At 63.6% G+C, this 113,278-nt stretch carries 102 protein-coding genes, 2 pseudogenes and 1 riboswitch (1 of these 105 only partly in view); of the genes and pseudogenes, 46 read left to right on the plus strand and 58 right to left on the minus strand.

Annotated features, from left to right (window positions below; genetic code table 11):
- Positions 1-108 carry the final stretch of a 4-hydroxy-tetrahydrodipicolinate synthase gene (dapA, locus tag BPNPMPFG_RS24750; RefSeq protein ID WP_258591245.1) on the plus strand. The gene continues 846 nt to the left of window position 1, outside the view, so only the last 108 of its 954 coding nucleotides appear in the window; the start codon falls outside the window, past its left edge; it ends in the stop codon at positions 106-108.
- Here the strand turns inward: dapA and BPNPMPFG_RS24755 are convergent.
- From BPNPMPFG_RS24755 to bcoG, 8 genes are all read right to left on the minus strand, one after another.
- Positions 67-348: a hypothetical protein gene (locus BPNPMPFG_RS24755; protein ID WP_258591246.1), complete on the minus strand. Its 282-nt coding sequence runs from the start codon at positions 346-348 to the stop codon at positions 67-69. The two genes, dapA and BPNPMPFG_RS24755, sit on opposite strands and share 42 nt — an antisense overlap.
- Positions 349-526: 178 nt before the next feature.
- On the minus strand, positions 527-1,465 hold the full coding sequence (locus BPNPMPFG_RS24760) for an alpha/beta hydrolase (protein WP_258591247.1): 939 nt from the start codon (positions 1,463-1,465) through the stop codon (positions 527-529).
- Positions 1,466-1,681: 216 nt separating this feature from the next.
- Entirely contained in the window at positions 1,682-2,464 is a 783-nt protein-coding gene (locus BPNPMPFG_RS24765; protein WP_258591248.1) for a carnitinyl-CoA dehydratase, read from the minus strand.
- Positions 2,457-4,535: an acetate--CoA ligase family protein gene (locus BPNPMPFG_RS24770; protein ID WP_258591249.1), complete on the minus strand. Its 2,079-nt coding sequence runs from the start codon at positions 4,533-4,535 to the stop codon at positions 2,457-2,459. The genes BPNPMPFG_RS24765 and BPNPMPFG_RS24770 overlap by 8 nt, the downstream gene beginning before the upstream one ends.
- A 187-nt stretch (positions 4,536-4,722) precedes the next feature.
- The gene (locus tag BPNPMPFG_RS24775) at positions 4,723-5,886 is read right to left on the minus strand and encodes an acyl-CoA dehydrogenase family protein (protein WP_258591250.1); all 1,164 of its coding nucleotides are present in this window, start codon (positions 5,884-5,886) and stop codon (positions 4,723-4,725) included.
- 4 nt (positions 5,887-5,890) lie between these two features.
- Positions 5,891-6,988 (minus strand): carnitine 3-dehydrogenase, encoded by a 1,098-nt coding sequence (locus tag BPNPMPFG_RS24780; RefSeq protein WP_258591251.1) that lies wholly within the window; start codon positions 6,986-6,988, stop codon positions 5,891-5,893.
- The gene (locus tag BPNPMPFG_RS24785) at positions 6,985-7,614 is read right to left on the minus strand and encodes an HD domain-containing protein (protein ID WP_258591252.1); all 630 of its coding nucleotides are present in this window, start codon (positions 7,612-7,614) and stop codon (positions 6,985-6,987) included. Before BPNPMPFG_RS24785 ends, BPNPMPFG_RS24780 begins: the two co-directional genes overlap by 4 nt.
- Before the next feature lie 18 nt (positions 7,615-7,632).
- Complete coding sequence (gene bcoG / locus BPNPMPFG_RS24790) at positions 7,633-8,550, minus strand: 3-dehydrocarnitine:acetyl-CoA trimethylamine transferase BcoG (RefSeq protein ID WP_258591253.1); 918 nt, start codon at positions 8,548-8,550, stop codon at positions 7,633-7,635.
- Between the two features lie 135 nt (positions 8,551-8,685).
- Here bcoG and BPNPMPFG_RS24795 point away from each other — a divergent pair, with 135 nt between their 5' ends.
- Positions 8,686-9,666 carry a GlxA family transcriptional regulator gene (locus tag BPNPMPFG_RS24795; RefSeq protein WP_258591254.1) on the plus strand — a complete coding sequence of 327 codons (981 nt, stop codon included), beginning with the start codon at positions 8,686-8,688 and terminating at the stop codon, positions 9,664-9,666.
- A 62-nt stretch (positions 9,667-9,728) separates the two neighbouring features.
- On the opposite strand, the gene BPNPMPFG_RS24800 is transcribed toward BPNPMPFG_RS24795, so the two are convergent.
- The 3 genes and pseudogenes from BPNPMPFG_RS24800 to xylA all read right to left on the minus strand — a co-directional run bounded on the left by BPNPMPFG_RS24800 (position 9,729) and on the right by xylA (position 12,037).
- Positions 9,729-9,932: a hypothetical protein gene (locus BPNPMPFG_RS24800; RefSeq protein WP_256746620.1), complete on the minus strand. Its 204-nt coding sequence runs from the start codon at positions 9,930-9,932 to the stop codon at positions 9,729-9,731.
- Positions 9,933-10,265: 333 nt separating this feature from the next.
- Positions 10,266-10,478 (minus strand): annotated as a pseudogene (locus tag BPNPMPFG_RS42930) (hypothetical protein); the annotation flags it as partial.
- 233 nt (positions 10,479-10,711) lie between these two features.
- The gene (gene xylA, locus BPNPMPFG_RS24810; RefSeq protein ID WP_258591255.1) at positions 10,712-12,037 is read right to left on the minus strand and encodes a xylose isomerase; all 1,326 of its coding nucleotides are present in this window, start codon (positions 12,035-12,037) and stop codon (positions 10,712-10,714) included.
- A 113-nt stretch (positions 12,038-12,150) separates the two neighbouring features.
- Here xylA and BPNPMPFG_RS24815 point away from each other — a divergent pair, with 113 nt between their 5' ends.
- Complete coding sequence (locus BPNPMPFG_RS24815) at positions 12,151-12,513, plus strand: nuclear transport factor 2 family protein (RefSeq protein ID WP_258591256.1); 363 nt, start codon at positions 12,151-12,153, stop codon at positions 12,511-12,513.
- Between the two features lie 194 nt (positions 12,514-12,707).
- Here BPNPMPFG_RS24815 and xylB read toward each other — a convergent pair whose 3' ends face one another.
- Both xylB and BPNPMPFG_RS24825 read right to left on the minus strand, forming a co-directional pair.
- Entirely contained in the window at positions 12,708-14,162 is a 1,455-nt protein-coding gene (gene xylB, locus BPNPMPFG_RS24820) for a xylulokinase (protein WP_258591257.1), read from the minus strand.
- An 82-nt stretch (positions 14,163-14,244) separates the two neighbouring features.
- Positions 14,245-15,570: a tetratricopeptide repeat protein gene (locus tag BPNPMPFG_RS24825; RefSeq protein ID WP_258591258.1), complete on the minus strand. Its 1,326-nt coding sequence runs from the start codon at positions 15,568-15,570 to the stop codon at positions 14,245-14,247.
- 223 nt (positions 15,571-15,793) lie between these two features.
- Between BPNPMPFG_RS24825 and BPNPMPFG_RS24830 the strand changes: the two are divergent.
- Positions 15,794-18,701 (plus strand): annotated as a pseudogene (locus BPNPMPFG_RS24830) (autotransporter family protein).
- A gap of 421 nt (positions 18,702-19,122) precedes the next feature.
- Here the strand turns inward: BPNPMPFG_RS24830 and BPNPMPFG_RS24835 are convergent.
- Both BPNPMPFG_RS24835 and BPNPMPFG_RS24840 read right to left on the minus strand, forming a co-directional pair.
- The gene (locus BPNPMPFG_RS24835; RefSeq protein ID WP_258591259.1) at positions 19,123-19,746 is read right to left on the minus strand and encodes a LysE family translocator; all 624 of its coding nucleotides are present in this window, start codon (positions 19,744-19,746) and stop codon (positions 19,123-19,125) included.
- Between the two features lie 96 nt (positions 19,747-19,842).
- Positions 19,843-19,965, minus strand: a complete 123-nt coding sequence (locus BPNPMPFG_RS24840) for a hypothetical protein (protein ID WP_258591260.1) — start codon at positions 19,963-19,965, stop codon at positions 19,843-19,845.
- 238 nt (positions 19,966-20,203) lie between these two features.
- Here BPNPMPFG_RS24840 and BPNPMPFG_RS24845 point away from each other — a divergent pair, with 238 nt between their 5' ends.
- The 7 genes from BPNPMPFG_RS24845 (at position 20,204) to BPNPMPFG_RS24875 (ending at position 25,964) form a co-directional block, all read left to right on the plus strand.
- Entirely contained in the window at positions 20,204-20,971 is a 768-nt protein-coding gene (locus BPNPMPFG_RS24845) for a L,D-transpeptidase (RefSeq protein WP_258591261.1), read from the plus strand.
- Positions 20,972-21,127: 156 nt separating this feature from the next.
- Positions 21,128-22,294: a diphosphate--fructose-6-phosphate 1-phosphotransferase gene (locus BPNPMPFG_RS24850; RefSeq protein WP_258591262.1), complete on the plus strand. Its 1,167-nt coding sequence runs from the start codon at positions 21,128-21,130 to the stop codon at positions 22,292-22,294.
- 53 nt (positions 22,295-22,347) lie between these two features.
- Positions 22,348-23,064 carry an MBL fold metallo-hydrolase gene (locus BPNPMPFG_RS24855; RefSeq protein WP_258596905.1) on the plus strand — a complete coding sequence of 239 codons (717 nt, stop codon included), beginning with the start codon at positions 22,348-22,350 and terminating at the stop codon, positions 23,062-23,064.
- Positions 23,065-23,231: 167 nt separating this feature from the next.
- Positions 23,232-23,435 (plus strand): hypothetical protein, encoded by a 204-nt coding sequence (locus BPNPMPFG_RS24860; protein ID WP_258591263.1) that lies wholly within the window; start codon positions 23,232-23,234, stop codon positions 23,433-23,435.
- Positions 23,436-23,650: 215 nt separating this feature from the next.
- Entirely contained in the window at positions 23,651-25,177 is a 1,527-nt protein-coding gene (locus tag BPNPMPFG_RS24865) for a DegQ family serine endoprotease (protein WP_258591264.1), read from the plus strand.
- Positions 25,178-25,329: 152 nt separating this feature from the next.
- Complete coding sequence (locus BPNPMPFG_RS24870; protein WP_258591265.1) at positions 25,330-25,563, plus strand: AbrB/MazE/SpoVT family DNA-binding domain-containing protein; 234 nt, start codon at positions 25,330-25,332, stop codon at positions 25,561-25,563.
- Positions 25,560-25,964: a type II toxin-antitoxin system VapC family toxin gene (locus BPNPMPFG_RS24875; protein WP_258591266.1), complete on the plus strand. Its 405-nt coding sequence runs from the start codon at positions 25,560-25,562 to the stop codon at positions 25,962-25,964. The genes BPNPMPFG_RS24870 and BPNPMPFG_RS24875 overlap by 4 nt, the downstream gene beginning before the upstream one ends.
- Positions 25,965-25,976: 12 nt before the next feature.
- Here BPNPMPFG_RS24875 and BPNPMPFG_RS24880 read toward each other — a convergent pair whose 3' ends face one another.
- Both BPNPMPFG_RS24880 and BPNPMPFG_RS24885 read right to left on the minus strand, forming a co-directional pair.
- Positions 25,977-27,074: an FAD-binding oxidoreductase gene (locus tag BPNPMPFG_RS24880; RefSeq protein WP_258596907.1), complete on the minus strand. Its 1,098-nt coding sequence runs from the start codon at positions 27,072-27,074 to the stop codon at positions 25,977-25,979.
- Positions 27,075-27,105: 31 nt separating this feature from the next.
- Positions 27,106-28,353: an aromatic ring-hydroxylating oxygenase subunit alpha gene (locus tag BPNPMPFG_RS24885; protein WP_258591267.1), complete on the minus strand. Its 1,248-nt coding sequence runs from the start codon at positions 28,351-28,353 to the stop codon at positions 27,106-27,108.
- A 114-nt stretch (positions 28,354-28,467) separates the two neighbouring features.
- Positions 28,468-28,670: riboswitch (cobalamin riboswitch) on the minus strand.
- A 510-nt stretch (positions 28,671-29,180) separates the two neighbouring features.
- Between BPNPMPFG_RS24885 and BPNPMPFG_RS24890 the strand changes: the two genes are divergently transcribed.
- From BPNPMPFG_RS24890 to BPNPMPFG_RS24905, 4 genes are all read left to right on the plus strand, one after another.
- Complete coding sequence (locus tag BPNPMPFG_RS24890; protein WP_258591268.1) at positions 29,181-29,378, plus strand: DUF680 domain-containing protein; 198 nt, start codon at positions 29,181-29,183, stop codon at positions 29,376-29,378.
- 68 nt (positions 29,379-29,446) lie between these two features.
- Positions 29,447-29,653, plus strand: coding sequence for a DUF680 domain-containing protein (locus BPNPMPFG_RS24895; protein WP_258591269.1), 207 nt, complete (start codon positions 29,447-29,449; stop codon positions 29,651-29,653).
- A 71-nt stretch (positions 29,654-29,724) separates the two neighbouring features.
- Entirely contained in the window at positions 29,725-29,931 is a 207-nt protein-coding gene (locus tag BPNPMPFG_RS24900) for a DUF680 domain-containing protein (RefSeq protein WP_258591270.1), read from the plus strand.
- A 79-nt stretch (positions 29,932-30,010) separates the two neighbouring features.
- Positions 30,011-30,265: a DUF680 domain-containing protein gene (locus tag BPNPMPFG_RS24905; RefSeq protein WP_258591271.1), complete on the plus strand. Its 255-nt coding sequence runs from the start codon at positions 30,011-30,013 to the stop codon at positions 30,263-30,265.
- Between the two features lie 76 nt (positions 30,266-30,341).
- Here the strand turns inward: BPNPMPFG_RS24905 and BPNPMPFG_RS24910 are convergent, their stop codons facing one another.
- From BPNPMPFG_RS24910 to BPNPMPFG_RS24930, 5 genes are all read right to left on the minus strand, one after another.
- Positions 30,342-31,454: an ABC transporter ATP-binding protein gene (locus tag BPNPMPFG_RS24910; protein WP_258591272.1), complete on the minus strand. Its 1,113-nt coding sequence runs from the start codon at positions 31,452-31,454 to the stop codon at positions 30,342-30,344.
- 41 nt (positions 31,455-31,495) lie between these two features.
- A complete protein-coding gene (gene bglA / locus BPNPMPFG_RS24915) occupies positions 31,496-33,160 on the minus strand; it encodes a beta-galactosidase BglA (RefSeq protein ID WP_258591273.1) in 1,665 nt (554 codons plus the stop codon).
- Positions 33,161-33,164: 4 nt separating this feature from the next.
- The gene (locus BPNPMPFG_RS24920; protein WP_258591274.1) at positions 33,165-34,319 is read right to left on the minus strand and encodes a carbohydrate ABC transporter permease; all 1,155 of its coding nucleotides are present in this window, start codon (positions 34,317-34,319) and stop codon (positions 33,165-33,167) included.
- A 1-nt stretch (position 34,320) separates the two neighbouring features.
- On the minus strand, positions 34,321-35,334 hold the full coding sequence (locus BPNPMPFG_RS24925; RefSeq protein ID WP_258591275.1) for a carbohydrate ABC transporter permease: 1,014 nt from the start codon (positions 35,332-35,334) through the stop codon (positions 34,321-34,323).
- Between the two features lie 229 nt (positions 35,335-35,563).
- A complete protein-coding gene (locus tag BPNPMPFG_RS24930; protein ID WP_258591276.1) occupies positions 35,564-36,919 on the minus strand; it encodes an ABC transporter substrate-binding protein in 1,356 nt (451 codons plus the stop codon).
- 361 nt (positions 36,920-37,280) lie between these two features.
- Between BPNPMPFG_RS24930 and BPNPMPFG_RS24935 the strand changes: the two genes are divergently transcribed.
- On the plus strand, positions 37,281-38,303 hold the full coding sequence (locus BPNPMPFG_RS24935) for a substrate-binding domain-containing protein (protein ID WP_258591277.1): 1,023 nt from the start codon (positions 37,281-37,283) through the stop codon (positions 38,301-38,303).
- Positions 38,304-38,400: 97 nt separating this feature from the next.
- On the opposite strand, the gene BPNPMPFG_RS24940 is transcribed toward BPNPMPFG_RS24935, so the two are convergent.
- Positions 38,401-39,309: a LysR family transcriptional regulator gene (locus tag BPNPMPFG_RS24940; RefSeq protein WP_258591278.1), complete on the minus strand. Its 909-nt coding sequence runs from the start codon at positions 39,307-39,309 to the stop codon at positions 38,401-38,403.
- Positions 39,310-39,387: 78 nt separating this feature from the next.
- Here BPNPMPFG_RS24940 and BPNPMPFG_RS24945 point away from each other — a divergent pair, with 78 nt between their 5' ends.
- Together BPNPMPFG_RS24945 and BPNPMPFG_RS24950 are read left to right on the plus strand one after the other, a co-directional pair.
- Complete coding sequence (locus BPNPMPFG_RS24945) at positions 39,388-40,206, plus strand: class I SAM-dependent methyltransferase (protein ID WP_258591279.1); 819 nt, start codon at positions 39,388-39,390, stop codon at positions 40,204-40,206.
- Between the two features lie 23 nt (positions 40,207-40,229).
- The gene (locus BPNPMPFG_RS24950) at positions 40,230-40,730 is read left to right on the plus strand and encodes a DUF8737 domain-containing protein (RefSeq protein ID WP_258591280.1); all 501 of its coding nucleotides are present in this window, start codon (positions 40,230-40,232) and stop codon (positions 40,728-40,730) included.
- A gap of 131 nt (positions 40,731-40,861) precedes the next feature.
- Here the strand turns inward: BPNPMPFG_RS24950 and BPNPMPFG_RS24955 are convergent, their stop codons facing one another.
- The 14 genes from BPNPMPFG_RS24955 to puuE all read right to left on the minus strand — a co-directional run bounded on the left by BPNPMPFG_RS24955 (position 40,862) and on the right by puuE (position 57,419).
- Positions 40,862-42,292, minus strand: a complete 1,431-nt coding sequence (locus tag BPNPMPFG_RS24955; RefSeq protein ID WP_258591281.1) for a S8 family serine peptidase — start codon at positions 42,290-42,292, stop codon at positions 40,862-40,864.
- Positions 42,282-42,950, minus strand: coding sequence for an anti-sigma factor (locus BPNPMPFG_RS24960; protein ID WP_258591282.1), 669 nt, complete (start codon positions 42,948-42,950; stop codon positions 42,282-42,284). The genes BPNPMPFG_RS24955 and BPNPMPFG_RS24960 overlap by 11 nt, the downstream gene beginning before the upstream one ends.
- Entirely contained in the window at positions 42,947-43,513 is a 567-nt protein-coding gene (locus BPNPMPFG_RS24965) for a sigma-70 family RNA polymerase sigma factor (RefSeq protein ID WP_258591283.1), read from the minus strand. Before BPNPMPFG_RS24965 ends, BPNPMPFG_RS24960 begins: the two co-directional genes overlap by 4 nt.
- 329 nt (positions 43,514-43,842) lie before the next feature.
- Complete coding sequence (locus tag BPNPMPFG_RS24970; RefSeq protein WP_258591284.1) at positions 43,843-44,682, minus strand: alkaline phosphatase family protein; 840 nt, start codon at positions 44,680-44,682, stop codon at positions 43,843-43,845.
- Between the two features lie 94 nt (positions 44,683-44,776).
- A complete protein-coding gene (locus BPNPMPFG_RS24975; protein WP_258591285.1) occupies positions 44,777-46,366 on the minus strand; it encodes an ABC transporter substrate-binding protein in 1,590 nt (529 codons plus the stop codon).
- Between the two features lie 110 nt (positions 46,367-46,476).
- Positions 46,477-48,192: an ABC transporter ATP-binding protein gene (locus BPNPMPFG_RS24980; RefSeq protein WP_258591286.1), complete on the minus strand. Its 1,716-nt coding sequence runs from the start codon at positions 48,190-48,192 to the stop codon at positions 46,477-46,479.
- The gene (locus BPNPMPFG_RS24985) at positions 48,192-49,016 is read right to left on the minus strand and encodes an ABC transporter permease (RefSeq protein WP_258591287.1); all 825 of its coding nucleotides are present in this window, start codon (positions 49,014-49,016) and stop codon (positions 48,192-48,194) included. The genes BPNPMPFG_RS24980 and BPNPMPFG_RS24985 overlap by 1 nt, the downstream gene beginning before the upstream one ends.
- Positions 49,017-49,025: 9 nt before the next feature.
- Positions 49,026-49,985, minus strand: a complete 960-nt coding sequence (locus tag BPNPMPFG_RS24990; protein WP_258591288.1) for an ABC transporter permease — start codon at positions 49,983-49,985, stop codon at positions 49,026-49,028.
- Positions 49,986-50,000: 15 nt separating this feature from the next.
- The gene (locus tag BPNPMPFG_RS24995; RefSeq protein ID WP_258591289.1) at positions 50,001-51,587 is read right to left on the minus strand and encodes an ABC transporter substrate-binding protein; all 1,587 of its coding nucleotides are present in this window, start codon (positions 51,585-51,587) and stop codon (positions 50,001-50,003) included.
- 155 nt (positions 51,588-51,742) lie between these two features.
- Positions 51,743-53,728 (minus strand): CocE/NonD family hydrolase, encoded by a 1,986-nt coding sequence (locus BPNPMPFG_RS25000; protein ID WP_258591290.1) that lies wholly within the window; start codon positions 53,726-53,728, stop codon positions 51,743-51,745.
- 306 nt (positions 53,729-54,034) lie between these two features.
- Positions 54,035-54,628 (minus strand): nucleoside deaminase, encoded by a 594-nt coding sequence (locus BPNPMPFG_RS25005; protein ID WP_258591291.1) that lies wholly within the window; start codon positions 54,626-54,628, stop codon positions 54,035-54,037.
- Positions 54,625-55,131, minus strand: coding sequence for an ureidoglycolate lyase (locus tag BPNPMPFG_RS25010; protein ID WP_258591292.1), 507 nt, complete (start codon positions 55,129-55,131; stop codon positions 54,625-54,627). The genes BPNPMPFG_RS25005 and BPNPMPFG_RS25010 overlap by 4 nt, the downstream gene beginning before the upstream one ends.
- The gene (locus BPNPMPFG_RS25015; protein ID WP_258591293.1) at positions 55,128-55,991 is read right to left on the minus strand and encodes a bifunctional allantoicase/(S)-ureidoglycine aminohydrolase; all 864 of its coding nucleotides are present in this window, start codon (positions 55,989-55,991) and stop codon (positions 55,128-55,130) included. The genes BPNPMPFG_RS25010 and BPNPMPFG_RS25015 overlap by 4 nt, the downstream gene beginning before the upstream one ends.
- Before the next feature lie 9 nt (positions 55,992-56,000).
- Positions 56,001-57,419, minus strand: coding sequence for an allantoinase PuuE (gene puuE / locus BPNPMPFG_RS25020; protein ID WP_258591294.1), 1,419 nt, complete (start codon positions 57,417-57,419; stop codon positions 56,001-56,003).
- A gap of 198 nt (positions 57,420-57,617) precedes the next feature.
- Between puuE and uraH the strand changes: the two genes are divergently transcribed.
- From uraH to BPNPMPFG_RS25045, 5 genes are all read left to right on the plus strand, one after another.
- Positions 57,618-57,992: a hydroxyisourate hydrolase gene (gene uraH / locus BPNPMPFG_RS25025; protein ID WP_258591295.1), complete on the plus strand. Its 375-nt coding sequence runs from the start codon at positions 57,618-57,620 to the stop codon at positions 57,990-57,992.
- A 3-nt stretch (positions 57,993-57,995) separates the two neighbouring features.
- Positions 57,996-59,477: a xanthine dehydrogenase small subunit gene (xdhA, locus tag BPNPMPFG_RS25030; RefSeq protein ID WP_258591296.1), complete on the plus strand. Its 1,482-nt coding sequence runs from the start codon at positions 57,996-57,998 to the stop codon at positions 59,475-59,477.
- The gene (xdhB, locus tag BPNPMPFG_RS25035; RefSeq protein WP_258596909.1) at positions 59,477-61,840 is read left to right on the plus strand and encodes a xanthine dehydrogenase molybdopterin binding subunit; all 2,364 of its coding nucleotides are present in this window, start codon (positions 59,477-59,479) and stop codon (positions 61,838-61,840) included. Before xdhA ends, xdhB begins: the two co-directional genes overlap by 1 nt.
- 62 nt (positions 61,841-61,902) lie before the next feature.
- Positions 61,903-62,925 (plus strand): xanthine dehydrogenase accessory protein XdhC, encoded by a 1,023-nt coding sequence (gene xdhC / locus BPNPMPFG_RS25040; RefSeq protein ID WP_258591297.1) that lies wholly within the window; start codon positions 61,903-61,905, stop codon positions 62,923-62,925.
- Between the two features lie 103 nt (positions 62,926-63,028).
- On the plus strand, positions 63,029-63,865 hold the full coding sequence (locus tag BPNPMPFG_RS25045) for a PhzF family phenazine biosynthesis protein (protein ID WP_258591298.1): 837 nt from the start codon (positions 63,029-63,031) through the stop codon (positions 63,863-63,865).
- A 19-nt stretch (positions 63,866-63,884) separates the two neighbouring features.
- Here the strand turns inward: BPNPMPFG_RS25045 and BPNPMPFG_RS25050 are convergent, their stop codons facing one another.
- The 3 genes from BPNPMPFG_RS25050 to BPNPMPFG_RS25060 all read right to left on the minus strand — a co-directional run bounded on the left by BPNPMPFG_RS25050 (position 63,885) and on the right by BPNPMPFG_RS25060 (position 67,211).
- Positions 63,885-65,150: an LLM class flavin-dependent oxidoreductase gene (locus tag BPNPMPFG_RS25050; RefSeq protein ID WP_258591299.1), complete on the minus strand. Its 1,266-nt coding sequence runs from the start codon at positions 65,148-65,150 to the stop codon at positions 63,885-63,887.
- Positions 65,147-66,169 (minus strand): LLM class flavin-dependent oxidoreductase, encoded by a 1,023-nt coding sequence (locus tag BPNPMPFG_RS25055; protein WP_258591300.1) that lies wholly within the window; start codon positions 66,167-66,169, stop codon positions 65,147-65,149. The genes BPNPMPFG_RS25050 and BPNPMPFG_RS25055 overlap by 4 nt, the downstream gene beginning before the upstream one ends.
- Positions 66,170-66,290: 121 nt before the next feature.
- Positions 66,291-67,211 carry a LysR family transcriptional regulator gene (locus BPNPMPFG_RS25060; RefSeq protein WP_258591301.1) on the minus strand — a complete coding sequence of 307 codons (921 nt, stop codon included), beginning with the start codon at positions 67,209-67,211 and terminating at the stop codon, positions 66,291-66,293.
- A gap of 279 nt (positions 67,212-67,490) precedes the next feature.
- Between BPNPMPFG_RS25060 and BPNPMPFG_RS25065 the strand changes: the two genes are divergently transcribed.
- From BPNPMPFG_RS25065 to BPNPMPFG_RS25080, 4 genes are all read left to right on the plus strand, one after another.
- Complete coding sequence (locus BPNPMPFG_RS25065) at positions 67,491-68,708, plus strand: urate hydroxylase PuuD (protein ID WP_258591302.1); 1,218 nt, start codon at positions 67,491-67,493, stop codon at positions 68,706-68,708.
- Positions 68,709-68,710: 2 nt separating this feature from the next.
- Positions 68,711-70,024 carry a guanine deaminase gene (guaD, locus tag BPNPMPFG_RS25070; RefSeq protein WP_258591303.1) on the plus strand — a complete coding sequence of 438 codons (1,314 nt, stop codon included), beginning with the start codon at positions 68,711-68,713 and terminating at the stop codon, positions 70,022-70,024.
- A 229-nt stretch (positions 70,025-70,253) separates the two neighbouring features.
- On the plus strand, positions 70,254-70,757 hold the full coding sequence (locus BPNPMPFG_RS25075) for a heme-degrading domain-containing protein (protein ID WP_258591304.1): 504 nt from the start codon (positions 70,254-70,256) through the stop codon (positions 70,755-70,757).
- Positions 70,754-72,013: a glycerate kinase type-2 family protein gene (locus BPNPMPFG_RS25080; protein ID WP_258591305.1), complete on the plus strand. Its 1,260-nt coding sequence runs from the start codon at positions 70,754-70,756 to the stop codon at positions 72,011-72,013. Before BPNPMPFG_RS25075 ends, BPNPMPFG_RS25080 begins: the two co-directional genes overlap by 4 nt.
- Before the next feature lie 8 nt (positions 72,014-72,021).
- On the opposite strand, the gene BPNPMPFG_RS25085 is transcribed toward BPNPMPFG_RS25080, so the two are convergent.
- The 4 genes from BPNPMPFG_RS25085 to BPNPMPFG_RS25100 form a co-directional block, all read right to left on the minus strand.
- Positions 72,022-73,485 (minus strand): UdgX family uracil-DNA binding protein, encoded by a 1,464-nt coding sequence (locus BPNPMPFG_RS25085; RefSeq protein WP_258591306.1) that lies wholly within the window; start codon positions 73,483-73,485, stop codon positions 72,022-72,024.
- A gap of 2 nt (positions 73,486-73,487) precedes the next feature.
- Positions 73,488-74,723, minus strand: coding sequence for a putative DNA modification/repair radical SAM protein (locus tag BPNPMPFG_RS25090; protein WP_258591307.1), 1,236 nt, complete (start codon positions 74,721-74,723; stop codon positions 73,488-73,490).
- Between the two features lie 96 nt (positions 74,724-74,819).
- A complete protein-coding gene (locus tag BPNPMPFG_RS25095; RefSeq protein ID WP_258591308.1) occupies positions 74,820-76,205 on the minus strand; it encodes a glutamine synthetase family protein in 1,386 nt (461 codons plus the stop codon).
- Positions 76,206-76,233: 28 nt separating this feature from the next.
- Positions 76,234-77,616, minus strand: coding sequence for an aspartate aminotransferase family protein (locus tag BPNPMPFG_RS25100; protein WP_258591309.1), 1,383 nt, complete (start codon positions 77,614-77,616; stop codon positions 76,234-76,236).
- Positions 77,617-77,772: 156 nt separating this feature from the next.
- Here BPNPMPFG_RS25100 and BPNPMPFG_RS25105 point away from each other — a divergent pair, with 156 nt between their 5' ends.
- Positions 77,773-78,225 (plus strand): hypothetical protein, encoded by a 453-nt coding sequence (locus BPNPMPFG_RS25105; RefSeq protein ID WP_258591310.1) that lies wholly within the window; start codon positions 77,773-77,775, stop codon positions 78,223-78,225.
- A gap of 15 nt (positions 78,226-78,240) precedes the next feature.
- Here the strand turns inward: BPNPMPFG_RS25105 and BPNPMPFG_RS25110 are convergent, their stop codons facing one another.
- From BPNPMPFG_RS25110 to BPNPMPFG_RS25125, 4 genes are all read right to left on the minus strand, one after another.
- A complete protein-coding gene (locus tag BPNPMPFG_RS25110; RefSeq protein WP_258591311.1) occupies positions 78,241-79,215 on the minus strand; it encodes a WD40 repeat domain-containing protein in 975 nt (324 codons plus the stop codon).
- A gap of 107 nt (positions 79,216-79,322) precedes the next feature.
- Positions 79,323-79,850 carry a GNAT family N-acetyltransferase gene (locus BPNPMPFG_RS25115; protein WP_258591312.1) on the minus strand — a complete coding sequence of 176 codons (528 nt, stop codon included), beginning with the start codon at positions 79,848-79,850 and terminating at the stop codon, positions 79,323-79,325.
- Positions 79,847-80,125: a type II toxin-antitoxin system TacA family antitoxin gene (locus tag BPNPMPFG_RS25120; protein WP_258591313.1), complete on the minus strand. Its 279-nt coding sequence runs from the start codon at positions 80,123-80,125 to the stop codon at positions 79,847-79,849. Before BPNPMPFG_RS25120 ends, BPNPMPFG_RS25115 begins: the two co-directional genes overlap by 4 nt.
- An 88-nt stretch (positions 80,126-80,213) precedes the next feature.
- Positions 80,214-81,269: a CobW family GTP-binding protein gene (locus BPNPMPFG_RS25125; RefSeq protein WP_258591314.1), complete on the minus strand. Its 1,056-nt coding sequence runs from the start codon at positions 81,267-81,269 to the stop codon at positions 80,214-80,216.
- Between the two features lie 201 nt (positions 81,270-81,470).
- Here BPNPMPFG_RS25125 and BPNPMPFG_RS25130 point away from each other — a divergent pair, with 201 nt between their 5' ends.
- A complete protein-coding gene (locus tag BPNPMPFG_RS25130) occupies positions 81,471-82,232 on the plus strand; it encodes an intradiol ring-cleavage dioxygenase (RefSeq protein WP_258591315.1) in 762 nt (253 codons plus the stop codon).
- A 217-nt stretch (positions 82,233-82,449) separates the two neighbouring features.
- Positions 82,450-82,920, plus strand: a complete 471-nt coding sequence (locus tag BPNPMPFG_RS25135; protein WP_258591316.1) for a MarR family winged helix-turn-helix transcriptional regulator — start codon at positions 82,450-82,452, stop codon at positions 82,918-82,920.
- A gap of 125 nt (positions 82,921-83,045) precedes the next feature.
- Here the strand turns inward: BPNPMPFG_RS25135 and BPNPMPFG_RS25140 are convergent, their stop codons facing one another.
- A complete protein-coding gene (locus BPNPMPFG_RS25140; RefSeq protein ID WP_258591317.1) occupies positions 83,046-83,918 on the minus strand; it encodes an AraC family transcriptional regulator in 873 nt (290 codons plus the stop codon).
- A gap of 52 nt (positions 83,919-83,970) precedes the next feature.
- On the opposite strand from BPNPMPFG_RS25140, the gene BPNPMPFG_RS25145 reads away from it, so the two are divergent.
- From BPNPMPFG_RS25145 to BPNPMPFG_RS25165, 5 genes are all read left to right on the plus strand, one after another.
- Positions 83,971-84,378: a DUF2000 family protein gene (locus BPNPMPFG_RS25145; RefSeq protein WP_258596910.1), complete on the plus strand. Its 408-nt coding sequence runs from the start codon at positions 83,971-83,973 to the stop codon at positions 84,376-84,378.
- A 253-nt stretch (positions 84,379-84,631) separates the two neighbouring features.
- Positions 84,632-85,516 carry a DMT family transporter gene (locus BPNPMPFG_RS25150; RefSeq protein ID WP_258591318.1) on the plus strand — a complete coding sequence of 295 codons (885 nt, stop codon included), beginning with the start codon at positions 84,632-84,634 and terminating at the stop codon, positions 85,514-85,516.
- Between the two features lie 123 nt (positions 85,517-85,639).
- A complete protein-coding gene (locus BPNPMPFG_RS25155; protein WP_258596911.1) occupies positions 85,640-86,662 on the plus strand; it encodes a LacI family DNA-binding transcriptional regulator in 1,023 nt (340 codons plus the stop codon).
- Complete coding sequence (locus tag BPNPMPFG_RS25160; protein ID WP_258591319.1) at positions 86,659-87,642, plus strand: 2-hydroxyacid dehydrogenase; 984 nt, start codon at positions 86,659-86,661, stop codon at positions 87,640-87,642. The genes BPNPMPFG_RS25155 and BPNPMPFG_RS25160 overlap by 4 nt, the downstream gene beginning before the upstream one ends.
- An 83-nt stretch (positions 87,643-87,725) precedes the next feature.
- Complete coding sequence (locus tag BPNPMPFG_RS25165; protein WP_258596912.1) at positions 87,726-88,130, plus strand: hypothetical protein; 405 nt, start codon at positions 87,726-87,728, stop codon at positions 88,128-88,130.
- On the opposite strand, the gene BPNPMPFG_RS25170 is transcribed toward BPNPMPFG_RS25165, so the two are convergent.
- Positions 88,131-88,904, minus strand: coding sequence for a gamma-glutamyl-gamma-aminobutyrate hydrolase family protein (locus BPNPMPFG_RS25170; protein WP_258591320.1), 774 nt, complete (start codon positions 88,902-88,904; stop codon positions 88,131-88,133).
- 265 nt (positions 88,905-89,169) lie between these two features.
- On the opposite strand from BPNPMPFG_RS25170, the gene BPNPMPFG_RS25175 reads away from it, so the two are divergent.
- A complete protein-coding gene (locus BPNPMPFG_RS25175) occupies positions 89,170-90,279 on the plus strand; it encodes a TRAP transporter substrate-binding protein (protein ID WP_258591321.1) in 1,110 nt (369 codons plus the stop codon).
- A gap of 288 nt (positions 90,280-90,567) precedes the next feature.
- Here the strand turns inward: BPNPMPFG_RS25175 and BPNPMPFG_RS25180 are convergent, their stop codons facing one another.
- The 4 genes from BPNPMPFG_RS25180 to BPNPMPFG_RS25195 form a co-directional block, all read right to left on the minus strand.
- Entirely contained in the window at positions 90,568-91,596 is a 1,029-nt protein-coding gene (locus tag BPNPMPFG_RS25180) for a zinc-dependent alcohol dehydrogenase family protein (protein ID WP_258591322.1), read from the minus strand.
- Between the two features lie 19 nt (positions 91,597-91,615).
- Complete coding sequence (locus BPNPMPFG_RS25185; protein WP_258591323.1) at positions 91,616-93,388, minus strand: TRAP transporter large permease; 1,773 nt, start codon at positions 93,386-93,388, stop codon at positions 91,616-91,618.
- Positions 93,385-93,969, minus strand: a complete 585-nt coding sequence (locus BPNPMPFG_RS25190) for a TRAP transporter small permease subunit (protein WP_258591324.1) — start codon at positions 93,967-93,969, stop codon at positions 93,385-93,387. Before BPNPMPFG_RS25190 ends, BPNPMPFG_RS25185 begins: the two co-directional genes overlap by 4 nt.
- A gap of 185 nt (positions 93,970-94,154) precedes the next feature.
- Entirely contained in the window at positions 94,155-95,060 is a 906-nt protein-coding gene (locus BPNPMPFG_RS25195) for a branched-chain amino acid ABC transporter permease (RefSeq protein ID WP_258591325.1), read from the minus strand.
- Positions 95,061-95,199: 139 nt separating this feature from the next.
- Here BPNPMPFG_RS25195 and BPNPMPFG_RS25200 point away from each other — a divergent pair, with 139 nt between their 5' ends.
- From BPNPMPFG_RS25200 to BPNPMPFG_RS25245, 10 genes are all read left to right on the plus strand, one after another.
- A complete protein-coding gene (locus BPNPMPFG_RS25200; protein ID WP_258591326.1) occupies positions 95,200-95,811 on the plus strand; it encodes a CGNR zinc finger domain-containing protein in 612 nt (203 codons plus the stop codon).
- Positions 95,804-96,340, plus strand: a complete 537-nt coding sequence (locus BPNPMPFG_RS25205) for a hypothetical protein (protein WP_258591327.1) — start codon at positions 95,804-95,806, stop codon at positions 96,338-96,340. The genes BPNPMPFG_RS25200 and BPNPMPFG_RS25205 overlap by 8 nt, the downstream gene beginning before the upstream one ends.
- A gap of 220 nt (positions 96,341-96,560) precedes the next feature.
- Positions 96,561-100,040, plus strand: coding sequence for an indolepyruvate ferredoxin oxidoreductase family protein (locus tag BPNPMPFG_RS25210; protein ID WP_258591328.1), 3,480 nt, complete (start codon positions 96,561-96,563; stop codon positions 100,038-100,040).
- A gap of 144 nt (positions 100,041-100,184) precedes the next feature.
- On the plus strand, positions 100,185-102,497 hold the full coding sequence (locus BPNPMPFG_RS25215; protein ID WP_258591329.1) for a putative bifunctional diguanylate cyclase/phosphodiesterase: 2,313 nt from the start codon (positions 100,185-100,187) through the stop codon (positions 102,495-102,497).
- Between the two features lie 544 nt (positions 102,498-103,041).
- On the plus strand, positions 103,042-103,821 hold the full coding sequence (locus BPNPMPFG_RS25220) for an N-acyl amino acid synthase FeeM domain-containing protein (protein ID WP_258591330.1): 780 nt from the start codon (positions 103,042-103,044) through the stop codon (positions 103,819-103,821).
- Positions 103,822-103,943: 122 nt separating this feature from the next.
- Positions 103,944-104,093, plus strand: coding sequence for a DUF3096 domain-containing protein (locus tag BPNPMPFG_RS25225; protein WP_019862764.1), 150 nt, complete (start codon positions 103,944-103,946; stop codon positions 104,091-104,093).
- A 284-nt stretch (positions 104,094-104,377) separates the two neighbouring features.
- Complete coding sequence (locus BPNPMPFG_RS25230) at positions 104,378-104,602, plus strand: aa3-type cytochrome c oxidase subunit IV (protein WP_258591331.1); 225 nt, start codon at positions 104,378-104,380, stop codon at positions 104,600-104,602.
- 85 nt (positions 104,603-104,687) lie between these two features.
- A complete protein-coding gene (locus BPNPMPFG_RS25235; RefSeq protein WP_258591332.1) occupies positions 104,688-105,965 on the plus strand; it encodes a Re/Si-specific NAD(P)(+) transhydrogenase subunit alpha in 1,278 nt (425 codons plus the stop codon).
- Positions 105,965-106,390, plus strand: coding sequence for a proton-translocating transhydrogenase family protein (locus tag BPNPMPFG_RS25240; protein ID WP_413776805.1), 426 nt, complete (start codon positions 105,965-105,967; stop codon positions 106,388-106,390). Before BPNPMPFG_RS25235 ends, BPNPMPFG_RS25240 begins: the two co-directional genes overlap by 1 nt.
- Before the next feature lie 6 nt (positions 106,391-106,396).
- Positions 106,397-107,794: an NAD(P)(+) transhydrogenase (Re/Si-specific) subunit beta gene (locus tag BPNPMPFG_RS25245; RefSeq protein WP_258591334.1), complete on the plus strand. Its 1,398-nt coding sequence runs from the start codon at positions 106,397-106,399 to the stop codon at positions 107,792-107,794.
- Positions 107,795-107,872: 78 nt separating this feature from the next.
- Here the strand turns inward: BPNPMPFG_RS25245 and BPNPMPFG_RS25250 are convergent, their stop codons facing one another.
- The 4 genes from BPNPMPFG_RS25250 to BPNPMPFG_RS25265 all read right to left on the minus strand — a co-directional run bounded on the left by BPNPMPFG_RS25250 (position 107,873) and on the right by BPNPMPFG_RS25265 (position 113,173).
- Positions 107,873-108,790 (minus strand): hypothetical protein, encoded by a 918-nt coding sequence (locus BPNPMPFG_RS25250; RefSeq protein ID WP_258591335.1) that lies wholly within the window; start codon positions 108,788-108,790, stop codon positions 107,873-107,875.
- A gap of 235 nt (positions 108,791-109,025) precedes the next feature.
- The gene (gene gyrB, locus BPNPMPFG_RS25255; protein ID WP_258591336.1) at positions 109,026-111,497 is read right to left on the minus strand and encodes a DNA topoisomerase (ATP-hydrolyzing) subunit B; all 2,472 of its coding nucleotides are present in this window, start codon (positions 111,495-111,497) and stop codon (positions 109,026-109,028) included.
- A gap of 145 nt (positions 111,498-111,642) precedes the next feature.
- Positions 111,643-112,581, minus strand: coding sequence for a tetratricopeptide repeat protein (locus BPNPMPFG_RS25260; protein ID WP_258591337.1), 939 nt, complete (start codon positions 112,579-112,581; stop codon positions 111,643-111,645).
- 22 nt (positions 112,582-112,603) lie between these two features.
- Positions 112,604-113,173 carry an NADPH-dependent FMN reductase gene (locus BPNPMPFG_RS25265; RefSeq protein ID WP_258591338.1) on the minus strand — a complete coding sequence of 190 codons (570 nt, stop codon included), beginning with the start codon at positions 113,171-113,173 and terminating at the stop codon, positions 112,604-112,606.
- Positions 113,174-113,278 lie beyond the last annotated feature (105 nt).

A 113,278-nucleotide genomic window follows, 5' to 3' on the forward strand; every position in this document is an offset into this window, starting at 1 on the left:
GAAACCGCGACGGCGATTCGAGAGGCGATGGTGGCTCTGAACGAGGGTGGTTCAGGAGCAATGCAATCAGGACGGATTGCGGCCGCGCCCGCTCAGCAGCGGCTTTGACGGAGCGGAGGGCGCTTTGCCGTCCGCGGCATAGACCAGTCCCGGCTGGACGATCCATTCGCCAGCCCGGAGCGCTTCGACATCGAAATGCCCATTGGCGTCGCGCGGTGCAACGCCGACAAAATGGTATCGCAGTCCGCTCGCATCGACGACCGTATCGGCGATCGGGTGGCCGGCGAGCCGACCGATGATCGCGCCCTGTTCTCTGAGGTTTGCCAGGACAAAATATTCCGTCGGCATCCTTTGGCTGGCCCTGGAGGTCAGCCAGACTGAATGTGATCTCATGTTCGTTTGAAGCCAGTCCGTGGTTCCGGCCGCCAGTCAAGCGGCGGCCCGGAACACCATAGTCGCTGGCCGCATAGGAATTCGAGAGCAGGTTCTGGCCTGAATTATATACGCCGCATAGGCATGGCGGCTCTCACGAGACCCCTTCGCCCAGTCCCAAAGCGGTCACCGCCTCGGTGATCCGGGTGAAGCTCGCGCGGGCACGGGCGACCGTATGCCGAGCCCTGAGATAACCGTGCACCAGTCCTGGTTCCTCGAACCATGTGGCCTGCCCGCCTGCCGCGACGATCAGGTCGCGATAGGCTTCGCCGTCGGATGACAGCGGGTCGCATTGCGCGGTGATCAGCACCGTCGGCGGTAGGTTGGCGAAGTTGGTGTCGGCAAGCGGCGCCAGCGTCGCATCGTCACTGCGATCCTGACCGCCGGTGCGGATGTGCTTGTAGAATTCGAGATCACGCATGGTCAGCATCGGTGCTTCGGCATGCGTCACGTAGGATCCCTTCGAGCGGTCGCCGCCGAGGCCGGGATAGATCAGCATCTGGCCGACCGGCTTGCGTGGATGGCCGCGTGTCGCATGGCTGACGGCAGCGGCAAGATTGCCGCCGGCGCTGTCGCCGCAAAGCAGAATTGGCTGCAAGCGGGTGTTGGCGGCCCATTCGAAAGCGCTCATCACGTCATCGAAGGCGGCCGGATGCAAATGTTCCGGCGCTAGCCGATAGTCGACCGAGACCACCTCATAGCCGGTGCGGGCGCAAAGCTCTGCGCAGACATCGTCATGGCTGTCGAGGCCACCAAGGATAAAGCCGCCGCCATGGAAATAGAGCACCGTCGCCGTCGCTTGCGGTGCGCTTCGGTAGATGCGGATCGGGATGTCGTGCGTCGGCGCGGCGATGGCGGTGGTTTCGACCGCGACGCCCGAGGGATAGCCGGCAAAGAATTCGCGGCACATCCGGTCATAGATCTCGCGCTGCTGCGCGATCGTGTAATCGATCGTATGGGGCGGATAATAGGAATTGGTCCGCTCGATGAAGGCCCATGTCTCGGCGCCGATGAGGGTTTTGTAGTCGGTCATGGGTGCAGCTGCCAAGGTTGAGCCTGGGCACCCTCCTCTGGCCTGCCGGCAATCTCCCCCTCAAGAGGGGAGATTGGCAGCTTCAACGGAGCTGCCCTTCCTGGAAAATTGGAGATTGGCGAAAGCCGCTGCGATATTCGATCTCCCCCCTTGCGGGGGAGATGTCCGGCAGGACAGAGGGGGGTGGGAAGAAACGCCATCATCTCGACAAAGCCACTACTTCCCCTTCCACACAGGCTCGCGCTTTTCGGCAAAAGCGCGAAAGCCTTCCATATTGTCCTCGGAGCCATAAAGCGCGTCGACGGTTGGCAGCTGGCGGCGCGTCACCTTGTTCATCGCGTCCTGGAAGGTGAGCGCTTCGGCCACCCGCGCCGTCTCCTTGATCGCGGCAAACACCAGCGGTGGGCCGCCGGCGAGCAGCCGGGCGATCTCCCAGACGCGGTCCTCGAGCTTTTCCTTGGGCAGCACCTCGTTGACCAGGCCCCAGCGATGCGCCTCGGCGACATCCATCCAGCGGCCGGTAAGCAAAAGGTCCATGGCGACATGGTAGGGGATGCGCTTCGGCAGTTTGATCGTCGCCGCATCGGCCAGCGTGCCGGCACGGATCTCGGGCAGCGCGAAGGAGGAATGATCGGAGGCGTAGATGAGATCGCAGGACAGCGCCAGCTCGAAGCCGCCACCGACCGCCATGCCGTTGACGCAAGCGATGACCGGCTTGTTGAGGTCGCGCAGTTCCTGCAGGCCGGCGAAACCGCCGACGCCATAATCGCCGTCGACGGCATCGCCGCCGGCCGCGGCCTTCAAATCCCAGCCGGCGCAGAAGAACTTGTCGCCGGCGGTCTTGACGATGGCGACGCGCAATTCCGGATCGTCGCGGAACGCCTTGAAGGTCTCGCCCATCAGCCGCGACGTTTTCAGGTCGATGGCGTTGGCCTTGGGCCGGTCGAGCGTGACCTCGAGGATGGTGCCCTCGCGGCGGGTCGAAATGACGTCAGACATTCTTCTTGTCTCCCAGCACCAGCAGCGCATCGGCGATCCAGGCGCCCTTGCCCTCTGTACAGACGATCAGCGGGTTGATGTCGAGTTCCTCGATCTCGCCGGCATTCGTCTGCACGAAGGCCGCAATGCCCGAAATGGCGTCGATGGCAGCCGCCACGTCGGCTTTCGGCCGGCCGCGATAGCCTTCGAGCAATGGGAACAGTTTGAGGCCGCGCAACGCCGCCTCGATGTCGTCGCGCGTTGCCGGCAGCATCAGCGTGACGCTGTCGCGCAGCAGCTCGACCAGCACGCCGCCGGTGCCCAGCGTCATCACCGCGCCGAACATCGGATCGCGGGTGAAGCCGACGATGAGTTCGGCGACACCGTCGCGCACCATGCGCTCGACATAGAGGCCTGTGCCGAGCGGCAGCAGGTCATGCGCCGCCGTGCTGACGGATTCGGCATCCCTGAGGTTGAGCCTGACGGCGCCGACCTCGGATTTATGAGTAACGCCCAGCGCCTTCAGCACCACCGGGAAGCCGAGCGCCATGGACGAGATCACCGCCTCGACGGCATTGGCGGCGCGCTCGCCTTTCGGAACCGGCAGGCCGGCTTTGATCAGGCGCGATTTTGCCTCGGCCTCGTCGGGGGTGATGTGATCGCCGCGGGGCGCACCGGAGGCGGATGTGTCGATCGGCTGTGCCTGCGGCTCGCGCCACGCCCAGCCGATGAAGGCTGCCGCCTGCGCTGCGTCCATCGCTTCGGAAATGCCGAACAACGGCACCATGCCGCGCGCCATAAGCCCGGCTGTATACTCCTCCGGCAGGTTCTCCGGCAGCGAGGAGACGATGGCGCCTTGCGCCTTGTTGGTCTTCAGCGCCGATTCGAAGGCACGCAGCGTCGTCCACCAGTCGATATCCGAGCAGCGGTCGGGGCGCGGGAAGTCGAGCACCAGCATGTTGAGGTCGAAGCCGCCCGACACCATGGCGGTGAAGGTGGCGGTCATCGCCGGCTCGTTGTTCCAGATGAAGGTGTGGTAGTCGAGCGGGTTGGCCACCGCCACCAGCGGCCCGAGCGTCGATTTGACATGGGCGCGGTGGGTGCCGGTCAGGTCGGGGAAATTGACCCAGCGGCCTTCGGCGCTGTCGGCCATGACGGACGCCTCGCCGCCCGAACAGCTCATCGACGACAGCCGGTAGCCGGGCAGCGGACCGGTGATGTGCAGCAGCTTCAGCGCCTCGATGAAGGCGGGGATGGAATCGACCCGGGCAATGCCAAGCCGCTTCAGGAAGGCGCCCGACGCCGCGTCCGAGCCGGCCAGAGAGGCGGTGTGCGAGACGGTCGCCTGCCGCGCCTGTTCGGAACGGCCGACCTTCATGGCGATGATCGGCTTCTTCAGCTCGCGGGCGCGCGCTGCCAGCCGCTCGAAGCCGGCTACCGAATCGAAGGCCTCGATATGCAGGCCGAGCGACGTGACGCGCTCGTCCTCGATCAGCCCGAGCGCCATTTCGGACAGGCCGGTTTGCGCCTGGTTGCCGGCGGTCATCAGAAAGGCGATCGGCAGGCCGCGCTTCTGCATCGTCATGTTGATGGCGATGTTGGACGACTGGGTGATGATGGCAACGCCCTTGCCGCCCTCGGCCAGCCTGATGCCGCCATGCTGGTCGGGCCACAAAAGCGCGCCGTCGGCATAGTTGATCAGGCCATAGCAATTCGGCCCGATGATCGGCATCTGGCCCGCCGCCGCAACCAGCTCGGCCTGCAGCCGCTCGCCGTCCGCGTCATAGGCCTCGGTTTCGAGGAAGCCGGCGGCAAAGCAGACGGCGCCGCCGGCGCCGCGCTCGGCCAGCGCCTTGACCACCTCGATGGTCAGGTGCCGGTTGACGCCGACAAAGGCGGCGTCCGGGGCGCCGGGCAGATCAGCCACCGAACGATAGGCCTTGCGGCCGGCGACCTCGTCCTTGGTCGGGTGCACCGGCCAGATTTCGCCGGCAAAGCCCATCTTGATCGATTGCGCGACGACGGCCGCGGCCTGCGCGCCGCCGAAGACGGCGATCGTTTTCGGCCGCAGAAGACGCTCAAGCTTGTGCATAAGCACCCCCCTCTGCCCTGCCGGGCATCTCCCCCTCAAGGGGGGAGATTGACAGCTCCGCCTTCGGCTCAAGGCCTGCAGCGGTAATAATTGGCGAAATCGAAAATACCGCCTGATCTCCCCCCTTGAGGGGGAGATGTCCGGCAGGACAGAGGGGGGCGTGAAGGAATGCAAGCATGATAATGTTTTAGCCCCCAACGGCACGCAGCAGCGCCCGTGAAATGATATGACGCTGGATCTCGGACGTGCCTTCCCAGATGCGTTCGACGCGGGCGTCGCGCCAGATGCGCTCCAGCGGCAGGTCGTCCATCAGCCCCATGCCGCCATGGATCTGGATCGCCTCGTCGGCGACGAAGGCAAGCATTTCGGTGGCCTTCAGCTTGGCCATGGCCATGTCCTGATCGGTGACGGTGCCCTGATCGTACTTCCAGCCGGCTTCGAACACCATCAGGTCAGCGGCCTTCAGCTCGGTCGCCATGTCGGCGAGCTTGAACGACACGCCCTGGAACTTGCCGATCTGCTGGCCGAACTGCTGGCGCTGCGCGGCATATTCCACGGCATGGCCAAGCGCCCGCTCGGCGCGGCCGAGACAGGTGGCACCGACCTGCAGCCGCGTTGCACCGAGCCAGGAGTTGGCGACGTCAAACCCTTTGTGGACTTCGCCCAACACCTGGCTTGCCGGCAAGCGGCAATCGTCGAATTCGAGGATGGCGTTGGTGTAGCCGCGATGCGAGACGTTGCGGTAGCCGTCGCGCACGGCAAAACCCTTGGTGCCCTTGTCGACGAAGAAAGCGGTGATCTTCTTGCGCTTGCCGCGCGGCGAATCCTCTTCGCCCGAGGCCATGAAGACGATGGCGAAATCGGCGAGGTCGGCGTGGGAGATGAAGTGCTTGGTGCCGTTCAGCACCCAGTCGTCGCCATCCTGCACCGCGGTCGCCTTCATGCCGCGCAGGTCGGAACCGGCGCCCGGCTCGGTCATCGCCAGGCAGTCCCATTTCTCGCCACGAATGCAAGGGAACAGATATTTCTCGCGCTGCTCCGGCGTGCCGGCCAAGAGGATGTTGGAGGGCCGCGCGACGCAGGTCCAGTGCAGCGCGTAGTTGGCGCGGCCAAGTTCCTTCTCGTAGAGTAGCCAGGTCACCGTATCCAAACCCGCGCCACCGACGTCGGCCGGCATGTTGGCGGCGTAGAGCCCGGCCTCGATCGCCTTGGCCTTGATCTCCTCGATCAGATCGCGGCGCAGCACTCCGGTGCGCTCCACCTCGCGCTCATGCGGGTAAAGCTCGTTCTCGACAAAGGCGCGCGCCGTCTCGACGATGAGCTTCTGTTCCTCCGACAGCCCGAAATCCATGGGGTCAGCCTTTCTTCTTGCCGGGTTTTTTCTTCTCGGCTTTTTTCACCGGCTTGCTTGCCTTGGCCTTCTCGGCGGCCTTGGAGGTTGTCGGCTTCTTCGCCGCCAGCTTAGCCAACTGCCTGGTATAATCCTTGTGCAAGGCGCCGGCGCCCCAGCCCTTGCCTTTGTTCTGCTTCGACAGCGCATCCATGATCGCGACCAGATTGTCGTCGCGGATCTTTTCCAGTTCGCGGATCGACAAGCCATGCGCCTGGTCGTCCGATTGCGTGGCAATCAAATCGACCAGTTCGTCGTTGAACTCCGGCACGTCCATCAGCTTGGTCCATGGCCATTTCAGGCACGGCCCGAACTGCGCCATGAAATGGCGCATGCCGGCCTCGCCGCCGGCGACGCGATAGACCTGGAACATGCCCATCTGCGCCCAGCGCAGGCCGAAGCCATAGCGCATGATGTCGTCGAGTTCCTCGACCGTGCAGATGCCGTCCTTGATCAGCCACAGCGCCTCGCGCCATGCCGCCTCGAGCAGGCGGTCGCCGACGAACGCCTCGATCTCCTTGCGGATGACGACAGGTTTCATGCCGATCGAGGCATACATTTCCTTGGCGACCTCGATCGCCTCGGGAAAGGTCTGTTCGCCGCCGACGATCTCGACCAGCGGCAGGAGATAGACCGGGTTGAACGGATGGCCGACGACCAGCCGCTCCGGGTGCTTCTTCATCGCCACCTGCATGTCGGTCGGCTTGATGCCGGAGGTCGACGAGCCGACAATGGCGTTGGCCGGTGCGTGGGCATCGATCTCGGCCAGCACGCGGTGCTTGAGGTCGAGCCGTTCCGGCACGCTTTCCTGGATGAAGTCGGCATCGGCCACCGCCTCGGCGATGGTCTTGGCAAAGGTCAGCTTGCCTTCTTTCGGCAGGCCGCCGGGAACCATCTGCCTGTAGGCGCGGCGCGCGCCCTTCATCACTTCACCGACCTTGCGCGACGCCTCGGGGTCGGGATCGAAGATCGACACGTCGATGCCATTGAGCAGCAGCCGCGCCACCCAGCCGGCGCCGATGACGCCGCCGCCGATGGCGGCCGCCTTGTTGATGATGCTCATGCTGGGGCTCCGGTTCTTGTCGTGGCGGTTGTGGGATTGAGGAGGGGCACGCGCTCGCCGGCGCGGATCACGGCAGGGTCGTAGGCCTTGCGGGCGAAGACTTCGAGCACGAAGGGCCGGAAGAATTCGATCGGCAGCGTGTCGTAGTCGGGGTCGAAACTCGACTGGTCCCAGCGCTCGCAAAATTGGTCACAGTCGCCGAAATAGGCATGGCCGGCGAAGCGGTCGCGGGCGTGGCGGTTGCCGCCCAGGTGATGGGCATAATAGAGGCGCTGGAAGTCACCATGCTTTTCCACCACCCAGGTGCATTGCTCGCGCACGAAGGGTTTCAGGATCGAAGCGGCATATTCGTCGTGATTGTAGGGCGCGTAGATGTCGCCGATGTCGTGCAGCAGCGCGCAGGCGATCCAGTCGGTGTCGGCGCCGTCGCGCCAGGCGCGCGTCGCCGCCTGCAGCGAATGGCCGAGCCGGGTGACCTTGTAGCCCGACAGGCCCTCGTCGAGCTGGACCAGCGCGTCGAGCAGCCGCTCGCCGGTCCTGGCCGCATAATCGATTTCATGCGCGGTCAGGAACTCGTAGTCGTCCCGGTCGCCATCCTTCATTGCGGTGAACTTGACGGTAGTCATGCCGACCTCCCGATTGAATTATGCTGCTATCGGCGCCCGCTTGGTTAGGTTCAGCTTCTTGCGCACGTCCTCGGGTCCGAGGATCCTGGCGCCCAGATTGGTGACGATGCTTGCGGCGCGCTCGACCAATTGCGCATTGGTCGCCAGCACGCCCTTGTCGAGCCACAGATTGTCTTCGAGCCCGACACGGACATTGCCGCCGGCCAGCACGGCCGCCGCGGCATAGGCCATCTGGTTGCGGCCGATGGCGAAGGCCGACCAGTTCCAGGTCGACGGCACATTGTTGACCATGGCCATGAAAGTGTTGAGGTCGTCAGGCGCGCCCCACGGCACGCCCATGCAGAGCTGCACCAGAGCATCGGGGTTCAGCACTTTTTCCTCGACCAGTTGCTTGGCGAACCACAGATGGCCGGTGTCGAAGGCCTCGATCTCCGGCTTGACGCCGAGCGCCGTCATCATGCCGCCCATGGCGCGCAGCATGCCGGGCGTGTTGGTCATCACATAATCGGCCTCGGCGAAATTCATGGTGCCGCAGTCGAGTGTGCAGATTTCCGGCAGGCACTGGCGCACATGTTCCATGCGGTTGGTGGCGCCGCCCATGTCGGTGCCTTTTTCGTTCAGCGGCAGCGGCGCTTCGGGAGAGCCGAACACCATGTCGCCACCCATGCCGGCGGTCAGGTTCAGGATGACGTCGACATCCGCCGCGCGGATGCGCTCGGTCACTTCGCGGTAGAGATGCACGTCGCGCCTGGGCTTGCCGGTCTCGGGGTCGCGCACATGGCAGTGCACGATCGCGGCGCCCGCCTTGGCCGCATCGATGGCCGACTCGGCGATCTGCTTGGGCGAGCGCGGCACATGCGGGCTGCGATCCTGCGAGCCGCCGGACCCGGTCACGGCACAGGTAATGAAAACCTCACGGTTCATCGCAAGCGGCATCGAATTCTCCTCCCAGTCGAAACAGCCATGCATGTCGCCCAAAAATGGGAACCGGTTTTGGGATGACGACCTGCACAAGAACTGACCCACAATGCCCGACTTGCCGGAAACTGTTTTACGTTTTACGAATCTCTCATGATCAAAAGCGAAAAGCCAACGATCTTTCGCGCCGAGCGCTCGCCGCTCAAGGTGACGCTGCTGGTGTTTTCCGGCTCGTCCATCATGTGCGTCGCATCGGCCGTCGATCCATTGCGCGCCGCCAACCGCATCTCCGGCGAGACCCTCTTCGATTTCAAGCTGGTCTCGGTGACCGGCGAAGCTCCGGTCACCACCTGCGGCCTGCCGGTGGCGGTCAGTGGCCGCTTCGACGTGGCCGAGCCAACCGACGTTCTCGTCGTCGTCGCCGGCTTCGGCACCCAGAATTATGCCACATCGGCTCTGCTTTCAGGCTTGCGTCGGGCAGCACGAACAGCGCGCGCCTGCGGCGGCGTCGAGGCCGGCACATGGCTGGTGGCACGAGCCGGCCTGCTGGAGGGGCGCAGCGCCACCACCCACTGGGAAGACATGGAGGATTTCTCGTCGGCCTTTCCCGGCGTCGATGTCCGTCCGGACCGCTATGTCATCGACGGGCCGGTCTTCACGTCAGGCGGTGCGTCGCCGACCTTCGACCTGATGCTGCATCTCATTCGCACCCGCCTTGGCATGGCCGTGGCGCTCGATGTCGCCAGCGTCTTCATCTACGACCAGGCGCGCGCCGCCACCGACGCGCAGCCGCTGGTCTCGCTCGGCCGGCTCGACGGCTATGATCCGCGGCTGGCGCAAGCCATCCGGCTGATGGAATCGCATGTCGACCAGCCGTTGACCATAGAAGCGGTGGCAAAGCGCGCCGGCGTGACGGCGCGAACCCTGGAGAGCATCTTCCGCAAGTCGATCGGCGAGACGCCAGGCGCCTATTACCTCAGGCTGCGCCTGGGTGCCGCCCGCCGGCTGGTGGTCGATACGCGGGTGGCGATGGCCGATATTGCCGGGCGGACCGGATTTTCGTCCGCCGCGGCGTTTTCGAGGGCTTTTTCACGGGCTTTCGGCGAAGCGCCGGTCAGGCTGCGCCGGGGCTGACGTGCATGTCGCCCAAAAGTACATTGCGGTTTTGGGACAACGACATGCACAGATCGGAGAGATCAGGCCGCGTTCTGGCGGTCGCCGTCGATCTGCGAGCGCATCTGTCTGGCAAGATGGGTCTCGAAACGGCTGGCGACGGCGCGATCCCACTCGTTCGAGATCTTGGCGTCGTCGGTTTTCCTTGGCATTGCCATCAGCCGGTCGATGATCGAGCCGGCCTCGCCAGGTGAGAGCAGGGCGTCGATTTCACGTTCGTTCTGCATATCGGTTCGCCTCCTTCTTCCTCTCCCGCCACGAGCCTTCTTATAGGAGAAACGTGACGGCAGTTTGAAGGCAAGAGCGAGGTCATTGAAGGGCGGCAAAGGGCAAAACCGTGTCGTCAGAGCCGGCCTTGCGCGCAAAGCTGTTCCTGCGTCCGGCCAGAAAGGTCTACAGTCGCTTCTCGAACAGCACGGTGGTGAAACCGCTGTCCCATTCGTCGTCGGGGTAGCGATCCTTCTCGACATAGCCGACCGCCTTGTAGAGCGTCTGGCTGCGCAGGTGTCGGTTTCCAGCCGCGCTTGGGCAAATCCGGCGGCGCCGATCGCCTGTTCGGCATGGGAAAGCAATTTGCGGCCGACATCTTGCCCCTGGCGCGACGCCTTGACGTGCAGGGCTTCGATGAAGTCCGCGCGCCAGTGGATCAGGCCGGCGACGTCGCCGTCGACCTCGGCAACGGTAAATTCCGGCCAGCTCCGGTCGACATAGCGCCCGCCAATATCGCCTTCGACGTAGCGCTGTGCCGCCCCTCGGTGATGTGCGGCAACCAGGTGCCGTCAAATGTTTCCTGCAGCACCTGCTTCAACGCCTGGATATCGCTCGCCTGCGCCGCGCGCACGATGGTTCGATCCTCAGCCATTGTTCGTCTCCTGCCAGCCGCCGCGCTGCCTTTGGCGGCGCGGCATGCCCATTTGCGCAGGCTTACTGCGCAAATGGGCTGACTAGCAGAAGGCGGTGGCGGCTGCCTTCAGCCAGAAGTAGTGGATGAGGCGGTCCCTCGCCCTTACACGTACCGGTTGACGATGTTTTCCAGAAGCTCCTGGCGGCCCGACCTTGGCTGCGGCTCGATCTTCTTCTTGACGACCCGCTCGGCGATGTCTTCCAGCGTGCGCTTGCCAGACAGCATCGCCTTGCCCTCGGCCGTGCTCCAGCCGGCATAGCGCTCAGTCAGCGGACCCGACAGCGCCTTGTCCTCGACCATGCGGGCCGCGGCCTTGAGACCGCGTGCGCAGGAATCCATGCCGCCGATATGGCCGATCAGCAGATCCTGCGGATCGAGCGACTGGCGGCGCAGCTTGGCGTCGAAATTGGTACCGCCGGTCTTGAAGCCGCCGGCCTGCAGCACCTGGTAGTAGGCCAGCGCCATCTCCGGCACATTGTTGGGGAACTGGTCGGTGTCCCAGCCCGACTGGTAGTCGTTGCGGTTCATGTCGATCGAGCCGAAGATGCCGAGCGCATTGGCCAGCGCCAGTTCGTGCTCGAAGGAATGGCCGGCCAGGATGGCGTGGCCCTGCTCGATGTTGAGTTTGACCTCCTTCTCCAGCCCGAAGCGCTTGAGGAAGCCGTAGACAGTGGCGACATCGTAGTCGTACTGGTGCTTGGTAGGCTCCTGCGGCTTCGGCTCGATCAGGATCGTGCCCTTGAAACCAATCTTGTGCTTGTAGTCGACGACGAGGCTGAGGAAGCGGCCGGCTTGCTCCTGCTCACGCGCAAGGTCGGTGTTGAGCAGGGTCTCGTAACCCTCGCGCCCGCCCCACAGAACATAGTTCTCGCCCTTCAGCCGCTTGGTGACGTCGATGCAGTGCTTCACCGTCGCCGCCGCATAGGCAAACACATCCGGATCGGGATTGGTCGCGGCTCCCGACATGAAGCGGCGATTGGAGAACAGGTTCGCTGTGCCCCACAGCAGCTTGACGCCGGTCTGCTTCATCTTTCCCGCGAAATAGTCGGCGATCTCGTCGAGGCGTGCCGCACTTTCGGAAAAGTCCTTGCCCTCCGGTCGCACGTCGGCGTCGTGGAAGCAGAAGTAGGGCGCGCCGAGCAGCGAGAACATCTCGAAGGCGATGTCTGCCTTCAGTTTTGCCAGCTCCATCGTGTCGGTGCCGCCCGCCTTCGGGAACCACGGCCGGTCGAAGGTCTGGCCGCCGAACGGATCGCCACCCGGCCAGGCGAAGGAATGCCAGTAGGCGACGGCAAAGCGCAGATGATCTTCCAGCCGCTTGCCGGCGACCACCTCGTCGGGATTGTAGAACCGGTAGGCGAGCGGATTGGTCGAATCCGGTCCCTCGTATTTGATCTCTTTGATGTCGCCGAAAAATCCGCTGCTCATGGTCTTTGTCCTCTTTCGAATAGTTCACCCTGATTACCTCAGGCGTAATTGGTTTCGCTCTTCCGCTGGTCGAAAAGGCTCATGTCAAAGCCACTTAACAAAGGAGACAGACCATGACCGACCTCAACACGATTGCCCAAAACTACATCACCGCCTGGAACGAAAGCGATGCGGATCGCCGGGCTGGATTGCTCAAGGCGACCTTCACCGAAGACGTCAGCTATCGCGATCCGCTGATGCAGGGCGATGGCCATGAAGGCGTCGCGGCTCTGATCGACGGCGTGCAGCAGCGCTTTGCCGGCTTCCGATTCTCGCTGAAGGGCACGCCGGACGGTTTTGCCGACACGATCCGCTTCTCGTGGAATCTCGGCCCGGAGGGCATCCCGTCCGTCATCGAAGGCACCGACATCGGCGTCATCGAGAACGGCCGCCTGAAAAGCGTCACCGGCTTTCTCGACAAGATCCCGGCGCAATGAGCCTTTCCTGGCAAGGAGGGCGTGAAGCACCCCCCTCTGGCCTGCCGGCCATCTCCCCCTCAAGGGGGGAGATTGGCTGTCACGCGATCCTTCGCCAACAACCAACGACGAAAGGAATGCCGCAACGCCAAAGCTGCTGATCTCCCCGCTTGAGGGGGAGATGGCCGGCAGGCCAGAGGGGGGTAAGCCTCCGCTCATGTGGTTGCGGACCGCACCGCCGGGTACAGCGCCCGGTAGCGTTGATAGGCATCGGCATAGACGCTGCCAAGCGCGGCATCCGGTTCGATTGTTGCATCAGTCCTGGGCACCGTGCAGACGCTGAGCGGGTCCGCACCTGTCGCCGCGATCAAGCCGAGCCTGGCCGCGCCGAACGCGGCGCCGAAATCGCCGTCGGCGGGAATGTCCACGGGCAGGCCAAGCGCGGTGGCGATCGCCTTCAGCCAGTAGCGCGAGCGCGAGCCGCCACCGATCGCCGTCACCCGCGCCAAGGTCGTGCCGGCCGTGGCCAGCGCTTCGAGGCTGTCGCGGAAGGCAAAGGCGACACCCTCGAGCACGGCCTGCGTCAGCACGGCACGGCTTGATTCGTGTGCCAGGCCGGTGAACGCGCCGCGAATGGCGGAATCATTGTAGGGTGTGCGCTCGCCCGAGAGATAAGGCAGGAAGGACACGCCGCTCGGGGCTTTCAGCGTATCGCCGAGTTCGGCGGTCAACTCGCCAGCGCCCTTGCCCGTGATCTCTGCCAGCCAGTTCAGCGAATCGGTCGCCGACAGGATGACGCCCATCTGATGCCAGGTATTCGGAAGCGCGTGACAGAAGGTGTGGACGGCACTTGCCGGGTTGGGCAGGTAGGAAGCATTGGCGGCAAACAGCACACCCGATGTGCCGAGCGACACAAAGGCGTGGCCCGCGCCCACCGTGCCCATGCCGCAGGCCGAGGCCGCATTGTCGCCGGCGCCGCCGGCGATCGGGATGCCGGCCCGCATCCCCCATTTCGAGGCCAATTCGTCGCGCAACGCGCCGGCCTTCCCGGTACCCTCGACCAGCGACGGCATCTGCTTCTCATCGAGCGATGTCGCCGCGAGCAACTCCGCGCTCCAGCACCGCTTGCCGACATTGAGCCAGGAGGTGCCGGCCGAATCCGACATTTCCGAAATATGTTCGCCCGAAAGCCAGAGCCGCAGGAAATCCTTGGGCAGCAGCACCTTCGCCACCTCAGCGAAAATGGCGGGTTCGTTGTTCTTCACCCAGGCAAGCTTCGGCGCGGTGAAGCCGGGAAAGACGATGTTGCCGGTCAGCGCGCGGAAACGCGGGTCGGCGTCAAGGGCAGCCGCTTCGGCGTGGCTGCGCGTGTCGTTCCACAGGATGCAGGGCCGCAGCACCTTGTCGGCGGAATCGAGCAAGGTCGCGCCATGCATCTGTCCCGACAGGCCGATGCCTTTCACCGCAGCGAGCTGCCTTGGATGCGAAGCCTTCAATTCGGCAATTGCTTCTTCGCAGGCGCGTATCCAGTGAGACGGATCCTGTTCCGACCAGCCGGGATGCGGCCTCGACACGTCGATCGACGCATGGCCGGAGCCGATGACGGTTTGCCCGGCATCGATCAGCAGCGCCTTGACGCCCGACGTGCCCAGATCGAGGCCTAGATACATGTTTTTCCTCCCACGCCGTTAATTTTTTCGGGTCTCGAAAAAATCTGGCTTGGCCAGTTTTTAAGACAAGATCCGCTTCGGGTCAATTCTCTGACAAATCGGCGGCGCGTCGCGAAAGCAGCGCCGACAACGGACTGTCGGGTCGCGCCATCGAACGCTCGGCCGTAAGTGCCCTGGCCAGCGCGCCTTCACCGGCGCGCAAGGCTGCCTCGATCAGCGTCAGGTCGATGACGTCGCGTTGTGCGTGGCTGCCGCCGAAGCGGTGGGCGATCGCCCGGATGGGTCGGATCAGCCGCACAGTCTCGGCATAGTTCCCGGCGCCGAATGCCCTTATGGCGAGCGTCAGCGGATGGCCCACATCCCTGGTGAAAGCCGCGTTGTCATCACTGCCGCTCATCGCCTCGCGCTGCGCCTCCAGCAAGGTCTGAACCGGCGCGTCGAGCCCGGCGCCGACGAAGGCCATCATGGCATGGGCATCGTTGAAGGCATAGTTGCCAGCGCCGGCCTTGGGTGCCCAGTTGGCGCCCAAGGCCGCCCAGCGGTCGCCGGCATCGACGCCGCCGAGATAGAGCCGCCACAGGATTGCCGAGGCATCGACCATGTTGAGCGCCAGCGTCGAGCGCGCGCCATAGATCGGCCCATCATAGAGGGCCAGCACCTCGTCCGTCTCGCCAAGATCATAGTGGAACAGCGCCAGGTGCCACCAATTGTGCACCTTGAGGAAGCTCTCCTTCGTCCACGCTTCGGGATTGGCGCGCATCCAGGCAATGCCATCCCTTTGCCGGCTTTGCATCTCCATGACATGGGCGACGGCATGTTGCGCCCAGCCGTCGCGCGGCTCCAGATCGATTGCGGTGCGGCCGAGCCTCTCGGCCCGCGCATAGTCGCCCGTTTCCTCCAGGCCAAAGGCCTGCATGCCGAGGATGGCGTGGTAGCCCGGCATGTCGCTTTGCCAGGATGGCAGGGCGCGGGCGATGCGGTCGCGCAGCAGGCGGGCATTGCCGGTGAAAAAGTCGATCTGATGCCCGGCCTGAAGCGCTACCGTGTCGAGCGGGAAGTCGATGGCGATGTCTTCGAGAATACCGGCGGCGTCATGCCAGCGCCCGTTGGCGAGATGGCCAAGGGCGCTGACATGCGCCTGCTCGCGCGGTGTCGCGGCAAGCGGCAGCGCCGCCCCGTGGCAAGCCTTGGCCACGGCCGTCGCCTCTCGCTCGGTTGCGAGGCCGAAGAGGTAGCCTTTGAAGACATGCGCCATGACGAAACCGGGATCTTCGGCGATAGCGAGGTCGACGGAGGCTACGGGATCGCCGATGAAGCACTGCAGCTCCCGCACCGCCTGGCTGTAGGGCGTGAACCCCGCCTCCGTTGCGCCGGAAAGTGGCAGGCCGAATGCGTCCCTGATTGCCATGCGTGTCCTTGATCGAGCTGTGACGGGCCTCGATCCTTCGGCCCAAGGCAATCCTAACGCATGGGCCACAGACGTGCCAACCACGCGCTGCTCTGGTCTATTCAAATGACTTTTGCAGTTTATCAACCATGGGGCGTAGATTAAGCTTTGTAAAATCGGACGGATTGTGGCTTCATTGCGGCGCGGGTGGAGGGTTTGAAATCGCGATCTGAGAGGGGACGCGATGCGGCACTTTGAAATGAAGCTTCCAGACAGCCGTTCGGAAGACATCGGTGAAACGATTGCTTTGCTGCGGCGAAGGCCGCGCCAAATCCATCCGTGGTTTATTAGCGTTCTTGCAACTACAGCACTGGCGTTGCTGCCCAATTCAGCGGCTTTCGCAGCATGCGTGCTGGCGCCGACCGCGGGAAACGACACCTTCACTTGCGACAGTGGCGATTCGGGCGGCAGCCTCATCGACAACAGCGGCGACAACACGCTGAATTTTCCCGCCGGCGGCACCGGGCGGCTGTCAGGCAATGTCACCTTCGGCGCCGGAGCTGACCGCATCAACATGCAGTCCGGCACCATCACCGGTACCGTCGATCAGGGCGCCGGCGCGGATTCCTTCACCATTGGCGCCGGCGCCGTCGCCGGCAATGTCCAGCAAGGCGCCGGCATCGACGATTTCAACATGAGTGGCGGCCAGATCGGTTCGCTCAACCAGGGCGATGGCCTCGACACCTTCACCATGACCGGCGGTCGCATCGTCGATTTCTTCGACGATGGCGATCATGCCGTGATGACCGGCGGCCGCATCGGCCGCGTCAACATGAAGCTCGACAAGAACTACTTCAACATGTCGGGCGGCACCATCGACCGTAACCTCGTCACCGGTTTCGACCAGGACACGATTATCCTGTCGGGCGGCACCATCGGCGGCAACATCAGCGTCAGCGGTGGCAATGACAGCGTCACGGTCACCGGCGGCACGGTCGGCGGCGACGTGCTGATGAGCTTCGGAAACGACAGCTTCGTCTGGAACGGTGGCGGCATCATCTACGGCGCCATCGACCTTGGCGCCGACAACGACACCGCCAGGCTGAGCAACCTCACCAACGCCAATCTCGGCGCCACGGGTGTGATCACTGGTGGCCTTGGCACCGACGCGCTGACCTTCGACAACGTCAAGCTCGACCGCATCAGCCGGCTCCAGAATTGGGAAAGCATCGACGCCACCAACGATACCGAACTGAAGATGGATGGCAACCTGGTGCTGGGCGACAGCGGCACCGGCACCGGCGCACTCAGCGTCGACGCCTCGAGCACGCTGTTTGGCGGCGGCGGCTTCAACGCGGCGATCCAGGCCTTTACAGCGGGCCAACTGGCGCAGGTCACCAACGCCGGACGCATCGACCTCACCAATGGCGGCACCGGCGCCACCGATCGCCTGACGATCTCCGGTAACTATACCGGCATCAATGGCCTGCTGCTCATCCAGACCGAGCTTGGCGATGATTCCTCCGCATCGGACAGGCTGGTGCTGTCGGGCGGGACGGCGTCCGGCTCGACCGGCATCTCGGTGATCAATCTCGGCGGCGCCGGTGCGGAGACCACGCAGGACGGCATCATGGTCGTCCAGGCGGTCAACGGCGCCACTTCAGGCGCCACCACCTTCGCCCTCGATACGCAGGTCGCGGCCGGCGCCTTCGAATATTATCTGTTCAAGGGCGGCGTCAGCGCCGGCAGGCGAACAGAACTGGTACCTGCGCTCGACGCTGATCACGCCGACCGAGCCGGCATTGCCGCCGCCGGTGGTGGCACCGGCACCGCCAGTGGTCGAACCGCCACCGCCGCCGGGACCCGTGGTCGAACCCACGCCGCCGCCGAAACCTGTACCGCCCGCGGTCGAGCCGCCGCCGCCGCCCCCGTCCGAGCTGCCGCCGACGCCGCCGCCGACCGAGGGCGACATCAACACTCCGCCCGTCGATCCGACGCCGCCCGTGCACCCCAGCGATCCGGCACCCGCACCACCGCCACCGCCACCGCCGGCACCGCCGGCGAACCCACCGCCGCCACCACCAGTGGTGCCGACAGCGGCGCCCGCGCTTCCGGTGCCGACGCCGACGCTGCCTGGCCCGCCACCAGTCCAGCCGACGCCGCCGACACCTGGAGCGACGGCGGTGCAAGCAGCCGAGATCCCGCTCTATCGCATCGAGGTTCCCGTCTATTCGGCCTTGCCGCCGGTCGCCGAGCATCTGGCGATGACGACGCTCGGCACCTTCCATGAACGGCGCGGCGAGCAGAGCCTGTTGTCGAACCCGGAGCTGTCACCGGTCTGGGGCCGTATTTTCGGCCAGGACACCAAGATGGGCCGGTCGGGAACGGTGTCGCCGTCCTTCGACGGCACGTTGTACGGGCTCCAGGCAGGTTTCGACGTGTTCGGCCGCGAGACCTCCTCAGGCGAGATCGATCGCGTCGGCCTGTTCGTCGCCTATGTCAGCATGAAGGGCGACGTGCGCGGCCAGGCGCTGGGATGGAACAATCTGTCCGTCGGCAGCATGAAACTCGACGGCACCAGCGTCGGCGGCTACTGGACCCGCATCGGCCAGGGTGGCTGGTACCTGGACGGCGTCGTCATGGCCACCTTCTTTGGCGGCAACGCAACCTCGTCTCGCAACGTCGGCATCGACATCAAGGGAACCGGGGTCACCGCTTCGCTGGAAGGCGGCTACCCCATCGCGCTGGCGCAAGGCTGGACGCTGGAACCGCAGGCGCAACTGGTCTGGCAGCATCTGTCGCTCAACGATACCTCGGACCGCTTCTCGTCGGTCTCCTTCGATCCCGACGACAACGTCACCGGCCGGCTGGGCGCGCGGCTGCAGGGTGAGACCGTCATCAACGGCATGACGCTGCAGCCTTACCTCAAGGCCAACATCTGGCACGACTTCGGCGGCACCAGCCATGTCAATTTCGACACCACCGACATCTCGACCGAGGGCAGGTCGACCTCGTTCGAATTCGGCGGTGGTGTCGTCGCCAAGCTTACGGACAAGGTCAGCATTTTTGCCACCGGCGACTACACGACGAACCTCGGCGGCGACAAGCGCCGCATTCTCGAGGGCAATCTCGGCTTCAGCGTCAAATGGTGAAGCGGCCAAGGTTGGTATTTCAGACGATGCCGGTATGCGACGACAGTTTCGTGCTGGCCACCTAGAGCAATTCCAGGAAAAGTGTGAAACAGTTTTCCCGGGAAAAGCGCGTAGCGCTTTCCCTTCGGGAATTGCGTTAAAACAAAGAGATAGAGCGGTTTGGCGTTTCCGTGAAACGGTGAACCGCTCCAGGTCGGTGCCGCCCCTCATCCGCCTGCCGGCACCTTCTCCCCGTATAGTGACGGGGAGAAGGGACGGGCCGCACCCTCCGCGCAATTTTTATAACGTTGGCGATTGGCGAAATCATAAATGACAGCGTCCCTCTCCCCGTCACTATACGGGGAGAGGATGCCGGCAGGCAGGTGAGGGGCGGCGCAAACGCCCATAACAGGCTTATCCACCTCGATTTAGATGTCCCTGCCTAATTGCCCGAACGCATCGCTACTGTGGCGATGCCGGCGCCGACCAGCAGCGTGCCGCCGGTGCGGTTGAAGATGCGGATCGCCTTGGGGTTGCGCACGACGTTGCGTGCACGTGCCGCGATCAGCGCATAGCCGAAAGCATTGGCGAAGGCGAGCGCCAGGAAGGTCGTCTCGAAGATCAGCATCTGCGTCCAGAAATCGGCGTGCCGATCAAGGAACTGCGGCAGGAAGGCGACGAAGAAGGTGATGCTTTTCGGGTTGAGCGCGGTGACCAGCCAGGCATGCGCCATCATCTTGGCCGAGGACACCGCGTCGGTGCGGGGCTCGGCTCTCAGCGCCCCGCCGGCGCGAAACAGTTTCACGCCGAGATAGATCAGATAGCCGGCGCCGATAAGCTTCAGGATCGTGAACACGGTCGCCGAAGCCGCCAGCAGCGCGCCGATGCCCAGCATCGACAGCGTCATCGCGGTGAAGTCGCCCAGCGCCACGCCGACCGCCATCGGCAGGGCGGTGCGCCAACCCTGGCCCAGCGCATAGGACACCACCAAAAGGATGGTCGGGCCTGGAATGATCAGAAGGATGGTCGATGCGGCCGCGAAGGCGGCCCAATTTTCGAAGGACATGCTCGTCTCCTTTGAGCTTAAAGAAGAGGATAAATCCTTGGCGCCGGGAGAATGTAAAGAGCCGATTTCCCGAATTTCGCCAGCGGCAGGTTGGTGTCAGTTCGCGCCGCTCAGCGTGCTCACGATATCGACCAGGCTGACATTGGCACCGAGAACGTTTGCCGCCGCGACAATGGCAGCGGCAATAAGCTTGATGTCGGTTATTAAGGTCTTGCACATGGAGGCCCCTCGCTGATCGCCCGAGGGGTAGAAAACGCCGACGCCAGGATTATGACCCGACCGAGGTCTTTTTGTGCAAGGGCCCCCGGTAAATGCTCGGGCCGGGAGATCGAACGGCGCCAGGCGACGCGCAAACGCAGGCAGCGCAAGATCTTCACGCTTTATCAACCATGAATGATGAAAATGCATTCTATCCGGCCGGACCGTGCTTCCCGCCGACAGCGTAGGGTTTGGGTATATGCGTGAGTTGCCGCAAGGTCTGACGCCGCCGCGAAACGGCGACGCAATCGAAACCGATCATCATCTTTCCCGTCGTGCCATCCTGTCCGGGGCAGGGGCGCTGGCTTTGCTTAGCGCCGCCGGCTGCTCGACCTCGGGTGGCGGTCTGCCGGCGCTCCAGCTCGACGACACGGTCACCGGTTCGGTGCGGCCGATCCGGCCGAGCATCAGCGTCGACAAGCACATCACCAGCCCCGATCTGATGTATGCCTCGCTGACCGATGGCGGCTTCAACGTGCCGGAAGTGCCCTATCTCAAGGTCAAGCCGGAGTTCCGCCGCCAGATCGTCGTCGACACGACAGGCGAGGCGCCCGGCACCATCGTCGTCCATCTGCAGGAGCGCATGCTCTATCTGGTCCAGCCGGGCGGTGACGCCATCCGCTACGGCGTCGGCATCGGCAAGGACGGCTTCCGCTGGTCCGGCCGCGCCAACATCCAGTATGGCCGGGAATGGCCGACCTGGACGCCGCCGCCGGAGATGATCGCCCGCAAGCCGGAACTGGTGAAATGGCAGGCCGGCCAGCCCGGTGGCCTCACCAATCCGCTTGGCGCCCGCGCGCTCTACATCTATCAGGACGGCAAGGACACCGGCTATCGCATCCACGGCTCGCCCGAATGGTGGAGCATTGGCCAGGCGATGTCGTCGGGCTGCGTGCGCCTGATCAACCAGGACATCATCGACCTCTACAGCCGCGTCTCCAAGAAGAACCCGGTCGTCGTCATGTGACCTGCCGGCCGCTTCTCGCGGCCGCTTTATCCGTTGCTTGGGCATGATCCGAAAACCGGCCTCCAATTTTCGGGATCCTGCTCTGGTTCTCCCGTTGCGCGATGCCGCAAGACAGGCGAATGTGCCTGCCAATTCATCGTTCGGGAGACGTCAGGAATGGCCGGAACTTTCGTTATCGCGCAAGGCGGCGGCCCGACCGCCGTCATCAACCAGACCGTGGTCGGAGCGACGCTGGAGATCCGCAAGCGGCATCCCGGCGCCAAGGTGCTGGGCTCGATCCACGGCGTGCGCGGCATTCGTGACGGCAACTATGTCGACCTTTCTTCCATCCCGGAGGACCGCCTGCGGCTGATTGCAGGCACGCCGAGTGCAGCCCTTGGCTCGACCCGCGACAAGCCGGATGCCGCCTATTGCGAGGTGATCCTCAACGGCCTGAAGAAGGCCGGCGCCGACGCCTTCATCTATATCGGCGGCAACGACACGTCGGGCACGCAGCAGATCCTGACCGACGCCGCCGGCGGCAAGATCGCCTTCGTCCATGCGCCGAAGACCATCGACAATGATCTGGAGGAGAACGACCACACGCCGGGCTTCATTTCGGCGGCCGAGTTCGTCGCCGGCGCCTTCCTCTCCGTCGACCTCGATTTTCGCGCTTTGCCCGGCATCTATGTCGGCATCGTCATGGGCCGGCATGCCGGCTTCCTCACGGCCGCGGCCGCGGCCTGGCAACTCGACCCCGACAGCGGCCCGCACCTCGTCTATGTGCCGGAACGGCCGTTCTCTGCCGCCGGCTTCATTGATGACGTGCGCGCCACGCTCGACCGCCACAAGCGCTGCATCGTCGCCGTGTCGGAAGGTGTCAGCACCGCCGATGGCAAGGCGCTGGTCGAAAGCCTGGTGCCGCCGGACAAGCTGGAACGCGACGCGCATGGCAACGTCAAGCTGTCGGGCAGCGACCTGCCGGCGGCGCTCGAACGCGCGCTGGCCGAAGGCCTGCCCGGCAAGCGGGCCCGCGTCGACGCGCTCGGCTACATGCCGCGCGGCTATGTTGGCGCCATCAGCGCGGTCGACGCTCAGGAGGCCTTCGATGCCGGCGCCTTCGCCGTCACCGTCGCCGAACAGGGCGGCGGCTCGGTGGCGCTGCAATATGACGGCACAAAGACGGTGCTGAAGAAGGTGCCGCTGAAGAATGTCGCCGGCAAGACCCGCCACATGCCCGACGATTTCATGGAGCCCGATGTCAATCAGCTGTCCGATGCCGGCATGGCCTATCTCAAGCGGCTGGTGCCGGAAAAATACAAGGTCGGAAAGCCGTTCGTCTGATGCCAGGCTCACACGTGATGCCGGGCTCACACCTGATGCCGGGCTCACGCTTGATGCCGGGCTGGTTCAGCAGGAGCATCGTCAATGAGACGACGACGATGCTGACCGAGCCGTTCGTGCATGAGTATCTGCGCGCCAACATCTGGCATCTGCGCGGCCGCGATGTCGACCTGCTGGTCGACACCGGCATGGGCATCTGTCCGCTGGCGCCGGAGATCGAGACGATCGACGGCAAGCCGATGCTGGTTGTCGCCACGCACATCCATCTCGACCATGTCGGCTCGCTGCACGAATTTCCGCTGCGAGCGGGGCCAAGCATGAGTGCCGGGCAGTTCGAAAGCATGGATGATGCCGTCACCTACGCCAACATGTTCCACGATCTCGAAGGCGGCGTTTCGAAATTGCCGGCGCCGGGCTGGAAGGCAGCCGACTACAGGATCCCGTCGGCGCCATTGACGCGAACGCTTGACGAGGGCGACGTAGTCGACCTCGGCGACCGGCAATTCCGGGTGCTGCATCTGCCCGGGCATTCGCCGGATTCGATCGCGCTGTTCGACGAGGCCGACGGCTTGTTCTTCAGTGGCGACGCGATCTACGACGACACGCTGATCGACGACCTGCCGGACTCCGATCGAACAGCCTATAGCCGCACCATGCAGCGCCTGCTCGACCTGCCGGTCCGCATCGGCCATGGCGGTCACGGGCCGAGCTTCGACGGCAAGCGCATGCGCGCGATTGCCACGGCCTATCTGCAGCGCACCAACCTGTAGGCCTCCTCCTGCCATAGCGATGTCAGGAGTGGTCGGCATGATGGCCGGCTGATGGTGGCCACCGGCCGCTGTCGTCTGTATAAGCGCCGCTCCCGCAAAGAGCGTTATCATGTCCATCTACGCAGCATGTCTCTGAATCCGAGCAGGGCCAGTTGCAGGGCGCGACGATGAGCGTGGCGAGCATCGCCGGCGTCGCATCGCCGCTGTTCTTCGGCGCCGTCTATGCCGTCTCGATTGGCGACAATCTGGCTGCGCCCTTCCCTGGACTGTCCTTCCTGATCGCCTCTCTGGTGCTGCTTGCGGCGGCACTGCTTGGCTGGTCGGTCGCGCGCAAGGCCGGCCTCGCCGAGGCACGTGGGCAGACGCCGTAAAGCGCCGCCTGCGCACCTGAAAGAATTAAATCTTTGTAATATCGGCGAAAAAACCTAATTCGCCCGCATCGGCGCCCTAAATCAGGGTTCGTCGACCCGACCGGCTGCCGCATGAAGCGAGACCGGCACCCGCGAAGGCCGATACGCTGGATGGGCCGTTCCCCTCCCTGGGACAGGCCACGGCGCCGGACCAATGTCTCGCACGGACAACGACCATGTCATCCCTTCGAATTCTTCGCAGACATCGCGTCGCCGCGCTGCTCGGCGCCGCCCTCATCGTCAGCCCTGTCGCCTTTTCCGTCGTCAGGGCCAATCATGCCCAGGCCGGCACCATGACCCCCGTCGCCGGCGTAACCGCTCCCAACGGCTCCTTCGCCCCGATCGTGGCGGCCGACAAGCCGGCGGTGGTGACCGTCACCACCATCATGAAGGCACAGCCGGCAAGCGCCGATGATGGTGCGCCGCTTGGCAACTCGCCGTTCGACGACTATTTCCGCCAGTTCTTCGGTGACAAGGGCATGCCCGCGCCAAGGACGCCGCCGCAGGAGCCGGCCCAGCGTGCCGAGGCGCTCGGTTCCGGCTTCATCGTTGCGGCCGACGGCACCATCGTCACCAACAACCACGTCGTCGATGGCGCCTCTTCGATCAAGGTGACGCTCGACGACGGCACCGAGCTTCCCGCCACGCTCGTCGGCCGCGATGCCAAGAACGATCTCGCCGTGCTCAAGATCAAGGCCGACAAGCCCTTGCCGACCGTCAAATGGGGCGATTCCGACAGGCTGATGACAGGCGACCAGGTGCTGGCGATCGGCAATCCGTTCGGCATCGGCACCACGGTGACCGCCGGCATCGTTTCGGCACGCGGCCGCGATCTGCACAGCGGGCCGTTCGATGACTTCATCCAGATCGACGCGCCGATCAATCACGGCAATTCCGGCGGTCCGCTGGTCGATGTGAGCGGCAATGTCGTCGGCATCAACACGGCGATCTATTCGCCCAATGGCGGCAGCGTCGGCGTCGGCTTCGCCATCCCCTCCGACCAGGCCCAGAAAGTGGTCGCCAAGCTGATGAAGGACGGTTCGATCCAGTATGGCTATCTCGGCGTCGAGATCCAGCCGGTGACGCAGGATGTGGCGAGCGCCATCGGGCTCGATCATCCTGGCGGCGCGCTGGTGTCGCAGGTCAATGACGGCTCGCCGGCCGCCAAGGCCGGCGTCGAGACCGGCGACGTCATCACCAGCTTTGCCGGACAGGACGTGAAGGATCCCAAGGACCTGTCGCGCGCCGTCGCCGATGTCGCGCCGGGCGCCAAAGAGACACTGGATGTCTGGCGCAAGGGCAAGGCCATGAATATTTCCGTCGATGTCGGGCTTAATGGCGACGATGTGAAGACCGCATCGGTGACCGACGGGTCCGGCGGGCCCAGCGCCGAGCAGGGCTCTGTTCCGTCGATTGGGCTCGGCCTGATGGACATCACCCCTGACGTCCGCCAGGAGATGAACCTGGCGGCCAATCAGCACGGCGCCCTGGTCGCCAGCGTCAACCCGGACAAGCCGGCTTCCGCCTCGGGCATCCAGCCCGGCGATATCATCGTTGCCGTCAACCAGGCGCCAGTGAAAACCGCCAGGCAGGTGACGCAGGCCATCGCCCAGGCCGGCAAATCCGGCAGGAAGTCGGTGCTTCTGCTGGTTGAGCGCGACGGCGGCCAGATCTATGTCGCGGTGCCCTTTGCCAATGGCTGAGACATGGCGCTGGAGTGAATAGGATCGACAGGGCTCGTCGGGTCGATGACGAGCCCGCCGTCCTGGTTCGACCGAGGCTCGACGGTTCAATCATTGAAATTCGGCCCGCAAGGTAATACCTTGTCAAAAGATAGTATTACTTGAGAGGCAAGATGGCCACCACCGTTACGGCAAAGGGACAAGTGACCATTCCGAAACCGGTCCGCGATCTCCTGGGGATCGTGCCGGGAAGCCGGGTCGATTTCCGCCGCGCCGCCGATGGCAGCGTGGTGCTGGCCCGTGTTGACAAAAAACAGCCTGCGAGCCGCTTTGCCAAGTTGCGCGGCCATGCCGGCGAGGGGCTTACGACCGACGCGATCATGGCGCTGACGCGCGGCGAGGCGTGACGCTCGTCGACAGCAACGTTCTGCTCGACCTGGTTACGGACGATCCGAACTGGGCGGACTGGTCGGTCGCACAGCTTGAGGCAGCAAGCCTCGATGGTCCATTGTTGATCAATGATGCGGTCTACGCCGAGCTTGCTGTCCGCTACATCAGCATCGAGAACCTTGCGGCGTTTCTTGATGCAGCCGGTCTTGAAATGGCTCCGATGCCGAGAGCCGCCCTTTTCCTTGCTGGAAAGGTGTTTACACAATACCGCCGGTCGGGAGGCGTGGGGGCCGGCGTGTTGCCTGACTTCTTCATCGGCGCCCATGCCGCGGTCGGTCAACTTCCGCTCCTGACCCGTGATGTCGGCCGATATCGGACCTACTTTCCGTCTTTGCGGCTGATCACACCAGACTCCTGAAAGCGCCGCCGCTCACGCCTCGATTTCGAGCGCCGACAGCGGCTTCGAACAGCAGGCGAGGATGAAGCCGTCGTCGATCTCGTGATCGAGGATGCCGCCATTGTGGCTCATCTCGACGGCGCCGGAGACCTTCTTCACCTTGCAGGTTCCGCACAGGCCGAACTCGCAGGCGGCGGGAATCCGCACGCCCGAAGCCCGTGCCGTCTGCAGCACGGTTTGGCCGGCGACGCATTCGGCGTCGACATCCGACAGCGAGAAGCGGATCGGCGTCGCGGCTTCGACGATAACGGCGCCGTCTTCCGCCGGCGAGGCGAACGGCGCCGGGATCTCCTCCACAGCGGGCGCGGCAAAGCTCTCCTGATGGTATTTCGTCATGTCGAAGCCGGCGGCGTCGAGCATGCCGCGCACGGCGCGCATGAAGGGATCGGGGCCGCAGCAGAAGATCTCGCGCTCGCGGAAATCGGGCGCCAGCAATGGCAGCCGGATCGCGTCGATGCGGCCCATATGGCCGAACCAGCCTTCGCGGCTGGACCGCTCCTCGATCATGAAGCCGAGCGACAGGCCCGGCATCCGGCTGCCCAGCAGTTCGAGCTCCTTGCGGAAAATGATCTCTTCGGCACGCCGCGCGCAGTTGACGAAGCCGACATCGGTCCATGGCGCGCAGTCGTTCAGCCAACGCAGCATCGACATCATCGGCGTCACGCCGGAACCGGCCGAAATGAACAGGTACTTGGCCGCCGGGTGGCTGTGCAGCGAAAAGTTGCCGGTCGGCCCATAGGCCTTGACGTGCGAACCGGGCGTCAGATGGTCGAACATCCAGCGCGTGCCGATGCTGCCCGCCTGCGCCTTCACCGTCACCGCGATCGAGAATGGCCGCGATGGCGAAGACGACAGCGTATAGGTGCGCATCAGCGGCCCGTCGGCGGTGGGCAGTTCCAGCGTCACGAACTGGCCCGGCTTGTAGCGGAACCAGGTCTGGTTGTCGGAGCGAAAGGCGAAGGTCTTCACATCAGGCGCTTCGTCGCTGACGCCGATCACTTCCAGCACCTGGAGCCGGTCGTTCCAGGGCGTCATCTGGTCGAGATGGCGATAGAGGCCGAGATCCGTCATCGCATTCATCCTCTTGTCCTCGCTCCTGTCCTTAGGCGACGCTGCGCAGCGCCGGCCGGCCGCCTTCGGCAAGGCGTGGCCCGATGAACGACGCGTACCACTCGACGAACTGGATGACGCCGCCTTCATGCAGCTCCGAATAGGGGCCTGGCTCGTAAGCCGGCGACAGGATGCCGAAGGCGTTTTCCTCGACGATGCGGCGGTCCTGGTCGTTGGTCTCCGTCCAGACATGGGTGAGCTCGGCGAGATCGTAGTCGACGCCCTCCACCGCATCCTTGTGGACGAGCCATTTGGTCGTCACCGCGGTCTCCGTGGCGCTGACCGGCAGCACCCGGAAGGTAACGGCGTGGTCGCCGAGGATGTGGTTCCAGGTCGTCGGATAGTGATAGAGCAGCAAGGAGCCGATGCGGTCGGTCGAAACGCTGTCGGACAGGTTCTTCCTGACCGCGCGCTTTCCCGTCATCGTGTAGCTGACGGCATCGCGCAGCAGCGGCGCGCGGGTGGCACGGTACTGTCCGGCCGCATCGATACGGAATTTGCTCGGCAGCCCGGCCGCTTCGCATTTCGCCCAGTGCGCCAGCATCTCCGGGTCGCTGTCGGCGCCTTGCACGCCGGTCACCGTCGGTGCTTCCGGGAAGGTCTTGCAGAGTTCTGGATGATTGCCCGCGCAATGGTAGCACTCGCGGTTGTTCTCCCAGACGAGTTTCCAGTTGCCCTTCTCGATGATGGTGCTCTCGAAGGCGACCTTTGCCTCCTGCAGCCGGTGCGGCAAAAGGTAGGGCTCGATCATCGCCCGCATCGGCGCGAAATCGGCGGGCTCTTTCGCCAGGCAGATGAAGATGTAGCCGCCGACGCTTTCGCAGGCGACGGGCTTCAGGCCGAACTGGCTCTTGTCGAAACCGTCCGCCATCTGCCTGGCGAACAGAAGCCTTCCGTCCAGCTCATAGGTCCACTGGTGATAGGGGCAGACCAGTTTTGCCGCCGTGCCCTTGTCGGAATTGCAGACGCGGCTGCCGCGATGGCGGCAGGAATTGTGGAAGGCGTTGATCTTGCCTTGCTGGTCGCGGACGAGAACCACCGGATAGTCGCCGATCTGCGCGGTGATGTAGCTGCCGGGCTTCGGCAGTTCGCAATCATGGCCGATGAACAGCCAGTCGCGATACCAGATCAGCTCCATATCGAGCTTGAAGTAGTCCGGATCGGTGTAGAAGGGCTGCTCTAGCGAGAAGCCTTGCCGGCGGCCATTCAAGAGCCTCAGCATGTCGTTGCGCATATCCATGTCCTGTCCTCGTTTCTAAGGACTGAACTGGTGGTGACGGAGGAAGGACCGGACGCAGGCCGGCGATGCGCCAAGCATGCACTATCCACCTCTTGACCGCCCACCGCGATCAGTCGAGTCTAGAAAACTCGGGCTGGTTTCCGGGCTCTGGAGTTGTCCTTGCGGACCATCGCGACACCTTCCCAGGCTGACGCCCAGTGGTCTCCCGTTGCGACTTGAACTCCACCACCGTTGCGGGGGCAGCGCCGGATTCTGACCGGCTTCCCAATTCTCCGTTTCGTTCGTCACGAACCGGCACCTGAGATGACATGATCTAATCACGATCGCGGGCGTATCATCGGCATGAAAACGACATCTCGTCCATGCGGCGCGACACGCATGCGAAACGTTCCCGTTGGCGATTGCGGCGCTGAAATCCTATCTCTCCGGCAGCCATTGCCGCCCGCGATCTCCTCGAATCCGACCCTTTGCCAGGATCAAAAAAGGTTAACGGTTTCGAAAAGTGACTATTAGCAGCTTCTAAAATCGAACCGAACGGTTCGTTTCTGTTGACGGTGCGTGCAGGACGGTGTGAACGGTGGGCCTCCGACACAGTTGGTGAACCGGGTGCCCTCTTCGTTCAACGTATTGATATAATTGATAAAAACATATGACCTAGATGCTCTTGGCGCAATTTCAAGTGGCGGATTCTTGGTCCACGCGGAACAACTTCGTGATTGGAAATGGCGGGATGGCTTTCCCACATCGGGGCTGTCCGAACGACGCGAATTTCCTTCCAAGACACGCCGCTAGACGGACGGAAAAAGAAGATACTGGAGTACCAAAAAATGAAAAAGATCATTCTCACTGCCGCAGCCCTTCTGGCCATTTCCGGCAGCGCCTTCGCGAATAGCGACCACTATAGTTCGAATGCCCCGGCAGCCACTGCTGTCGACAGCTCGTACACCGCTTCGATCAAGAAGTCGGAACCGGCTGCTCAGACGCCTGTCCAGGGTAGCGACCGCAACCTCTTCGGCAACCACTAACAGCCGAGTCCAGTTGACGGCGGGTCCGCCCGCCGCCCTGGCTAAATCCAGAAATTCAGGAGACTAAAATGAACAAGATCCTTATTGCCGCCGCCGCCGTTCTGGCCCTTTCCGGCAGTGCTTTCGCCGGTAGCGACAACTACGGTTCGAACGGCGTCAACCAGCCCGCGGCTGCGGTGGACAACACGTACACCGCTTCCACCAAGAAGTCTGAGCCGGCAGCGCAGACGCCTGTCACCCATGGCAGCGACCGCAACCTGTTCGGCAACAACTAACAGCCAATTCCAAGCCGCCGGCGGGCCTGTCCCGCCGCGTTGGAGAGGCTCGAAAGATTCAGGAGACTAAAATGAACAAGATCCTTATTGCTGCCGCCGCCATTCTGGCCATCTCCGGCAGCGCTTTCGCCGGTAGCGACAACTACGGTTCGAACAGCGTCAACCAGCCTGCCGCTGCGGTTGACAGCTCGTACACGGCTTCCATCAAGAAGTCTGAGCCGGCTGCGCAGACGCCTGTCACCCATGGCAGCGACCGCAACCTGTTCGGCAACAACTAACAACTAACAGCCAATTCCAAGCCGACGGCGGGCCTATCCCGCCGCCTTGGAGAGGCTCCAAAAAATTCAGGAGACTAAAATGAACAAGATCCTTATTGCTGCCGCCGCCGTTCTGGCCCTTTCCGGCAGCGCTTTCGCCGCTAGCGACAACTATGGCTCCAATGCTGTCAGCCAGCCTGCGGTCACCTCGCCTTCGGCCAACTCGGTTGACAACTCGCATACGGGCTCGATCCGCAGCAGCGGCGGTCTCGTCGGCAAGCTGCTCAATTCGTCGGGCAACGTCCAGACGTCCGCCCCTCAGGGCAGCGACCGGAACCTCTTCGGCAACCACTAACAGCCGAAGCTATTTCAAAAAAAGGAGCGGTGGGCTTGCCCGCCGCTCCTTTTTTGTGTCGAGACTTGGTTCTGTCTCAAGCCGCCTTTGCTTGCGCCTCATGCAATGCGAACGACCGTCCATCCGCGTCGAAGATATGCAGGTCTTCACCGTTGGCGCGCAGCCGCAATGTCGAGCCGCGCTTGACCTCGGCATTGCCGGGCAGCTTCGTCACCAGCGGCAGGTCCGCGCGGCCGATGTCGACATAGACGAGCTGAACCTCACCGAGCTGTTCGACATAGTCGACCGTCCCCTCGAACAAATAGTCGGCGCCATCGGCGACTATCAGGTCTTCCGGCCGCACGCCAAAGCTCACCGCGGCACCCTTCGCCGAAGCCGGCGTCGTGATCGGCACGGTCGCCTTGCGCCCGCCGACATGGCTGACGACGGTCGGGCTTCCGGTCTTGTCGATGGTCGCCGGCAGGATGTTCATAGCCGGCGAACCGATGAACTGGGCAACGAACAGGTTTCCGGGCTTCTTGTAGAGGTCCATCGGCGTGCCGACCTGCTCGATATGGCCTTCCTTGAGCACCACGATGCGATCGGCCAGCGTCATCGCCTCGACCTGGTCGTGGGTGACGTAGATCATGGTCGTATTGGGCATCGATTCCTTGAGCTTGGCGATCTCGATGCGGGTGGCGACGCGCAGCGCCGCGTCAAGGTTCGACAGCGGCTCGTCGAACAGGAACACTTTCGGATTGCGCACGATGGCGCGGCCGATGGCGACGCGCTGGCGCTGGCCGCCCGACATCGCCTTGGGCAGGCGGTCGAGATATTTGGTCAGCTGCAGGATCTCCGCCGCCTGTTTCACGCGGCGGTCGATCTCGGCCTTGTTCTCCTTGCCGATCTTCATCGAGAACGCCATGTTGTCGTAGACGGTCATGTGCGGGTAGAGCGCGTAGGACTGGAACACCATGGCGATGCCGCGCTTCGACGGCGGCACGTCGTTGACGACCTCGCCGGCGATCTTGAGTTCGCCGGAGGTGATTTCCTCAAGCCCGGCGATCGACCTCAGCAATGTCGACTTGCCGCAGCCCGAGGGGCCGACGAAGACGATGAATTCGCCCGACTTTATGTCGAGGTCGATGCCGTGGAGAATGTTCAGATTGCCGTAGGACTTCTTCACTTGTCTTAGCGTGACATCGGCCATTGGTTTCCTCCCAGTAATTTGAAATTCCAGTGATTTGAAATTCAGTCGATGCGTCCGAACCAGGCGCCGTAACCGCCGAGCGGTATGGAGCCGGTGCTCGCCTGTCCCGAAAATCCGTGCCCGGGCAAAGGTTGCAGCGATCGGCCGCCGAGGTCAACCTCGGTTGGCCTGGCTCCCAGATTGAAGACGCAGACGACCTGCTCGTTGCCTGCGCGTCGCGTGAAGGCGACGGTGTCGCCCTCGCTTTCTATGAATGTGATGTCGCCCTTGGCCAGCGCCGTATGGGCGCGGCGGAAGGTGAGAAAGCGCCGGTAGTGCTCGAGCAGGGAATTTTCGTCGCCCTGCTGCACATTGACCGCTTGCGAAAGGTGTTTGGCCGGCACCGGCAGCCAGGGCTTTGCCGAGGAGAAGCCGCCATTCCTGGCGCTGCCGTCCCACACCATCGGTGTGCGGCAGCCGTCGCGGCCCTTGAATTCCGGCCAGAAGCGGATGCCGTAGGGGTCCTGCAGATCCTCGAACCGGAGGTCGGCTTCACCGAGCCCAAGCTCCTCGCCCTGGTAGATGCAGACCGAGCCGCGCAAGGACATCAGCAGCGCCGAGATGACCTTGAGATAGGCGGTCGGATCGGCCTCGCCAGCCGCCCAGCGCGACGCCGGGCGCATCACGTCGTGGTTGGAGAAGGCCCAGCACGACCAGCCGTCGCTGGCGACCTTGCCGAAGGCTTCCAGCACCGAACGGACCTTCGACGCACTGATCTTTTCCGGCGCCAGGAAATCGAAGGAATAGCACATGTGCACGCGCTTGCCGCCGGCGGTGTAAGCGGCGACCACTTCCAGCCCGCGCTGCGAATCGCCGACCTCGCCGACCGCGGCGGTGGCCGGATATTCGTCGAGCAAGGCGCGGAAGCGTTCGAGGAAGCCGAGGTTTTCCGGGCGGCTCTTGTCGTAGATATGGTCCTGGTAGTTGTAGGGATTGACCGCCGGTGCGGTCTGGTCGTTGCGCTCTTCCGGCGGCAGCGGCGGATTGTTTTCCAGGCCCTGGCTGTGGAAGTAGAAATTGATGGTGTCGAGCCGAAAACCGTCGACGCCGCGCTCCAGCCAGAAGCGGGTGACGTCGAGCAGCGCGTCCTGGACTTGCGTGTTATGGAAGTTGAGGTCGGGCTGCTCGGCCAGGAAGTTGTGCAGGTAATATTGCTGGCGGCTGGTGTCCCATTGCCAGGCCGATCCGCCGAAGATCGACAGCCAGTTGTTGGGCGGCGTGCCGTCCGGCCGGGCGTCCGCCCAGACATACCAGTCGGCCTTCGGGTTGGTGCGGCTCGACCGGCTTTCCTTGAACCATGGGTGGTTGTCGGCGGTGTGCGACAGCACCTCGTCGATCATCACCTTCAAGCCCAGCCTGTGCGCCTCGGCGGTCAGCGCATCGAAGTCGGCCAGCGTGCCGAACATCGGATCGACGTCGCAATAGTCCGACACGTCGTAGCCGAAATCCTTCATCGGTGACTTGAAGAACGGCGAAATCCAGATGGCGTCCGCACCGAGGCCCGCAATGTAGGGGAGCCGGCCAATGATGCCCTTCAGGTCGCCGATGCCGTCGCCGTTCGAGTCCTGGTAGCTGCGCGGATAGATCTGGTAGATCACCGCACCTCGCCACCAGTCGCGATCGACGGCGAGGTCAGGCTTCGAATTGGCCCTCAAAGCGGATTGCATCGTCTCAGCCTCCTTTCACCGAGCCGGCAAGCAGCCCGCGGACAAAATAGCGCTGCAGCGAGAAGAACACGATCAGCGGCACGATGATGGTGATGAACGCCGATGTCGTCAGGATCTCCCAATTGCCGCCGCGCGAACCGAGCAATGCATTGAGCTTGGCGGTCAGCACGATCTGATCCGGGGCGGTTCCCAGGAACACCATCGCCACCAGCAGATCGTTCCAGACCCACAGGAACTGGAAGATGGCGAACGAGGCCAGCACCGGGAATGACAGCGGCAGCACGATCTTGACGAAGATCTCGAAATCGCTGGCGCCATCGATGCGCGCCGATTCCATGATTTCGCGCGGCAGGCCGGCAATGTAGCTCCTGAGCAGATAGATGGCGAAGGGCAGGCCGAAGCCGGTATGCGCCAGCCAGATGCCGAGATAGGTTTTCGACGGCACACCGAAGAAGGAGCCGACGCCGTTGTAGAGCTTCAAAAGCGGGATCAGCGACATTTGCAGCGGCACGACCAGCAGGCCGATGATCACCGCGATCAGCAGCGCGCGGCCAGGGAACCGCATCCAGGCCAGGGCATAGGCGGCAAAGGCGGCGATCAGGATCGGGATGACGGTCGCCGGGATGGTGACGGTCAGCGAGTTCATGAACGACCGCCCGATGCCTTCCGAGAACAGCACGGTCTTGTAATTGTCGGTGGTGAATTTCGGCGGTGCCGACGAGGCATAGTAGAGACGCTGCCCGCGATCGCCCTCGAACGCCTTGGGCGACTGCATGACGAAACTGCCATCGGCGTTGAGCTGCAGGGTCACGCCGTCGCCGAGATCGGCTGATGTGCCGGCGGGATATTGCGTCGGTGCTGCCGCCTTGACGCCGAAGGCGGCAATGTTGCGCTTGGCGCCGTCGCCGAAGATGTTGCCCTGGAGGACGAATTTGCCGTCCTTCTGGATTTGTGTCGAGGCGGCCGGCAGCCGGCCCGCTTCCGTCTGGGTGGAACTGGAGAACGAGTTCCACCAGCCGGAGGCGATGATCTGATCCTTGTCCCGCAGCGAGGAGACGAGAATGCCGAGTGTCGGGATGGTCCAGATCACCACGAAGACCAGCACGGCAAAGTGGACGCCGAAGCGGCTGGCGAAGGAATTTCCGGTCGCAACGGCCATCTCAATGCCCTCCCGTCTCTTTGTTCGCCTGGCGGATATTCCAGACCATGATCGGAATGACCGCGATCATGATGATGATGGCGATGGTGGCGCCGCGGCCGAAATCGCCGCCGCCGCGGAACATCCAGTCGAACATCAGATTGGCCAGCACCTGGCTGTTCCACTGGCCATTGGTCATGGTCAGCACGATGTCGAACACCTTGAGCACGAGAATGGTGATCGTGGTCCAGACGACGGCGATCGTGCCCCAGATCTGCGGCACCATGATCTTCCAGAAGATCTGGAACGGATTGGCACCGTCGATGACGGCGGCTTCCAGCGTCTCTTCCGGAATGCCGCGCAGGGCGGAAGACAGGATGACCATGGCAAAGCCGGTCTGGATCCAGATCAGGATGATCATCAGGAAGAAATTGTTCCAGAACGGCAGCGATATCCAGACCTGCGGCTGGCCGCCGAAATGCTGGATGACGGCGTTGAAGATGCCGATCTGCGTCTGGCCCTCGCCGCGATACTCGTAGATGAACTTCCAGATCACGCTGGCGCCGACGAAGGAGATCGCCAGCGGCAGGAAGATCAGGCTCTTGGCGATCGTGCCCCACCAGATCTTGTCGGTGAGCACGGCGATGATCAGGCCAAGGAAGGTGCACGCGGCAGGCACGACGGCCAGCCAGATGATGTTGTTGAGGATCGAGTTGCGGAAATCACGGTCGCCAAACGCCCATTGATAGTTGGCAAATCCCACGAAACCGGTGCCGCCGCGATCGAGGAACGACAGCCGCAGCGTCTCCACCACCGGATAGATCAGGTAGATGGTGAGGATGATCATCGCCGGGCCGACGAACAGCCAGGGGCGGACCAACCCTTGCCGGCGCAGATTATCGATGGCCGCAGCGCCGGCGACACCACGCGACGGGAATATGAGGTCGACGAGCTTGTTGGCGCCCCAGAAATAGGCGACGCAGCCGCCGACGCCGATGATGATGACGAATATGGCCGAGAATATCTGAGCCGCCATGGTGTCCCTCCCCACGCGCGTGATCGGCCAAGGTGAGTGACCCTTGGCGACAGGATCAGGCGCAGATTCAGTTTTTCCAGAGCACCGTCGAGGCAATCAGGCTTTCCCCTCTTGCGGACGGTGCTCCATGCCGGAAATGTCTATGCGCTCATGAGGATTGCGAGCGGTGATGCTCGTTGGGTCCGGGCCAGGAAAGGCCCGGATCCAGTGCAAGGCAGGATCGGCCCGCTTACTTTATCGCGTCCCATGCTTTCTGGATGTCGGTCGCGACATCCTGGGCGGACTTGCCGCCGACCAGATCGATCATGCCGGTCCAGAAGGCTCCTGCGCCGATCTTGCCCGGCATCAGGTCGGAGCCGTCGAAGCGGAAGGTCGAGGCGTTCGCCAGGATATCGCCCTGTCTCTTGAGCGCCTCGCTGGCATAGGCGGCCTTGTTGACGGACTTGAACGGGGTCACGAAACCGCCCTGGGCCATCCAGATTTCATGCGCAAGCGGCATCTTGAGGAACTCGATAAAGGCGCGCGCGGCCTTGGAGTCCTTGGTGATCATCACCAGCGTGCCGGCGCCTTCCAAAGGCGTGCCAAGCTCGGGTTTCGAAGCGTAGACCGGGAAGTAGAAGAAGTCCGCGTCCTGGCCGAGTTTCGTGCCCTCTGGAAAGAAGGTCGGGATAAACGATGCCTGATGATGCAGGTAGCACTTTGGCGGCACCGAGAAGAGACCTTTCGGGCTATCGCGGAAGTCGGTCGCCGCGACAGCCTTGGCGCCGCCATCGACCATCTTGTCGTCGGTTGCGATCTTGCCGAAAAGCGATATGGCGTTGACCACCGCGGGATCGTTGAACGGAATCTCGTTCTTGACCCACTTGTCGTAGACTTCCGGTGGCTGGGTGCGCAGCATGTAGTCTTCCACCCAGTCGGTCGCCGGCCAGCCGGTGGCGCCGCCGGAACCGAGCCCGATGCACCACGGCTTGCCGCCATCGACGATGATCTTCTGCTCAAGCGTGGCCAGTTCTTCCTGCGTCTTCGGCACTGTGTAGCCGGCTTCCTTGAAATTGTCCGGGGAATACCACACCAGACCCTTCACGTCGGCCTTGTAGGGAAATGCGAAATAGCCGCTCTTGCCGTCCTTGTCCTTGAAGGTGCCGAGGTCGACCCAGGATTGGCCGGCGCCGTAATTGTCCTTGACCCATTTGGCGGTGTCGTCGCCGAGCGGCGTCAGCAGGCCCTTCGATGCCAGATCCTGGATCAGGCCGGGTTGCGGCAGCACGGCGATGTTGGGCGGGCTGCCGGCCTGCGTGTCGATGACGATCTGCTGTTCATAGTTTTCCGACGAGGAGTATTTGATCTCGGCGCCGGTCGCTTCCTGGAAATACTCAAGCACGGTGCGTACAAGGGTCTCGTCCTCGCCGCGCCACGGCCCGAAAATGGACAGCGTCTCGCCCTTGAGGTCGACTTTCTTGAGCTCTTCGTAGTTCGCCCAGTTGAAGCGGGGGTCTTCGCCCGGCTTGAACTTCAGTTCGGCATGCGCGGGCGCGTTCAGGGCGAGCGTGGCAAACGCGGCGCCCAGCAAAAGCATTTTCTTCATCGGTATTCCCTCCCAGTGGGTCACATACACCGGACGGAACCTCCATTCCGCCCGCCGACGCCGTAGGACTGTGACTCAGTCAGAAAGGAACCGCAACCTTTCGAAGAGTCTTCCAAAGCGCTTTGGCTTTTTCGATCTCGCCATTGAATCAGTCAGAAGTCAAGAGGGTCGCTGGCTAATCGATTTAATTTTAGGGATGCGGCACGAGAAAAGTGCGCTGCAACATGCTTTTATGGCAGTGCAGCAGCAATTTCGTTTCAAACCCGGCCAAAGCGCGCCTATGGTTCATCTTCATATCGCCGTGCCGTTGCGGTGCTCGGATTCACTGAATTAAAAGCGCTTTGAGGCGTGGAGGCCTCTCGTGAACCTCAAGCAGCTCTCTCATATGCTGGCGCTTTCGCAGACCACGGTAAGCCGCGCGCTGAACGGCTATCCCGAGGTCAACGAGGAAACGCGCCGGCGGGTGGTCGACGCCGCCAAGCGCCACGGCTACCGGCCCAATCCGAGCGCGCGCCGGCTGGCGACCGGCAAGACCGGCATGATCGGCTATGTCCTGCCGACCGGTGCGTCCGTCGACATCGATCCGCATTTCGTCGAGTTCCTGTCCGGACTGGGCGACTATGCCCGCTCGCACGAACTCGACCTGGTGCTGTCGCCGGCCGACGCCGACGACCAGGAGACGACCTACCGGCGCATCGTCGCCAACCGGCAGGTCGACGCCGTCTACATCTCTTCGCCGAGGCCGCAGGACCGGCGCGTGGCCCTGGTCAACACGCTCGGCATTCCCTTCATCGTCCATGGCCGCAGCGAAGGTTTCGATTTCGATTATCCCTTCACCGATATCGACAATGAGGGCGCCTTTCACGAGGCGGCGCGGCTGCTGATCCAGCTCGGCCACCGCAGGCTGGCGCTGATCAACGGTGACGATCGCGAGACCTTTGCCATCCACCGCGAGCGCGGCGTGCGCCGGGCGCTCGCCGCGAGCGGGCTGACACTGGGCGACCGTCATGTCTGCTCGGTGGTCATGACCGAGGAGAACGGCTATCGCGCGACCAGGCGTTTGCTGGAGGAGGGCGACGCGCCGACGGCGATCGCCTGCTCCAGCCTGATCATGGCGCTCGGCGTCGTGCGCGCGGTGCGCGACCTCGGCCTGACCATTCCGGGCGACGTGTCGCTGATCGCCCATGACGACGTCTTTCCGTGGCTGAGGCCGGAGAATTTCTCCGTGCCGCTGTCGACGACGCGCTCGTCCATCCGTCTCGCCGGCGCGCGCGTCGCCGAGCGGCTGGCAGCGCGGATTTCCGGACTGGAAGAGGGCGCCCGCGGCGAGGTCTGGCCGGTCGACCTGGTCGTCAGGGGATCGGTCGCCGGCGCGCCCGCATAATCGTCAAAATCCAATAGCTCTAAGCGACCGAGGTCGGCTCTTAGACCAGTTGGCTGTGAACCAGAGCCCGCAGTGATGACTTCGCTTGGCTCGTAGCTCAGGCCGCCGATTTGAGGTGATCGATGAAGGCGCGCAGCTTCGGCAGGACCTGGCGCTTGCCGGGATGATAGAGGAAGACGCCCGGCGTCATGGCGGCGACGTCGTCCAGCACCGATCTGAGCTTTCCTTCGGCTATCGGACGTTCGGCGACGGGTCGAGGCGTCTGCGCCAGCCCGACACCCTGCAGCGCGGCGCCGATCAATGTCGGATAGTCGTGCGCGATCAGCGGGCCCGAGACCATCGCCTCGATCGCCTCGTTGCCGTCGACGAAAGACCAGGGCGCAATCGCGCCGTTTGAGCGACGCAAGCGCAAGCAGGCGTGATGGCGCAAGTCGTCGACACGTTCAGGGTAGCCATGGCGCTCGATATAGTCCGGGCTGCCGACGACCACGAACGAGAACGACGGAGTGAGCCGCACGGCGACCATGTCGGCCGCGATGAACTGGCCGAGGCGGATGCCGGCATCGAACCCGCCGGTCGCGAGATCGACCATCTCGTCGCTGGCGGCGATCTCCAGTTCGATCTCGGGATAGGCTCGGCAGAACGACGCGATCATCGGTTCCAGGATCAGCGGCACGACGGCGCGGGGCACGGACAGGCGGAGCAGCCCGGTCGGCCGTTGACCGATATCGCGGGCGGCCTCGCCGGCCGCGACGATCTCCTCGAAAGCCGGGCCGGCACGGTCCAGGAACCGCTGACCAGGTTCGGTCAAGCCGACGCTCCGCGTCGTGCGGACGAACATCGCCGCACCCATGCGGGCTTCCAGCGCGCGCACCGCCTGGCTCACGGCGGACGGCGTCACGCCGAGTTCGGCGGCGGCGCGACGGAAGTTGCGGTGCCTCGCGACAGCCAGGAACGCCTCGACGCCCTCCAGCGCACCATGTCGGACTGTGTAGTTCTGCTTCATAGGCTGTTGTGATTACAGCGGATGGCCGAATTATGGAAGCGGGATTAGGTAAGAGCTGAAGCCAGGAGACATCTTGCAATGACCGATGAACTTGAAGGGGTACGCAACCACTATCGCGCGACCGGCCTGACTGAGCGGCTGAAGACGGTACTGGCTGCCCTCGGCCCGGAGGACCAGCTCCTCACGCCCCAGCAGTTGGGCGCCCTCGACCAGTTTCACACCCGTGGGCTTGCCGCCACCGCCGAGCTTGCCCAATTGGCCGGGATCGCCGCCGGCATGTCAGTACTGGATGTCGGCTCGGGCGTCGGCGGGCCGGCGCGTTTTCTGGCTGCGACCTATGGCTGCCGGGTTGCTGGCGTGGATATCAGCGAGCCTTTCGTGGATGCCGCGCGCTATCTGACCGAGCGCACGGGGCAGAGCGGGCAGCTGTCGTTCCAGACCGCCAGTGCACTGGAGCTTCCATTTGATGATGGTCGTTTTGATGTCGTGATGCTGCAGCACGTGGCGATGAACATCTCCGACCGGGAGCGGCTCTATAGCGAAATTCGGCGCATGCTGAAGCCAGGCGGCAGGTTTGCCACCTTCGACGTCGTGTTGGCCGGGAGCGAGCCGCATTATCCGCTCCCCTGGGCGCGAACACCGGCGACAAGCTTCCTCCTGACAATCGACGCGACGCGCGAGGCGATCGAGCCGGCCGGCTTCCGCATGCTGGCATGGCAAGACGACACCGAGGCCGCCAAGGCCTGGTTCGCACAGTTCCGCGCGTCGGGGCCGCCGCCTTCGCCAAATCTCGGCGTGGTTATGGGACCGGACTTCGCCGAGCTTGCGACCAACCTGGGTCGAAATCTCATGGAAGGCCGGCTCGGCATCCTGACCGCAGTGTTCGAGGTGGCCTGAACCAACCGCCGAGAGGAGGCCAAATGTCCACGGAAATCCTGTTCCAAACCCATCTCGTTCTGGGCTATGTCGTGTGGCTGCTTTGCCTCGGTGCATACGGTCTGCCGTGGCTCGGGTCGATGGACCGGGTCGCGGCGCAGCGCGCCATTGCCACTCTGCACAGCTTCCGCTTCTTCGGGCTGGTCTTCCTCGTTCCGGGCGTCGTAAGCCCCGATCTGCCTCCCAGCTTTGCCGTCTTCGCCGCCTATGGCGACTTCGCGACAGGGCTGTTGGCCATGTTGGCGCTGCTCACGGTGAGGATACGCACTCTCTTCTGGGCGTTCGTCGTCGCCTTCAATCTCGTGGGGATGCTCGACCTGATCGTCGACTATTACCACGCCGTCCAGATCGGCCTTCCCGCACGCGCGGGGGAGCTGGGCGCCACTTACGCGATCCCGATCATCTACGTGCCGCTGCTGATGATCACGCACATCGTCGCATTCTATTTTTTGGTACGTCCCAGAGCAATTCCAGGAAAAGTGTGAAACGGTTTTACCGGGAAAAGCGCGTAGCGCTTTCCCTTGGGAATTGCGTCAAAACAAAGAGATAGAGCGGTTCTGCGTTTCCGCGAAACGATGAACCGCTCTCGGCAAACCGCGACTTGAACCGTCGTGGATTACTCCTTCGCCGCCTCGGCCGCCTTGATGTCGAGCAGCCCGTAGCCGAAATCATTGTCGCGCTCCTTGGGGCCGAGATCCTTGGCGGTCGCCGCCAGCACCTTCTCGATACTATCGGCCGTGCGGTCGGGCGCGGCATGGATGAGATTGGCGATGGCGCCGCTCACGATCGCCGCGGCGAAAGAAGTGCCGGTGACCACGTCCGAGCCGGCCCCACTCGGCGCCACCATCTCGACGCCGGGCGCCGAGATGAAGATATAGGCGCCACGATTGGCCTGCGGCATCAGCCCGTCTTTGGCATCGGTGGCGGTCACGGCGATGACGCCGTCGAACGCGGCCGGGTAGCCATAGGGCGCCTTCGGCCCGTTGTTGCCGGCGGCGGCGACCAGCACGATGCCGAGCGCCCTTGCATTGCGGCAGGCGACACCGAGCAGTTCGTTCTTCGGCCCGACGAAGCTCATGTTGATGATGCGAACGTCTTGGCTCGCTGCCCAGTCGAGCGCCGACAGGATGACGTCCATCGTCGACTTGCCGCCCTCGAAGGCGCGGGCGTGGTAAATCCTGGCCCCTGGGGCCATGCCCTCCAGCGCGCCGACCCCGGCGATCAGCCCATCGACCGAAGTGCCGTGATCGCGCTTTTCGATCGGCACGCCGGGCATGGCGTCGAACTCTCCGGCGATGACGCCGGACAGCGCCGGATTGCTGTCGTCGATGCCGGTGTCGATCACCGCGACGCGGACGTTCTCGCCGCTGGCCTGTTTGGGGTCGAGCACGATGCGGTCGAAGGCGTAATTGACGATGCTGGCGGCCTGCTGCAGCGAATAGACATGGTTGGGCTCGCGCCGCTGGGTGCGGCCGTCGGCGGCAAGCTGCGCCAGCACGACGCCGACGGGGCGGCCGTCGGGAATGCCGAAGCGCACCAGCGTTGTGCCAAGCAGCCTGGACTGGCGCTGCGAGCGCACCTCGAGTCCGAAGGACGCGGCGATCTGCTGCACCGCCCCGGCATCGCCGTCGACCGTCACCAGCACCTCGTCGGGCACGAAATCGCCGACCACGGCACGCGGCGGCTGAACGGCGATGAGATCGGTCGGCGAGACGATCGGGCCACCGGCAGGGGGGCCGGCCTGGTTGTTGGCGGGCGGTGCCGGTTGCGGCGTCGGCGCGGGTGCTAAAGAGGCTGGCGGGTTGGGAAACAGGTCGACGATCAACGCGGGCAGAAAAACGGCCCCGGCCTGTGCCGCGCCAGATCCGCCCTTTGCGTCGCCGCCGTCCTTGGCGCAGTCTGGTGCCGATGCATTGGCCGCGTTGCCGCAGTCGATCTTCGTTCGGTCAAGGTTTGGGTCGTTGGCCTGCGCAGACGCGGGCACGGCGGCGATTGTCATCGCCGCCGCCAGGATCGCCGCGAATCGAATGACCGCCTCAGCCGCCATCAACCGGTTTCCTTCCCTCGATCACAGTGTCGGTGAAAGGCTGGGCGGCAATAAGGCTGATTTGCCTGGTGTAGTCGGCGGCGTTTGTGGCGGGAATGCCGAGCCGGAACACGCCGTCGGCGGTCGGCCCACCGATGATCTTCAGCCCGTTGCCGCCGAGAAAGCCGGAAACGTCCGACATCTTCGCGTCCGGCTTGAACTTGACCAGGGCGAACGGCATTTTCGCCAGATCGTCTTGCGCGCCGGCAATCTCGAAATTGCCGCTCTTGCCACCGGGCTGCACCAACGACTGCACTACAATCAAGGCAAGCAGAACCGCGGCGGCCGCCCAGGCAAAGCCGGCCGGCACCGCCATGAAGCGGCCCCAGGTCTGCGCCAGCCAGGACGAGCTTGCTGGCTTGCGCGCAGATCCGGCCTCGGCATCGAGCGCCCTGGCGAAGCGGCTGAGCGCATTGGCCGGCGGACGGATCGCTTCGTTGGTGGCCGTTGTGCCGGAGAATTCGGCTTCCGCCTCGCCGAGACCGGCAATTGCCACTGGATCGTTGGCCAGCCATTCCTCGACGGCTTCCAGGTCCGAGCCTTCCAGCGAGCCGTTCAGATAGAACGGCAGCAGCGTTTCCATTTCGTCGCGGCGCGACATCTTTTCGGCGGCGCTCATGGCCATCCCCTGTCGTAACCGGCAGCCTTGAGGGCCTCGCCGAGTTTCTTGCGGGCGTAGAACATCCGGGTCTTGACCGTCGCCACCGGAATGCCGAGCACCTCGCCGATCTCGCCCACCGATTGCCCATGATAATAGGCAAGGTCGATCACCGTGCGGTGTTCTTCCGGCAAGGCGTCAATGAGGCGACGCAAGGCGGCAGCCTTGTCTTCCTTCATGGTGACGACTTCCGGCGTGTCGGCGCTGTCGGGCACCGCGGCGGCGGCCTCGTCGTCGATCCAGTCTTCCTTTTTCTTGCGCAGCAAGGACAGCGCTTTGAACCGGGCGATGCCGAGCAGCCATGTCGAGACTTCGGAGCGTCCTTCGAAGCCTGGCGCCTGCCGCCATAATTCGAGAAACACTTCGTTCGCGATATCGTCAGCCATTATGTCCGATCCCGTCTGGCGCACCACGAAGCGATAGACCCGCGCGTGGTGACGCATGAACAGGAGCCGCACGGCGGCACGGTCGCCCTTCGCGACCCGGTCGACAAGCGCGCGATCGGTCTCGGTCGCCGCCGTCATCGCCGGTCGAGCCGCCTGGCTCCTGTCTGCTCTGTCGCCGATAGGTCCAAAAAGGTTCATCCTCCGCCAAGGAATTTTTGGGAGGCTAACCGAAGAGCCGGGCGGTTGCCAGTAGCCGAGCCGTTTCCTTCTCCCCGTGTGGGAGAAGGTGGATCGGCGCGTAGCGCCGAGACGGATGAGGGGTGTTGGACGGATCATTGCGCTGGAGAAGTAAGCGCTTAAAAACCCTCAATATTTTCACGCCGTGTTTCTTCCAGCACCCCTCATCCGTCTTGTCGCTTCGCGACAATCCACCTTCCCCCACAAGGGGGGAAGGGAAGGCGTCCTGCTCAGCTCAAAAACGGCTTACCCTTCATCGTCGCCGGCGCCGGAACACCCAGCCGGCTCAGCACCGTCGGTGCCAGTTGCAACTGGTCGAGCAGCGTGTCGGCCTGCGGGCCCTTGGCCGAACCGAAATAATAGAGGGCAAAATCCTGCATCTCGTCGTCATGGCCGCCATGGTGGCCGCGATCGGTCTGGCCGTGGTCGGCGGTGATCATGACCTCGTAGCCGGCCTCGATCCAGCGCGGCAGGAAGGCGGCCAGCATGCCGTCCATTGCATAGACGGCATGATCCATCTCGTGGCAGTCGTGGCCGAAGCGATGGCCCATCGAGTCCAGCGTGCAGGTGTGCAGGATGCCGTAGTCGATGCCGTGGCGCCTGGTCAGCATGGTCAGCGTCGCGAACAAATCGACATCGCTCGGCGTCATCTGGTTGCGGGCGTTGTAACCGGTCATGGTGTGGAAGCGGCCATGCGTGATCGGCCCGCCCGGCTCGTCGAATTCCATGTCCTCGACGAGGTCGAACGGATAGGCGCGGAAGAACTCCGACCAGTAGGAATGGGTGACCGCGCCGGTCTTGCCGCCGGCCTTGCTGACTTCGGAGAAGATGTCGGGCTGCTCGACACGGAACCGGTTCTCGTTGGACAGGATGCCGTGCACCTGCGGCGAAACCCCAGTGTGGATCGAGGCATAGCAGCAGGCCGAGGTCGACGGCAGCACGGAGCGCATCTTCCAGACGCTCGCCTCGCCCGATTGCACCCAGCCTTCGAGATTGCCCATCAGCCGTCGCCAGTTCCTGTAGGGCACGCCATCGAGGATGATCAGCAAAAGTTTTGTCTTGAGCGCCACGGGCGACTCCATGCGATTGCGCAGTTGAAATTAGAACGCCGTGCACCGCTGGGGCACACGGCGTTCCTTGTTATGAAATGATAGGCAGGTTTGGCTAGGCGTTCAGCCAGCACTCGCCGAGCGCGTAGCCATCCATCATTTCGCCGATAGGGCTCTTGGCAAAGCCGCTGATCTTGTTGGTGGCGGCAGCGTCGATGAACTGGTTGAAGAAGGGTACGATCAACCCGCCTTCGTCGCGCATCAGCACCGCCATGTCGTGATAGATCGCCTTGCGCTTGGCCTGGTCGAGCTCGCCGCGCGCCGCAAACAGCATCTTGTCGAATTCCGGCCGCTTGAAGCGAGTGTCGTTCCAGTCGGCGGTCGAGACGTAGCCGGTGGAATACATCTGGTCCTGCGTGGCGCGTCCGCCCCAGTAGGAGAGCGAGAAGGGCTGCTTGTTCCAGACTTCCGACCAGTAGCCGTCGCCGGGTTCGCGCTTGATCTCGATCTTGATGCCGGCCTTGGCGCAGGACTGCTGGTAGAGCTGGGCGGCATCGACGGCGCCCGGGAAGGCGACGTCCGAGGTGCGCAGCACGATCGAGCCGCTATGGCCGGATTTCTTGTAGGCTGCCGCCGCCTTTTCCGGATCGAACTTGCGCTGCTCGATATCGGTGGAAAACAGCGGATAGGCTTCGTTGATCGGGAAGTCGTTGCCGACCGAACCATAGCCGCGCAGGATCTTTTCCAGCATCTCGTCGCGGTCCATGGCAAGCTTCAGCGCCATTCTGAGCTCATTGCTGTCGAAGGGTGCGGTGTCGCAGAACATGTTGAACGGGTAGTAGCCCTTGCCCGAGACGTTCTCGATGGTGACGCCCGCGATGCGCTTGACCAGATCGACAACCTTGGGCTCGACGCGGTTGATCATGTGCACCTGGCCGCCCTGCAGGGCAGCCAGCCGCGCCGTCGCGTCGTTGATGACGACGATCTCGATCTGGTCGGCATGACCCAGCTTGTCGCCTTGCCAGTAATTGGCGAAACGCTCGCCGCCATGGCGCACGCCCGGCTGGTTGACGGTGACCTTGTACGGCCCGGCGCTGATGCCGGCATTGGGATTGTCCTTGCCGCCATTCGGCTGGATGACGAGATGGTAGTCGGCCATCAGATAGGGGAAGTCGGCATCCGCGTCGCCGAGCGTGACGATCACTTCCTTGCCGCTCGCCTTGACGCCCTTGATGTTCTTGAGGATGCCGAGCGCGCCCGACTTCGACTTCTCGTCGGCATGGCGTTCGATGGTGGCCGCGATGTCTTCCGCGGTCACGGTCTTGCCATTGTGGAACTCGATGCCGTCGCGCACCTTGATCGTCCAGGTCTTGGCGTCCTTGGCGGCGCCGATCTCCTCCGCGATCATGTTTGTCAGGCTGTTGTCGGGCATCAGCCGGACAAGATATTCGCCCCACTGCTTGCCGAAGCTGTAGGTGACCTGGCTGAGGTTCAGCGCAGGATCGAGGCTGTTGGTCGATTCACCGCCTTGCAGACCGGCCTTGATCGTTCCGCCTTTTACCGGCGTCTGGGCAAAGGCCTTGCCGGCCAGCGTCGTTGCCAGTGCCGCCGACACGCCAAGTGCCGCGGTGCGGCCGAGGAAATCGCGACGCGAGATCCGGCCCTGGCCGGCGAGTTCAGCGAGATGGTCGAGTTCAGTTTTCATGTCCTACCTCTTGTTAAAACAATTCCACACGAGCGGCGCCCGTCCAAAAGGGACGTGTGGCGCTCTAGTGTTGCATGCGGATGACGGCAGTCGTGCCTGACCAAGGCTCGCTAGTTCCCCGCGCTGGCCATTCGACGTCCCTTGATCGCCTTTTCCAGCCAGCCGATCTCCATCTCTGGGACAGATGACAGGAGAAGGTCGGTATAGTCGTCGAAGGGCGGGCTCAGCACCTTGCTCTTCGGGCCATAGCGCACCACTTCGCCGCGATACATCACCGCGATCGAATCGGCGATCGACTTCACCGTGGCGAGGTCATGGGTGATGAAGAGATAGGCGACGTTCTCCTCCTTCTGCAGGCCGAGCAGCAGCTTCAGGATGCCGTGCGCCACCAGCGGATCGAGCGCCGAGGTCACCTCGTCGCAGATGATCAGCTTCGGCTTGGCGGCGAGCGAACGGGCGATGCAGACGCGCTGCTTCTGGCCGCCGGAAAGCTCGGCCGGGTAGCGGTCGGTAAAGCCCTTGCCCATCTCGATCTTGTCGAGCAGTTCGGCGACGCGTTTGTCGCGCTCGCGGCCGCGTATGCCAAAATAGAATTCGAGCGGCCGGCCGATGATGGTGCCGACGGTCTGGCGTGGGTTCATCGCCACGTCGGCCATCTGGTAGATCATCTGCAACTGGCGCAAATCTTCCTTCGGCCTGTCGGCCAGCCGGTTTGCCAGCGGGCGCCCATCAAAGGTGACCGTTCCCTCTTCGGGTGGCAAAAGCCCGGTGATGGCGCGCGCCAGCGTCGACTTGCCGGAGCCGGACTCGCCGACCACCGCGAGCGTCTGGCCCGGAGAGATGTCGACCGAGACGTTCTTCAGCACCTTGATGTGGCTGCGGCCATAGGCGGCGGTGACGTTCTTCACCGACAGGAACGGCGTCGTGCCGGGCTTTTGTTCGGCATGTTCGATCTCATGCACAGACACCAGCGCGTTGGTATACTCCTGGCGCGGCTCCTTGATGATCTGCCGCGTGCCGCCCCATTCGACCAGCCGGCCATGGCGCAGCACCATGATCTCGTCGGAGACCTGGGCGACGACGGCAAGGTCATGGGTGATGTAGAGCGCCGCCACATGGGTGTCGCGGATGGCGTCCTTGATCGCCGCCAGCACGTCGATCTGCGTCGTCACGTCGAGCGCCGTGGTCGGCTCGTCGAAGACGATCAGGTCCGGCTCGGAGCAGAGCGCCATCGCGGTCATCACGCGCTGCAACTGGCCGCCAGAGACCTGGTGCGGAAAGCGTTCGCCGATGGTTTCGGGGTTGGGCAGGCTGAGCTTCTTGAACAGCGCAACAGCGCGCTTCTCGGCCTCGGCTCGGCTCGCGGTGCCGTGCAGCAGCGTGGCTTCCACCACCTGGTCCATCAGCCTGTGCGCCGGGTTGAAGGCGGCCGCCGCCGACTGCGCGACATAGCAGACCTCGCGGCCGCGCAGCTTGCGGAAGCCGTCCTTGCCACCCTTGAGGATGTCGCGGCCGTTCAGGATGACCTCGCCACCGGTGATGCGCACGCCACCGCGGCCATAGCCCATCGACGACAGGCCGATGGTCGACTTGCCGGCGCCGGATTCGCCGATCAGGCCAAGCACCTTGCCCTTCTGCAGGGTCAGCGAGACATCGTGCACCAGCACGATGTTCTTTGGCGGTTCGCCGGGCGGGAAAACCGTCGCCTCGATGCGCAGATTGCGGATGTCGAGGAGAACGCCGGGCTTCTGTTGCCCGGATTGGGATTGCCCGGCCTCGGGTTGCCTGGATTGGGATTGCCCGGATTGCGATTGCTTGTCGGCCATTACCCGCGCCCTCCCTTCAGGCTTGTCGTCCGGTTGAGCACCCAGTCGGCGACCAGGTTGACCGAAATCGCCAGCAGGGCGATCGCCGCCGCCGGGATCAGGGCTGCCGCGATGCCGAAGACGATGCCGTCCTTGTTCTCCTTGACCATGCCGCCCCAGTCCGCATCCGGCGGCTGGACGCCAAGGCCGAGGAAGGACAGCGTCGACAGGAACAGCACGGCATAGATGAAGCGCAGGCCGAGTTCCGAAACCAGCGGCGACAGCGCGTTGGGCAGGATCTCGCGGAAGATGATCCAGGCACTGCCCTCGCCGCGCAATTTCGCCGCCTCGACATAATCCATGACGTTGATGTCGACGGCGACCGCCCGCGACAGGCGATAGACGCGGGTCGAGTCGAGAATGCCCATCACCAGGATCAGCGTCACCAGGTTTGTCGGCAGCACGGAAAGTACGACGAGGCCCATGATCAGTGTCGGGATCGACATCAACAGGTCGACGAGGCGCGACAAGAGCGTGTCGAACCAGCCGCCGAATACCGCCGCCGAGAAGCCGAGAATGGCGCCGAGCGAGAACGACAGCGCGGTGGCGAGCACGGCAATGAACAGCGTGATGCGGGCACCGTAGATCATGCGCGACAACAGATCGCGGCCGAGATTGTCGGTACCCAGCCAATGCGCCGCCGACATCGGTTCCCAGACGTCGCCGACGATTTCGCCATTGTCGTGCGGCGCGATCCACGGGGCGAACACCGCCGCCAGCACGAACAGTGCCGTCAGCACGATGCCGATCAGCGCGGGGATGGGGATGCGTTTGATATCGAGCATATCCGCCCCCTATTTCGGATGTCTGAGACGCGGATTGGCGACGATGGCCGCAACGTCCGCAATGATGTTGAGGCTGATGTAGACGGCGGCGAAGATCAGGCCGACCGCCTGCACCACCGGCACGTCGCGCTTGGTGACGTGGTCGACGAGATACTGTCCCATGCCCGGATAGACGAAGATCACCTCGACCACGACGACGCCGACGATGAGGTAGGCGAGATTGAGCATGACGACGTTGATGATCGGCGCAATCGCGTTGGGGAAGGCATGCTTGCGGATGACGTTGAAGGCCGACAGGCCTTTCAGTTCCGCCGTCTCCACATAGGCCGACTGCATGACGTTGAGGATCGCGGCGCGTGTCATGCGCATCATGTGGGCCAGCACCACCAGCGTCAGCGCCGTTGCCGGCAAGGCGATCGCTTGCATGCGCTCGCCGAACGGCATGCCGTCATAGACGGTCGAAATGCCGGGGAAGATCTGCCACTTCACGGCGAAGAAATAGACGAGCACATAGCCGATGAAGAATTCGGGGAACGAGGTCGAGGCGAGCGCCAGTCCCGAGATCAGCTTGTCGACCCAGCCATTGCGGTAGCGTACCGCGATCAGGCCGAGGATGATCGCCAGCGGCACGGCGACGATCGCCGCCCAGAAGGCGAGGAACAGCGTGTTCCAAAGCCGGCCCTTGATCGATGTGGCGATATCCTGGCCGCTCGACATGGCAGTACCCAAGTCGCCGGTCAGCACGCCGCCGAGCCAGTGAAAATACCTGACATAGGCGGGGTCGTTCAGCCCGAGCTGCTCGCGCAGATTGGCAAGCGACTCCGGCGTCGCCGATTGTCCGAGAATGGCTTGCGCGACGTCGCCGGGCAGGATCTGGGTGCCGGCGAAGATCAGGACCGAAACGGCCAGCAACAGGACGATGCCCAGCGCAATGCGCTGGGCGATTAGCTTCAGGATGGGTGAAGACATATCCGCAAAGCCGGCTCAGGCCTGCAGCCAGCACTTCGCCAGGGCGTAGCCGTTCATCAATTCCTGGTGCGGATCGTCGATCCAGCCATCGACCTTGGCACCGGTCGCGTCGATGAACTGGTTGAACATCGGCAGGATCAGACCACCATCGTCGCGCACCATGACGGCCATGTCGTGGTACATCTGCTTGCGCTTGGTCTCGTCGAGCTCGGCGCGCGCCGCCAGCACCATCTTGTCGAAGTCCGGGCGCATGAAACGCGTGTCGTTCCAGTCGGCCGTCGACAGATAGGCTGTCGAATACATCTGGTCCTGCGTCGAGCGGCCACCCCAGTAGGAGGCGCAGAAGGGCTGCTTGTTCCAGACCTCGTTCCAGTAGCCGTCGCCGGGCTCGCGCTTGAGCTCGATCTTGATGCCGGCCTTGGCCGCGCTCTGCTGGAACAGCTGCGAGGCGTCGACGGCGCCCGGGAAAGCGACGTCAGAGGTCCGCAACAGCACCGTGCCGTCGTGACCCGATTTCTTGTAATGGAACTTGGCCTTGTCGGGGTCGTATTTGCGCTGCTCGATCTCGGAAAACAGCGGATAGGACGAATTGATCGGGAAGTCGTTGCCGAGCGAGCCGTAGCCGCGCAGGATCTTGGTCAGCATCTCTTCTCGGTCGATCGCCAGCTTCAGCGCCATTCTGAGGTCGTTGTTGTCGAACGGTGCCGTGTTGCAATGCATGATGAAGACGTAGTGGCCAGGACCGGCGTGATTGCGGATGGTCACGCCCGGCAGGCGCTTGATCAGGTCGACGATCTTCGGCTCGACGCGGTTGATCATGTTGACCTGGCCGCCCTGCAGGGCCGCCGTGCGCGCGGTCGCATCGTTGATGACGATGACTTCGATCTGGTCGGCATGGCCCATCTTGTCGCCCTGCCAGTAGTTGGCGAAGCGCTCGCCGCCATGGCGCACGCCGGGCTCGTTGGTCTTGACCACGTAGGGACCGGCCGAGATGCCGGCATCCGGCTTGTCCTTGCCGCCATTGGGCTGGACGATCAGGTGGTAGTCGCTGAGCAGGTAGGGCAGATCTGCGTTGGCCTCTTTCAGCGTCAGCACCACTTCCTTGCCGCTGGCCTTGATGGTCGCGATGCCCTTCATGTAGCCGAGCGCGCCGGACTTGGACTTTTCGTCGGAATGGCGCTCGAGCGTGGCGGCCACGTCTTGCGCGGTCACCGTCTTGCTGTTGTGGAATTCGACGCCGTCACGGATCTTCAGCGTCCACACCTTGGCGTCCGCCGACGAGCCGATCTCCTCGGCGATGCGGTTCTCAAGCTTGCCTTCCGGCGACAGCTCGACGATCATTTCGCCCCAGCACTTGCCGAAGGCGAACGGCACCTGCGTCATCATCAGCGCCGGGTCGAGGCTGTTGGTGGATTCGCCGCCGACCAGGCCGGCCTTCAGCGAGCCGCCCTTGACCGGGCCCGCGGCGCGCGCCGCGCCTGAAAGCAGCGAGTTGGCGAAGGTCGCGGTGACGCCGAGCGCTGCCGCCCGACCGAGAAAATCGCGACGGCTCAATTTGCCGGACGCGACTCGCCGGCTAAGGAATTCCAGTTCGTTTGACATATCGAGTTCCTCACTCTGTTGGTTCGACTCTGCGGTCGATTTTCTTGCTTCTTGTTGAGGAGAATAATGACCGCAAGGGAAAGCGGTAAGCAAGACGGAATGCGACATGCCGTGGCGTAAATCGTACGTCGCTTTTGGACCAATGACATATCAGCTCAAAGAAGTGCGCGCGGCACCTTTTCCTCGAAATCACGTTCGAAGACGAGGGTCTCGCCCTCATAGGCCTCGATTCTGGCGCTGACGATGAAGTTTTGCGCGTCCGATCGCATTTCGGCCAATGTTTCGGTGCGCACCGACCATCCATTTCGCGACAGGGTCTGCGTCCAGTGCGTCTTTCCCGAGGCCGACAGCGGATCGTCGGGATGGATCGTCCACGTCTCGCGGGCAATGCTGCCGTTGGCCAGGCCGTGGTCGAGATCGCGCAACTCGCCGAAATCATCGACTATGGAAAGCGTGACAATTCCGGTCTTCTCGTCGCGCTCGACATGACGCTCGGAATTGGTGGCGCGGATCGTCTCGGTCGCCCAGGGAGTGGCGCCTTCGGGCTCGGCGAACGTCACTTCGTCGCCTGTCGCCAACGGCCGCAGCGGCAAGGCCAGCGTCGCAGCCGACAGAGTGAGCCGGACCGGCTCCGGCGACGGCCAGATCATCGGCCAATAGGCGTTCGACACGGCAACGCGCAGACGGTGGCCGGCCGGCACACGATAGGCGCATTGATCGAGCACCACGCGCGCGGAGACGGTTTCGCCTGGCACCAGCGCCTCGGGGAATTCATGCGAATTGCGGTGCGTCAGGTTGAGCACGCCGTAGGAAATCAGCTCGGAGGCGCCGTCCGGGTGCACATCGCACAGCCGGATCGCGATATTGGCCTGTCGTCGATCCGCCGACACGCCGACCAGAACTTCCGGCGCGCCGACAATGTCGATCGCCTCGGCAAGCGGCGGCTGGTCGAGGCACACCGACAATGCGTCGTCGGGGCGCTGGTCGCCCGGCAGCTCGGGGCCGAACGTGAAGGGAAAATACTCGCCGCCGGCCATGCCGCAGTTTTGCGGCGAGGCGACGATGGTGGGCTTGCTGCCCTCGTCGATAAGCTCAATCGATTGCGTCTTGATGGCGGGCGAGGGCCATTCCTGTTCGGCAATCCAGCGGCCCGGCCGCTCTGGGTGCCAGCGTGCCGGACGCACGCTGTCCATCACATAGGCGCGGTAGGCCGGATCGGCCTCGACGCCAGTGTCGATGTCCTTCAGCCAGCGGTCCCACCAGCGCAGGGCCTCCTGCAGGAAGCCGATGGCGGGCTTGGGTGCGGCGTAATGCGGGTATTTGTGGATCCACGGTCCGACGATGCCCTTCACCGGCACCTGGATGTTGGTGGCGAGGTGCGAGACGGTGTTGCGGTAGCCGTCATGCCAGCCACCGATCGACAGCACCGCGGCTTTGACAGCGGAAAAATCCTCGCAGATCGAGCCGCGCCTCCAGTAGGTGTCGCGGTGCTGGTGCTTCAGCCACAGCGGCGCCAGGAAGGACTGATTCTCCAGCCGGCTCATCCACAGATCGCGCCACCGGTTGTCGCCGATCAGCAGCGGATCCGGCGGTCGCGACGAATAGGACAGCATGGTCGAGGCCCAGCCGAAATTCTCGATCAGCAGGCAGCCGCCCTTGTAGTGGATGTCGTCGGCATAGCGGTCGACGGTCGAACACAGGCTGATCACCGCCTTCAGCGCTGGCGGCTGCTTGGCCGCCACCTGCAGGCAGTTGAAGCCGCCCCAGGAAATGCCCATCATGCCGACATTGCCGTTGCACCAGGGCTGCGATGCCGCCCAGGCGATGACGTCGCAGGCGTCCTGCAATTCCTGCTCGGAATATTCGTCGTCCATCAGCCCTTCGGAATCGCCATTGCCGCGCATGTCGACGCGGATCGAGGCATAGCCGTGGCCGGCGAAATAGGGATGCGTCAGCTGGTCGCGGAAGATGGTGCCGTCGCGCTTGCGGTAGGGCAGATGCTCGAGGATCGCGGGCACCGGATCGTCGCCGGCATCTTCCGGCATCCACACCCGCGCCGACAGCCGGCAGCCATCGGGCATGACGATTCCCATATCCGGAAATTCGACGACCTTGCGGGGAAATTCGGTGACGGTTTTCATGGCTGCATAACGCCCTGCGGCGCGGCGACTTTCAATCGCCATTCGCGACTGGAGCAGCGAAATATGCGACCTGTCATGGGCGCAGTGGTCGTCGCAAGTTTGCTAGGTTAGCGCTGCCCCTCACCCTTACCCTCTCCCCGTATAGAGACGGGGAGAGGGGGCGTCAGCGTTGGAGCGCTTCCCTTCTCCCCGTCACTATACGGGGAGAAGGTGCCGGCAGGCGGATGAGGGGCGGCGCCAACCCTCGACAATTTTCGGCTGCAATTTGTAACGAGCGATTGCGCTGCTAGTTGAGCGCCGACAGGCTCAATTCAGCGGAATGTCATTCTCGCCCTTGCTCGCCTGATAGGCGCCGGACAGGTCGTCATAGCGTGCCGAGATCCTGCCGATGCGCGTTTCCAGCCGCTGACGTTCGGCCTCGGGCAGTGAGCGCACCAGCCTGCGGATCGAAAAGCTCTTCCAATAGGCGTTCTCGGCATTGTAGCCACCGGGATCGAGGGTAAAGACCTCCTTCAGGATATTCAGATCATGCGGGATGGCGAAGCTGTCGCGCGAATCCTCATGGCTGAACAGATAGTAGAAATTGTCGAAGCCGGTCCAGGTGATCGCCGACAGGCAGAGCGAGCACGGCTCGTGCGTGGCGATGAAGATGGCGTCCTTGGTCTCGATCCGCTCGGCCTTGGGCATTTCGTAGAAGCGCTTCAAGCAATGCACCTCGCCATGCCAGAGCGGGTTTTCAATCTCGTTGTTGGTCTCGGCCAGCACCAGCGAACGGTCATCCTTGCGCAGGATCGCCGCACCGAACAGCTTGTTGCCAAGCGCAACGCCTTCCGCCGTCTTCGGCACGATGTCGTGCTCGATGACGTCGAGCAGGCGGTCGATCAGGGAAATGTCGGTCATTGTTGGCTCTCGTCGGGGAGATGAATCTCGTAGGCATGCGAGAAATGGAATTCTTCGAGGTTGGAGCCGTCGCCGCCACGGTCGACGATCAGGAAATCCTGCGCCTCGCCGAGCGGCGTCAGCACGCCGTGCCAGAGATTGCGGAAATAGTTGATGCCTTGTCCGGGGGCGGTGATGAAGGCATGCGGTTCGCCCGGCCCCTCATCGCCGTCATGGCAGACGACGACCAGGAACGGCCGCGGCGACAGCGGGATGAAGGCCTGGCTGCCGAAGGGATGGCGCTCGACCATGCTCAGCTTCAGCGGCAATTCGTAGGGCGTGCCGCGCACCATTGAGATCAGCACGCGGGCGTTCGGCCCTGCAGCCTCGGCGGTCGCGAGATCGTGGTAGCGCTCGGCCTTGCCGCCATTGATCGGGTAGTGGTCGCCGCCGCCCATGTCGATCACGTCGCCGAAGGCCGCAAAGCTCTCGCGGGTCAGCGGCCGCGCGACGATGCGGTTCACGGCGCCCGCCTTGCGACACCGGCGCCGCCGAGCTTGGCGTGGCGGTTGACGTCCTTGTAGAGCAGATAGCGGAATTTGCCTGGGCCGCCGGCATAGCAGGCCTGCGGGCAGAAGGCGCGCAGCCACATATAGTCGCCGGCCTCGACCTCGACCCAGTCCTGGTTCAGGCGGTAGACCGCCTTGCCTTCCAGCACATAGAGGCCGTGCTCCATGACATGGGTCTCGGCGAAGGGAATGACCGCACCGGGCTCCAGCGTGACGATGGTCATGTGCATGTCGTGGCGCAAATCGGCCGGATCGACGAAACGCGTCGTCGCCCAGCGGCCTTCGGTGCCGGGCATCGGCGTCGGCGCGATCTCCTGTTCGTTGGTGAAGAAGGCTTCCGGCACATCGAGACCGTCAACCGCCTCGTAAGCCTTGCGAATCCAATGGAAGCGGACATCCCCCTTGCCTTCGTTGCGAACCGTCCAGCCGCTTGCCGGCGGCAGGAAGGCAAAGCCGCCTGGCCTTAAACTATGCTTCTCGCCGGCGAGCAGAACCGTCAATTCGCCCTCGACCACGAACAGAGCATCTTCGGCGCCGGTATCGGGTTCCGGCCGGTCGCTGCCGCCGCCGGGCGCGACCTCGACGATGTATTGCGAAAACGTCTCGGCAAAACCGGACAGCGGGCGCGACAATATCCAGACCCGAGTCTTGTCCCAGAACGGCAGGGCGCTGGTGACGATGTCCTGCATCACCCCCCTGGGGATGACGGCATAGGCCTCGGTGAAGACGGCGCGGCCGGTCAGAAGCTCGCTCTGGCCGGGGTGGCCGCCATGTGGCGCGTAATAGGTTCGGTCGGGCATCCTGATCGTATCCATGGGTTCAACCTATTGCGGGAGCATGTCCTTGAGGCGGAGCAGCGCGATGCGCTCGACCTGTTTGCAGGCGGTCTCGAATTCAACGCCGCGGCTGTTGCCGATGCGCGCCTCGAATTCCGCCAGGATTTCTTGCCTGGTCTTGCCTTTCACCGCGATGATGAAAGGGAAGCCGAAGGTGGTGACGTAGGCGGCGTTGAGCTTGGAGAACAGTTCGCGTTCCGTGTCGGTCAGCGCGTCGAGGCCGGCCGAGGCCTGCTCCCTGGTCGATTCCGCCGTCAGCCGTTTGGCCTTGGCCAGTTTGCCGGCAAGGTCGGGATGGGCGTTGAGCACGCCGAGCCGCTCGGTCTCGCTGGCGGAACGGAAGACGCGGCAGAGCGCATTGTGAAGGCCGCCTGACGTGTCGTGCGCCGGGCCCAATTCCAGCTCGTAGGCGCGTTCGGCGATCCACGGCGAATGCTCGAAAACACTGCCGAACGTGTGAACGAACGTCTCGAATTCCATTTTCGACGGGCGAAGTGCCGCCGGCCGATAGGGATGGTTCTCCTGCCAGTGGCGGGCGATATCGATGCGCCGTGCCAGCCACACCTTGTCGTGCGATTTGACATAGTCGACGAAGCGTTTCAGCGCTGCCACCCGGCCCGGTCGCCCGACGAGGCGGCAATGCAGGCCGATGTTCATCATGCGCGGCCGGCCGGCCTTGCCCTCTTCATAGAGCGTGTCGAAACTGTCCTTCAGATAGGCAAAGAACTGGTCGCCCGAATTGAACCCTTGCGGCGTGGCGAAGCGCATGTCGTTGGCGTCGAGTGTGTAAGGGATAATGAGCTGCGTGCCGCCCTCATGCTCGAACCAGTAGGGCAGTTCGTCGTCATAGGTGTCCGACACATAGTCGAAGCCGCCTTCTTCCGCCGCCAGGCGCACCGTGTTGACCGATGTGCGGCCGGTGTACCAGCCGGTCGGGCGCTGGCCGGTCACCTCATAATGCAGGCGGATCGCCGCTTCGAGGTCACGGCGCTCATCCTCGGCGCTGTGGTCGCGGTAGTCGATCCATCTTAAGCCGTGCGAGGCGATCTCCCAACCGGCTTCCTGCATCGCCGTGACCTGGTCGGGCGAGCGGGCGAGCGCTGTGGCGACGCCATAGCAGGTGATCGGCACCTCGGCCTCGGTGAACAGCCGGAGAAGCCGCCAGAAGCCGGCGCGGGCGCCGTACTCGTAGATTGATTCCATATTCCAGTGGCGCTGGCCCACCCAGGGTGCGGCGCCGACGATTTCCGACAGGAAGGCTTCCGATGCCTTGTCGCCGTGGAGCACGCAGTTCTCGCCGCCCTCTTCGTAGTTGACGACGAACTGCACGGCGACATGCGCGCCGCCAGGCCATTTCGGATCCGGCGGATTGGCTCCGTAGCCGCGCATGTCTCTGATGTAACGCATCGTCCCTCCCGCCGGGCATTGCCCGAAGTATGATCAGGATATCGAAAGGGCCGCTTGCGCATTCCCCCGAAAATTTTTGAAAGTGTTTTTGTCGCACTCCGCTCGACCGGGACTTATGCATCGCCTTTAATTGGCGCACAATTCAGCAGCATGTTCGATTGTACCGGCCAGTTAGTACTGGAAAATGGGAGGCGGCCAATGGCAGAAACGTCGAAAGCCGATGGCGGGCGTCTGACGACCCATGTCCTCGACACCGCGACCGGCAAGCCGGCGGCGGGATTGTCGATCGCGCTTTATCACCTCCAGGGCGACGCGCGGACACATCTGAAGACCGTTGTCACCAATGCCGACGGCCGTTGCGACGCACCGCTGCTTGCCGGCGCGGAATTCCGCACCGGCGAATACGAACTGGTGTTCGCGGCCGGCGATTATCTGCGGAGCCTGGGAACGACGCTGCCGAAACCGGCCTTCCTCGACAGCGTCCCGATCCGCTTCGGCATGGCCGAAGCCGTGCATTATCATGTGCCGCTGCTCGTCTCGCCGTACGGCTATTCGACCTACAGGGGGAGCTGAGGCGTGGCCAAGGTCAAAATCCGCAACGAGATCCGCTTCATTCTCAATGGCAGGGATGTCGTGCTTTCGTCGGTGGCATCAGACGCGACCTTGCTCGACTGGCTGCGGCTCGACCGTTCGCTGCGCGGCACCAAGGAAGGCTGCGCCGAAGGCGATTGCGGCGCCTGCACCGTGCTGGTCGGCAAGCTTTCGCCCAGTGGGCTGGTCTATGAAAGCGTCAACGCCTGCATCCGCTTCCTCGGCTCGCTGGATGGCACCCATGTCGTCACCGTCGAGCATCTGCGCGGCCTGCCGGGCCAGTTGCACCCGGTGCAGCAGGCCATGGTCGATTTCCACGGTTCGCAATGCGGCTTCTGCACGCCGGGCTTCGTCATGTCGCTCTATGGCCTGTGGATGAAATCATCCGACCCGTCGAACGCGGCAATCGAAAAGGCCTTGCAAGGCAATCTCTGCCGTTGCACCGGCTACGAGGCGATCATGCGCGCGGCGCACGCCATCTCCAGCTATGGCAAGGTGGCGAAGGACCCGCTGGCGGTGGAGCGCAAGGCGATCACGGCAAGGCTCGAGGCCATGCATGACGGCGCGCGGGTCGAGATCGGTTCGGCCAAGAAACGGCTGATCGTGCCGGCCAATGTCGACGATTTCGCCGCTTTGCTGGACAAGGAACCGGGCGCCACGATCGTTGCCGGTTCGACCGATGTCGGCCTGTGGGTGACCAAGCACATGCGCGATATTTCGCCGGGGATCTTCATCGGCAATCTCGACGGGCTGTGTGCCATATCCGAAGACAAGGGCGTCATTACCATCGGCGCCGGCGTCACCTACACCGAGGCGTTCTCGACGCTCGCCAAGCGCATCCCGGCGCTGGGGCCGTTGTTCGACCGCATCGGTGGCGAACAGGTGCGCAACATGGGCACCATCGGCGGCAACATCGCCAATGGCTCGCCGATCGGCGATACGCCACCACCCCTGATCGCGCTCGGTGCGCGGCTGACGCTGCGCAAGGGCAAGAAGCGGCGCACGATCCCGCTGGAAACCTTCTTCATTGCCTACGGCAAGCAGGACCGGCTATCAGGCGAATTCGTCGAGGCGGTGCACGTGCCTGTTCCCGCCAAGGGTACGAAATTCGCCGTCCACAAGATCACCAAGCGCCGCGACGAGGACATCACGGCGGCACTCGGCGCCTTTTTCCTGACTCTGGCCAAGGATGGCACGGTCGCGGATGTACGTATCGCCTATGGCGGCATGGCGGCGACGCCGAAGCGGGCATCCGCGGTCGAAGACGCCTTGCGCGGCAAACCGTGGACAGAGGCGACGGTTGAAGCGGCGATGGCCGAATATGCCAAGGATTTCACCCCGCTCACCGACATGCGGGCTTCGGCTGAGTATCGCGCCCTGGCGGCACGCAATCTGTTGCTGCGCTTTTTTGTCGAAACCACAGGCACCAGGGAGCAGATCCAGGTTTCAAGGCATGAGGCGGCATGATGAACAAGCACGCCACGCCCAATCTTAGGGCTGAAAAGATCACCGGCGGCGTCGCCACCGACCAGCGGCATGACTCTGCGCACAAGCATGTCAGCGGTACTGCCGTCTATATCGACGATATGCCGGAGCCGGCCGGCACGCTGCATGTCGGTCTCGGCCTGTCGAAGGTTGCACACGGCATTCTCAGAAGTGTCGACCTTTCGGCGGTGCGGACCGCACCGGGCGTTGTCGATGTGCTGACCTATGCCGACGTGCCGGGCGAGAACGACGTGTCACCCAGCAACATGCACGACGATCCGGTGCTGGCCCAGGACAAGGTGCAGTTCTTCGGCCAGCCGATTTTTGCGGTCATTGCCGAGACCCGCGACGAGGCGCGCCGCGCAGCACTGCTGGCAAAGATCGACTATGACGAGCTTCCCGCTGTGATCGATATCTGGGACCTCGATCCGGTGAAGGACAGGCAGGTCACCGCGCCGCTGACACTCAGGCGCGGCGACGCGGCCGCCGCCATTCAAGCGGCACCCCGCCGCATCAAGAACCGCATGTGGCTTGGCGGTCAGGACCATTTCTATCTTGAGGGCCAGGTTTCGCTTGCAGTCCCCGGTGAGGACGACGAGGTGATTGTCTATTGCTCGACCCAGGGACCGAGCGAGACACAGCATCTGGTCGCCCATGCGCTCGGTGTTCCCTCCCACGCCGTGACGGTGGAGGTCCGCCGCATGGGCGGCGGCTTCGGCGGCAAGGAAACGCAGGCCAATCAATGCGCGGCGATCGCCGCGATCGCTGCAAAGAAGCACAAGCGCGCGGTCAAGATCCGGCTCGATCGCGACGAGGACATGACCGCCACCGGCAAGCGCCACGATTTCGCCATCGACTACGAAGTCGGCTTCGACGACGAAGGCAACATTCTCGGCGTCGACTTCACCTTCGCGCTGCGCTGCGGTTTTTCCGCCGACCTGTCCGGCCCGGTCGGCGACCGTGCCCTGTTCCACTGCGACAACGCCTATTTCTACCCGAACGTGCTGGCCAAGTCGGCGCCGCTCTACACCAACACCGTTTCCAACACCGCCTTCCGTGGTTTTGGCGGTCCGCAAGGCATGGTCGGCGCCGAGCGCGTCATCGACGAGGTCGCCTTCGCCGTCGGCAAGGATCCGCTCGACATCCGCAAGCTGAATTTCTACGACCCGATGGAGGCGATCGGCACGCGCAATGTCACGCCCTATCACCAGAGGGTCGAGGACAACATCATCCAGCGCATCGTCGCCGAGCTCGAGGAAAGCGCCGGCTATGCAAGGCGACGGCGCGAAATATCGGCCTTCAACGCCAACAGCCGCTTCATCAAGCGCGGCCTGGCGCTGACGCCGGTCAAGTTCGGCATCTCCTTCACCAAGACGGAGTCCAACCAGGCGGGCGCGCTGGTGCATGTCTATGCCGACGGCTCGGTGCACATGAACCATGGCGGCACCGAGATGGGGCAGGGCCTGCATCTCAAGGTGGCGCAGGTCGTTGCGGAAGAATTCCAGATCGATCTCGACCGGGTGAAGATCACCGCCACCACCACCGCCAAGGTGCCGAACACGTCGCCGACGGCGGCGTCTTCGGGCGCCGATCTCAACGGCATGGCGGCGCAGAATGCCGCCCGCCAGATCCGCCAGCGGCTGACTGACTTCGCCGCCGAGAAATATCAGGTTCCGATCGACCAGGTGGTGTTCCTGCCGAACCGGGTGCGCGTCGGCAACCAGGAGGTCAGCTTCAACGATCTGGTCAAGCAGGCCTATATTGCGCGCATCCAGCTCTCGTCCGCCGGCTTCTACAAGACACCGAAAATCCATTGGGACCGCAGCAAGGGCCGGGGCCACGCCTTCTACTACTACGCCTATGGCGCGGCCTGCGCGGAGGTGTCGGTCGACACGCTGACCGGCGAATATGTCGTCGAGCGCGCCGATATCCTGCACGACTGCGGCCGCTCGCTGAACCGGGCCATCGACATCGGCCAGGTCGAGGGTGGCTTCATCCAGGGCATGGGTTGGCTGACGACTGAGGAATTGTGGTGGGATGGCAAAGGCCGGCTGCGCACGCACGCGCCGTCGACCTACAAGATCCCGCTGGCGTCGGACCGTCCAAAGATCTTCAACGTGGCGCTGACCGACTGGTCACAGGCCTACGAGCCGACCATCCATCGCTCCAAGGCGGTCGGCGAGCCGCCTTTGCCGCACGGCATGGCGGTGCTGCATGCGCTGTCGGACGCGGTGGCCAGTGTCGCCGACCGCAGGATCTGTCCGCGCCTCGATGCGCCGGCAACGCCGGAACGGGTGCTGATGGCGATCGAGCGGCTGAAGAACGAGGTCAAGGCCGGCGCCTGAATCCGGCGAAACGTGCAATTCGGACTGAAAAAGCCTACATTTCCCATTCGGGAACGTGAGAAATGAACTCGAAAGTGCAAAGCCTGAAAGCCTTTCTCAGCACCGCCGGCCGGGTCGCCTTGGTCGAGGTGGCCGGGACAAAGGGTTCGACGCCACGCGAGAAGGGCGCGTTCATGCTCGTTTCGCACACGGCGATCTTTGGCACGATCGGCGGCGGCCAGCTCGAATATATGGCCATCGACAAGGCGCGGCAGATGCTGGGGTCTTCACCCTCCTCCTTGTGGGGAGGGTCGGTGAGCCGACGCCGCGAAGCGGCGTTGGCGAAACGGGGTGGGGGCGCGGCGCTTCCAGGACCCCCACCCCGGACGACTTCGTCGTCCGACCCTCCCCACAAGGGGGAGGGTGAAGAGGCCCGCATCGAGGTTGACGAGATCTGCGCGACCCTCGACGTGCCGCTCGGCCCCGAGATCGGCCAATGCTGCGGCGGGCGCGTCGAAGTGCTGATCCGGCTCGTCGATGCCGCGCTGGCAGCCGAGCTGGTCGCGGCGGCGGAAACCGAAGAGGCTGAACTGCCCTATGTCTACATCTTCGGCGGCGGCCATGTCGGTCAGGCGCTGGCGTCAACGATAGCGCTACTTCCGGTGCACTGCGTCGTCATCGAAACGCGGGCCGAGGCGCTGGAAGGCATGCCGGAAACCGTCGAGACGCGGCTGACGCCGATGCCGGAGGCGATAGTGCGCGATGCTCCGGCCGGCACCGCTTTCGCCATTCTCACCCACGATCATGCATTGGACTTCCTGATCGTCGCCGAAGCGTTGAAACGTGACGACACAGCCTATGTCGGCATGATCGGCTCGAAGACCAAGAAAGCGACGTTCAAGAACTGGTTCCTGAAATCGGCGGATGGCAGCGAAGCGGAGTTTGCCCGCCTCGTTTCGCCGATCGGCGGCGATGCCGTCAAGGACAAGCGCCCGCCCGTCATCGCCGCACTTGCGGCCGCCGAGATCATGACGGCGCTGGTCATCCACGGCGCCGCATCAAATGCCGATCATCATGCTCCGCGTGACAAGGTGATGGCTGGCTAAGTCTCGCCGAACAGGTCACGGCGGCTCTTGATGCGGCGTTTTCCAATCGCCCGAAAAACGCGTTTGCTGAATCCAACGGCATTCCAGCACAAGGCGGAGCCAAATGAACGTTCTGAAAATCGCTGCCTTTTCGGATGGAGATACCGGCGGCAATCCTGCCGGCGTCTGGATCGGCGATGTCTTGCCCGATGCGGCTGAGATGCAGCGTGTCGCGGCCGGGATTGGGTTCTCGGAAACGGCCTTTGCCGCACCCGAGGGCGACGGCTGGCGGGTCCGCTATTTCTCGCCGGAATCAGAGGTTCCCTTCTGCGGCCATGCCACCATTGCCCTTGGTGCGGCGCTGGTCCGGCAGTTTGGCGATGGGATTTTCCCGCTGACCCTCAACCAGGCCAGCATAACCGTCGAAGGGTTTCGCGACGGAGCGAACGTCGCTGCCGCTTTGCAATCGCCGCCAACGCATAGCAAATCGGCCTCGCGGGAGCTGATAGCCGAGGCGCTGGCGCTGTTCGGCTATTCGTCCAGCGATCTCGATCCGGTCATTCCACCGGCGCTGGTCCATGGCGGCGCAGATCATCTTGTTCTCGCCCTCAAGTCGCGCGAGGCGCTGGCCGCCATGCGCTACGATCTGAAGGCCGGCCAGGCCTTGATGCGGCGGGAAGGACTGGTCACGATCTTGTTGGCCTACGCCGAAACGCCGCGTCTGTTCCACACACGCAATCCATTTGCTTCAGGCGGCGTTTATGAGGACCCAGCGACAGGAGCCTCGACTGCCGCCTTCGCGGGCTATTTGCGCGACATTGGCTGGCCGCATGGCGGCGCGATCGATGTCGTGCAGGGCGAGGATATGGGCATGCGCTCGCGCCTGCATGCCGACATTCCGCCCGCGCCTGGAAGTTCGATCAGGGTGTCGGGCACCGCCCGCATGATGGACGAGCGGTAAGCGCCGGCGTCGCTCCGGATCAGGCCGGCCGCTTCAAGCCCAGATGGTCGCGCAGCGTGCGGCCCTCATAATCCTTGCGGAACAGGCCACGCCGCTGCAGTTCCGGCACGACCAGCGTGGCAAAGGCGTCGAGTTCGCCGGGGAAGTAGGAGGGCATGACGTTGAAGCCGTCCGCCGCACCGCCTTCGAACCGCGCCTGCAGCTCGTCGGCGACCTGGGCTGCCGTTCCGACGATGCGCCAATGGCCACGCGCGCCGGCGAAATGCCGTGCCAGCTGGCGGATGGACAGGTTGGCGCGACGTGACTGCTCGATGACCAGCGCTTGCCGGCTCTGCATGCCTTCGCTGGGCGGCAGTTCGGGCAGCGGCCCGTCGATCGGATAGCGCCCCAGGTCGGAAATGCTGAGATAGCTGGACAGGAGTGCTACCCCGACATCATCGGGGATCAGCTCCTGCAACGCCTCGTATTTTTCCTGGGCTTGCGCTGCGGTTTCAGCCACGACCGGCGCGACACCGGGCATGATCTTGATGTCGTCGGGCTCGCGCCCATAGGCCGCCAGACGCCCCTTGAGGTCGTCGTAGAAGGCCTTCGCTTCCTCGAAGGTCTGCGCCGCCGTGAACACCACATCGGCGGTGCGGGCGGCAAGGTCGCGTCCGATATCCGAGGCGCCAGCCTGAACCAGCACCGGTGCGCCCTGCGGCGACTGCGGCAGGTCGAGCGGGTCCCGAACCGAAAAGCTCTGGCCGTCGTGACTGGAAGCTCCATCACGCTTGCCGCGCCAAAGCTCGGCGACCACCTCGGCGAATTCACGCGCCCGTTCGTAGCGATCGGCATGTGGACGCAAGCCGGTCGAGCCGAAATTGGCGGCCTCGATGGGGCTGGCAGAGGTGACCAGGTTCCAGCCGGCACGGCCGCCGCTCAGATGGTCGAGCGACAGGAAGGTCCGGGCCAGCCCATAGGGCTCGTTGTAGCTTGTCGACGCGGTGGAGACGAGGCCGATGCGGCTGGTCTGGACGGCCAGCGCCGACAGCAGGCTGATCGGCTCGAAGCCGATCGAGCGCGAAGTCTGGCTGGCGATGCCGACATTGGCTTCGCGCAGGCCGGCGGCATCCTCGCAGAAGATCATGTCGAACTTCGCCGCCTCCGCCATGCGCGCCAGCTGGATGTAATGGTCGATGTCGATGCCGGCCGTCACATGCGCCTTGGGATGTCGCCAGGCGGCGATATGGTGGCCCGTCGCCCACAGGAAGGCGCCGAGCGTCATCTGGCGGGGAACTGCGGTCATTGGTCGCCTCCGCCGGCAAGTCCAAGATGCGAGCGCAACGTCGCGCCGCGATAGCTCTCTCGAAACAGGCCGCGTCGCCGCAGCTCCGGCAAGACCAGATCGACGAAATCGGCGAGCGCCGAAAGCTGTGCCGGCAGCAGGATGTTGAACCCGTCGCAGCTTTTCGACCGGAATCCTTTTTCCATGCTGTCGGCGACGGTCGGCTTGGCGGTAGCATCGGTAGCGAGCGAGACGCTCATCAGCAGCTTCACGGCGCCCGGATCGCGCCCGCAGGCGGCAACGCGGTGCTTCAGATCGTCATACCGTGCCTTCGCGCCTTCGGTCGGTCCGTCGTCCAGCAGGATGACATCGGCGGTGCGGACGGCAATCTCCATGTCCGCTTCCGACAGGCCGGACAGCACCAGCACCGGCGTGTCCTGCGGCGACCGCGCCACATTCAGCGGGCCGCGCACGGAGAAGAATTCGCCCTTGTGGTCGAGCAGGTGCATCTTTTCGGGATCGTGGAAGCGGCCACCGCTCTTGTCGAACTTGAGCGCGTCCGCATCCCAGCCCTGCCACAAGCCTTGGACGATGCCGATATATTCCTCCGTCCGGCGGCGAAAGTCGTCGCTGGAAAACCCTTCCTGCCGGCTGAAATTGGCCGCCTCACGCGGTTTCTGCGTCATGGTTGCGTTCCAGCCGGTGCGGCCATGGCTGATGATGTCGAGCGAAGCGAAACGGCGCGCCAGATTGTAGGGCTGATGAGCGACCGTCGAAGCCGCGGCGACAAGCCCGATCCTGCTTGTCACCGTCGCCAGCGCTGCCAGCAAGGTCGTCGCTTCGAAGGGCATCTGCCTGTTTGCGGCATCGCCGCCGGAAGCCGGCGCTGAGTCGGCGAAAATCACCATGTCCAGCCCGGCCGCTTCGGCCTTTTGCACAAACCGCGCCAGACGGTCGAATTCAGGTTCGGCCCCGGGCGTGGGATCCGCAGTTCCCGGAAACAGCGAAACGGCAAGATGCATTGTGGTGCCGTTGTCCATCGATGGTCCCTGCAAGACGAAAGTGAACCGGGACTATGTTCGCCAGCTCCAGCGATGGCAACCGCCGGCGCTGGGCCAACCGCCGCTCATGTGCCGGCCAGCCATCACTTCCGGCCAGCCCCTATTTGCCGGCAAGCAGATCGTTGATCAGCCGCTGGCAGCGCTCGGCCATGAAGTCGAGCAGCAGCCGGACCTTGGGGTCCTGCAGTTTCTTGTGCGGATAGACGGCTGCGAATTGCACCGGCGTCGGCGGCGTGCTGCTCAGGATTACCTTCAACCGCTGGTCGCGGATGAACGGCTCGACCTCGAAGCGCGGCTTGTTGATGATGCCGCGCCCGGACAGCGCCCAGCCGGTCAGCACGTCGCCATCGTCGGTGTCGTAGGGCCCGTGCACTTCGAATTTCTGTGGGCCGACCGGAGTTTGCAGCGTCCACACATATTCGCGCGCGCCGGAATAGCGCAGCATCAGGCAGTCGTGCTTCTTGCCGATCAGCTCCTGCGGCTCAAGTGGTTCGCCGCGCGCCTCCAGATATTTCGGCGCCGCCACCAGCACGCGCTCGCATTCCATGATGCCGCGCATCCTGAGGCTGGAATCCTCGATGATGCCGAGCCGGAAGGCGACGTCGATGCCTTCCTTCATGATGTCGACATTGTGGTCCGAGAGTCTCAGCCGCACCTCGATGTCAGGATATTTGTCGTGGAAATCGGGAATGCCTGAGGCCACCAGCCGGCGGCCGAGGCCGAGTGGCGCCGTCACCTTGATGGTGCCGCGCGGCTGACCGGACAACGCGGAGACGGCGGCTTCCGCCTCGGTAATCGCCTCCAGCACCTGCTTGGCGCCCGAATAAAAAACCGTGCCATGCTCGGTCGGCATCAATTGCCGTGTCGTGCGGTTGAACAGCCGCACGCCTAGATGCTTCTCCAGCTCCTTGATGCGGTTGGAGGCGACCGCAGGCGAGATGCGCATGTCGCGGCCGGCCGCCGACAGATTGCCGAGTTCGACGACGCGGACGAAGACGGCGATGTTGTCGAGATAGGCCATGCGGTTCCGTGGCTCTCATCCAGCTGCGTGCACCAACCTAGGTGTGTTGATATTCAGGTCATGCCGGCCTGCAAACGGCAGTTTTCTACGCTTCCGGTGCTCACGTACTTTAAGTACGCTCCGCTCCGGTTCTCGAAAACCGCCGTTTTCGCCTCGGCCTGACCTGAATCTCGACACACCCTAGTATTTTCCATTTTTTTTTGAAAGTCATCGCACACCTCGCCTCTTTCCGTTTGCGCCCCAGCCCGTAAAGTCACCGGATCGGCAGGGACGACTTCAATGATGGATTTCGCGATTTTCTGGGACTGGCTGAGCTTCGCCGTGCGCTGGCTGCATGTCGTCACCGGCATTGCCTGGATCGGCTCGTCATTCTACTTCGTCGCGCTCGACCTCGGCCTGCGCCAGCGTCCCGGCATGCCTGTCGGTGCCTTCGGCGAGGAATGGCAGGTGCATGGCGGCGGCTTCTACCATATTCAGAAATATCTGGTGGCGCCGGCCGAGATGCCCGAGCACCTGACCTGGTTCAAATGGGAATCCTACGCCACCTGGCTGTCCGGCTTCGCCATGCTGTGCGTGGTCTATTATGCCGGAGCCGATCTGTTCCTGATCGATCCCAACGTGCTGCCGATGTCGGTGCCGGTCGGCATCCTGCTGTCCATGGCGACGATCGGCGTCGGCTGGGTGGTCTATGATCTCCTGTGCCGCTCGCCGCTTGGGAAAAGCGACACCGGGCTGATGCTGGTGCTCTACTGCGTGCTGGTGTTCATCGCCTGGGGGCTCACCCATTTGTTCACCGGCCGCGCTGCCTTCCTGCATCTGGGCGCCATCACCGCGACGATCATGTCGGCCAATGTCTTCATGGTCATCATCCCCAACCAGAAGATCGTCGTTGCCGACCTGATCGCCGGCCGCAAGCCCGATCCGAAATACGGCAAGATCGCCAAGCAGCGCTCCCTGCACAACAACTATCTGACGCTGCCGGTGCTGTTCCTGATGCTGTCGAACCACTATCCGCTGGCATTCGGGACGCAGTTCAACTGGGTCATCGCCTCGCTGGTGTTCTTCATCGGCGTGCTGATTCGGCACTATTTCAACAGCGTCCACGCGCGCAAGGGCAACCCGCATTGGACCTGGCTGGGCGCCCTTGTGCTGTTCATCATCATCATCTGGCTGTCGACCGCGCCAAAGGTGCTGACCGGCGAACCGAAGGCTTCGGCTGAAGCGCAGACACTCATCGCGTCAGTGCATTTCCCGGCCGTACGCGACACGGTGCTTGGCCGTTGCTCGATGTGCCACGCGGCGGAGCCGGTCTATGAGGGCATCTATCATGCGCCCAAGGGCGTGATGCTGGACACCGACGCCGACATCGCCAACCACGCCCGCGAGATCTATCTGCAGGCTGGGCGCAGCCACGCCATGCCGCCAGCCAACGTCTCCCAGATCACGGACAAGGAACGCGCGCTGCTGGTGGCCTGGTTCGAAGGCGCGGGGAAATAAGCATGACCTCGACACTTCTGCGCGGCCGCACGCTGTCCTTCGTGCGCTGGCCGCAAACCATCGATGACCATGCGGCCTGGCGCTACGAAGAGGATGGCGGCCTGCTGATCCGCGACGGCCGGATCGTCGCCGCCGGCGCCTATACGCAAGTCGAGAAACAGGCCGGCGAGGGCGCAAAGAAGATCGACCATCGGCCGCATCTGCTGCTGCCGGGCTTCATCGACGCGCATGTGCATTTCCCGCAGATGCAGATCATCGCCTCTTATGGCGCCGAACTGCTCGATTGGCTCAACACCTACACGTTTCCGGAAGAGACGAAGTTCGCCAACGCGCAGCATGGCCGCCGCATCGCGCGGCTGTTCCTCGACGAGATGGTGCGCCACGGCACCACGACGGTCGCCGCCTACTGCTCCGTGCACAAGGCGTCGGCCGAAGCCTTTTTTCACGAGTCGCATGACCGCAACATGCTCAACATCGCCGGCAAGGTAATGATGGACCGCAATGCGCCCGACGGTGTGCTCGACACGCCGCAATCGGGCTATGACGACAGCAAGGCGCTGATCAAGGAATGGCATGGCAAGGGGCGCCAGCACTATGCCATCACGCCGCGCTTTGCCATCACCTCGTCGCCGGAACAGATGGAGATGGCGGGAGCGCTGTGCCGTGAACATCCCGACCTGCACATGCAGACGCATCTGTCGGAAAACCACGCCGAGATCGCCTTCACCAGGGAACTCTATCCGTGGTCGCGCGACTATACCGACGTCTACGAACACTACGGGCTGTTGGGGAAGAAGAGCCTGTTCGGTCACTGTATCCATCTGTCCGAACGCGAGGCGGACGCGCTCTCGAATTCAGGTTCGGTGGCGGTGTTCTGCCCGACCTCGAACCTGTTCCTCGGTTCCGGCCTGTTCGACTATCAGCGCTTTCGCCGCCGCGACAAGCCGATCCGGATCGCAGCCGCCACCGATGTCGGCGGCGGCACCAACTACTCGATGCTGCGCACCATGGACGAGGGCTACAAGGTGATCGCGCTGAACGGCGAGAAGCTCAACCCGTTCCAGTCCTTCTGGCAGATGACGCGCGGCAATGCCGAGGCGCTGTCGGTGGCGGAAAAGATCGGCACGCTGGACGAAGGCAGCGACGCCGATATCGTCGTGCTCGACGCCAGGGCCACGCCGGCCATGCGGCTCAGGATGGAAACGGTCGAGACGCTGGCGCAGGAACTGTTTCTTTTGCAGACGCTGGGCGACGACCGCGCCGTGCGCGAGGTCTATGTCGCGGGGCGGGCGGCCAAGACCGACATGGCGATCTAGGCATGCTGACATTCAGGTGATGCCGGCCTGCAAATGGGGGCTTCCTGCGCTTCCGGTGCTCACGTACTTCGCGTACGCTCCGCTCCGGTTCTCGGAAGCCACCATTTTCGGCGCGGCCTGACCTGAATCTCAACATACCTAGCGCACCCAACCTTACGAAGTCGCGCAGACGCTTGACCCGGCGGCAGCCATCGGTCAAAGCGTGCGGCGAGATTGACAGGGGAACGACATGGCCGCTGCGGACGACATCGCTCTGATCAAGAGACAGGAAGAAACCCTTGTCTTTCCCGCCTTCGATGAGGCTGTCGCTTTCAAGGTCGGTTCGGCCATCCGCGACCGAGCTTTGGCCGAGAACATGCCAATCATCGTCGACATCAGGACCTTCGATCGGCCGCTGTTCTACGCTGCTATGCCGGGCTCGAACGCCTCCAATCCCGATTGGGCGCGGCGCAAGATCAATGTCGTCAAGCGGTTCCTGAGAAGCACTTATCGCATGGTGCTGGAGCAGCAGCGCCCCGACCGCGACTTCAAGGTCGGTGAGGGGCTGGATATTGCCGATCATGTGCTGGCCGGCGGTGGTTTCCCGGTCACGGTCAAGGGTGCGGGCGTCATTGGTGTGATCGCCGTTTCCGGTCTGCCTGAGCGCGAGGATCATGGCGTCGTGGTCGAGGCGCTATGCAATCACCTAGGTATCAACGGGCGCGAGCTTGCGCTGCCGCCGGAAGCAAAATGATCGACCCCAAGACCTTCCTCACCTCCATCTTCAACGCGGCCGTCGCCGCCGCCGATCCGGAACGAACCATTCGGGATCATTTGCCGGCCAAGCCGAAGGGCCGCACCATTGTCATTGGCGCGGGAAAAGGCTCGGCGCAGATGGCGGCGGCCTTCGAGAAGGTCTGGGACGGGCCGATCGAAGGGCTGGTCGTCACCCGCTACGGTTACGGCGCCAAATGCGAGCGCATCGAGATCATCGAGGCGGCGCATCCGGTGCCGGACGCAGCCGGCCTGGAAGCTTCGAAACGCTTGCTTGCCAAGGTTCAGGGACTGACAGCCGACGATCTGGTGGTGGCACTGATTTCCGGCGGTGGTTCCGCGCTGCTGCCGTCACCGGCCGGAAGCCTGACGCTGGCCGACGAGATCGCCGTCAACGAGGCGCTGCTCGCCTCCGGGGCGCCGATCGCGGCGATGAACACCATCCGCAAGCATGTTTCCACCATCAAGGGCGGCCGGCTGGCGGCCGCCGCCTGGCCGGCCAGGGTGGTGTCGCTGGTCGTTTCCGATATTCCCGGCGACAATCCGGCGCTGGTCGCCTCCGGTCCGACTGTTCCTGATTCCGGCAGTCGCGAGGACGCACTGGCGTCGATATCAGCCTATGGCATGAAACTGCCGGCCGCGGTGATGGCGCATATCAATTCGCCGGCCGCCGATGCGCCAAGTCCCGGGGATGAACGCTTTTCGCGCAATGAGGTGCACCTGATCGCTTCGGCCGGTGTGTCGCTCGAAGCGGCGGCTGCCGAAGCGAAACGGCAAGGCGTCGAAGCTGTCATCCTGTCCGACTCGATCGAAGGCGAAGCGCGCGAGGTCGGCGGCGTGCATGCGGCCATCGCGCGCGAAGTCGCGACGCGCGACCGGCCGTTCAGCAAGCCGGTGCTGATCCTGTCGGGCGGCGAAACAACCGTAACGCTCCGGGCCAAGGGCAAGGGCGGCCGCAACTCCGAATTCCTGCTGGCCTTCGCCATCGCCATCGACGGCGCCGAAGGCATCCATTCGCTGGCCGCCGACACGGACGGCATCGACGGCTCGGAAGACAATGCCGGCGCCTTCGCCGACGGTTCGACCGTGTCGCGCATGCGCGCGGCGGGCGTCGATGCCAAGGCGATGCTGGCCGGCAACAATGCCTGGACGGCCTTCAATGCCGTCGGCGACCTTTTCGTACCCGGCCCGACGGGGACGAATGTCAACGATCTCAGGGCAATTCTCATCCGTTAGGCCATGGATCATGCGGCCATCAGCCACTTGACCTGTTTCATATCGTGCAGGAACCGCTCGCGTTCGGCTTCCTTGTCCGCGGGCTCATGGATGCGCAGGATGAAGGAGGGGTGGATGGTGATGAAGACGCGCAAACCATCCTCACGCTCGATCACCTGGCCGCGCATCTTTGTCACCGGGATCGCCTTGCCCAGCAGCGACAATGCCGCCGTTGCGCCAAGCGCCACGGCAAGCTCCGGCTTGATCAGCGCGAATTCCCTGTCGATCCACCAGCGGCAGGCCTGAACCTCGCCGGCATTCGGCTTGGAATGGATGCGCCGCTTGCCGCGTGGCTCGAATTTGAAGTGCTTGACCGCGTTGGTGACGTAGACTTTCTGGCGGTCGACGCCCGCGTCATCGAGTATGGCGTCGAACACCTTGCCCGCCGGGCCGACGAAAGGTTTGCCAGCGATGTCTTCCTGATCGCCCGGCTGTTCGCCGACGAAGATGACCCTGGCGTCATCCGGTCCCTCGCCGAATACGGTCTGCGTCGCGTCGCGCCAAAGCGGGCAGCGGCGGCACCCTTTTGCTGCTTCACGCAATTCGGAAATGCTGCCTGCGGCATCGTCTTCCACCCCCTTGGCCGGCTCATGTTTCGGCCAATGTCTGGCCTGCACCTTGGCGTGGTGCGGCGCGGGCGGCGTCGGCATTCTGGCAATCATGGCTTTGGCGGCCTTGTCCGCTCCTGCGATCAACTCTGGAATGAGCGAGGCCTCGGGAAGGTTCCGCCAGTATTTTTTCGGCATCTCCTTCTGCATCGCCTTCACCTTCAGCCGCGCCGGGTTGAAGATGTTCTCGAAATAGGTGCGCCACAGAGCTTCGATATCATCCTGAGTCGGCGCATCGCCCTTGGCGGCGCCTGGCCCGATCGCCAGTCTCTCGCCATCCCAGTCGGCGGAGGCATGCGGGGTCAAGATCGTCCAGCGCATGCCGGTGAAGCGCCTGACGAAGAAAGCCGCGTTTCGCTCGACGACGAAATGCTCCGGCTCGAACCAGGCGACATAGCGTTCCCCATCTCCATCGCCGATCTTTCGGAAGCGCACAAAGGCGCGCATTTTATGGATGTCGCGCCGCACCGCCTTTTCCATGATCTCGAGGCGCCTGGTGTCGACATCCGATGCGATAGCCAGCAGTTTGGGCTCGGCGCGTAGCCGCCACAGCAATCTGTAGAGAAAACCGAAACGGCCGGGGTCGGCGTGGCAGAAAGCGGTTTCGGCGCGCTCGATGAAGTCGCGCGGCACGACGAGCTGCGCTCCCGCAGGCGCGACCGGCAAATCGGTTTGATTGGAGTTAGGTGCGACGTGCCAACTGATATCCTCGGGTCGGACCTCGTTCAGCGCCAGCCGTCGTGCCGCGTCGCGCCAGCCGGTAAAATCGGTCTCGCTATCGAGCCGCACGCTGTATCTGGCAAGATCGAGTTGGGCCGGCTGCATGGTCAAAACAGCGACAGTTGCTCGCAGGAGCGCACGATCTTGCCTCGCAATCCGGTCTTGTCGGTGAGTGCACCCGGCGACCAGCCTTCGGCGATGATGAACGGCCGTAACTTGGCGATCGATTGGCACAGGCGCCCGACATCTTCCAGTCGCAGCCGCCGGTGGCGGCGGGTTTCCAGGATTTTGGCGATCACCCTGGTGCCGAGACCCGGTACGCGCAGCAGCGCTTCGCGGTCGGCGCGATTGATATCGACGGGGAACCGTCCCCTGTTGCGCAGCGCCCAGGCCAGTTTCGGATCGATGGCAAGGTCGAGCATGCCGTCGCTGCTGCCGGCCAGGATCTCCGGCTGCGAAAATCCATAGAACCGCATCAGCCAGTCGGCCTGATAGAGCCGGTGTTCACGCATCAGCGGCGGCTTCTGCAAGGGCAGGGACGATGACGAATCCGGAATCGGACTGAAAGCAGAATAATAGACCCGCCGCAGGTGGTAGCTGCCATAGAGTCGCGCGCTGGTGTGCAGGATGCCGTCATCGGAGGTCTTGTCGGCGCCGACGATCATCTGCGTCGACTGCCCGCCGGGAGCGAAACGTTCGCGCTTTTTGGTTTTCAGTGTCGGTTCGGCCTTTTCCTCCATTTTCTGGCGCAGCCTGGCCATCGAGAGCCGGATTGTTTCCGGCTTCTTTTCGGGTGCCAGTCTCTTCACGCCCTCATCCGTGGGCAGTTCTACATTGATCGACAGCCGGTCGGCGTAAAGGCCTGCCTTTTCGACCAGTTCCTGCGAACTCTCCGGAATGGTCTTCAGATGGATATAGCCGGAGAATTTTTCTTCCAGCCGCAGCCTTCGGGCCACCTCGACCATCTCGCCCATCGTCTCGTCGGGCGAGCGGATGACGCCAGAGGACAGAAACAGGCCCTCTATGTAATTGCGCCGGTAGAAATCCATGGTCAGCTTCACCACCTCGTCGACGGTGAAACGGGCGCGCCGCACGTTCGAGGAGGAGCGGTTGATGCAATAGCTGCAATCGTAAATGCAGAAATTGGTCAGCAGGATCTTCAGCAGCGAAATGCAGCGGCCGTCCGGCGCATAGGAATGGCAGATGCCCATGCCTTCGGTGGAACCGATGCCGCCGGATTTCAGCGAATCCTTTTTCGCCGCGCCCGACGAGGCGCAGGAGGCGTCGTACTTTGCGGCATCGGACAGGATTGCAAGCTTTTCGCGGACGGTGAGCGCTGACATATGTTCATGATATGTTCCAGGGAGCCACCGCGCTATCACATTTGACATAGGCTGCGAAAAAGTGATCGCCGCCTCTCCGCTCACGATCGTGTCGAACTACACCTCGTGCAGATAGAGGTGATAATCCAGCTCGCTGACCGTGCGCGCCACGCGCAGATACTCGGACTGCTTGATCGCCACGAAGGTGCGGTGCAGGTCCTCGCCGAGCGCGCCTTTCAGGAAGCTGGATGCTCGCGCGGCTTCGATCGCGGCGCGCCAGTCGACCGGCATAGTCGTGCGCGTGACCGCCGCCTCGTAGCCGTTGCCGGTCGTTTCCGGACCGGGATCGAGACCTTCGTCGAGGCCTTTGATGATGGCGGCGAGCACGGTCGCGGCGATCAGATAGGGGTTGGCGTCGACGCCGGACGGCCGGTGCTCGATGCGCCGGTTCTTTGCATCGCCCGCTGGAACGCGCAGTGCCACGGAGCGGTTGTTGACGCCCCAGGTCGGCGCCACCGGCGCATAGGATTGCGAAACGAAGCGCCGCCAGGAATTGGCGTGCGGCGCAAACACCAGCATCGATTCGGCCATCGTCTGGATCAGGCCGCCGAGCCCCTGCAGCAACGGCAGCGACCAGCTCTCGCCGCCGGCTTCGGCAAAGACGTTTCGGCCGGCCTTGTCCTGCAGCGAGACATGGAAATGCATGCCCGAGCCGGCATATTTCTCGATAGGCTTGGCCATGAAACAGGCAGTGACGCCGTGGCGGCGCGCCTGCGCCCGAACCAGCCGTTTCAGCATGACCAGATCGTCGGCCGCCCGCATCACGTCCTTGCGGTAGTTCAGCGTCAATTCGTACTGGCCGGGCGCATATTCGGAAATCACCGTCTCGGCCGGGATGCCTTGCGCCTTGGCTGCGGCATAGATGTCCGAGAACAGCGGCTCCATGCCGTGCAGGTGATCAACGGAATAGACTTCCGTCTTGCCAGAGACGCGGCCATCGAGCACGGCGCGCGCCGGCTGCACCTTGCCGTCCGCGTCGCGCTCATTGGCCAGCAGGAAGAATTCGAGCTCGAAGGCGCCGGCGGGATAAAGACCCTTGGCCGCGAGGATATCGACCTGCCGGGCCAGCGCCAGGCGTGGGTCCGACGACATCGGCCGGCCGTCGAGCTGATACATCGCCATCAGCAACTGGCCGCGCGGCGGGCTCGTGCCGTAGAGCGGCACCAGCGTGCCGGGGATTGGCCATGCCCTGAGGTCGCCGTCGCCGGTGGTCCAGATCAGCCCGGTTTCGTGCACATCCTCGCCGGTGATATCGAGGCCGAGGATCGAGATCGGCATGTGGCGGCCGCCCTCGAAGATGCTTTTCAGCTCATGCCGGCGCACGATCTTGCCGCGGCCGACGCCATTGGCGTCGGTCAGCACGATATCGAAGGCTTCGATCTCGGGATGGGCGTCGAGAAAGGCTTGCGCCTCGGTGGGCGTCGAGCCCGAAGGTGAGGTCATGATCGCACTCGGATTTGGCTTGCTTGTCTCATGCCGCAAGCTTTGCCGCAACCGCGCCGAAGGCGGTGATCAGCCGGTTGACCTGGGCGCCGGTGGTCGCCGGCGAAATCAGCATCATGTTGTGGAAGGGTGCGATCAGCACGCCGCGATTGACCAGCGCGACATGGATGGCGGCTTCCAGTTCCGGCGCATGCGCTGTCTCCGCCTCGGCGCCATTGTGCAGCGGACCGGGCGCGCAGATGAACTCGACGCGGGCGCCGACGCGGGCGACATGCCAGGGCAAGCGGTAGCGGTCGATCACGCCGGTCAGCCCGGCATCGAGCCGCCGCGCCAGATGGTCCATGCGAGCATAGTTTTCCTCGGTCATCACCTGTTCGAGCGTGGCGCGCATCGCCGCGAACTGCAGCGGGTTGGCCGACAGCGTCGTGCCCATGCCGGAATAACCCGGCTCCTTGGTCCTGATATAGTCGGCGTAGCGCGAGGCGACGTCGTCGCTCATGCCCCACACGCTTGCCGGCACGCCGCCGGCAATCGGCTTGCCCAGCACGAAGAAGTCCGGCTCAAGTCCGTATTTCCTGGTGTAGCCGCCGGGGCCGGTCGAGATCGTGTGCGTCTCGTCGATCAGAAGCAGCGTGCCGGTTTCGCGCGTCAGCCTGCGCAGAGCGTCGTGGAAGCCCGGATCGGCCAGCACCATGCAGGAATTGGTCAGCACCGGCTCGGCGATGACACAAGCGACATCCTTATCCCTAAGCGCGGTTTCCAGAGCCGGGACGTCGTTGAATTCGATCACCTTCGCCGTGCGGGTCAGGTCGCGGAACTCGCCCGCCAGCCCCGGCCGGTTGACCGGGATACCATCGACCAGTCGCACCATCGTCTCGTCGACCGAGCCGTGATAGCAGCCGTTGAAGACCAGGATCTTTTCGCGCCCGGTGACGGCGCGGGCAACGCGCAGCGCAAAGCGGTTGGCGTCGGTCGCCGTCGTCGCGATCTGCCAGAACGGCAGGCCGAAACGCTGCTGCAGCAGCGGGCCGATGGCGAGCGCGTCTTCCGAAGGCAGCATATAGGTCAGGCCGCGCCCGGCCTGCCGGCGGATGGCGCGCGCCACCGGAGGCGGTGAATGGCCGAACATCGAGCCGGTGTCGCCGAGGCAGAAATCGTCAAGCCTGATACCGTCGATGTCGGTGATGGTGGCGCCCCTGGCGCTGTCGACCAGGATTGGAAACGGTGTCGGCCAGTCGTTCATCCAGTGCATCGGCACGCCGCCGAAGAAGCCCGGCAGGCCATTGCCCACCTTCGCCTGCGATTTCGGCCGCGCCTTGCGGAAGACGACTCCCTCGGTCTCGCGCAGGTCGGCAATGCGGTTGCGATCGATGCCGCCGATGGACGCCTTTGAACTGTCGCTGCTGTGCATGGAAACCCCTCTTGTCGGTCCCTCTTAACCAATCATCGTCCGCAACCGCAATCGGCCGCGCGTCTGTCCTGCATTGGCTCAGCCGCCAGCGGCGGCGCTTGACCCTGTTGGTGAAGTCAACGCCAATGCTGGCGGCGAAGGGCGGGAGGGGACAAAATGCGGACAATCATCTGTGCGGCAGCGCTGCTATTGTCGGCCAGCGCGGCTTCCGCATCCGGCGGCATCTGGTGCAACGTCGACGACACGGCGGTGAAGTTCGACGTCGGGGCCGGCGTCACCAGAGGCATGGGCGGCCCGACCTTCAATTTCAGCGGCACCCTTGAAATTCTTGGGCGGCCCGTCGGTGACGATCTGAGCAAGACCGCGTTCGAGAATTCCAACCTCACCCAGTACTGGCTCGACAACAAGGAGTTGCGGCTGAACATCTACCGCGAGCATCAGCTCCCGGATATCTACAACTACGTCGAACTGACGATCCTGACCAAGGCCAGCGACGAAGGCGTCTATGACGGGCAGTACACGCTTGCCATCTATGACAATGCCGCCGACGCGGACAAGGACGGCAAGCCGGTCGAACTGACCGGCAAGGTCTCTTGCGGGGCCGAGTGACCCGCTGTTTCAAAACTAGGCCGTGATGTCGATGACGCCGCAATCGCCGGCCGCACTGCCGAAGGCGACGCGGCGTTCTTCCTTGTCCCACATCATCGAGGTGATGGCGCCCTTGCCCGGCCGCCGCAACAGCACTTCCTTGGTGTCGGAAAAACGTACGGCCATCACCATGCCGTCATCATAGCCGACGGCGACGACGTCCTGGCTCGGGTGGCAGGCGACAGCCGTCACCATGGCGTTGCCGCGCGTGCCGAGCTCCAGCGGCGCCTTGCCCATCGGCCCGTCCTTGCCTGAAAACGGCCAGACGATGGCCGCCGGGGCGCCGGAACTCGCCAGCCATTTTCCCTTCACGCTCCACGACAGGCTTTTGACCTTGCCGGGATAGCCGGTCATACGCATGTGCTTGCCGTCGGCCAGCTTCCAGCCATGCAGCGCGTTTTCCTGCATCGAGGTGACCAAAAAGGCGCCATCTGGCGAAAAGGTGATGCCGGTGTGGGCGCCGGCCCATTCGAGCTCGACCGGCTTGCCCTCGGCGGCCGGGAAATGCAGCGTCGCGCCATTGTAGCGGGCGACGCCGAAGCGCATGCCCTTGGGCGAGAAGGCCAGTCCCTCGACCGAACGCGGATGGGTAAATTCCCTGGTCTTGCCATCGGCGAAGCGCACGAAGGCGGTCTTGCCCGTCGCATAGGCGATGGCGCCCTGCGGCCCGGCGGCAACGCTGGTGATCCATTTTTTCCCGGCGTTCGCAAGCTCCTGGACGTTGCCGCCTGCGGTAACAGAAAGAATCTTGCCGTCCTCGCCGCCGGTGATCAGCCGGTCGTTGGCCGCATCGTGGAAGGCGGCGAGCAGCCCATCATTGGCCTGGATTGTCTTGTGGCCATGGTCGAGCCGATGCACGGTACCATCGGCCAGCGCGAAATGCGGCGCGTCGCCGAGGAAGACGGCAGCGATGCAATGGCCTTCGAGATCAAGCGGGGCGACGGTGGGCATGGTTATCTTTGTTCAGCTGAATAAGATTGCAGAGACGGCTCGGGCGGCTTACTCGACGTTTGCGGTTCCGGCAACCATGAGGATCGGCAAAGTGGCGAGAGGGTGTGTCAAAGCAGTCCCTTGGCCCGCAGACTGGTTGCGAAGGTCGCCAGTGGCATCACCAGGGTCAAATCCGGTCCCTGGAGGCGCTCGGCACCGTAGCTGGCATACCACCTTGCGGCTCGCTCGCTCTTGGCATCGATGATGAGCAGGATACCGCCGCCCTCGCCGGCAAGCCGCAGGCAGCGCAAAGCCGCGGCGGCGAGCAACTGACCTCCGAGTCCTTGCCCCCCAACGCTGCGGTCGGTCGCAAGCCGGGCAAGCTTGAAGCCGGAAACCTCGTGTCGCGCCAAGCCCCTCGTCATGGCTTCGGGCACGGTCTCATGAGCAACTGCGGACGGTGCGATCGTATAGAAGCCGAGAATCCGCTCCGAAGCCGTGTCATCGATCGCACAGAAGGTCTTGGCTGCATTCTGATCGTGACTCTGCCGCGCGAACCGTCGCAGAAAATCGTCCATCTGTGCGTCGCCGCAATCGAAGGAAGCCCGGTCGTGTCGTTTCGCAATCGGCTCTTCGTGCCAGGACGGAAGCGTCACAGAGTATCCGGCAAGGCGGTGATCGCCGCCTGGAGCCTGGCGTTGGGTTTTGGCGGGTGCTCCAGCAGGTCCAGGATGCGCGTGAAATCGCGGTCGGACACCTTCGTCACTTCTGCCGCTTCGATCACGGCCTGCGCTTCGGGCACGATCTTGTCGAGGATGAAGTCGGCCATGTCCTTGTGCGACAGCGCTGCGGCGCGGGCGATCATCGCTTTCTGCACGGGGGGAATGCGGATCTGGAAGCGCTCTGTCTTGTTGTCGGCTGATCTAGGCACAGGTTTCTCCTCCATTAATGCAATGTACACATGATATGTGTACATTGCAGGATAATCAACCTCCCTTGGACCGCATGGCGAAGCCTGACTAGGCCTGGCAAGCGTCAAAGCTCTTCTTCAGCCGCTCGGCGTCAAGCTCGCGGCCGATGAACACCAGCCGGCTCTCATGTTTCTCGCCGTCTTTCCAGGCGCGCTGGTGGTCGCCCTCGATGATCATGTGCACGCCCTGGATGACATAGCGCTCATCGTCGCCTTTCAAGGCAATGATGCCCTTCAGCCGCAGGATGTTCGGGCCTTCCATCTGGGTGATCTTCTCGATCCACGGAAAGAATTTCTTCGGATCCATCTCGCCGCCGCGCAGCGACACCGACTGCACCGTCACGTCATGGATGTCGGAAGGATGGGCGTGATGGTGATGGTCGTGCCCGTCATGATCACGGTGGTGATCGTGGCCGTCATGGTCGTGGTCATGATGATCGTGGTCGTCATGCGCCTCGAGGAAATGCGGATCGTTTTCCAGCGCCCTGGACAGGTCGAAGGCGCCGCGGTCGAGCACTTCCGACAGGGCGACGCCGGCGCGGGTGGTGCGATGGATCTTCGCCGCCGGATTGATGGCGCGGATCGTTGCCTCGACCTTGGCGAGTTCCTCAGGGGTGACGAGATCGGTCTTGTTGAGCACGACGACGTCGGCGAAGGCGATCTGGTCTTCGGCTTCCCTGGAATCCTTGAGCCGCAGCGGCAAATGCTTGGCGTCGACCAGCGCCACCACCGCGTCGAGCCTGGTCTTGGAGCGCACGTCGTCGTCCATGAAGAAGGTCTGCGCTACCGGCACCGGATCGGCGAGCCCGGTGGTCTCGACCAAGATGGCATCGAAACGGCCAGGCCGGCGCATCAGGCCCTCGACGACGCGGATCAGGTCGCCGCGCACCGTGCAGCAGACGCAGCCATTGTTCATTTCGTAGATTTCCTCGTCGGATTCCACGATCAGCTCGTTGTCGATGCCGATTTCACCGAACTCATTGACGATGACGGCGTAGCGCTTGCCGTGGTTTTCCGACAGGATGCGGTTGAGCAGCGTCGTCTTGCCGGCGCCGAGATAGCCGGTGAGAACGGTTACGGGGATCTGCGTCTGTGCGTCGCTCATGGCTTGCCTCGAAGACTATGGGCCGTGAAAATCCAGGGCCACGAAAAGGGATTGTCGGCTCCATATAGGGTGTGTACCGGGCTTTTGCACGAGGCAAACCGATGGGCCAAACAGGCTTGCCGACATTACCGAATTTTCATTGGCCAGCCCCGCCATCACGGCCTAAACCAGGATAGGGGAGGCCAGTTTGAGAGGCACGATATGTCCGGCAAGCCATCCTCCTTCTCATTGAGCCGGCGCAAGGCGCTCGGCTTGATCGCGGTGACCGCCGGCGGTGGTGCCTTCCTGCCGGCCGCGGCAATGGCCGCCCAGTCTTCGGCCACCCAGTCTTCGGCCACCAAGTCCTCGTCCTATGCCGGACTGGCCCTGTTCGAAACCGGCGCCGGCGTCTGCGCCATCACGCCTGAGGTGACCGAAGGGCCGTTCTATTTCGATCCGAAACTCGAACGTGCCGATGTCACCGAAGGCAAGAAGGGCCTTGCCCTCATTGTAAGGCTGCAGGTTGTCGATGCGGCCTGCCGCCCGCTTGCCGGCGCCCGCGTCGATATCTGGCATTGCGACGCGCAAGGTGCCTATTCGGGCTATCCGGGACAAGGTGATGGCCGCGATGTCGACACGTCGGGCCAGACCTTCCTGCGCGGCTGGCAGAAGACCGATGCAAGCGGCATCGTTTCCTTCGCCACCGTCTATCCCGGCTGGTATCGCGGCCGCACCACCCATATTCATTTCAAGGTCTTCCCCGACGACAGTTCGGTGATGACCGGCCAGTTGTTTTTCCCCGACAGTCTCAGCGAGCAGATCTTCACCACTGTCGCGCCATACAATGACAGGCCCGGCAAGCGTGACACCTCGAACGCCAGGGACGACATCGCCAGCCAGGCCGGACCGCTGTCGCAGGCCGCTCTGCGCGAGGTGGAGGATGCCTATCAGGCGCTGATGATCGTCGTGGTGAAGTCCGGCTGAGCGACATTTCCTCGCGCACGTCGCCCGCGGCGAAAACTCCGGTCGCGAAAAGTCGTTTGTCATCTAACTGAAATAAACATCTGGCATTAGCCACGGCGGACACCGCAATGCTTGCCGGCAAAGCTGTTTGGAGCGCCGGAATCTTTTTGATCGTCGATTGCCAACCGGCCGGCTGCGTCTATGCTGACCGCACCGGTACGGCCGAAGAGGGATGACCATGGCCAAGGCGGACAAGACTGCGACAATGAGCCGGCTGCATTCGGCGGCAAGGCTGGCAAGAACCGCGCTGGCGGCGCGGCTTCTGGCGCACGGCTTCTATGCCGGTCAGGACCAGATCATGCTGGCGCTCGACCGTGAAGACGGCCAGACGCCCGGCAATCTGGCCGGTCGCCTTGGCGTGCGCCCGCCGACCATCACCAAGACCATCAACCGGCTGCAGGCCCAGGGCTTCCTGGACAAGCGCGCCTCCGAGGCCGATGCGCGCCAGGCACATATCTTTCTGACCGACAGCGGCCGCGAGACCATTCGCGCCATCGAGAAATCGGTGAAGAAGACCGAAAAGCAGGCGTTGAAAGGCCTCGACAAGAAAGACCAGAAGGCTTTGTTCAAGCTGCTTGCCCGCATCGAGGCAAACCTCTTGAACGAGGAACTGACGCTGGTCGACGACGACGCCGAGACGGACGACTGATCGCAGCACGAGAGCATGATCCCGAAAAGGGGTATCCGGTTTTCGGGAAAGATCATGCTAAAATAAACAGATAGCGCCCCATCCCGATTTCGTCGGGATGGAACGGGCTCTAGGTCGGCAGGCAATCAAGCCGCCGCTGCGCCAGACCCATGGATCAGCGATGACCAGCGCCCCGGTGTCATGCCGAATGCCTTCTTGAACTGCCTGATGAAATGGCTCTGGTCGTTGAAGCCGGCTTCGATGGCGATCTGCGCCAAGGGCTCGCCTGCGGCGATCATCCGCCGCGCGCTCTGAAGCCGGCGCATCACCAGGAAGCGATGCGGGCTGGTGGAGAAGGCGGCGCGGAAATGCCGTGACAAGGCATAGCGGTCGAGCCCGGTGATCGCTTCCAGCTCGTCGGAACGCACGGGACGAGCCAGATTGTCGGTGAGATAGTCCCGCGCCAGCATAGCCGCTCGCCACGCCGTCCTGGTCATCGGCTTCGCCGGCTGGCCGGCATGCCGGTTCAGGCTTTGCATCAGTTGCGCGAGGAAATCGTCGACGAACAGTTCGTCGAGTTCCTCCTCCAGCGGCCCCAGCGCCGAAAGCAGTGTGCCGCGGAAGGCAGCGTCCGTCACCACGCCCTCCCTGACGAAGGGCAGCGACGCGCCGCCAAGGCAGTCGAGCATCAGCGACGGTTCCAGATAAAGCATCCTGTAGCGCAGCCCGTCCTCGGTGCCGGCGCCGCCGTCATGCAATTCGTCGGGATGCAGCACGATGATCTGGCCGGGCAGGCTGTGGCGCGTCGCGCCAAGGTAGCGAAACGTCTGCACGCCGTGCAGCGTCACCCCGATCGCATAGGTGTCGTGGCGATGCAGGTCGAAGGCGCTGCCGTGGAAGCGTGCCTCGATCCGCTCCATGCCGAGGGGGTCGGAGGCCGAGATGATGCGGTTCTCCGCCGCGCCAACGCACAAACGTCCAAGACCCCTGAAGGCCTGGCTGTCTAGATCAGCCGACATCTTCTCTCTCAGCCTCGAAATCGGGGCGCAACCTCGAATGGTCTATTTTCTCATGTTCGATACGAAATTTGCAATCGTGCTCCGGGAGGATCTGCCGGTCTGGCAGAAACTCAACGTCACTGCTTTCCTGACCAGCGGCATCGTCGCCCAGTTCCCGGACATTATCGGCGAACCCTATCGCGACCGTGCCGGCAATCTCTACAACCCGCTGTCGATCCAGCCGGTCATCGTGCTGTCCGCCGACCAGGCGACGCTGGGCACGATCCACCGGCGCACCCTGGAGCGCGGCGTGACGACCTCGCTCTATGTCGAGGAGATGTTCGCGACCGGCTTTGATGCGGCCAACCGCGCCGTCTTCGCCGAATTCGCGCCCGATGACGCCAAGGTGGTCGGCATCGCGCTTCGCGCAGACAAGAAGGTCGTCGACAAGATCACCAAGGGTGCCCGCATGCACGCCTAGGGCATGATCCCGAAAAGTGGAATCCGGTTTTCGGAAAGATCATGCTCAAAACAAACAGGCCCGCAGAGACTAAGCCTGCCGGCGGCTGTTGTTGTGCCAGCCGGCCTTGGCGTGGCGGCGGGCGACAATTGGCTTGCCGGGAGCCTGCAATTCCCGCAAAGGTGGGCTTCAGCCCAGCTTCCCACCCGGCCTGCAAGTGAGTGCTCCCCAAAGACATCCAGAAAGCGCGACGCCCCCGGTGGCGATCCTGTGCATGCTTTCCACCTATGTTTGCTTCACCTTCCTCGACACCAGCAGCAAATATCTCGTCCTGGCCGGCGTTTCCGCGCTGATCGTCGCCTGGGTGCGCTTTACCGTGCATGTCGTGCTGGTCGGCACGCTGCTGCGCGGCTGGCGCAAGCCGGTGCGGTTTCGCCCGGTCAACCTGCCGGCGCATATCCTGCGCGGTCTGTTCCTGTTCGGGTCGACCATGTTCAACATCCTGGCGCTGCGCTCCCTGCAACTGGCCGAAACCACCTCGATCTATTTCTTCGGGCCGATGGTGATCACGGCACTTGCCGGCCCGCTGCTTGGCGAATGGGCCGGCTGGCGGCGCTGGCTGGCGATTCTGGCTGCTTTCGCCGGTGTTCTGATCATCACCCGGCCGGGCGTCGGCGTCTTCGGCATCGGCCATCTCTTCGCGCTCGGCTCGATGCTGTCGAACTGTTTCTACGTCATCATGACGCGCCGCATGTCGGCGACCGAGACGTCGGAAAGCCTCATCCTGTTTTCGGCGCTGGCGCCGGCGGTGGTGCTTTTGCCCTTGCTGCCGTTTTCGTTTTCGCTGCCGCATGATGGCTGGCATTGGTTCGTGCTGCTCATGCTTGGCGTGTTCGGCGGCGTCGGTCACTGGCTGCTGGTCCAGGCCTACCGGCTGGCGACGACCACGGCCTTGGCGCCCTATCCCTATTCGCAGATGGTGTGGATGATCATTTCCGGCTGGATCGTCTTCAAGCAGTTTCCCGACCGCTGGACACTGGTTGGCGCTGCCATCATCGTTGCCAGCGGCCTCTACATCGTCCATCGCGAGCACCGGCTTCGGTTGCGCAGCCGCGCGGCCTCGGATGTCGAGGCGGAAGCGCTGGCAAAAAAACTTTGATTTGGCTTCGATCGATGGCATAACGCCGCCTTTAAACTGTTTAATGCATGTCGCCAAAACTGGGAACCGGTTTCGGGACAACGGCATGCATAAGGACTGAAGCCGGTCGGGGAGCACAGGTCGCTGGCACAGAAAATCAAGCTTTCGACGATCGCGGATGCGCTCGGCGTGTCCACGGCCACGGTGTCACTGGCGCTGCGCGACAGCCCGCTGGTTGCCGGCGCCACGCGCGACCGCATCAAGGAACACGCGCGCGCCATCGGCTATATCTACAACCGCCGCGCCGCCAGCTTGCGCACCTCGCGTTCGGGCATTGTCGGCGTCGTCGTCCACGACATCATGAACCCGTTCTTCGCCGAGATCCTGCGCTCGATCGAAAGCGAGCTCGACCGCAGCCGGCAGACCTTCATCCTGTCCAACCACTACGACCAGCTCGAGAAGCAGCGCACCTTCATCGACACGCTTTTGCAGCTCGGCGCCGACGGCGTCATCATGTCGCCGGCCATCGGCACACCGGCCTCCGACATCCTGATGGCCGAGGAGAACGGCCTGCCGGCGGTGCTGATCGCGCGCACCGTCGAGGGCGCCGACGTTCCGGTGTTTCGCGGCGACGATTCCTATGGCACCGGGCTCGCCACCAACCATCTGATCTCGCTCGGCCACAAGCGCATCGCCATGATTGGCGGCACCGACCAGACCTCGACCGGCCGCGACCGCTATCAGGGTTACGTCAACGCCATGGAGGCGGCCGGGCTTGAGGTCAGGCCGTCCTGGCGCATTGCCGGCCCGCGCACCAAGCAGGCCGGCTTCGAGGCCGCCGGGCAGTTCCTGGCACTGAAGGACAATCCTACAGCTGCCTGCTGCTGGAACGACCTCGTTGCCATCGGCCTGATGAACGGCATTGCGCGCGCCGGCCTGGTGCCGGGCGTCGACATCTCCGTCACCGGCTATGACGATCTCGAAGAGGCGGCGATCGCGACGCCGGCGCTGACCACCGTCTGGAACGGCCAGCGCGAGGTTGGCCGCCGCGCCGCCAGCGCGCTGCTCGACAAGCTGAATGGGCAGACGGTGCGGCCGTCGCAGGAATTGATCAAGCCGGAACTGCATGTGCGCCAGTCGACCGGCAAGCCGGTGGAGCGTGCATGACCAAGGCCCAACATTTGCAGACCGTCGCCATCCTGGTGCCGGGGCATTTCAACGATCATGCGGTCGAGCGCATCGACAGCACCTTCAACCGGGTCAGGATCGAGCGCGCCGATCCGGCGCTGGTCACGGACGAAATGCGCGGCAATGTGCGTGGCATCGCCTCGTTCGCCGGCATCAACGCGGCGATGATGGATGCGTTGCCCAATCTCGAACTCATCGCCTCCTTCGGTGTCGGCTATGATTCGGTCGATGTCGGCCACGCGGCGGCGAAGAACATCATGGTCACCAACACGCCCGACGTGCTGACCGAGGAGGTTGCCGACACCGCGATCGGGCTGCTGATCAACACCATCCGTGACCTGCCGCGCGCCGAGACCTGGCTGCGCGACGGCAGCTGGCTGCGCAAGGGCAACTATCCGCTGAGCCGGCTGACCTTGCGCGGGCGCAGCGTCGGCATCTTCGGCATGGGCCGCATCGGGCAAGCCATCGCCAGGCGGCTGGAGGCTTTTGGCCTGCCGGTCGCCTATCACAACCGGCGCCAGGTTGAAGGTCTTTCCTACCAGTACCATTCGACGCTGAAGGGCCTCGCCGAAGCGGTCGACACGCTGATTTCGGTGGCGCCCGGCGGTGCGTCGACGGACAAGGCAGTCAATGCCGAAATCCTGTCGGCGCTTGGCGCCAACGGCGTCTTCGTCAACATCGGCCGTGGCAGCACGGTGGACGAGTCAGCGCTCGCGGCAGCGCTTGCCAACGGCACCATCGCCGCCGCCGGCCTCGATGTCTTCGCCGACGAGCCGAACGTGCCCAAGGCGCTGCTCGACGCGCCGAACACCTCGCTATTGCCGCATGTCGGCTCGGCCTCGGATCATACGCGCCGCGCCATGGCGGATCTGTGCGTCGACAATCTGGTGTCCTGGTTCACCGAGCGCCGGCCGCTGACCCCGGTGCCGGAGACGGTGAATGTGAAGGCTCGACGCTGAACGGTTGGCTGCCACACTCATTAACGTCAGCTTAACCCTTTGAAATCATTCTTCATCCTGCCCTGGCGCTTGGATGAAGAATGATGAAGACGCTTTCCGTGGCGATCGCCGCAGTTGCGCTGTTCGGCGGCGTGCAGTTGTTTCAGGGCGGCGGTGGTGAAAATGCCGCCGATGAGGCCGCGCCGTCCAACAGCTACAGGCTGGTGGCCAATGGCGACGAAGGCAATTGCGCGGTCACGCGCGGTGCCTCGGTTTCGGATGGCCTGTCGCTGTTGACGGTGGCCCCGAACTGCCGCCGGCTCCTGCCCGGCATCGAGCGGGCGAAATTCTGGCACGAAAAGCAGGATGGCACGGTCGCCTTCAGCGCCAATGGCATCGATCCGATCGTCACTTTCGCTGTCGCGGACGGCAACGGTTACGAATCCTATGCCCCGGCCATGCCATTGCTGTCGCTGGCGGCCACCGGTGACGGGAAGCCTGAGGACTGATTATTCGGCGGCGGCGCGTGCGCCGGCTTTCGCCGCGGCGTGCAGGCGAACCGCGTCGCCAAAGGCGCGGAAAATCCTGGCCGAGACGCTGTCCGATTTGACCCAGTACTCAGGGTGCCACTGGACGCCGACGGCGAAGGCTCTGGAATCCCTGACCGACACCGCTTCGACCGTGCCGTCGCTGGCGACGGCCTCGAGCTGCAGCTTCGGGCCAAGCCGGTCGACGGCCTGGCGGTGCACCGAATTGACCATGATGTCGCCCTCGCCGAACACGCCGGCCAGGCAGCTTCCGGGCTTGATCGTCACCTTCTGGCGGATGCCGAAGCGCTCGTCCTGATTGTCGCTTGCCGGCGCGCGGTGATCGAGTGACCCCTCGCGGTCCTGGATCTCGGTGGCCAGCGTGCCGCCCAGCGCCACGTTCATCTCCTGGATGCCGCGGCAGATGGCGAGCAGCGGCACGCCGCGCTCCACCGCCCGGCGGATCAGCGGCAGCGTGGTGGCGTCGCGCGCCGGGTCATAAGGGCCGTTGGCTTCGCTGGCGTCGCCGCCATAGAGCGAGGGGTGCACATTGGATTTCGAGCCGGTGACCATGACGCCGTCGACGGACGACAGAAGCTCGTCAAAGTCGAGCCGGTCGCCGAACGACGGCACCAGCACCGGAAACACACCGGCGCCAACAATCGCCGCGTCCAGATATTGCTGCGGGGCGGCATGCCAGGTGTAGTTGTCGAACTGACGAACGTCGGTCGATATGGCGACGAGCGGCTGATGCATTTTGGCTCTGTTTTCCATCTGGGCAAGGGATGTCCTGCCTACAAAATAAGCCATCCCTAGGCATTTTTCCATGACAAGTTTCAGCGTGTCGCATGGGCCACGAAACGGCCTGTTAGACTATAGTTGCAGGGCATCTGGGCTTTGCTGTCAAATCGGGCCGCCATGCTGGACTAGACTTCTTGCCCGTGTATTGTTTCGAGCGAACCGATACGGGAGCCGAGGATCTTCCGAATTTCGGTCTGTTGGTCCAAAAGGGAGGAACTTCATGGATCGTCGTGCATTCATTCGCAAGGCCGGTGTCACCGGCGTCGGCGCCGCGGCGGCGGCCGCGACGCTCGCAGCGCCGGCAATAGCCCAGTCCAATCCCAAGGTGACATGGCGGCTGGCTTCGTCCTTCCCGAAGTCGCTCGACACCATCTATGGCGGCGCCGAAGTGTTCTCCAAGATGCTGTCGGAAGCCACCGACGGCAACTTCCAGATCCAGGTCTTCGCTGCCGGTGAACTGGTACCAGGCCTGCAGGCTGCCGACGCCACCACGGCCGGCACGGTCGAGGCCTGCCACACGGTGGCATACTATTACTGGGGCAAGGACCCGACATGGGCGCTCGGCGCGGCGGTTCCCTTCTCGCTCAACGCGCGCGGCATGAATGCCTGGCACTACCATGGCGGCGGCATCGACCTGTTCAACGAGTTTCTCGCCACGCAGGGCCTTTTCGGCCTGCCGGGCGGCAACACCGGCGTGCAGATGGGTGGCTGGTTCCGCAAGGAGATCAACACCGTCGCCGACCTGTCCGGCCTCAAGATGCGCATTGGCGGCTTTGCCGGCAAGGTCGTGCAGAAGCTCGGCGTGGTCCCGCAGCAGATCGCCGGCGGGGATATCTACCCGGCGCTGGAAAAAGGCACCATCGACGCCGCCGAATGGGTCGGCCCCTATGACGACGAGAAGCTCGGCTTCTACAAGGTGGCGCCCTATTACTACTACCCCGGCTGGTGGGAAGGTGGCCCGACCGTCCACCTGATGTTCAACAAGGCGAAATACGACGAACTTTCGCCGGCTTACAAGTCGCTGCTGCGCACCGCCGCTCAGGCCACCGATGCCGACATGCTGCAGAAATATGATTACGTGAACCCGGCGGCGGTGAGGCGGCTGGTGGCCGGTGGTGCGAAGCTGCGCCCGTTCAGCCAGGACATCATGGCCGCCTGCTTCGAGAAGGCCAACGAGGTCTATGCCGAGATGGAGGCCACCAACGCGCCGTTCAAGAAGATCTGGGAATCGATCAAGGGCTTCCGCAAGGAGCACTATCTCTGGGCGCAGGTGGCCGAGTACAACTACGACACCTTCATGATGGTCCAGCAGCGCAACGGCAAGCTGTAGCGCTGACCGAGGTCTGCGCTGCCCTCATTGCCCTGCCCCCTTCCTCTCCCCCGTCGATCGGGGGAGAGGTGTCGAGCGAAGCTCGACGGAGTGGGGGTCGACCTTCGCCGCCCGCCTGAGGTTTCTTGCTCGCCAGATTGTGCCTGTCTTGCGGCGACTGTGCGTTTGGCGAACGCCTCCCCCACTCCGTCGCCGCTTCGCGGCGCCACCTCTCCCCCCTCCGGAGGGAGAGGAAAGGAGCCAAGGCCGGCAGGCAATGGGCAGCGCAAACACCCGATAACCAGCGACTCAACCCAGGCCCGGCACCACCAGCACCTTGACCTCGCCGGGCGCCGGCGGATTGGCGATCACCGCAGCCGCGTCGTCGAGCGTCACTTGCCGGGAGATCAGCCGATCGATCTCGATCGCGCCCGATGCGATAAGCTCGGCGGCGCGGCGATGGGTGTAGGGATTGAGGAACGAGCCGAGCACCTTCAATTCCCTAAACAGCAGGTCGAAGGGCTCGAACTCCGCCTTCATGCCTTGCGGCGTCACGCCGACGATGACGACCGTGCCGCCGGCTCGGGCAAGGCGCATCGACTGCTCGACGGTCTCTTGCACGCCGGCGCATTCGAACACCACGTCTACACCGCCCGGCACCAAGCCGGCCGGCCCGGCGATGGCGTCGATCACATCGCTAGCGGTCGGATCGACCGTTGCGGTGGCGCCGAGATCCTCGGCGAGCGCGCGTCGCGAGGCTTGCCTAGTCGACAGGATGATGGTCGTTGCTCCGGCCAGGCGCGCCAGCTGCACGGTGAGCAGGCCGATCACGCCGCCGCCAAGCACGACAACCGAGCTGCCTGGTCTGATTTCGGCCAGGTCGACGCCATGCAGGCAGCAGCCGAGCGGTTCGCAGAAGGCGCCATGTGTCGGCTTCAGGTCGGCAGGCAGGATGAAGGCCTGCCTCTGCGGCAGGACAAGATATTCGGCAAAGCCGCCATCGCGATGAATGCCGATGGCGCGCAGATTGCTGCACAGATTGACCCGCCCGGCGTGACAGTGCGCGCAACGCCCGCAGGCGATGTTGGGGTCGCCGGTGACACGGTCGCCAACGGAAAAGCCGGAGACGGATTTTCCGATCGCCTCTACGATGCCGGAGAATTCATGGCCGGGCGTCACCGGCGGCGTGCACGGGAATTCGCCGTGGAACAGATGCCGGTCCGTACCGCAGACACCGCAGGCCTCGATCCGCACCAGAAGATCGTCCGCGCCGGGAACGGGCTTGCCGACCTCGCGCAGCGCGATGCTGCCCACCGCTTCCAGTCGAACCGCTCTCATGATCTTGTCACCATCGACATCAGTTGAAGCTCGGGGGTTGCGACAGATCCGGCTGCGGTGCTGCCGGTCTGGCTGGCGGCGTGTCGCCGAAACTCGGTGGTTGCGACAGATCGGGGGCGGCAGGAGCAGCCGGCGCCGTGCCACCTGCAGGTGGCGCGCCGAGCGGCGACAGGCCTGGTACCTCCGGCACCTTGTAGTCGATCGTGCCGGGATCGACCACCGTGCCCTTGTAATGCATCACCATCTGCGGGAAGGCGATGGTCAGTCCGATCATGACCACCTGGATGCAGACGAACGGCACCGCGCCCCAATAGATCTGTCCGGTGGTCACCGGTGCGATCTGTTTGCCAGTGATGCGGTCGAGATAGGGCACGCGCGCGGCGACCGAGCGCAGATAGAACAGCGCGAAGCCGAAGGGCGGATGCATGAAGCTGGTCTGCATGTTGACGCCCAGAAGCACGCCGAACCAGATCAGGTCGATGCCGAGCTTGTCGGCGGCCGGCGCCAGCAGCGGCACGATGATGAAGGCGAGTTCGAAGAAGTCGAGGAAGAAGGCCAGGAAGAAGACGAGGATGTTGACGCCGATCAGGAAGCCGACTTCGCCGCCAGGCAGAGAGGTCAGCAGGTGTTCGACCCAGATCTGCCCGTTGACACCATAGAAGGTGAGCGAGAACACCCGCGCGCCGATCAGGATGAACAGCACGAAGGACGATAGCCGCGTCGTCGAGGTCAGCGCCTGCTTGACCACGTCCAGCGACAGCCGCCCTTTTGCCGCCGCCATGATCAATGCGCCGACGGAACCCATGGCGCCACCCTCCGTCGGGGTGGCGATGCCGAGGAAGATGGTGCCGAGCACCAGGAAGATCAGCGCCAGCGGCGGGATCAGCACTATGATAACCTGCTGCGCCAATCGCGACATCATGTTGATGTTCAGCCGCCTGTCGGCAATCGCAACGACATAGATCAGGATCACGCCGATTGTGGCGCCAAGAATGTCGGCATTGTCGCCATGCGCCGGCGCCAGATAGTGATACGCCGCGTAGGAGATGGCCACCGTCGTCACCAGCGCCACCAGCAGCGACGTCACGCCATGGCCGAGCGTGCGCGCTTCGAGCGGCAGCGCCGGCATCACATTCGGCCGGAAGATCGAAACGATCAGGATGTAAAGCGAATAGAGACCGGTCAGGACAAGGCCGGGAATCAACGCGCCGGCATACACGTCGCCGACCGAACGGCCGAGCTGGTCGGCCAGAACGATCAGCACCAGCGATGGCGGGATGATCTGGGCGAGCGTACCCGACGCCGCGATGACGCCGGAGGCCAGACGGCGGTCATAGCCGTAGCGCAGCATGATCGGCAGCGAGATCAGCCCCATGGCGATGACGGATGCCGCCACCACGCCGGTGGTCGCCGCCAGCAGCGCGCCGACAAAGATCACCGCATAGGCGAGGCCGCCACGGATCGGGCCGAACAGCTGGCCGATCGTGTCGAGCAGGTCTTCGGCCATGCCGGATCGCTCGAGCACGATGCCCATGAAGGTGAAGAACGGAATGGCCAGCAGCGTGTCGTTCGACATCACCCGGCTGCCGTAGAAATTGTCCGGAAGTGCGTAGAGCAGCGGCCAGGCGAGATTGATCGCCCCGCCCGAATAGGGCGTCAAAAGCACGCCGATGAAGAAGAACAGCAACCCGTTGGCGGCAAGCGAAAAGGCAACGGGATAGCCGATCAGCATGAACAGGATCAGCGAGGCGAACATGATCGGCGCCATGTTCTGGGCGATGAACTCCATCAATAGCGTACCTCGTCGGCGAGCGCCTTGGCTTCGAGTTCGGCCTGCTCGTGCGCGGAGATGAAGGGATTGGGATCGTCCATGTCGCCGCGCATGATGGCGATCTTCTTGATGATCTCGGAGATGCCCTGCAGCGCGAGCAGGAAAAATCCGACGAGCAGGATGGCCTTGGCCGGCCAGACAATCAGCCCGCCGGCGTTGGTCGACATTTCGCCGCTGTGGAACGACAACCGCACATAGGGGACGAAATAGAACACCATCAGCGTCACGAACGGCATTAGGAAGAGGATGTGGCCGAGCAGGTCGATCCAGTGCTGTACGCGGCGCGAAAACAGGCCGTAGACGATGTCGATGCGGATATGCTCGTTCTGCTTCAGCGTATAGGCGGCAGCCAGCATGAAGGCGGCGCCGAACAGGTACCATTGCAGCTCGAGCCAGGCGTTAGAGGATATGTCGAAGACCTTGCGGATGATGGCGTTGCCTGCACTGACCAGGATCGCCAGCAGGATCAGCCACGAAACCGATTTGCCGACGAATTCATTGAGGCGGTCGATGCCCCGCGACAGAGCGAGCGGCCCTTGCATGCAGTCCCCCCTTTTACGGAGGCGTGCCGGCTCCCCTTATTCCGTCACGCCGCGTGGCCCAACGGTATGCCCCGCGTGGCCGGACGGGTCAACATGGGGAAAGGCAGCAAAATGTGACCGCATGGGAGAGCGGGGCGCGATACCGGCGGTCTGCCCCCCGTCATGCAACCCAAGTCTGATGCGGCTCAGGCGATCTTGCCGGTGTCGCGGCCGGCGCCGATCAACACCAGCGTGGCGACCAGGAACAGATACATCCAGGCGTCGCGCCATTCGACCGGGAAATAGCCGGCCCACAGCGATTCGGCCATGCCGAAGGCGGCCGCACCCAGGGCCGCCCGTGGCGGCGAGAGATAGCCGCCGACCGCCGTCACGAACAGGATCTTCAACCCGTAGACGAGGCCGGAGCCGAAGCTGACATTGCCGTAATAGAGGCCGGCCATGACGCCGGCCAGCGCAGCGCAGAAGCCGCCGAACAGCACCGCACGCCGGAACACGCCGCGCACGTCGACGCCGCACATGGCCGCCGCCTTGGGATCGTCGGAGACGGCGCGCCAGCACCGGCCGAAACTCGAGCGGGCAAATGCCCAGGTGGCCAACACGATTGCCGCCAGCACCACCGCGCAGTCGATGAGCTGGATGAGCGTCAGCGTTGCCTTGAAGGTCGCACCTTGAGCAAAGACGATGGGCTGCGCCAGTATTGGCGGCAGCCACAGATCATGCGTGTCGGCGGCGATGCGACTTGCCTCCGACAACAGCAGCAGGATGCCGAGCGTCGTCACCACGATCGCATTGGGCGAGCGGTCGGCCAACGGCTCGAAGACGCTGCGCGACAGGACATGGCTGATCAGCGCCGCATAGAGGAAAGCCGCAACGATGCCGAGCACGACCGCCGACAGTAGCGTCAGCCACAGCACCTGATAGCCGAAGGCCGCGGTGAGGATCATCGTCTGGCCGCAAAAGGCAAACATCGCGCCATAGGCAAGATTGGTGCGGTGCAGGATGCCGTTGGTCAGCACATAGCCGAAGGCGAGCAGCGCGTAGAGCGCGCCCGAATGCAGCCCGTTCAGCACCTGCTGGAAGAAATAGAGCATGCAAAACCTCGGGTCATGCCGTCCAGAAGCAGCGGTTGGGTGACGACATGCTCATAAAGGCTGCGGAGACCGCATTCAGCGAAGGTTTGCATCGCTGAATCTAACTTGTCAAATGCCATTTATCGGTTAGATTCCAGGCATGACGGTATCCTGGACCCCGCACCGCTTCACCGGCGGTCTGCTTGCGCTCGACACGGCGAACACCGTCGTGCTGCGCGCCGATCCGGAGCGAACGTTCGACCGTTTCGATGATCCGGTGGAGATTGCCCGCTTCGCCGATGCGGCGAGCGGCTTTCGCGCCGCCGAGCTTGGCGACCGGCAACTGGCGGTGTCGTCGCCGGCGGCAATCGCACCCGTCGTGCTGTCGATCCGCGAGGCGACGGACCGGCTGTTTCGCGGCGCGGTCTCGAAGGGCGCGGTCGCCACCGCTGATCTTCCCGAATTCCTGAGAGCCTGCGCCGAGGGTCTGGGCGGCAGCCGGACCGAGATCGGCGCGCCGGGAAGGCCGTTTGGCGACCCGCTGACACCGATCCCCTTCGAGGCGGCGCTGGCGGTTTCGGCGCTGTCGCTGCTGCGCGACGATACCGTCACGCGGCTCAGGATCTGTCCCAACTGCACCTGGTTGTTCGTCGACAGAAGCCGCAATTCCAGCCGCCTTTGGTGCGACATGGCGGTGTGCGGCAACCGTCAGAAGGCAAGTCGTCACTATCGCCGCCGCCGCATGGCGGCCAATGAGGTCAAGGATGCCTAGAGGTCTTTCCCGTTCGATGGTTGTCGGCGCCGCGCTGATTGCGGCGCTTGCGCTCGGCGCCTGCCGCGATACCGGCAACGACGAAGGCAAGCTGTTCGAGATTTCCGGCAAGATATTCGTCTTCAACTACCGTCTCGCCAGGGCGACCTATGTCGTGACGCTGCGGCCGCTGCAGCCTATGCGAGACGGCCAGGTGGCGGTCGCCAGCTTCCAGAATCCGGCTGGCGGCGCGCCGCTGGTGGTCGAGCAGAAGGTCTGGCCGAAGCTCGACAAGGTGACGCTGGAAAGCCCGGCGCTGACCTGCGTCATCAAGGACAAGCCCTATGCGATCGCCATCAGCATCAAGGGCGCCGACGGCGCGGTTCTGCAGAAGATCGACACCACGCTGATGTCGACGGAGGACCAGTCGGTGCTGCCCGACCGGCCGCTGGTCATCGACCAGCTCTATACCGCCAATCCCGATCTCGTCGGCCATCCCGACGGCAAGCTACCGGGCGAACCGAAGCCGGATTGCTCCAAGGGCATCTGACGCGTCGTCGCCAGCCCCGGTTGCGCGGAAATTTTCGTTCGCCGGGCAATGTCCGCGGATCGGTTTCATATCCGATTCGAGATGGCGACGGACTGTTCGTTGCGCGTTGCCTGGACCCTTCGATTTTGTTTGACCTGCCTTGCAAGGGGAGAAAGGATGCGTCATCCGACCCCGACGTTGGCTGCCTGCCCCCGCGCGGCCTCCGCAGAGGAAATACCTGATGACGCTGCATGAAGTCGCGCTCGACGACAAGTTCGACCTCGCAAAGGAGCGCATCTTCCTGTCCGGCGCGCAGGCGGTCGTCCGCATGCTGCTGATGCAGCGCGAGCGTGACCGCCGCGCCGGCCTCAACACGGCCGGTTTCGTCTCCGGCTATCGCGGCTCGCCGCTCGGCGGCCTCGACATGCAGCTGTGGAAGGCGAAGAAGCAGCTCGCCCAGGCCGACATCGTCTTCCAACCCGGCCTCAACGAGGAGCTTGCCGCCACCGCTTGCTGGGGATCGCAGCAGACGGAACTGCTGGGCGAGGGCACCCATGATGGCGTCTTTTCGGTCTGGTACGGCAAGGGGCCGGGCGTGGACCGTTCGGGAGACGTCTTCCGTCATGCCAATCTCGCCGGCTCGTCCAGACATGGCGGAGTGCTCGCCCTGATGGGCGACGACCATATGGCCGAATCCTCGACCAATGCGCATGCCACCGAATTCCTGTTCGTCGACACGATGGTGCCGATCCTCAACCCGGCCGGCGTTCAGGAGATCATCGACTACGGGCTCTACGGCTTTGCCATGTCGCGCTTTGCCGGCACCTGGGCAGCGATCAAATGCGTCAAGGACAACATCGAATCGACCGCCTCTGTCGATGCCTCGCTCGAACGGCTCAACATCGTCGTTCCCGAGTTCGACATGCCGCCCGGCGGTCTCAACATCCGCCACGAGATCGACATGCTCGGCCAGGAGGAGCGGCTTCATGAATACAAGCGCACTGCTGCTTCCGCCTTCATCCATGCCAACGGGCTGAACCGCATCGTCTATTCGGGCGGCCGCAATCCGAAGATCGGCATCATCACGCTGGGCAAGAGCTATCTCGATGTCCGCCAGGCGCTGGAGGACATCGGCATCGACGAGGCGGCCGCCAACCGCATCGGCGTGCGGCTGTTCAAGGTCGGTTGCCCCTGGCCGCTCGACCTGCAGCACATCGCCGACTTTGCCCGCGGCCTCGACACCATCGTCGTCGTCGAGGAGAAGCGTTCCCTGATCGAGGTGCAGCTGCGCGAGAGCCTTTACGGCACCGCCTCGCAGCCGGTCATCGTCGGCAAGAAGGATGAGCGCGGCGACTGGCTGTTTCCGGCCAAGGGCGCGCTCGACCCCAACGAGATCGCCATCGCGCTCGGCGAGAGGATCGTCAGAACCATTGGTCCGTCCGAAGAGATAACGGCGCGGGTGGCAAAGTTGCGCCAGTTCCAGGCAATGCTGGCTGATGCCACCGACATCGGCTCGCGCACGCCGTTCTTCTGCTCCGGCTGCCCGCACAATTCCTCGACCAAGGTGCCGGACGGCTCGATAGCCGCGGCCGGCATCGGTTGCCACTTCATGGCGCTGTGGATGGACCGCAATACCCTCGGCTTCACGGCAATGGGCGGCGAGGGCGCGCAATGGGTCGGCCAGGCGCCGTTCTCGAAACGCGAGCACATCTTCCAGAATCTCGGCGACGGCACCTACAACCATTCCGGCACGCTGGCGATCCGCTTCGCGCTGTCGACCGACGCCAACATCACCTACAAGATCCTCTACAACGACGCCGTCGCCATGACCGGCGGCCAGCCGCACGAAGGCGGTCTGACCGTCGATATGATCGCCAGGCAGGTGCGGGCCGAGGGCGTCGACCGCATCGCCATCGTCACCGACGAGCCGGACAAATATGCCGGAAAAGCCGAATTCCCGGCCGGCGCCACAATCCATCATCGCGACGATCTCGATCTCGTCCAGCGCGAACTGCGGAGCATCAAGGGCGTTTCGGTGCTGCTCTACGACCAGACTTGCGCCGCCGAAAAGCGCCGCCGCCGTAAGCGTGGCACCTTCCCCGATCCCGACAAGCGGGTCTTCATCAACGAACTGGTCTGCGAAGGCTGCGGCGACTGCGGCGTGCAGTCGAACTGCGTCTCGATCCAGCCGGTCGAGACCGAATTCGGCCGCAAGCGCAGGATCGACCAGTCGAGCTGCAACAAGGATTTCTCCTGCGTCAACGGCTTCTGTCCGTCCTTCGTCACCGTGCACGGCGCCAAGATCCGCAAGGCCGAAGGCACGGCCGGCAAGGCCGATCCGCTGGACGGCGTGCCGACGCCCGCCGAATTTCCGCTTGGCGAGCAGGGCTGGGCGGCGATCATCGACGGCGTCGGCGGCACCGGTGTCGTCACCGTTGGTGCGGTGCTCGGCATGGCGGCCCATCTCGAGGACAAGGGCTGCGGCATGATCGACATGGCCGGCCTCGCCCAGAAGGGCGGCTCGGTGTTCACCCATGTCCGCATCGCCCGCACCCCCGACGATATCCATGCCATCCGCGTTTCTGCAGGGAAGGCCGACCTCGTGCTTGGCTGCGATCTCGTCGTTTCGGGCGCCAAGAAGGTGCTGACCGCGGTGCGCGAGGGCCACACCATCTTCCTCGCCAACACCGCCGAGATCATGCCCGGCGAATTTGCCCGTTCTGCCGATTTCTCGTTGCCGGTCGAGCGCCTGAAGAAGGCGATCCGCACCGCCGCCGGCGACGACAAGACGCATTTCTTCGACGCCACCCACACTGCCACCACACTGTTCGGCAATTCGCTCGGCGCCAACATGTTCATGCTTGGCTTTGCCTTCCAGCATGGCGGCTTGCCACTGTCGGCCGAGGCTGTCGAGAAGGCGATCGAGCTCAATGGCGAAGCCGTGGCGATGAACCTCTCCGCCTTCCGCTGGGGCCGTCGTGCCGCCCACCAGCCGGATTTCGTGCGCGGTCTCGTCGCCCAGCCGGGCAAGGCCGGGCAGACCGCCGCGATTGCCGAGACGCTGGACGACATTATTGGCCGCCGCGTCGCGTTCCTCACCGCCTATCAGAATGCCGCCTATGGCAAGCGCTACGCCGAAAGGCTGGCCGTCTTGCGCGCCACTGAGGCCAAGGCCGTGCCCGGCTCCACCGCGGTGTCGGAAGCCGCGGCGAAGAACCTGTTCAAGCTGATGGCGATCAAGGACGAGTATGAGGTGGCGCGGCTCTATACCGACGGCTCCTTCGCCGCCGAACTGGGCAAACAGTTCCAGAGCTACGAAAAACTCGAATTCCACCTGGCGCCGCCGATCATGGGCCGCCGCGGCAATGACGGCACGCCGCGGAAATCGAGCTTCGGACCCTGGATGATGAAGGGTTTTCGGCTGCTGGCGGCGATGAAAGGCCTGCGTGGCACCGCCTTCGACCTGTTCGGCTACACCGCCGAGCGGCGCATGGAGCGGCAGCTTCTTGCGCAATACGAGGCGGATCTGGAGCTCATCGCCAAATCGCTCGCGCCGGCCAGGGTCGACGCGGCAATTGCCCTTGCCTCGGTGCCGGCCCTCATTCGCGGCTATGGCCACGTCCGCCAAGCCAGCGCCGACAAGGCGGCGGGCGAACGCAAAAGGCTGCTCGAACGCCTGTCGAGCACGGCGGCCCGGCCCAAACTTCAGGCCGCCGAATGATCGATACGCCTTGTTTACCTGAACGACAGTTTCACCGCTTTCCGCTGCGTCACCCAGCTTGACGGCGAGGGCGCGACGGTCTTTCTAAATGTTTCTTAAGGCGGATGTGGCACTGCTTGGGTCCCCAGGGTTGGGATTCAGGCGTTGAATCTGAGAAAAAAGAACGAAATCCCGGTCGACGTCTACATTCCGTTCGTGGAAACCCTGTTTCGCGACGGGATGACGCTTTCGATCGGCATTCTCGCGCAGACTTTCCTGATTGGTCTTGTCTGGTGGAAGAACGGCGATCCGCTTTATTTGCTCGTCGCCATCGCGATGGTTCTCGTCGGTATCTTCCGCATGAGAAACTTTCGAAAATACAACAACATGCCTTCGCCCACGACCTGGGAAGAAGCGCACAGGCGCGAGAATGACTACATTCTCTATGGCTCCCTGCACGGCTTGACGCTTGGTGCCTTCTGCCTGCTCGGAATCTATTTCGCGCGCGACAGTTTCGCCGAGATCGCCTCCGTCTGCCTGACGCTGGCGACGGCAACCTCCATTGCTGGCCGAAATTACGGCTCGCCGCGCATGGTCACCATCCTGACCCTTGCCTTGACCTGGCCGATCTCGCTGGGTTTCCTGCTGCGCGGCGACATCTATCACGTTCTCCTCGGCCTGCTGTCGGCGCCATTCCTGTTTGCCATTCGAAAATTCGCCAACACCGTGCGCGATGTGCTTTTCGCGGCGGTGTCGGAGGAGAAGAAGGCGAACCGCATTGCCCAGCGCTTTAACCGGGCGCTCAACACCATGTCGCATGGCCTTGTCATGCTCGGCCCGGACGGCCGGGTGGCGGTGGCCAATGCCGAGGCCGCGCATCTGATGTCGCTCAGGTCGCCGGACGCGCTGCTCGGGCGGTCGATCCACGGTCTTTTGATGCGCGGCGTCGCCGGCGGCATGCTGGCGCCGAAGGATTGCCGCTATATCGAGGCCCAGCTGACGCGCGCCCTGCGCGAGGGCCGCGACCGCAAGGTGCTGGTTTCCCTGGCCAACGGCCAGCATTATGAATTCTCGGCTCGCGAAGGCAGCCAGGAGCTGGGCGTCATCACCTTCGAGGACGTCACGGCCCGTGTCGAGGCGGAAGACAAGATCCGCTTCATGGCACGCTACGACAACCTCACCGGCCTGCCCAACCGCGCCTATTTCCACGAACTGGTGGGCGAGGCGATGGCGTCCGGCGACCGCGACCGTCTCTGCGGGCTGGCGGTGCTCGACCTCGACGATTTCAAGAGCGTCAACGACACGCTTGGCCATCCGATCGGCGACGGGTTGATCTACGCCGTCGCCGAGCGGCTTGCCGCCATTGCCAGGCAAGGCATCACGGTCAGCCGTTTCGGCGGCGACGAATTCATGATCTTCTTCGACCGCGTCGAGGATCAGAGCCATCTGACCAGCCAGCTTGACGAGATTTTCGCCGGCCTGCAGGGGGAAGTCGACGTCGCCGGTCACGGGCTGCGCATCCAGGCCAGCGGCGGCACGGTGCTGTCGCGGGTCAAGGATACCGATGTCGACGCCATGATCGTCAAGGCTGACCTGGCGCTCTACAAGGCCAAGGAACTCGGCAAGAACAGCTGGCGGCTGTTCGAGGCCTCGATGGATGCCGCTTTCCGCAACCGTCAGCTGATGAAGGCTGATCTGCGCAGCGCCGTGGAGAGCAAGGGTTTGCGGGTGGTCTATCAGCCGATCGTGGCGATGAGCACCATGCGCATCGCCAGTTGCGAGGCGCTGTGCCGGTGGGACCATCCCGATCTCGGGCCGATCTCGCCTGGCATCTTCATTCCACTGGCCGAGGAGATGGGCATCATTTCCGAGATCAGCACCTTCGTGCTGCAGGCGGCCTGCGCCGAATGCGCCAAATGGCCGGAGCAGACCAGCGTCTCGGTCAATCTCTCCGCCAAGGATTTCCGCAACCGCGACGTCATCCAGAAGGTTCGCGATGCGTTGGCCAGCACCGGCCTCGCCGCTGGCCGGCTGGAGATCGAAGTCACCGAAACGGCGCTGCTCGACGACAAGTCGCTGACGCGCCAGTACATCGAGGAGCTGAAGCAGCTTGGCGTGCGCATTGCGCTCGACGATTTCGGCACCGGCTATTCGAGCCTGAGCTACCTGCACAAGCTGCCGCTCGACAAGATCAAGATCGACCGTTCGTTCCTGATGGACGTCACCCAGAACAACCGTTCGCTCGAACTGCTCAAGGGCATTGTCAATCTGTCACGGCCGTTGGGGCTTTCGGTAACCGTCGAAGGCGTCGAGACCTTCGAGCAGCTCAAGATCCTGGCGCTTCAGGTCAAGCCCGACCTGGTCCAGGGGTTCCTGTTCGGTTCGGCACTCAGCGCCTCCGGCATCGAGACCATGTCGAGCACGGTATGGCCCTTCGCCAAGGACATCAGGACTGCCAGGAAGGCGGTACGCCGCTGATTTGCGGCGCATTGGAGCATGATCGCGAAAAGTGGAACTCGGTTTTCGGAAAGATCATGCTCAAGCAATGAGAGCATGATCCCGAAAAGTGGAATCCGGTTTTCGGAAAAGATCATGCCCAAACAACAAGAGCATGATCCCGAAAAGTGGAATCCGGTTTTCGGAAAAGATCATGCCCAAACAACAAGAGCATGATCCCGAAAAGTGGAACCCGGTTTTTCGGAAAGGATCACGCTCTGACAACAAGATGAGCCCAAGCCTGTTCCACCAGGATGGAACAGGCCCCAGGTCTGAAGATACAATCCGAGGTTTTATCGCTCGCTGCGGCGCCATGCCAGAATCGCCGTCGCCTCCCGTTAGGTCCGAGAGTCGGCTTTTTCTCCATGCGATACAAAAAAGCGAAGAAAACGATCGTATTTTAGTAATATCTTAGCGATTGTTAACCTTAACGACTGGTAAACGAGCTCCTTCCCATTTTCATCTTTACATCCCATGACCCTGCCGTAGTGTCGTATCGCGGCGGCAATGTACGGGGAATGAGTTCATGATTGTGCAGTTGAGTTCGCTTCGCCCAGTGACGGGCGAGGACAGCAAGGAAGCCGCCGACAACATGTCCAGCTTCGCCCGCAATGTCTCGGCGATGCTTGAGCGGACGGAGTATCGCCGCTGCGACAAGGGCGAAGATCTCGAGGATATCTACCGCCTGCGTTACAAGTCATATCGCTCCAACGACATGGTGCCCGACAACGAAAACCACACCATTCACGACGAGCTCGACGAGACACCGAATGTCTACCGTTTCGGGGTCTATATTGACCAGGAACTCATCAGCACGCTGCGCATCCATCACGTCACCAAGGCGACGCCGATGTCGCCTTCCACCAAGGCCTTCGGCGACATTGTCACGCCGATGCTTCATCAAGGGCTGAGCTTCATCTGCCCCAGCCGGTTTGCTTCCGATCCCGAATGGTCGCGCGTCTATCCGCAGATCCCTTATCTGACGCTGCGGCTGGCCGGCATGGCGTGCTTCCATTTCAACGCGCCCTACTGCCTGTCGACCATTCGCGAAGACCACGCCGGCTTTTACAAGCGCATCTACTATTCGGAGAAGATCAGCGAGGCGCGCCCCTATCCGGGCGTGTTCAACAAGGTTGTGCTCTACCGCGCCGACGTCAACGCCATCCGCGAGCGGTCGCTCTCACGGTTCCCGTTCTTTCGTTCGACGCCGATGGAGCAGCGCATGCTGTTCGATACGCCGCATGTCGGCGAGCTCGCGCCGCTGACCATCCTGCCGACGGCAAAGTATTTTCGCGAAGCCGCCTGATACGGCAAGCATCGCGCGATTTTTGCCGGATGACGTGGAGCCTTTCGGCCGCTTCGGCGTTCTGGATGATGCCAGGGCGTGCGCGCCCCGGCATCGGCCACGAGTATTTGAAGGAACCCGACATGCACATCTCGCAGCTCGCGCTCACGCCGCTCATCTCGCTGATCGCCGGCGTGCTGATCCTCATCATGCCTCGGCTGCTGAACTACATCGTCGCGCTCTATCTGATCGTCGTCGGACTGCTCGGGCTTTTCCCGCATCTGGCCGGTTGACGGCGTCCTGTCAGCCGAGGAGAAACGCTGGGCCGCGGCGGCGATCGCTTCCGGGGCGTCTTCCCACATGAGATGGCCGGAGCCGGGCACAAGGGTCAAGGCGCAATCCGGCATCAAAGCCGCTGGCACGGTTGCCGGTTCCGGGCGTGGTCGGGCTCCAGGCCGAGCGGCCGGCTTCAACTTTCCTTTGAGGCAGTTGTCGGCTGCAATGCGGCAATAGCGCCATTGCTCTCGGCCCAGCTTTTCGCTATGTGCCTGAAAGATGTCTTCGAAGGGGTATTGCTATGGCTGATCACACGCCGACCGGTCCTGTCGAACTGGGCGCGAAGATGGACTATCCCGAGCATGACCGCACCTATGCGGGCTTTCTCATGCTGGCCAAATACGGATCGCTCTTCTGCGGCGCCCTCCTTCTGGCGATGGCTTTCGGCTTCTTCGCGGGCGGCTTCTTTTCGGCGACCATCCTGTTCGTTCTGATTCTGGCCGTCGGCGCCTTTATCCTCCGATAGATTTTTCCGACACCTTGTCCACGGCGCCGCCGCGAGGCCGGCCGGCGCCTTGCGGGAAACAGTTTCCGGCCGAAAGGATCATGCGGTGGGACAGACGGTTTTCATCCCTCGTGAACTCGATGTGAACGAACCGCGCGTGGCGGCCTCGCCCGATACGGTGAAACGGCTGGCCGGGCTTGGCTTCGACATTGTGGTCGAGACCGGTGCCGGCACGCGCTCGCGCATCCCCGACGAGGAATTTTCCAAGGCCGGCGCCACGATCGGCAAGGCTGATGCTGTCGCCAAGGCCGATGTCGTGCTGAAGGTGCGCCGGCCAAGTGATGCCGAGCTGAAGAGCTACAAGCCGGGCGCGGCGGTCATCGCCATCATGGATCCCTATGGCAATGATGCCGCCGTCGCGGCCCTTGCCAAGGCCGGCGTCACCGCCTTCTCGATGGAATTCATGCCGCGCATCACCCGCGCCCAATCGATGGACGTTCTGTCCTCGCAGGCCAATCTCGCCGGCTACCAGGCGGTGATCGACGGCGCTTCGGAATATGACCGGGCGCTGCCGATGATGATGACGGCGGCGGGCACGGTGCCGGCGGCGAAAGTCTTCATCATGGGCGTCGGCGTTGCCGGTCTGCAGGCCATAGCCACGGCGCGTCGCTTGGGTGCGGTCGTCACCGCCACCGACGTTCGCCCCGCCGCCAAGGAACAGGTCGCCTCGCTCGGCGCAAAGTTCCTGGCGGTCGAGGACGAGGAGTTCAAGGCGGCCGAGACGGCAGGCGGCTACGCCAAGGAAATGTCCAGGGAATATCAGGCCAAGCAGGCGGCACTCACCGCCGAGCACATCGCCAAGCAGGACATCGTCATCACCACGGCGCTGATCCCCGGCCGGCCGGCGCCGAGGCTGGTGTCGGCGGCCATGGTCGCCTCGATGAAGCCGGGTTCGGTGCTCGTCGACCTTGCGGTCGAGCGCGGCGGCAATGTCGAGGGTGCCGAGGCCGGCAAGGTTGTCACCACGGCCAACAACGTCAAGATTGTCGGCCACCTCAATGTGCCCGGCCGCATCGCGGCGTCCGCGTCGCTGCTTTATGCCAGGAACCTGTTCGCCTTCCTCGAGACGCTGGTCGACAAGACGACGAAGACGCTGGCCATCAACCGCGACGACGACCTGGTCAAGGCGACGATGCTGACCGACGGCGGCAAGATTGTGCATCCGGCCTTCGCTGGGGCCGACCAGCAGCCGCCAAAGGGCCAGTATGTCGAGCCGGCCGCGATCCCGGCCACGACCATGGTCGCCGACGCTTCGGACAAACCTGCGGCGAAGAAAGCCGCGCCCAGGAAACCGGCCGCACCCAAGTCGAAAGGCGTTGCGTGATGGATCAGACCTTGCAGAAAGCCCTCGACCAGCTCGATCAGGCCTCCGCCGCGGTACGGCTGGCGGTGCACAACATGGCGACCGCGCCCGGTGGCGCCGAGGCGGCGGGTGATGCCGCGCACGCCCTGTCCGGCGGCGCCATCGATCCCTTCGTCTTCCGCTTCGCCATCTTCGTGCTGGCGATCTTCGTCGGCTACTATGTCGTCTGGTCGGTGACGCCGGCGCTGCACACGCCGCTGATGGCCGTCACCAACGCCATCTCCTCGGTCATCGTCGTCGGCGCGCTGCTTGCTGTCGGTATCGCTGCCTCCGGCATTGCCGCCGGTTTCGGCTTCGTCGCGCTGATGCTGGTCTCGGTCAACATCTTCGGCGGCTTCCTCGTCACCCAGCGCATGCTGGCCATGTACAAGAAGAAGGACAGGTAGAGCGCCATGAACGCCAACTTCGCGTCCTTCCTCTACCTCGTCTCCGGCGTCCTGTTCATCATGGCGCTGCGTGGCCTGTCGCATCCGACCACCAGTCGGCAGGGCAACCTCTACGGCATGATCGGCATGGGCATCGCCATCGCCACTACGCTGGCGCTGGCAACCCCTTCCGCCGGCCGCTTCGGCTTGATCGTGCTCGGCCTCGCCATTGGCGGCGGCGTTGGCGCCGTCACCGCGCGCCGCATCGCCATGACCTCGATGCCGCAGCTGGTCGCCGCCTTCCATTCGCTGGTCGGCCTCGCCGCCGTCATGGTGGCGGCCGCGGCCATCTACGCGCCGGAGAGCTTTGGCATCGGCACGGACGGCGACATTCATGCCCAGGCCCTGATCGAGATGAGCCTTGGCGTCGCCATCGGCGCCATCACCTTCACCGGCTCGGTCATCGCCTTTTTGAAGCTCGACGGCCGCATGTCCGGCAAGCCGATCATGATCGGAGGCCGTCACCTCATCAACGCAGCTCTGGCCATCGCGCTCGTCGTGCTGATCGTGCTCCTGGTCACCACCGAGTCGAAACTCGTGTTCTGGCTGATCGTCGCCGCCTCGCTGGTGCTCGGCGTGCTCCTCATCATCCCGATCGGCGGCGCCGACATGCCGGTCGTCGTCTCGATGCTCAACTCCTATTCCGGCTGGGCGGCGGCCGCACTCGGCTTCACGCTCGGCAATCTGGCGCTGATCATCACCGGCGCGCTGGTCGGCTCGTCCGGTGCGATCCTGTCCTACATCATGTGCAAGGGCATGAACCGAAGCTTCATCTCGGTCATTCTCGGCGGCTTCGGCGGCGAGACGGCGGTAGCGGCGGACGACGGCATCGAGCGCACGGTCAAGCAGGGCTCGGCCGACGATGCCGCCTATCTGATGATGAATGCGCAGAAGGTCATCATCGTGCCCGGTTACGGCATGGCGGTCGCCCAGGCGCAGCATGCGCTGCGCGAAATGGCCGACAAGCTCAAGGCCAACGGCGTCGACGTGAAATACGCCATCCATCCGGTCGCCGGCCGCATGCCGGGCCATATGAACGTGCTGCTCGCCGAAGCCAATGTGCCTTACGACGAAGTGTTCGAACTCGAGGACATCAACTCGGAATTCGCGCAGGCCGACGTCGCCTATGTCATCGGCGCCAACGACGTCACCAACCCGTCGGCCCGCGACGACAAGTCGTCGCCAATCTACGGCATGCCGATCCTCGACGTCGACAAGGCCCGCACCTGCCTGTTCGTCAAGCGCTCGCTCGGCTCCGGCTATGCCGGCATCGACAACACGCTGTTCTACAAGGACGGCACCATGATGCTGCTCGGCGACGCCAAGAAGATGACGGAAGAGATCGTCAAGGCCATGGATCACTGATCCGGTCACCCCGCGACACCAAACAGAAAGCCCGGCCTCGCGGCCGGGCTTTCTTGCTTGTGAACGAGCGAAGCCGGTTCAGCGGCTGGTGATGAAAAGCGCTTCCTCTTCATCGCGCTGCCTGCCACCAAGCGCGGCTGCCGCACTGGCGATGAAGGCGCCGATGACAAGCGACAGAGCACCGAGCAATGCAAAGGTCGCACTGCCCTTCCTGGCGGTGTCGGTGGCCTGTTTCGCCTTGACCTTGGCATCCTCGACCTTGGCGACCAGGGCGTCGACACGAGCCTTGGCGTCGGCCTCGGACAGGCCGGTGCGGGCGGCGACTAGCTGCGACAGGTAGGTCTTGTCGTCAGCCGAAATCTCGCCCGCCGCGGCACTGGCGATCAGGATGCGCGAAGCCTGTCCAACCGCGGTAGCATTACCCTCCGGACCAGCCGCCGCGAGCTTGCTCGGATCGGCAGGACGAAACAGCGAATCGACGAGATAGGAGGTCGCATTGTCGGTCGAAGCGCCGCCCGCATTGGCGGAAGCACCTGCCGATGCACCCATGGCAGCGCCGGAAGCGACAGTCGAGACCGCCTGCACGCCCGAACCAAGTGCTGCGGAAAGGGCCGAGCCAAGCACGCCGACGACGAGCAAGGTGGCCAGTGCCCAGGCGAGGAACCCGTGGGCGGTGTCACGGAAGTAGACCTCGTCGGTGTGGATGCCGACCCATTTGGTGCGCAGGCGCCCCGCCAGATAACCGCCGACACCGGAGGACAACCATTGCACGATGATCAGCCAGATCGCGGTGGACACCGCAAAGGTGGTGAACGATGCGCCGGAGCCCGACCATGGTGAAACCATGGTCAGTCCAAGTCCTGAGCCGAGCAGCATGAGGATGAAGGTCAACGTCGAGGCCGCGAAGGCACCGGCAATGATCGGTCCCCAGCTGACGGCCGGACTGGAGGATTCCGTGGAAGCGGAAACGTCGACAGCCGATAGGGTAGACTGCATGAATTCCCCCTACCGTACGAACAGCATGATCAGAATGATGATTGGAATCGGAATACCGAGCAACCAGAGCAAAATACCACGTCCCATGAAGGCCTCCTGTGAGAAATTGTGATCGATATCGTCACAATGTCTCGAAGGAACTTCCGTTCCGGCGGGCTATAAAATGATTTTGTCTGCCACGGACGGAACAATTGGCGCGCCGTGGCGCGCCAACGCCAGAGATCATATATCCAGATCATATATCCAGGTTGGCCACTGACAGCGCGTTGTCCTGGATGAACTCGCGCCGGGGCTCGACCTCGTCGCCCATCAGCCGCGAGAAGAGACTGTCCGCGTCGGTGGCGTCATTGACCTTGACCTGCAGCAGCGAGCGCACATTCGGGTCGAGCGTCGTTTCCCAGAGCTGCTCGGCGTTCATCTCGCCGAGACCCTTGTAGCGCTGCATGGTCAGGCCCTTGCGGCCAGTGGCGAAGACCGCGTTGAGCAGCGCCAGCGGCCCCGAGATGGTTTCGGACACGTCCTTGCGGCGCAGCACTGGCGGCTCGCCATAGACCTCGGTGAGGCGCGGCGCATAGCGGTCGAGCTGGCGCGCATCGGCTGAATTGATCAGCCCGAGATCGAGATGCGCGAATTCCTTGACGCTGCGCACCGTGCGTTCGAACACATAGCCACCGGTGCCCTCGTTCGAGGTCGATCTGCGGCCAGTCCAGCCGCGCTCGGTGTCCTCGGCGATGATGTCGAGGCGCTTGGCGACACGCTCGGCCATGGCATCGGCGCGGCCGAGGTCGTCGAAAACGTCGGGGTTGAGGCCACCGGCGATAGCCGCCTGCTCGACCACACCTCTGTTGTAGCGCGTGTGCAGCCCGTTGATGAGCTGGCGCACTGCCAGCGCATCGTCGATGGCGCTGCGCAGATCCTGTCCGGTCCGAACCTCGCCCGAGCCGAGCGAAAGCGACGCCTCGTCCAGCCCCGAGCCGATCAGGAATTCCTCGAACGCGCTTTCATCCTTGATGTATTGCGAACTCTTGCCGCGCGTCACTTTGTAAAGCGGCGGCTGCGCGATGTAGAGATGGCCGCGCTCGATCAGTTCCGGCATTTGGCGGAAGAAGAAGGTGAGCAGCAAGGTGCGGATGTGGGCGCCGTCGACGTCGGCGTCGGTCATCAGGATGATCTTGTGATAACGCAGCTTGTCGGCGTTGAACTCGTCCTTGCCGATCGACGTGCCGAGCGCGGTGATCAGCGTGCCGATCATTTCGGAGCCGAGCATGCGGTCGAAGCGTGCCCGCTCGACATTGAGGATCTTGCCGCGCAGGGGCAGGATCGCCTGGTTCTGGCGCGAACGGCCACCCTTGGCCGAGCCGCCGGCCGAGTCACCTTCGACGATGAAGATTTCGGATTTCGCCGGGTCGCGTTCCTGGCAGTCGGCCAGCTTGCCGGGCAGCGAAGTGATGCCGAGCGAGCTCTTGCGGGTAATGTCGCGCGCCTTGCGTGCCGCCTCGCGGGCGGCCGCTGCCTGGATCACCTTCTCGATGACCACCTTGCCCTCGGTCGGGTGCTCTTCCAGCCAGGTGCCGAGCGCTTCGTTGACCAGCCCTTCAACCACCGGGCGGACTTCCGACGAGACCAGTTTGTCCTTGGTCTGCGAGGAGAATTTCGGATCGGGAACCTTGACCGACAGCACCGCCGTCAGGCCCTCGCGGCAATCGTCGCCGATCAGGCCAACCTTTTCCTTCTTGGTCAGGCCCGAGGACTCGCCATAGCCGGTGATCTGACGGGTCAGCGCGCCGCGGAAACCGGCCAGATGGGTGCCGCCATCGCGCTGCGGGATGTTGTTGGTGAAGGCCAGCACGTTCTCGTGGTAGCTGTCGTTCCACCACATCGCCACTTCGACGGTGATGCCGTCGCGCTCGGCCTTGATGGCGATCGGCTTGTCGATCAGCGGTTTCTTGACCCGGTCGAGATATTTGACGAATTCCTCGAGACCGCCGTCATAGTGCAGCTCGTGGCGCACGATGTCGGCATGGCGGGCATCGGTCAAAACGATGCGCACGCCGGAATTCAGGAAGGCGAGCTCGCGTAGCCGGTGCTCCAGCGTGCCGAAGTCGAACTCGACCATGGTGAAGGTTTCGGATGACGGAAAGAAGGTGATCTCGCTGCCGCTGCGCCCTTCATAGGTGCCGGCAACCTTGTTCTGCTCATAGCTGCCGGTGGCCTTCAAGGGCGCATCCGCATTGCCATGCGTGAAGCTCATTTCGAAGATCTGGCCGTTGCGGCGGATTTTCAGCTTCAGCCAGGCCGAAAGCGCGTTGACCACCGAGACGCCGACGCCATGCAGGCCGCCCGACACCTTGTAGGAGTTCTGGTCGAACTTGCCGCCGGCATGCAGCTGCGTCATGATAACTTCGGCTGCGGAAATGCCTTCGCCGGTGTGGATATCGGTTGGAATGCCACGGCCATTGTCGATCACCGTCACCGAACCATCGGGGTTGAGCGTCACGCTGACGAGGTCGGCGTGGCCGGCCAAAGCCTCGTCGATGGCGTTATCGACCACCTCATAGACCATGTGGTGCAGGCCTGAACCGTCGTCGGTGTCGCCGATATACATGCCGGGGCGTTTGCGGACAGCGTCCAACCCCTTCAAAACCTTGATGGAATCGGCGCCGTATTCGGCTTCAGCGCCGTTGTTGTTGTCGATCTGGTCGCTCATGAAAACCTGTTGTCTGGATGCCGCTTGCACGGCGGGAAAAATCGGCCCCGAATCGCGCCTCTGATGTGGATTAGATATAGGCGCTAAAGGCGGTTTTTCCAAGGTTTGCGGGCATTTCAGGGGCAAACCCCGAGCCGGCAGCCGGCTATTTTTTTCGGCCGTTGAATTTGGCGAGAAGGTCGCGCAGATATTTGATCGTGGGTCTGTCCCTGGGCGCTAGCCGCTCCGTCCGGTCGAGCTTCGGCGTCAGGTCCAGTGCCTTCGTCAGTGCTGCCTTCGGATCCTTCGCTACATAGGCATAGTTGATGTAGGCCTGTACCAGATCAAATTGCCAAATCGCGTTGTTCGGATCTGACTCGGCCAATTGCTGGCGTATGGCAAGGCTGGCTTCGAAGGCGTTCCTGGAACCCTCGAAGTGGCGTTGTTTGGTCTCCAGCCTGCCGATTTCCGATAGGGTGACCGACAGGTCGCGTTGCCAATCGGAATTGCCTTGATCGAGGTTGGCCAACCGGTCGGCAATGGCAAGACTGTCCTGATAGATCCCGAGTGCGCCGCTGACATCGCCCTGGACATCCAGCACGCCGGCAACCTTTTCCAGACAGACCGACATATCCCGCTGCCAGTCGGTGTTGCCAGGGTCACTCGCGGCAAGTTCACGCGCTATGTCCAGCGCTTGCCGGTAGGAAGCAAGTGCCTCCGGCCAGTCCTCCTGGTCGCTCAGCGCATTGCCGATCTTGGCGTAACCAACCGACAGGTCTCGCTCGATCTCGGTATCGTTGGGGTCGCGGCGCACCAACTCTTCGACGATCGCCTGGCTCTTGTTGTAGGCGGTGAAGGCGCCGGCGGCATCGCCGCGCTCCCGCAGCAGATTACCGATCCTGGTTTGGCTGACTGAGACAGCGCGTTGGCGCCGCGCGTCATCGGGCTTGTTGTCGGCCAGCGCCAGCCGAATCCTCAGGCTTTCTTCGAAGGCCGTCTCGGCGCTGTCCAACTGGCCGGCGGTATGGGCAAGTTCGCCGATTTCGTCATAGGTGATTGTCAGATCATTGAGCAGGTCGGCGTGGTCCGGCTCCGCATCGGCCAACTGCTGCCGAAAGCCGGCTCTTTCAGGCCGCCCGCATCGGCTTCAACGCCTCGCTCCGGCGCAACAGCTCGTCCAGCATGGCCCTGGCTCCGCCTGTCACCTGTTCGCTGGCGGTGAAAGCACCCTTCTCGTCGAGCAGTTTCTGATACATTGGCAGCGCGACACCTTCTGGGATCGGCATGACACCCACCGAAGTCAGCAGTGGCTTGAGCGCTTGCGCTGCCCGCAGGCCGCCGGAGACGCCGCCATAGCTGAGGATGGCGGCGGGTTTGTACTTCCACTCGCGCAAGAGATAGTCGATCGCGTTGACGATCGCCGGAGCGGCGAAATAATTGTATTCCGGCGCCACGAACACAAAGGCGTCGGCGACGTCGATCGCCTTCGACCAGGCCCTGGTGTGGGCATTCTGATAGTTGCCCAGCCTGGGATGATGCGGTTCGTCCAGCACCGGCAGATCGAACGCGGCGATGTCGGTCAGCACCGGTTTGAATTTTCCATGCTCGCGTGCGAACCTCTCCAGCCATTCGGCGAAAACCGGCCCGGCGCGACCCGGCCGCGTGCTGCCGATGATGATGTTCAACTGGTGCGTCAAGGCGGGCTCCTTCGATTGGCGGTATCTGCTGGTGACTGTGACCTACGGCAGAGCACGGCTGCGGACAAGGCGGCACCTCCAGGGGAGCGGTCACAATCGGCTGAA

It is taken from the genome of Mesorhizobium sp. AR07 (assembly GCF_024746815.1).
Lineage (GTDB): Bacteria > Pseudomonadota > Alphaproteobacteria > Rhizobiales > Rhizobiaceae > Mesorhizobium.

Excerpts from the sequence above, each read along its gene's own strand:
- BPNPMPFG_RS24755 (WP_258591246.1), bottom strand. The coding sequence starts at position 348 with ATGCCGACGGAATATTTTGTCCTGGCAAACCTCAGAGAACAGGGCGCG.
- BPNPMPFG_RS24760 (WP_258591247.1), bottom strand. The coding sequence starts at position 1,465 with ATGACCGACTACAAAACCCTCATCGGCGCCGAGACATGGGCCTTCATC.
- BPNPMPFG_RS24765 (WP_258591248.1), bottom strand. The coding sequence starts at position 2,464 with ATGTCTGACGTCATTTCGACCCGCCGCGAGGGCACCATCCTCGAGGTC.
- BPNPMPFG_RS24770 (WP_258591249.1), bottom strand. The coding sequence starts at position 4,535 with ATGCACAAGCTTGAGCGTCTTCTGCGGCCGAAAACGATCGCCGTCTTC.
- BPNPMPFG_RS24775 (WP_258591250.1), bottom strand. The coding sequence starts at position 5,886 with ATGGATTTCGGGCTGTCGGAGGAACAGAAGCTCATCGTCGAGACGGCG.
- BPNPMPFG_RS24780 (WP_258591251.1), bottom strand. The coding sequence starts at position 6,988 with ATGAGCATCATCAACAAGGCGGCCGCCATCGGCGGCGGCGTCATCGGC.
- BPNPMPFG_RS24785 (WP_258591252.1), bottom strand. The coding sequence starts at position 7,614 with ATGACTACCGTCAAGTTCACCGCAATGAAGGATGGCGACCGGGACGAC.
- bcoG (WP_258591253.1), bottom strand. The coding sequence starts at position 8,550 with ATGCCGCTTGCGATGAACCGTGAGGTTTTCATTACCTGTGCCGTGACC.
- BPNPMPFG_RS24795 (WP_258591254.1), top strand. The coding sequence starts at position 8,686 with ATGATCAAAAGCGAAAAGCCAACGATCTTTCGCGCCGAGCGCTCGCCG.
- BPNPMPFG_RS24800 (WP_256746620.1), bottom strand. The coding sequence starts at position 9,932 with ATGCAGAACGAACGTGAAATCGACGCCCTGCTCTCACCTGGCGAGGCC.
- xylA (WP_258591255.1), bottom strand. The coding sequence starts at position 12,037 with ATGAGCAGCGGATTTTTCGGCGACATCAAAGAGATCAAATACGAGGGA.
- BPNPMPFG_RS24815 (WP_258591256.1), top strand. The coding sequence starts at position 12,151 with ATGACCGACCTCAACACGATTGCCCAAAACTACATCACCGCCTGGAAC.
- xylB (WP_258591257.1), bottom strand. The coding sequence starts at position 14,162 with ATGTATCTAGGCCTCGATCTGGGCACGTCGGGCGTCAAGGCGCTGCTG.
- BPNPMPFG_RS24825 (WP_258591258.1), bottom strand. The coding sequence starts at position 15,570 with ATGGCAATCAGGGACGCATTCGGCCTGCCACTTTCCGGCGCAACGGAG.
- BPNPMPFG_RS24835 (WP_258591259.1), bottom strand. The coding sequence starts at position 19,746 with ATGTCCTTCGAAAATTGGGCCGCCTTCGCGGCCGCATCGACCATCCTT.
- BPNPMPFG_RS24840 (WP_258591260.1), bottom strand. The coding sequence starts at position 19,965 with ATGTGCAAGACCTTAATAACCGACATCAAGCTTATTGCCGCTGCCATT.
- BPNPMPFG_RS24845 (WP_258591261.1), top strand. The coding sequence starts at position 20,204 with ATGCGTGAGTTGCCGCAAGGTCTGACGCCGCCGCGAAACGGCGACGCA.
- BPNPMPFG_RS24850 (WP_258591262.1), top strand. The coding sequence starts at position 21,128 with ATGGCCGGAACTTTCGTTATCGCGCAAGGCGGCGGCCCGACCGCCGTC.
- BPNPMPFG_RS24855 (WP_258596905.1), top strand. The coding sequence starts at position 22,348 with ATGCCGGGCTGGTTCAGCAGGAGCATCGTCAATGAGACGACGACGATG.
- BPNPMPFG_RS24860 (WP_258591263.1), top strand. The coding sequence starts at position 23,232 with ATGAGCGTGGCGAGCATCGCCGGCGTCGCATCGCCGCTGTTCTTCGGC.
- BPNPMPFG_RS24865 (WP_258591264.1), top strand. The coding sequence starts at position 23,651 with ATGTCATCCCTTCGAATTCTTCGCAGACATCGCGTCGCCGCGCTGCTC.
- BPNPMPFG_RS24870 (WP_258591265.1), top strand. The coding sequence starts at position 25,330 with ATGGCCACCACCGTTACGGCAAAGGGACAAGTGACCATTCCGAAACCG.
- BPNPMPFG_RS24880 (WP_258596907.1), bottom strand. The coding sequence starts at position 27,074 with ATGACGGATCTCGGCCTCTATCGCCATCTCGACCAGATGACGCCCTGG.
- BPNPMPFG_RS24885 (WP_258591267.1), bottom strand. The coding sequence starts at position 28,353 with ATGGATATGCGCAACGACATGCTGAGGCTCTTGAATGGCCGCCGGCAA.
- BPNPMPFG_RS24890 (WP_258591268.1), top strand. The coding sequence starts at position 29,181 with ATGAAAAAGATCATTCTCACTGCCGCAGCCCTTCTGGCCATTTCCGGC.
- BPNPMPFG_RS24895 (WP_258591269.1), top strand. The coding sequence starts at position 29,447 with ATGAACAAGATCCTTATTGCCGCCGCCGCCGTTCTGGCCCTTTCCGGC.
- BPNPMPFG_RS24900 (WP_258591270.1), top strand. The coding sequence starts at position 29,725 with ATGAACAAGATCCTTATTGCTGCCGCCGCCATTCTGGCCATCTCCGGC.
- BPNPMPFG_RS24905 (WP_258591271.1), top strand. The coding sequence starts at position 30,011 with ATGAACAAGATCCTTATTGCTGCCGCCGCCGTTCTGGCCCTTTCCGGC.
- BPNPMPFG_RS24910 (WP_258591272.1), bottom strand. The coding sequence starts at position 31,454 with ATGGCCGATGTCACGCTAAGACAAGTGAAGAAGTCCTACGGCAATCTG.
- bglA (WP_258591273.1), bottom strand. The coding sequence starts at position 33,160 with ATGCAATCCGCTTTGAGGGCCAATTCGAAGCCTGACCTCGCCGTCGAT.
- BPNPMPFG_RS24920 (WP_258591274.1), bottom strand. The coding sequence starts at position 34,319 with ATGGCCGTTGCGACCGGAAATTCCTTCGCCAGCCGCTTCGGCGTCCAC.
- BPNPMPFG_RS24925 (WP_258591275.1), bottom strand. The coding sequence starts at position 35,334 with ATGGCGGCTCAGATATTCTCGGCCATATTCGTCATCATCATCGGCGTC.
- BPNPMPFG_RS24930 (WP_258591276.1), bottom strand. The coding sequence starts at position 36,919 with ATGAAGAAAATGCTTTTGCTGGGCGCCGCGTTTGCCACGCTCGCCCTG.
- BPNPMPFG_RS24940 (WP_258591278.1), bottom strand. The coding sequence starts at position 39,309 with ATGAAGCAGAACTACACAGTCCGACATGGTGCGCTGGAGGGCGTCGAG.
- BPNPMPFG_RS24945 (WP_258591279.1), top strand. The coding sequence starts at position 39,388 with ATGACCGATGAACTTGAAGGGGTACGCAACCACTATCGCGCGACCGGC.
- BPNPMPFG_RS24950 (WP_258591280.1), top strand. The coding sequence starts at position 40,230 with ATGTCCACGGAAATCCTGTTCCAAACCCATCTCGTTCTGGGCTATGTC.
- BPNPMPFG_RS24955 (WP_258591281.1), bottom strand. The coding sequence starts at position 42,292 with ATGGCGGCTGAGGCGGTCATTCGATTCGCGGCGATCCTGGCGGCGGCG.
- BPNPMPFG_RS24960 (WP_258591282.1), bottom strand. The coding sequence starts at position 42,950 with ATGAGCGCCGCCGAAAAGATGTCGCGCCGCGACGAAATGGAAACGCTG.
- BPNPMPFG_RS24965 (WP_258591283.1), bottom strand. The coding sequence starts at position 43,513 with ATGACGGCGGCGACCGAGACCGATCGCGCGCTTGTCGACCGGGTCGCG.
- BPNPMPFG_RS24975 (WP_258591285.1), bottom strand. The coding sequence starts at position 46,366 with ATGAAAACTGAACTCGACCATCTCGCTGAACTCGCCGGCCAGGGCCGG.
- BPNPMPFG_RS24980 (WP_258591286.1), bottom strand. The coding sequence starts at position 48,192 with ATGGCCGACAAGCAATCGCAATCCGGGCAATCCCAATCCAGGCAACCC.
- BPNPMPFG_RS24985 (WP_258591287.1), bottom strand. The coding sequence starts at position 49,016 with ATGCTCGATATCAAACGCATCCCCATCCCCGCGCTGATCGGCATCGTG.
- BPNPMPFG_RS24990 (WP_258591288.1), bottom strand. The coding sequence starts at position 49,985 with ATGTCTTCACCCATCCTGAAGCTAATCGCCCAGCGCATTGCGCTGGGC.
- BPNPMPFG_RS24995 (WP_258591289.1), bottom strand. The coding sequence starts at position 51,587 with ATGTCAAACGAACTGGAATTCCTTAGCCGGCGAGTCGCGTCCGGCAAA.
- BPNPMPFG_RS25000 (WP_258591290.1), bottom strand. The coding sequence starts at position 53,728 with ATGAAAACCGTCACCGAATTTCCCCGCAAGGTCGTCGAATTTCCGGAT.
- BPNPMPFG_RS25005 (WP_258591291.1), bottom strand. The coding sequence starts at position 54,628 with ATGACCGACATTTCCCTGATCGACCGCCTGCTCGACGTCATCGAGCAC.
- BPNPMPFG_RS25015 (WP_258591293.1), bottom strand. The coding sequence starts at position 55,991 with ATGGATACGATCAGGATGCCCGACCGAACCTATTACGCGCCACATGGC.
- puuE (WP_258591294.1), bottom strand. The coding sequence starts at position 57,419 with ATGCGTTACATCAGAGACATGCGCGGCTACGGAGCCAATCCGCCGGAT.
- uraH (WP_258591295.1), top strand. The coding sequence starts at position 57,618 with ATGGCAGAAACGTCGAAAGCCGATGGCGGGCGTCTGACGACCCATGTC.
- xdhB (WP_258596909.1), top strand. The coding sequence starts at position 59,477 with ATGAACAAGCACGCCACGCCCAATCTTAGGGCTGAAAAGATCACCGGC.
- xdhC (WP_258591297.1), top strand. The coding sequence starts at position 61,903 with ATGAACTCGAAAGTGCAAAGCCTGAAAGCCTTTCTCAGCACCGCCGGC.
- BPNPMPFG_RS25045 (WP_258591298.1), top strand. The coding sequence starts at position 63,029 with ATGAACGTTCTGAAAATCGCTGCCTTTTCGGATGGAGATACCGGCGGC.
- BPNPMPFG_RS25050 (WP_258591299.1), bottom strand. The coding sequence starts at position 65,150 with ATGACCGCAGTTCCCCGCCAGATGACGCTCGGCGCCTTCCTGTGGGCG.
- BPNPMPFG_RS25055 (WP_258591300.1), bottom strand. The coding sequence starts at position 66,169 with ATGGACAACGGCACCACAATGCATCTTGCCGTTTCGCTGTTTCCGGGA.
- BPNPMPFG_RS25060 (WP_258591301.1), bottom strand. The coding sequence starts at position 67,211 with ATGGCCTATCTCGACAACATCGCCGTCTTCGTCCGCGTCGTCGAACTC.
- BPNPMPFG_RS25065 (WP_258591302.1), top strand. The coding sequence starts at position 67,491 with ATGATGGATTTCGCGATTTTCTGGGACTGGCTGAGCTTCGCCGTGCGC.
- guaD (WP_258591303.1), top strand. The coding sequence starts at position 68,711 with ATGACCTCGACACTTCTGCGCGGCCGCACGCTGTCCTTCGTGCGCTGG.
- BPNPMPFG_RS25075 (WP_258591304.1), top strand. The coding sequence starts at position 70,254 with ATGGCCGCTGCGGACGACATCGCTCTGATCAAGAGACAGGAAGAAACC.
- BPNPMPFG_RS25080 (WP_258591305.1), top strand. The coding sequence starts at position 70,754 with ATGATCGACCCCAAGACCTTCCTCACCTCCATCTTCAACGCGGCCGTC.
- BPNPMPFG_RS25085 (WP_258591306.1), bottom strand. The coding sequence starts at position 73,485 with ATGCAGCCGGCCCAACTCGATCTTGCCAGATACAGCGTGCGGCTCGAT.
- BPNPMPFG_RS25090 (WP_258591307.1), bottom strand. The coding sequence starts at position 74,723 with ATGTCAGCGCTCACCGTCCGCGAAAAGCTTGCAATCCTGTCCGATGCC.
- BPNPMPFG_RS25095 (WP_258591308.1), bottom strand. The coding sequence starts at position 76,205 with ATGACCTCACCTTCGGGCTCGACGCCCACCGAGGCGCAAGCCTTTCTC.
- BPNPMPFG_RS25100 (WP_258591309.1), bottom strand. The coding sequence starts at position 77,616 with ATGCACAGCAGCGACAGTTCAAAGGCGTCCATCGGCGGCATCGATCGC.
- BPNPMPFG_RS25105 (WP_258591310.1), top strand. The coding sequence starts at position 77,773 with ATGCGGACAATCATCTGTGCGGCAGCGCTGCTATTGTCGGCCAGCGCG.
- BPNPMPFG_RS25110 (WP_258591311.1), bottom strand. The coding sequence starts at position 79,215 with ATGCCCACCGTCGCCCCGCTTGATCTCGAAGGCCATTGCATCGCTGCC.
- BPNPMPFG_RS25125 (WP_258591314.1), bottom strand. The coding sequence starts at position 81,269 with ATGAGCGACGCACAGACGCAGATCCCCGTAACCGTTCTCACCGGCTAT.
- BPNPMPFG_RS25130 (WP_258591315.1), top strand. The coding sequence starts at position 81,471 with ATGTCCGGCAAGCCATCCTCCTTCTCATTGAGCCGGCGCAAGGCGCTC.
- BPNPMPFG_RS25135 (WP_258591316.1), top strand. The coding sequence starts at position 82,450 with ATGGCCAAGGCGGACAAGACTGCGACAATGAGCCGGCTGCATTCGGCG.
- BPNPMPFG_RS25140 (WP_258591317.1), bottom strand. The coding sequence starts at position 83,918 with ATGTCGGCTGATCTAGACAGCCAGGCCTTCAGGGGTCTTGGACGTTTG.
- BPNPMPFG_RS25145 (WP_258596910.1), top strand. The coding sequence starts at position 83,971 with ATGTTCGATACGAAATTTGCAATCGTGCTCCGGGAGGATCTGCCGGTC.
- BPNPMPFG_RS25150 (WP_258591318.1), top strand. The coding sequence starts at position 84,632 with ATGCTTTCCACCTATGTTTGCTTCACCTTCCTCGACACCAGCAGCAAA.
- BPNPMPFG_RS25160 (WP_258591319.1), top strand. The coding sequence starts at position 86,659 with ATGACCAAGGCCCAACATTTGCAGACCGTCGCCATCCTGGTGCCGGGG.
- BPNPMPFG_RS25165 (WP_258596912.1), top strand. The coding sequence starts at position 87,726 with ATGAAGACGCTTTCCGTGGCGATCGCCGCAGTTGCGCTGTTCGGCGGC.
- BPNPMPFG_RS25170 (WP_258591320.1), bottom strand. The coding sequence starts at position 88,904 with ATGCATCAGCCGCTCGTCGCCATATCGACCGACGTTCGTCAGTTCGAC.
- BPNPMPFG_RS25175 (WP_258591321.1), top strand. The coding sequence starts at position 89,170 with ATGGATCGTCGTGCATTCATTCGCAAGGCCGGTGTCACCGGCGTCGGC.
- BPNPMPFG_RS25180 (WP_258591322.1), bottom strand. The coding sequence starts at position 91,596 with ATGAGAGCGGTTCGACTGGAAGCGGTGGGCAGCATCGCGCTGCGCGAG.
- BPNPMPFG_RS25190 (WP_258591324.1), bottom strand. The coding sequence starts at position 93,969 with ATGCAAGGGCCGCTCGCTCTGTCGCGGGGCATCGACCGCCTCAATGAA.
- BPNPMPFG_RS25195 (WP_258591325.1), bottom strand. The coding sequence starts at position 95,060 with ATGCTCTATTTCTTCCAGCAGGTGCTGAACGGGCTGCATTCGGGCGCG.
- BPNPMPFG_RS25200 (WP_258591326.1), top strand. The coding sequence starts at position 95,200 with ATGACGGTATCCTGGACCCCGCACCGCTTCACCGGCGGTCTGCTTGCG.
- BPNPMPFG_RS25205 (WP_258591327.1), top strand. The coding sequence starts at position 95,804 with ATGCCTAGAGGTCTTTCCCGTTCGATGGTTGTCGGCGCCGCGCTGATT.
- BPNPMPFG_RS25210 (WP_258591328.1), top strand. The coding sequence starts at position 96,561 with ATGACGCTGCATGAAGTCGCGCTCGACGACAAGTTCGACCTCGCAAAG.
- BPNPMPFG_RS25220 (WP_258591330.1), top strand. The coding sequence starts at position 103,042 with ATGATTGTGCAGTTGAGTTCGCTTCGCCCAGTGACGGGCGAGGACAGC.
- BPNPMPFG_RS25225 (WP_019862764.1), top strand. The coding sequence starts at position 103,944 with ATGCACATCTCGCAGCTCGCGCTCACGCCGCTCATCTCGCTGATCGCC.
- BPNPMPFG_RS25230 (WP_258591331.1), top strand. The coding sequence starts at position 104,378 with ATGGCTGATCACACGCCGACCGGTCCTGTCGAACTGGGCGCGAAGATG.
- BPNPMPFG_RS25240 (WP_413776805.1), top strand. The coding sequence starts at position 105,965 with ATGGATCAGACCTTGCAGAAAGCCCTCGACCAGCTCGATCAGGCCTCC.
- BPNPMPFG_RS25245 (WP_258591334.1), top strand. The coding sequence starts at position 106,397 with ATGAACGCCAACTTCGCGTCCTTCCTCTACCTCGTCTCCGGCGTCCTG.
- BPNPMPFG_RS25250 (WP_258591335.1), bottom strand. The coding sequence starts at position 108,790 with ATGCAGTCTACCCTATCGGCTGTCGACGTTTCCGCTTCCACGGAATCC.
- gyrB (WP_258591336.1), bottom strand. The coding sequence starts at position 111,497 with ATGAGCGACCAGATCGACAACAACAACGGCGCTGAAGCCGAATACGGC.